General features: G+C 64.4%; 99 protein-coding genes, 2 other RNA genes and 1 pseudogene (2 of these 102 only partly in view). 49 read left to right on the top strand and 53 right to left on the bottom strand.

Annotation, left to right across the window (positions count from 1 at the left end; genetic code table 11):
- Positions 1–2,570: the 5' portion of a DNA gyrase subunit A gene (gyrA, locus tag BLT03_RS01525; RefSeq protein ID WP_092739603.1), read on the bottom strand. It extends 70 nt beyond the left edge of the window; the window shows 2,570 of its 2,640 coding nt (coding positions 1–2,570); it begins with the start codon at positions 2,568–2,570; its stop codon lies beyond the left edge, outside the window.
- Between the two features lie 224 nt (positions 2,571–2,794).
- On the opposite strand from gyrA, the gene ompA reads away from it, so the two are divergent.
- The 9 genes from ompA to BLT03_RS01480 all read left to right on the top strand — a co-directional run bounded on the left by ompA (position 2,795) and on the right by BLT03_RS01480 (position 9,197).
- Positions 2,795–3,460 carry an outer membrane protein OmpA gene (gene ompA, locus BLT03_RS01520; RefSeq protein WP_092739601.1) on the top strand — a complete coding sequence of 222 codons (666 nt, stop codon included), beginning with the start codon at positions 2,795–2,797 and terminating at the stop codon, positions 3,458–3,460.
- A gap of 76 nt (positions 3,461–3,536) precedes the next feature.
- Positions 3,537–4,250 carry a bifunctional 2-polyprenyl-6-hydroxyphenol methylase/3-demethylubiquinol 3-O-methyltransferase UbiG gene (ubiG, locus tag BLT03_RS01515; protein WP_092740051.1) on the top strand — a complete coding sequence of 238 codons (714 nt, stop codon included), beginning with the start codon at positions 3,537–3,539 and terminating at the stop codon, positions 4,248–4,250.
- The gene (gene gph, locus BLT03_RS01510) at positions 4,247–4,921 is read left to right on the top strand and encodes a phosphoglycolate phosphatase (RefSeq protein WP_092739599.1); all 675 of its coding nucleotides are present in this window, start codon (positions 4,247–4,249) and stop codon (positions 4,919–4,921) included. The genes ubiG and gph overlap by 4 nt, the downstream gene beginning before the upstream one ends.
- Before the next feature lie 12 nt (positions 4,922–4,933).
- Positions 4,934–5,312: a transfer-messenger RNA gene (gene ssrA / locus BLT03_RS01505) on the top strand.
- A gap of 544 nt (positions 5,313–5,856) precedes the next feature.
- Positions 5,857–6,042 carry a hypothetical protein gene (locus tag BLT03_RS01500; RefSeq protein WP_092739597.1) on the top strand — a complete coding sequence of 62 codons (186 nt, stop codon included), beginning with the start codon at positions 5,857–5,859 and terminating at the stop codon, positions 6,040–6,042.
- Positions 6,043–6,077: 35 nt separating this feature from the next.
- On the top strand, positions 6,078–6,809 hold the full coding sequence (locus BLT03_RS01495) for a hypothetical protein (RefSeq protein ID WP_245711189.1): 732 nt from the start codon (positions 6,078–6,080) through the stop codon (positions 6,807–6,809).
- 22 nt (positions 6,810–6,831) lie between these two features.
- Positions 6,832–8,202: an SDR family oxidoreductase gene (locus BLT03_RS01490; RefSeq protein WP_245711207.1), complete on the top strand. Its 1,371-nt coding sequence runs from the start codon at positions 6,832–6,834 to the stop codon at positions 8,200–8,202.
- The gene (locus BLT03_RS01485; protein WP_092739593.1) at positions 8,202–8,675 is read left to right on the top strand and encodes a DUF2269 family protein; all 474 of its coding nucleotides are present in this window, start codon (positions 8,202–8,204) and stop codon (positions 8,673–8,675) included. Before BLT03_RS01490 ends, BLT03_RS01485 begins: the two co-directional genes overlap by 1 nt.
- Before the next feature lie 15 nt (positions 8,676–8,690).
- Entirely contained in the window at positions 8,691–9,197 is a 507-nt protein-coding gene (locus BLT03_RS01480) for a diguanylate cyclase (RefSeq protein ID WP_245711188.1), read from the top strand.
- 70 nt (positions 9,198–9,267) lie between these two features.
- On the opposite strand, the gene BLT03_RS01475 is transcribed toward BLT03_RS01480, so the two are convergent.
- Positions 9,268–10,206 (bottom strand): manganese catalase family protein, encoded by a 939-nt coding sequence (locus BLT03_RS01475; RefSeq protein WP_092739589.1) that lies wholly within the window; start codon positions 10,204–10,206, stop codon positions 9,268–9,270.
- Positions 10,207–10,447: 241 nt separating this feature from the next.
- On the opposite strand from BLT03_RS01475, the gene BLT03_RS01470 reads away from it, so the two are divergent.
- Positions 10,448–11,017 carry a CinA family protein gene (locus BLT03_RS01470; protein WP_092739587.1) on the top strand — a complete coding sequence of 190 codons (570 nt, stop codon included), beginning with the start codon at positions 10,448–10,450 and terminating at the stop codon, positions 11,015–11,017.
- Positions 11,018–11,084: 67 nt separating this feature from the next.
- Here BLT03_RS01470 and BLT03_RS01465 read toward each other — a convergent pair whose 3' ends face one another.
- From BLT03_RS01465 to BLT03_RS01435, 7 genes and pseudogenes are all read right to left on the bottom strand, one after another.
- Entirely contained in the window at positions 11,085–11,363 is a 279-nt protein-coding gene (locus BLT03_RS01465; RefSeq protein WP_092739585.1) for a hypothetical protein, read from the bottom strand.
- Complete coding sequence (locus BLT03_RS01460; RefSeq protein ID WP_092739583.1) at positions 11,360–12,262, bottom strand: SDR family oxidoreductase; 903 nt, start codon at positions 12,260–12,262, stop codon at positions 11,360–11,362. The genes BLT03_RS01465 and BLT03_RS01460 overlap by 4 nt, the downstream gene beginning before the upstream one ends.
- A 111-nt stretch (positions 12,263–12,373) precedes the next feature.
- A pseudogene (cyoB, locus tag BLT03_RS01455) lies at positions 12,374–14,376 on the bottom strand (cytochrome o ubiquinol oxidase subunit I).
- A 130-nt stretch (positions 14,377–14,506) separates the two neighbouring features.
- Positions 14,507–15,355 carry an NAD(+) synthase gene (gene nadE, locus BLT03_RS01450; RefSeq protein ID WP_092739581.1) on the bottom strand — a complete coding sequence of 283 codons (849 nt, stop codon included), beginning with the start codon at positions 15,353–15,355 and terminating at the stop codon, positions 14,507–14,509.
- Between the two features lie 249 nt (positions 15,356–15,604).
- Positions 15,605–20,224: a PAS domain S-box protein gene (locus BLT03_RS01445; protein WP_092739579.1), complete on the bottom strand. Its 4,620-nt coding sequence runs from the start codon at positions 20,222–20,224 to the stop codon at positions 15,605–15,607.
- A gap of 396 nt (positions 20,225–20,620) precedes the next feature.
- Complete coding sequence (locus tag BLT03_RS01440; protein WP_092739577.1) at positions 20,621–22,015, bottom strand: sigma-54-dependent transcriptional regulator; 1,395 nt, start codon at positions 22,013–22,015, stop codon at positions 20,621–20,623.
- A gap of 81 nt (positions 22,016–22,096) precedes the next feature.
- A complete protein-coding gene (locus BLT03_RS01435) occupies positions 22,097–23,176 on the bottom strand; it encodes a hybrid sensor histidine kinase/response regulator (RefSeq protein ID WP_175537624.1) in 1,080 nt (359 codons plus the stop codon).
- A gap of 295 nt (positions 23,177–23,471) precedes the next feature.
- Here BLT03_RS01435 and rpoN point away from each other — a divergent pair, with 295 nt between their 5' ends.
- From rpoN to BLT03_RS01420, 3 genes are all read left to right on the top strand, one after another.
- Positions 23,472–24,842, top strand: a complete 1,371-nt coding sequence (rpoN, locus tag BLT03_RS01430) for an RNA polymerase factor sigma-54 (protein WP_092739573.1) — start codon at positions 23,472–23,474, stop codon at positions 24,840–24,842.
- A 34-nt stretch (positions 24,843–24,876) separates the two neighbouring features.
- A complete protein-coding gene (locus tag BLT03_RS25065; protein ID WP_353615271.1) occupies positions 24,877–25,401 on the top strand; it encodes a KGG domain-containing protein in 525 nt (174 codons plus the stop codon).
- Positions 25,402–25,657: 256 nt separating this feature from the next.
- On the top strand, positions 25,658–26,104 hold the full coding sequence (locus tag BLT03_RS01420) for a hypothetical protein (protein WP_092739570.1): 447 nt from the start codon (positions 25,658–25,660) through the stop codon (positions 26,102–26,104).
- Positions 26,105–26,107: 3 nt separating this feature from the next.
- Here the strand turns inward: BLT03_RS01420 and BLT03_RS01415 are convergent, their stop codons facing one another.
- The 4 genes from BLT03_RS01415 to BLT03_RS01400 all read right to left on the bottom strand — a co-directional run bounded on the left by BLT03_RS01415 (position 26,108) and on the right by BLT03_RS01400 (position 30,826).
- On the bottom strand, positions 26,108–27,580 hold the full coding sequence (locus tag BLT03_RS01415; RefSeq protein WP_092739568.1) for an iron-containing redox enzyme family protein: 1,473 nt from the start codon (positions 27,578–27,580) through the stop codon (positions 26,108–26,110).
- Positions 27,581–27,673: 93 nt separating this feature from the next.
- The gene (locus tag BLT03_RS01410; protein ID WP_245711187.1) at positions 27,674–28,927 is read right to left on the bottom strand and encodes a phosphoribosylamine--glycine ligase; all 1,254 of its coding nucleotides are present in this window, start codon (positions 28,925–28,927) and stop codon (positions 27,674–27,676) included.
- A 77-nt stretch (positions 28,928–29,004) separates the two neighbouring features.
- Positions 29,005–29,976, bottom strand: a complete 972-nt coding sequence (locus BLT03_RS01405; RefSeq protein ID WP_092739564.1) for a methyltransferase — start codon at positions 29,974–29,976, stop codon at positions 29,005–29,007.
- A gap of 49 nt (positions 29,977–30,025) precedes the next feature.
- Entirely contained in the window at positions 30,026–30,826 is an 801-nt protein-coding gene (locus BLT03_RS01400) for a DUF2243 domain-containing protein (protein ID WP_092739562.1), read from the bottom strand.
- A gap of 365 nt (positions 30,827–31,191) precedes the next feature.
- On the opposite strand from BLT03_RS01400, the gene carA reads away from it, so the two are divergent.
- From carA to BLT03_RS01380, 4 genes are all read left to right on the top strand, one after another.
- Positions 31,192–32,355: a glutamine-hydrolyzing carbamoyl-phosphate synthase small subunit gene (gene carA / locus BLT03_RS01395; protein WP_092739560.1), complete on the top strand. Its 1,164-nt coding sequence runs from the start codon at positions 31,192–31,194 to the stop codon at positions 32,353–32,355.
- Positions 32,355–35,600 carry a carbamoyl-phosphate synthase large subunit gene (carB, locus tag BLT03_RS01390; RefSeq protein ID WP_092739559.1) on the top strand — a complete coding sequence of 1,082 codons (3,246 nt, stop codon included), beginning with the start codon at positions 32,355–32,357 and terminating at the stop codon, positions 35,598–35,600. The genes carA and carB overlap by 1 nt, the downstream gene beginning before the upstream one ends.
- Positions 35,601–35,784: 184 nt before the next feature.
- Complete coding sequence (gene greA, locus BLT03_RS01385; RefSeq protein ID WP_092739558.1) at positions 35,785–36,261, top strand: transcription elongation factor GreA; 477 nt, start codon at positions 35,785–35,787, stop codon at positions 36,259–36,261.
- Positions 36,262–36,277: 16 nt separating this feature from the next.
- Positions 36,278–36,685, top strand: coding sequence for a DUF4149 domain-containing protein (locus BLT03_RS01380; protein WP_092739556.1), 408 nt, complete (start codon positions 36,278–36,280; stop codon positions 36,683–36,685).
- Positions 36,686–36,717: 32 nt separating this feature from the next.
- Here the strand turns inward: BLT03_RS01380 and BLT03_RS01375 are convergent, their stop codons facing one another.
- A complete protein-coding gene (locus BLT03_RS01375) occupies positions 36,718–37,461 on the bottom strand; it encodes a glycosyltransferase (RefSeq protein WP_092739554.1) in 744 nt (247 codons plus the stop codon).
- Positions 37,461–37,934, bottom strand: a complete 474-nt coding sequence (locus tag BLT03_RS01370; protein ID WP_092739552.1) for a YhbY family RNA-binding protein — start codon at positions 37,932–37,934, stop codon at positions 37,461–37,463. The genes BLT03_RS01375 and BLT03_RS01370 overlap by 1 nt, the downstream gene beginning before the upstream one ends.
- Before the next feature lie 20 nt (positions 37,935–37,954).
- On the opposite strand from BLT03_RS01370, the gene BLT03_RS01365 reads away from it, so the two are divergent.
- From BLT03_RS01365 to glmM, 4 genes are all read left to right on the top strand, one after another.
- Positions 37,955–38,617, top strand: coding sequence for an RlmE family RNA methyltransferase (locus BLT03_RS01365; protein ID WP_092739550.1), 663 nt, complete (start codon positions 37,955–37,957; stop codon positions 38,615–38,617).
- Positions 38,618–38,806: 189 nt separating this feature from the next.
- Positions 38,807–40,729, top strand: a complete 1,923-nt coding sequence (gene ftsH / locus BLT03_RS01360; RefSeq protein WP_092740047.1) for an ATP-dependent zinc metalloprotease FtsH — start codon at positions 38,807–38,809, stop codon at positions 40,727–40,729.
- Positions 40,730–40,821: 92 nt separating this feature from the next.
- Positions 40,822–41,706: a dihydropteroate synthase gene (folP, locus tag BLT03_RS01355; protein ID WP_092739548.1), complete on the top strand. Its 885-nt coding sequence runs from the start codon at positions 40,822–40,824 to the stop codon at positions 41,704–41,706.
- The gene (glmM, locus tag BLT03_RS01350) at positions 41,703–43,037 is read left to right on the top strand and encodes a phosphoglucosamine mutase (RefSeq protein ID WP_092739546.1); all 1,335 of its coding nucleotides are present in this window, start codon (positions 41,703–41,705) and stop codon (positions 43,035–43,037) included. The genes folP and glmM overlap by 4 nt, the downstream gene beginning before the upstream one ends.
- A 199-nt stretch (positions 43,038–43,236) precedes the next feature.
- Here glmM and BLT03_RS01345 read toward each other — a convergent pair whose 3' ends face one another.
- Complete coding sequence (locus tag BLT03_RS01345; RefSeq protein WP_092739544.1) at positions 43,237–45,468, bottom strand: bifunctional diguanylate cyclase/phosphodiesterase; 2,232 nt, start codon at positions 45,466–45,468, stop codon at positions 43,237–43,239.
- 235 nt (positions 45,469–45,703) lie between these two features.
- Here BLT03_RS01345 and BLT03_RS01340 point away from each other — a divergent pair, with 235 nt between their 5' ends.
- The 3 genes from BLT03_RS01340 to BLT03_RS01330 all read left to right on the top strand — a co-directional run bounded on the left by BLT03_RS01340 (position 45,704) and on the right by BLT03_RS01330 (position 49,324).
- The gene (locus BLT03_RS01340) at positions 45,704–46,540 is read left to right on the top strand and encodes a GNAT family N-acetyltransferase (protein WP_092740045.1); all 837 of its coding nucleotides are present in this window, start codon (positions 45,704–45,706) and stop codon (positions 46,538–46,540) included.
- A 118-nt stretch (positions 46,541–46,658) separates the two neighbouring features.
- Positions 46,659–48,863: a polyphosphate kinase 1 gene (gene ppk1, locus BLT03_RS01335; RefSeq protein WP_092739542.1), complete on the top strand. Its 2,205-nt coding sequence runs from the start codon at positions 46,659–46,661 to the stop codon at positions 48,861–48,863.
- On the top strand, positions 48,860–49,324 hold the full coding sequence (locus BLT03_RS01330) for a SixA phosphatase family protein (RefSeq protein WP_092739540.1): 465 nt from the start codon (positions 48,860–48,862) through the stop codon (positions 49,322–49,324). The genes ppk1 and BLT03_RS01330 overlap by 4 nt, the downstream gene beginning before the upstream one ends.
- Positions 49,325–49,362: 38 nt before the next feature.
- Here the strand turns inward: BLT03_RS01330 and BLT03_RS01325 are convergent, their stop codons facing one another.
- The 3 genes from BLT03_RS01325 to BLT03_RS01315 form a co-directional block, all read right to left on the bottom strand.
- Complete coding sequence (locus BLT03_RS01325) at positions 49,363–49,863, bottom strand: hypothetical protein (protein WP_092739538.1); 501 nt, start codon at positions 49,861–49,863, stop codon at positions 49,363–49,365.
- Between the two features lie 59 nt (positions 49,864–49,922).
- On the bottom strand, positions 49,923–51,401 hold the full coding sequence (locus BLT03_RS01320) for a Ppx/GppA phosphatase family protein (RefSeq protein ID WP_092739536.1): 1,479 nt from the start codon (positions 51,399–51,401) through the stop codon (positions 49,923–49,925).
- Between the two features lie 132 nt (positions 51,402–51,533).
- On the bottom strand, positions 51,534–52,028 hold the full coding sequence (locus BLT03_RS01315) for a fasciclin domain-containing protein (RefSeq protein ID WP_092739534.1): 495 nt from the start codon (positions 52,026–52,028) through the stop codon (positions 51,534–51,536).
- Positions 52,029–52,223: 195 nt separating this feature from the next.
- On the opposite strand from BLT03_RS01315, the gene pstS reads away from it, so the two are divergent.
- From pstS to phoR, 7 genes are all read left to right on the top strand, one after another.
- Positions 52,224–53,264 (top strand): phosphate ABC transporter substrate-binding protein PstS, encoded by a 1,041-nt coding sequence (gene pstS / locus BLT03_RS01310; protein WP_092739532.1) that lies wholly within the window; start codon positions 52,224–52,226, stop codon positions 53,262–53,264.
- 96 nt (positions 53,265–53,360) lie between these two features.
- Positions 53,361–54,350, top strand: coding sequence for a phosphate ABC transporter permease PstC (pstC, locus tag BLT03_RS01305; RefSeq protein WP_434802323.1), 990 nt, complete (start codon positions 53,361–53,363; stop codon positions 54,348–54,350).
- Positions 54,347–55,228: a phosphate ABC transporter permease PstA gene (gene pstA, locus BLT03_RS01300; protein WP_092739529.1), complete on the top strand. Its 882-nt coding sequence runs from the start codon at positions 54,347–54,349 to the stop codon at positions 55,226–55,228. The genes pstC and pstA overlap by 4 nt, the downstream gene beginning before the upstream one ends.
- A gap of 19 nt (positions 55,229–55,247) precedes the next feature.
- Positions 55,248–56,030, top strand: a complete 783-nt coding sequence (gene pstB, locus BLT03_RS01295) for a phosphate ABC transporter ATP-binding protein PstB (protein WP_434802319.1) — start codon at positions 55,248–55,250, stop codon at positions 56,028–56,030.
- A gap of 10 nt (positions 56,031–56,040) precedes the next feature.
- Positions 56,041–56,742, top strand: a complete 702-nt coding sequence (gene phoU, locus BLT03_RS01290) for a phosphate signaling complex protein PhoU (protein WP_092739525.1) — start codon at positions 56,041–56,043, stop codon at positions 56,740–56,742.
- Positions 56,743–56,758: 16 nt separating this feature from the next.
- Positions 56,759–57,466, top strand: coding sequence for a phosphate regulon transcriptional regulator PhoB (gene phoB, locus BLT03_RS01285; RefSeq protein WP_092739523.1), 708 nt, complete (start codon positions 56,759–56,761; stop codon positions 57,464–57,466).
- A 52-nt stretch (positions 57,467–57,518) separates the two neighbouring features.
- Positions 57,519–58,892 carry a phosphate regulon sensor histidine kinase PhoR gene (gene phoR / locus BLT03_RS01280; RefSeq protein ID WP_092740043.1) on the top strand — a complete coding sequence of 458 codons (1,374 nt, stop codon included), beginning with the start codon at positions 57,519–57,521 and terminating at the stop codon, positions 58,890–58,892.
- On the opposite strand, the gene BLT03_RS01275 is transcribed toward phoR, so the two are convergent.
- The 3 genes from BLT03_RS01275 to BLT03_RS01265 form a co-directional block, all read right to left on the bottom strand.
- Complete coding sequence (locus tag BLT03_RS01275; protein WP_092739521.1) at positions 58,855–60,213, bottom strand: MATE family efflux transporter; 1,359 nt, start codon at positions 60,211–60,213, stop codon at positions 58,855–58,857. The genes phoR and BLT03_RS01275 overlap by 38 nt on opposite strands.
- Positions 60,213–61,925, bottom strand: a complete 1,713-nt coding sequence (locus tag BLT03_RS01270) for a hypothetical protein (protein WP_092739519.1) — start codon at positions 61,923–61,925, stop codon at positions 60,213–60,215. The genes BLT03_RS01275 and BLT03_RS01270 overlap by 1 nt, the downstream gene beginning before the upstream one ends.
- Before the next feature lie 173 nt (positions 61,926–62,098).
- The gene (locus tag BLT03_RS01265) at positions 62,099–62,356 is read right to left on the bottom strand and encodes a type B 50S ribosomal protein L31 (RefSeq protein ID WP_092739517.1); all 258 of its coding nucleotides are present in this window, start codon (positions 62,354–62,356) and stop codon (positions 62,099–62,101) included.
- A gap of 144 nt (positions 62,357–62,500) precedes the next feature.
- On the opposite strand from BLT03_RS01265, the gene sbcD reads away from it, so the two are divergent.
- Positions 62,501–63,721: an exonuclease subunit SbcD gene (gene sbcD / locus BLT03_RS01260; protein WP_092739515.1), complete on the top strand. Its 1,221-nt coding sequence runs from the start codon at positions 62,501–62,503 to the stop codon at positions 63,719–63,721.
- The gene (locus BLT03_RS01255) at positions 63,718–67,170 is read left to right on the top strand and encodes an AAA family ATPase (protein WP_092739513.1); all 3,453 of its coding nucleotides are present in this window, start codon (positions 63,718–63,720) and stop codon (positions 67,168–67,170) included. The genes sbcD and BLT03_RS01255 overlap by 4 nt, the downstream gene beginning before the upstream one ends.
- On the opposite strand, the gene BLT03_RS01250 is transcribed toward BLT03_RS01255, so the two are convergent.
- Positions 67,134–68,351 carry a citrate synthase family protein gene (locus tag BLT03_RS01250; RefSeq protein WP_092739511.1) on the bottom strand — a complete coding sequence of 406 codons (1,218 nt, stop codon included), beginning with the start codon at positions 68,349–68,351 and terminating at the stop codon, positions 67,134–67,136. The genes BLT03_RS01255 and BLT03_RS01250 overlap by 37 nt on opposite strands.
- 97 nt (positions 68,352–68,448) lie before the next feature.
- Here BLT03_RS01250 and BLT03_RS01245 point away from each other — a divergent pair, with 97 nt between their 5' ends.
- Positions 68,449–69,855 carry a CoA transferase gene (locus BLT03_RS01245; protein WP_092739509.1) on the top strand — a complete coding sequence of 469 codons (1,407 nt, stop codon included), beginning with the start codon at positions 68,449–68,451 and terminating at the stop codon, positions 69,853–69,855.
- A gap of 109 nt (positions 69,856–69,964) precedes the next feature.
- Here BLT03_RS01245 and rho read toward each other — a convergent pair whose 3' ends face one another.
- Both rho and trxA read right to left on the bottom strand, forming a co-directional pair.
- Positions 69,965–71,227, bottom strand: coding sequence for a transcription termination factor Rho (rho, locus tag BLT03_RS01240; RefSeq protein ID WP_092739507.1), 1,263 nt, complete (start codon positions 71,225–71,227; stop codon positions 69,965–69,967).
- Positions 71,228–71,483: 256 nt separating this feature from the next.
- A complete protein-coding gene (trxA, locus tag BLT03_RS01235) occupies positions 71,484–71,816 on the bottom strand; it encodes a thioredoxin TrxA (RefSeq protein ID WP_092739505.1) in 333 nt (110 codons plus the stop codon).
- A 109-nt stretch (positions 71,817–71,925) separates the two neighbouring features.
- Here trxA and BLT03_RS01230 point away from each other — a divergent pair, with 109 nt between their 5' ends.
- From BLT03_RS01230 to BLT03_RS01220, 3 genes are all read left to right on the top strand, one after another.
- Entirely contained in the window at positions 71,926–74,496 is a 2,571-nt protein-coding gene (locus BLT03_RS01230; protein ID WP_092739503.1) for a PD-(D/E)XK nuclease family protein, read from the top strand.
- Positions 74,493–77,981: a UvrD-helicase domain-containing protein gene (locus BLT03_RS01225; RefSeq protein WP_092739502.1), complete on the top strand. Its 3,489-nt coding sequence runs from the start codon at positions 74,493–74,495 to the stop codon at positions 77,979–77,981. Before BLT03_RS01230 ends, BLT03_RS01225 begins: the two co-directional genes overlap by 4 nt.
- 87 nt (positions 77,982–78,068) lie before the next feature.
- On the top strand, positions 78,069–79,436 hold the full coding sequence (locus BLT03_RS01220; protein WP_092739500.1) for a TIGR03862 family flavoprotein: 1,368 nt from the start codon (positions 78,069–78,071) through the stop codon (positions 79,434–79,436).
- Here the strand turns inward: BLT03_RS01220 and BLT03_RS01215 are convergent.
- Both BLT03_RS01215 and ffs read right to left on the bottom strand, forming a co-directional pair.
- On the bottom strand, positions 79,419–80,522 hold the full coding sequence (locus BLT03_RS01215) for a GGDEF domain-containing protein (protein WP_175537623.1): 1,104 nt from the start codon (positions 80,520–80,522) through the stop codon (positions 79,419–79,421). The genes BLT03_RS01220 and BLT03_RS01215 overlap by 18 nt on opposite strands.
- 333 nt (positions 80,523–80,855) lie before the next feature.
- An RNA gene (gene ffs / locus BLT03_RS01210) (signal recognition particle sRNA small type) lies at positions 80,856–80,952 on the bottom strand.
- Positions 80,953–81,118: 166 nt separating this feature from the next.
- Between ffs and dnaX the strand changes: the two genes are divergently transcribed.
- The 6 genes from dnaX (at position 81,119) to BLT03_RS01180 (ending at position 86,301) form a co-directional block, all read left to right on the top strand.
- Positions 81,119–83,071 (top strand): DNA polymerase III subunit gamma/tau, encoded by a 1,953-nt coding sequence (gene dnaX / locus BLT03_RS01205; RefSeq protein ID WP_092739496.1) that lies wholly within the window; start codon positions 81,119–81,121, stop codon positions 83,069–83,071.
- Positions 83,072–83,151: 80 nt separating this feature from the next.
- Positions 83,152–83,484, top strand: coding sequence for a YbaB/EbfC family nucleoid-associated protein (locus BLT03_RS01200; protein ID WP_092739494.1), 333 nt, complete (start codon positions 83,152–83,154; stop codon positions 83,482–83,484).
- Positions 83,485–83,629: 145 nt separating this feature from the next.
- Positions 83,630–84,220, top strand: coding sequence for a recombination mediator RecR (gene recR, locus BLT03_RS01195; RefSeq protein ID WP_092739492.1), 591 nt, complete (start codon positions 83,630–83,632; stop codon positions 84,218–84,220).
- 64 nt (positions 84,221–84,284) lie between these two features.
- Positions 84,285–84,689 carry an MAPEG family protein gene (locus BLT03_RS01190; RefSeq protein ID WP_092739490.1) on the top strand — a complete coding sequence of 135 codons (405 nt, stop codon included), beginning with the start codon at positions 84,285–84,287 and terminating at the stop codon, positions 84,687–84,689.
- A gap of 174 nt (positions 84,690–84,863) precedes the next feature.
- On the top strand, positions 84,864–85,916 hold the full coding sequence (locus BLT03_RS01185) for an ABC transporter substrate-binding protein (RefSeq protein WP_092739488.1): 1,053 nt from the start codon (positions 84,864–84,866) through the stop codon (positions 85,914–85,916).
- A gap of 232 nt (positions 85,917–86,148) precedes the next feature.
- Positions 86,149–86,301, top strand: a complete 153-nt coding sequence (locus BLT03_RS01180) for a DUF3096 domain-containing protein (protein ID WP_092739486.1) — start codon at positions 86,149–86,151, stop codon at positions 86,299–86,301.
- 111 nt (positions 86,302–86,412) lie between these two features.
- Here the strand turns inward: BLT03_RS01180 and BLT03_RS01175 are convergent, their stop codons facing one another.
- The 14 genes from BLT03_RS01175 to BLT03_RS01115 form a co-directional block, all read right to left on the bottom strand.
- Complete coding sequence (locus BLT03_RS01175; protein ID WP_092739485.1) at positions 86,413–87,942, bottom strand: transglycosylase SLT domain-containing protein; 1,530 nt, start codon at positions 87,940–87,942, stop codon at positions 86,413–86,415.
- A complete protein-coding gene (gloB, locus tag BLT03_RS01170) occupies positions 87,939–88,715 on the bottom strand; it encodes a hydroxyacylglutathione hydrolase (protein ID WP_092739483.1) in 777 nt (258 codons plus the stop codon). The genes BLT03_RS01175 and gloB overlap by 4 nt, the downstream gene beginning before the upstream one ends.
- Before the next feature lie 19 nt (positions 88,716–88,734).
- The gene (locus tag BLT03_RS01165; RefSeq protein WP_245711186.1) at positions 88,735–89,295 is read right to left on the bottom strand and encodes a recombinase family protein; all 561 of its coding nucleotides are present in this window, start codon (positions 89,293–89,295) and stop codon (positions 88,735–88,737) included.
- 653 nt (positions 89,296–89,948) lie between these two features.
- Entirely contained in the window at positions 89,949–90,185 is a 237-nt protein-coding gene (locus BLT03_RS23685) for a hypothetical protein (RefSeq protein WP_139160278.1), read from the bottom strand.
- Between the two features lie 36 nt (positions 90,186–90,221).
- The gene (locus BLT03_RS01160) at positions 90,222–91,325 is read right to left on the bottom strand and encodes a zonular occludens toxin domain-containing protein (protein ID WP_092739479.1); all 1,104 of its coding nucleotides are present in this window, start codon (positions 91,323–91,325) and stop codon (positions 90,222–90,224) included.
- On the bottom strand, positions 91,322–91,609 hold the full coding sequence (locus BLT03_RS01155) for a DUF2523 domain-containing protein (protein ID WP_092739477.1): 288 nt from the start codon (positions 91,607–91,609) through the stop codon (positions 91,322–91,324). Before BLT03_RS01155 ends, BLT03_RS01160 begins: the two co-directional genes overlap by 4 nt.
- The gene (locus tag BLT03_RS01150) at positions 91,610–93,064 is read right to left on the bottom strand and encodes a hypothetical protein (RefSeq protein WP_139160276.1); all 1,455 of its coding nucleotides are present in this window, start codon (positions 93,062–93,064) and stop codon (positions 91,610–91,612) included.
- Entirely contained in the window at positions 93,064–93,255 is a 192-nt protein-coding gene (locus BLT03_RS01145; RefSeq protein ID WP_092739473.1) for a hypothetical protein, read from the bottom strand. The genes BLT03_RS01150 and BLT03_RS01145 overlap by 1 nt, the downstream gene beginning before the upstream one ends.
- 3 nt (positions 93,256–93,258) lie before the next feature.
- Complete coding sequence (locus tag BLT03_RS01140; RefSeq protein WP_092739471.1) at positions 93,259–93,471, bottom strand: hypothetical protein; 213 nt, start codon at positions 93,469–93,471, stop codon at positions 93,259–93,261.
- A gap of 81 nt (positions 93,472–93,552) precedes the next feature.
- The gene (locus BLT03_RS01135; RefSeq protein WP_092739469.1) at positions 93,553–93,876 is read right to left on the bottom strand and encodes a hypothetical protein; all 324 of its coding nucleotides are present in this window, start codon (positions 93,874–93,876) and stop codon (positions 93,553–93,555) included.
- Positions 93,873–94,871, bottom strand: a complete 999-nt coding sequence (locus tag BLT03_RS01130; RefSeq protein WP_092739467.1) for a replication initiation factor domain-containing protein — start codon at positions 94,869–94,871, stop codon at positions 93,873–93,875. The genes BLT03_RS01135 and BLT03_RS01130 overlap by 4 nt, the downstream gene beginning before the upstream one ends.
- Complete coding sequence (locus BLT03_RS01125) at positions 94,868–95,092, bottom strand: hypothetical protein (protein WP_092739465.1); 225 nt, start codon at positions 95,090–95,092, stop codon at positions 94,868–94,870. Before BLT03_RS01125 ends, BLT03_RS01130 begins: the two co-directional genes overlap by 4 nt.
- A complete protein-coding gene (locus BLT03_RS01120) occupies positions 95,089–95,412 on the bottom strand; it encodes a hypothetical protein (protein WP_092739463.1) in 324 nt (107 codons plus the stop codon). Before BLT03_RS01120 ends, BLT03_RS01125 begins: the two co-directional genes overlap by 4 nt.
- On the bottom strand, positions 95,409–95,774 hold the full coding sequence (locus BLT03_RS01115) for a hypothetical protein (protein WP_092739461.1): 366 nt from the start codon (positions 95,772–95,774) through the stop codon (positions 95,409–95,411). Before BLT03_RS01115 ends, BLT03_RS01120 begins: the two co-directional genes overlap by 4 nt.
- Before the next feature lie 119 nt (positions 95,775–95,893).
- Here BLT03_RS01115 and BLT03_RS23680 point away from each other — a divergent pair, with 119 nt between their 5' ends.
- From BLT03_RS23680 to rnhA, 3 genes are read left to right on the top strand one after another with little or no spacing between them, the layout of a single operon-like run.
- A complete protein-coding gene (locus BLT03_RS23680; RefSeq protein ID WP_139160274.1) occupies positions 95,894–96,193 on the top strand; it encodes a hypothetical protein in 300 nt (99 codons plus the stop codon).
- Positions 96,194–96,239: 46 nt separating this feature from the next.
- The gene (locus BLT03_RS01110; protein ID WP_175537622.1) at positions 96,240–97,073 is read left to right on the top strand and encodes a class I SAM-dependent methyltransferase; all 834 of its coding nucleotides are present in this window, start codon (positions 96,240–96,242) and stop codon (positions 97,071–97,073) included.
- 5 nt (positions 97,074–97,078) lie between these two features.
- Complete coding sequence (gene rnhA / locus BLT03_RS01105; protein ID WP_092739457.1) at positions 97,079–97,528, top strand: ribonuclease HI; 450 nt, start codon at positions 97,079–97,081, stop codon at positions 97,526–97,528.
- A 31-nt stretch (positions 97,529–97,559) separates the two neighbouring features.
- On the opposite strand, the gene BLT03_RS01100 is transcribed toward rnhA, so the two are convergent.
- From BLT03_RS01100 to BLT03_RS01065, 8 genes are all read right to left on the bottom strand, one after another.
- Entirely contained in the window at positions 97,560–97,892 is a 333-nt protein-coding gene (locus BLT03_RS01100) for a thioredoxin family protein (RefSeq protein ID WP_092739455.1), read from the bottom strand.
- 162 nt (positions 97,893–98,054) lie between these two features.
- Entirely contained in the window at positions 98,055–99,431 is a 1,377-nt protein-coding gene (gene moeA, locus BLT03_RS01095; RefSeq protein ID WP_092739453.1) for a molybdopterin molybdotransferase MoeA, read from the bottom strand.
- Positions 99,428–99,994, bottom strand: a complete 567-nt coding sequence (locus BLT03_RS01090; protein ID WP_175537621.1) for a GNAT family N-acetyltransferase — start codon at positions 99,992–99,994, stop codon at positions 99,428–99,430. The genes moeA and BLT03_RS01090 overlap by 4 nt, the downstream gene beginning before the upstream one ends.
- Positions 99,991–100,608 (bottom strand): molybdenum cofactor guanylyltransferase MobA, encoded by a 618-nt coding sequence (gene mobA, locus BLT03_RS01085; protein ID WP_245711205.1) that lies wholly within the window; start codon positions 100,606–100,608, stop codon positions 99,991–99,993. The genes BLT03_RS01090 and mobA overlap by 4 nt, the downstream gene beginning before the upstream one ends.
- Before the next feature lie 108 nt (positions 100,609–100,716).
- Positions 100,717–101,856: a GTP 3',8-cyclase MoaA gene (moaA, locus tag BLT03_RS01080; protein ID WP_092740039.1), complete on the bottom strand. Its 1,140-nt coding sequence runs from the start codon at positions 101,854–101,856 to the stop codon at positions 100,717–100,719.
- A 54-nt stretch (positions 101,857–101,910) separates the two neighbouring features.
- Positions 101,911–102,681 carry an SDR family oxidoreductase gene (locus tag BLT03_RS01075; RefSeq protein WP_092739449.1) on the bottom strand — a complete coding sequence of 257 codons (771 nt, stop codon included), beginning with the start codon at positions 102,679–102,681 and terminating at the stop codon, positions 101,911–101,913.
- A gap of 46 nt (positions 102,682–102,727) precedes the next feature.
- Entirely contained in the window at positions 102,728–104,053 is a 1,326-nt protein-coding gene (locus BLT03_RS01070) for an FAD-dependent monooxygenase (RefSeq protein ID WP_175537620.1), read from the bottom strand.
- A gap of 10 nt (positions 104,054–104,063) precedes the next feature.
- Positions 104,064–107,159, bottom strand: coding sequence for a LodA/GoxA family CTQ-dependent oxidase (locus BLT03_RS01065; RefSeq protein ID WP_245711185.1), 3,096 nt, complete (start codon positions 107,157–107,159; stop codon positions 104,064–104,066).
- A gap of 372 nt (positions 107,160–107,531) precedes the next feature.
- Here BLT03_RS01065 and BLT03_RS01060 point away from each other — a divergent pair, with 372 nt between their 5' ends.
- A complete protein-coding gene (locus BLT03_RS01060; protein ID WP_092739445.1) occupies positions 107,532–108,164 on the top strand; it encodes a superoxide dismutase in 633 nt (210 codons plus the stop codon).
- 86 nt (positions 108,165–108,250) lie between these two features.
- Positions 108,251–109,150: a ZIP family metal transporter gene (locus BLT03_RS01055; RefSeq protein ID WP_092739443.1), complete on the top strand. Its 900-nt coding sequence runs from the start codon at positions 108,251–108,253 to the stop codon at positions 109,148–109,150.
- Between the two features lie 78 nt (positions 109,151–109,228).
- Here the strand turns inward: BLT03_RS01055 and BLT03_RS01050 are convergent, their stop codons facing one another.
- A complete protein-coding gene (locus tag BLT03_RS01050; protein WP_092740035.1) occupies positions 109,229–110,662 on the bottom strand; it encodes an aldehyde dehydrogenase family protein in 1,434 nt (477 codons plus the stop codon).
- A 123-nt stretch (positions 110,663–110,785) separates the two neighbouring features.
- Entirely contained in the window at positions 110,786–111,490 is a 705-nt protein-coding gene (locus tag BLT03_RS01045; protein WP_092739441.1) for a Crp/Fnr family transcriptional regulator, read from the bottom strand.
- A 185-nt stretch (positions 111,491–111,675) separates the two neighbouring features.
- Here BLT03_RS01045 and BLT03_RS01040 point away from each other — a divergent pair, with 185 nt between their 5' ends.
- On the top strand, positions 111,676–112,200 hold the full coding sequence (locus tag BLT03_RS01040; RefSeq protein ID WP_092739439.1) for an Mpo1 family 2-hydroxy fatty acid dioxygenase: 525 nt from the start codon (positions 111,676–111,678) through the stop codon (positions 112,198–112,200).
- Between the two features lie 58 nt (positions 112,201–112,258).
- Here BLT03_RS01040 and BLT03_RS01035 read toward each other — a convergent pair whose 3' ends face one another.
- Together BLT03_RS01035 and BLT03_RS01030 are read right to left on the bottom strand one after the other, a co-directional pair.
- Positions 112,259–113,662 (bottom strand): M20/M25/M40 family metallo-hydrolase, encoded by a 1,404-nt coding sequence (locus tag BLT03_RS01035; RefSeq protein WP_092739437.1) that lies wholly within the window; start codon positions 113,660–113,662, stop codon positions 112,259–112,261.
- Positions 113,663–113,862: 200 nt separating this feature from the next.
- On the bottom strand, positions 113,863–113,865 hold the end of the coding sequence (locus BLT03_RS01030; RefSeq protein ID WP_092739435.1) for a sodium-translocating pyrophosphatase. Its footprint extends 2,079 nt past the window's final position; only the last 3 of its 2,082 coding nucleotides appear in the window; the start codon falls outside the window, past its right edge; it ends in the stop codon at positions 113,863–113,865.

The raw sequence follows: 113,865 nt of genomic DNA, 5'->3' as shown, positions 1-113,865 counted from the left end.
ACGATGCGCTGCAAGCCGCTCAGTTTGGAGCCCTCGTCCAGCGCGATCAAGGTCACGCCTTGCGTGGCGCGGCCCAGTTCCCGGATCTCCGACACGCGCGTGCGCACCAGGACGCCCTTGTCGGTGATCAGCATGATTTCGTCATCGGCATGCACCAGCGTCGCTGCCACCACCTTGCCGTTGCGCTCGCTTTGCTGAATCGCGATCATGCCCTTGGTGCCACGGCCATGGCGCGTGTATTCAGTGATGCTGGTGCGCTTGCCATACCCGTTTTCCGTGGCGGTCAGAACGCTTTGCGTCTCGTCTTCGGCCACGAGCATGGCGATCACGCTTTGGCCGTCTTCCAGCATCATCCCGCGCACGCCGCGGGCTTGGCGGCCCAGCGGTCGGACGTCGTTTTCGTCGAAGCGCACAGCCTTGCCGCCGTCGCTGAACAGCATGACATCGTGGGCACCATCCGTCAGTGCCGCGCCGATGAGGTAGTCGCCATCGTCAAGATTGACGGCGATGATCCCACCCTTGCGCGGATTGCTGAATTCATCGAGCGCCGTCTTCTTCACGGTGCCCATGCTCGTCGCCATGAACACATAGCGGTCTGCCGGGAAGGTGCGCATGTCGCCGGTGAGTGGCAACACCACATTGATCTTCTCTCCGTCCTGCAGCGGGAACATATTGACGATCGGGCGGCCCCGGGAGCCACGCGAACCCGCCGGCACTTCCCAGACCTTGAGCCAGTACAGCCGGCCGCGGTTAGAGAAGCACAGGATGTAATCGTGCGTGTTGGCAATGAAGAGCTGATCGATCCAGTCGTCTTCCTTGGTCGCCGTCGCCTGCTTGCCGCGTCCACCGCGTTTTTGCGCCCGGTACTCGGACAGTGGCTGGCTTTTGATGTACCCCGTGTGGCTGAGTGTGACCACCATGTCGGTGGGCGTGATCAGGTCTTCGGTCGAAAGATCCTGCGCGCTGTATTCGACGACGCTGCGCCGCGCGCCCAGCTTGTGCTGGCCGAATTCCTGTTTGATCGAGGCCAACTCATCGCCAATGATCACCGACACGCGCTCGGGCTTGGAGAGGATGTCCAGCAAGTCTTCGATCACGGACATCACGTCCCGATATTCGGAAACGATCTTGTCCTGCTCCAGGCCTGTCAGGCGCTGCAGACGCATCTGCAGAATTTCCTGGGCCTGCGTTTCGGACAGGCGATACAGACCATCCTGGCCCATGCCATATTCGCGCTCCAGCCCTTCCGGGCGGTAATCGTCGGCATTGATCGAGCCACCGTCGGCACGCGTGCGCGTCAGCATCTCGCGCACGAGCTTGCTGTCCCACGAACGGGTCATCAACTCCGCCTTGGCAACCGGCGGCGTGGGCGATTCGCGGATGATGCGAATGAAGTCGTCGATGTTGGCCAGCGCGACTGCCAGGCCTTCCAGCACATGGCCCCGTTCGCGGGCCTTGCGCAGTTCGAACACCGTGCGGCGGGTGACCACTTCGCGGCGATGCTGAAGGAAGACGCTGATCAATTCCTTCAGATTGCACAGGCGGGGTTGCCCGTTCACCAGCGCAACCATGTTCATGCCGAACGTGTCTTGCAGCTGCGTCTGCTTGTACAGATTGTTCAGCACCACTTCCGGCACTTCGCCTCGCTTGAGCTCGACCACCAGGCGCATGCCTGATTTGTCGGACTCGTCCTGAATGTGGCTGATGCCTTCGATCTTCTTTTCGTGCACCAACTCTGCCATGCGCTCCTGCAGAGTCTTCTTGTTGACCTGGTAGGGGAGCTCGTCGACGATGATGGCTTGCCGCTGGCCACGGTCGATGTCCTCGAAATGGCAGCGCGCCCGCATGATGACCTTGCCCCGCCCCGTGCGGTAACCATCCTTGACGCCGTTGATGCCGTAGATGATCCCCGCGGTCGGGAAATCGGGCGCCGGAATGATCTCCATCAGATCGTCGATGGTGGCATCGGGATGGCGCAGCAAATGAAGGCAGCCGTCCACGACTTCGTTGAGGTTGTGCGGAGGGATGTTGGTGGCCATGCCCACGGCAATGCCACCTGAGCCGTTGACCAGAAGGTTGGGCAGCTTGCTGGGCAGTACGAGCGGTTCTTTCTCGCTGCCATCGTAGTTGGGGCCGAAGTCGACAGTTTCCTTGTCGATGTCCGACAGCATTTCGTGGGCGATCTTCGCCAGACGAATTTCGGTGTAACGCATGGCGGCCGCGTTGTCGCCGTCCACCGAGCCGAAGTTGCCTTGCCCATCGACGAGCAGATGGCGCATGGAAAAATCCTGCGCCATGCGCACGATCGTGTCGTAAACAGACTGATCGCCGTGAGGATGATATTTGCCGATCACATCGCCGACGATACGGGCCGACTTCTTATAAGGCCGGTTCCAATCGTTGTTGAGTTCGTGCATTGCAAACAGCACGCGCCGATGAACCGGCTTGAGACCGTCGCGCGCATCGGGCAGCGCGCGACCCACGATTACGCTCATCGCGTAATCGAGATAACTGCGCCGCATTTCCTCTTCAAGGCTGATGGGCAGGGTTTCTTTGGCGAACTGTGTCATGGAGAACTGCGTGAACGGCGGAGGAGGGCCATTCTAGGCGCAACGTCTTGTCGCAAGTGCGCAACACATCTGGGGTAAAGCGCTTTTGTCCTACCGTAGGCACCCTGTCCGCAACCACTTTGCCTTGTTACGTATGGCACAATCATTTCAACGTTTTTAGTGATGGTCACTGATGACGTCCATATTCGCAGCGCGGCTGCGGCTTTTTCCCCAAGAGGAGAACCATGAAGAAACTGAACAAAGTGGCGATGTTGTTGGCCTCCGCTGTGCTTGCTACCTCGGCTGGCGCCCAAGTCAAAGCAGCCGACGGCGGCAAGGTTGTAGACAACTGGCAGAACGGTACTGGCGAACTGGTGTGGAAGAACGGCACGAACGAACTGTGCTGGCGCGATGCCAACTGGACCCCTGCTACCGCTGCTGTCGGTTGTGATGGTGCTCTGGTTGCTCAGGCTCCTGCTTCTACCCCTGCTGCTGCCGCTCCTGCTGGTGCTGCAACGCCAGCTCCTGCAACGCCTCCTGCTCCCGCAGTGGCCAGCAAGGTGACGTACGCTGCCGATGCCTTCTTCGACTTCGACAAGTCCGTGCTTAAGCCAGAAGGCAAGGCCAAGCTGGACGATCTGGTCTCCAAGGTCAAGGGCGTGAACCTGGAAGTCATCATCGCCGTGGGTCACACCGACTCCGTTGGCACCGATGCATACAACCAAAAGCTGTCGGTTCGCCGCGCTGAAGCTGTGAAGGCTTACTTGGTTTCCAAGGGCATTGAAAAGAACCGCGTCTACACTGAAGGCAAGGGCGAAAAGCAACCTGTTGCCGACAACAAGACGAAGGAAGGCCGTGCGAAGAACCGTCGCGTGGAAATCGAAGTGGTCGGTACCCGCGCTTCCAACTGATTTTAAAAATCGGTCAAAAGAAAGCCCCGGAAACGGGGCTTTTTTTATGGGCAATCTCTTTTTGGAGCATTTCCACATGAGTGATCACGTTAACGCTGACCCGGCCGAATTGGCCAAGTTTTCTGCACTGGCCCATCGTTGGTGGGACCCGGAAAGCGAGTTTCGGCCGCTTCATCAGATTAATCCGCTGCGCCTTGATTGGATCAATGGCTTGTCGCCGCTTCAGGACCAAAAGGTATTGGATGTGGGGTGCGGCGGTGGCATCTTGGCGGATTCCATGGCCAGAAAAGGGGCCCATGTGACAGGGATCGATTTGGCAACCAAGTCTTTGCGGGTGGCCCAGTTGCACGCTCTTGAAAAGGGCACACCGAATATCCAATATCGTGAAGTCAGCGTAGAAGTGCTGGCTGCTGAGGCACCAGGCACCTTCGACACGGTGACCTGCATGGAAATGCTGGAGCATGTACCCGACCCCAGTTCTGTCGTGCACGCCTGCTCACAACTGGTAAAACCCGGTGGATGGGTTTTTTTCTCCACGATCAACCGAAATGCGAAGGCATTTTTGCTGGCCATCGTCGGTGCGGAATACGTTTTGGGCATGCTGCCCAAAGGCACGCACGAATATGCCAAGTTCCTCAAGCCCAGTGAGCTGGCCTCAGCAGGCAGGGCTGCAGGATTGGAAGTGCTGCACAGCCGTGGGTTGGAATACAACCCGATCACGAAGCGCTACTGGCTGAGCGCGGACACTTCGGTCAATTACATGTTTGCCGCGCGCCGCACATCCGTATGAATGTTCTTTTTTCCGATGTTCGTGCGGTCCTTTTCGATCTGGACGGTACGCTGATCGACAGCGCTCCAGACCTTGGCGCTGCCGCTGATAAATTGCGCACTGATCGTGGGCTGCCCTCCTTGCCGATAGAGAAATATCGCCCGATGGCCGGGGCTGGCGCACGCGGAATGCTTTCTGTGGCGTTCGACATGACTCCGGAACATCCGGAATTTGCTGGTTTGCGGGAAGAGTTTTTTACCAACTACGAAGCCTGCATCCACCAACGCACGAAGGTGTTCCCTGGTGTGGACGCGTTGATCGCTCATTTGTCTCAGGCAAGCATCGGCTGGGGCATTGTGACCAACAAGGCCGCAAGATTTACCGATGTGTTGGTCGGTGCGACGCCGTTGTTCAGCACTGCCGGCGCTGTGGTCAGTGGGGACACCACGCCGCATCCCAAGCCGCACCCAGCACCCTTGTTGGAAGCAGCGGCACGAATGGGCATGGATGCCCGCCATTGCGTGTACGTTGGTGACGACGAGCGAGACATCGTTGCGGGCAAGGCCGCCGGCATGCGCACCGTGGCGGCGATGTATGGATACTTGGGAACGCAAACTCCCGCTGGGCAGTGGGAGGCGGACGCCGCAATTAATTCTCCATTGGAGCTCTTGCAATTGCTCTCGGCGCCTTAAAATACGAGGCTTGGGGCTGCCCTGGTTTCGACGTGGGTTCGGAATCGGCGTGGTGCATGTCGAGCTTGAGTGGCGCTCGTAAATCTGCATTCAAAAAACTAACTGCAAACGACGAACGTTTCGCACTCGCCGCTTAAACACCGGTGAGCCTTGCAACAGCATGCTAGCGGGCTGGGCAAGGGGGTCGTAAGACCTCCCGGCTGCAAGGTTATTCACGCTGGCTGGCTCCCTGCCGGGTACCTTGGCAGGGAGTGAGACTCAAGGGTACTGGTGACTTGCATAGCGTGCGGCTGCGCGATGCAGGTCATGAGAATTAAAACAGACCGCTAAACATGTAGATCTGCCCGAAGAAGGCTTGCGGACGCGGGTTCAATTCCCGCCAGCTCCACCATCTTAGCTAGCGCCTGCCAATGGTTCACACCGTTGGCAGGCGTTTTCTTTTGTCCCGTTGTTAGCGTGTTTTGGCCTGTAATTCACACCGCGATTCTCACGGGTCGTAACCCATACTCAGGATTGCGGAGTGCTTTCTGCAGCGCAATCTAGGGCGTCCCCTACTACTGCGCAATGCGTTGATTCGATACAGCGTCATGCTGGTCCGGGAGGGGGCTTGCCTTCTCTTTCGGTTTTGGGGCATGCGGGCAATACATGACCACCATGGCACTTCAAGCAACGCCACCAACCCAGTGCCCCGCCTGCGCCAACGACTTCGCTTAACAAGACCTGGGGCACGCCATCCATGGCATGAGCGCTTCAGTCCTACAACCGCTCAAAAAAGAGATTCGCAAACTGATTCCATCGCTTGAAAGGAATCTCATGCACCTCATTGAAAGCGCTTGCATAACGAGTTGCGCCGCTGCTTCTCCATCCGACATTCCAGAGACGACGGCCTCGCAGAACGGCTTCTCAGCAGGAGTGGAAGTCTCGGAGGGCCGACCATGGTGACCCAGCTCGACTCCCCCGACGGCAAGCCTCGCAAAGACCCCGACCGGCCCAGCCCGACATTGGTTGAAACAGACCCTGCGATGCAGAGGATGCCGCCCTCACAGCCGGCACCGCCCAAAGATCCGGATCAATCCAGCGATCAAGCTGTAGAGCCCGGCCGCACGCGCCCCAAAGACTGAACCTCTACGCCTTCCTGCCGGCCAAGGAGACACTGATGACCAGCCGAAGCCCCGATGCTTTTCCCTTTCCGACCTCGGAGCACCATCCCTCCCCACCGCCTGAAGGTGCGAAGCCTTCGGCCCACGCACCAGTCGAGACGGAGCCCAAAGAGCCCGCGCTCGATCATGGAATCGAGGAGTCGTTTCCGGCCAGCGACCCGGTGTCGGTCGATGTGACCAAGCTGGATACTGCGCCGACCAAAGCCAATGATGCGTCACCGAATCAGCAGCCGAGCGCACACAAGCCTTCTGCGCTGCGGACGGGGTTGATCGCCGGCGCTTTCGCCAGCGTCGCCTCCACGATGATGCTGGCGCTTCGGGGAAGAAGTGAGGTCGGAAGCATCACGGCCCCGACCAATGCCACCAGCCATTGGCTCTGGGAGCGCAAGGCGCTGGCTGCCAGATCCCCTTCGTGGCGCTACACGGGGCTGGGCTATGTGATCCACCACGGCTCCGCCACGTTTTGGGCGCTGCTGTATGCCTGGCTATGGGCCCATCGCCGTCCCCAGCCGGAGAGCGCTTCCCAATCACTGGCCAGCGCAGGTGTGGCGACCGCTGCGGCGTTTGCCATTGACTACGCGATCACGCCCAAGCGGTTCACCCCGGGTTTCGAGCACCACCTGTCGAAGCGTTCGATGGCGGCCGTTTATGCGACCTTTGCCGTTGGTCTGGCGGTAGGCTGCGCGGTGGCGCTCAAGGACCGCAGCGATACAGCGGGCAACCCATAAGCGAAGAGGCCGTGCTTTGCGCGTGGTGATCGTCGGTGCTTCGGGATTCCTCGGTAACGCCTTGGCCCAGGCGTTCTCAATGCGCGGCACCGAGTTGCTGTGTACCGCCAGAGATGCCGATGCAGCCCGTTCAAAGGCCGCTTGGAACACATCGGCCGCACGCTGGATTTCTGCCGATTTTTCGGCCCTGCCTTCCGCGGCGTTTTGGGCGCGGCATCTGCAGCCCGGCGATGTCGTGATCAACGCAGCAGGCCTGCTGCGCGAGCGCCACTCCGGCGAACTCGATGCGGTGCATCACCTCGGACCGGTTCAATTGTTCGACGCTTGCTTGCAGGTCGGTGCAGCACTGGTGATTCAAATCTCCGCGCTCGGGGCTGACGACCGTGCGATCAGTCGCTACCACCGCAGCAAGGCCGCGGGTGATCGCCATTTGCGCCAGTGCCCCATTGCATCGGTCATCGTTCAGCCGTCGCTCGTGTGGGGCGACCAGGGAGCCAGCGCACAGTTGTTCGCTGCCCTGGCGGTATTGCCATGGCTGGCATTGCCTGCGGGCGGCCGGCAACCGCTGCAGCCGGTGCATGTGGATGATCTGGTCGATGGCGTGCTGGCGGTCGCGGACATTGGGCCGCGCCAACTTGCGGCAAGCCAGACGATCGCTTTCGTCGGCCCGCAGCCTGTGACGTTGCACGCCTATCTGGCCGACCTGCGTCAACAACTGGGCTATGTGCGCGGCGCCAGGGTGTTCTCGGTGCCCGAGGGGCTATTTCGTTGGGGGGCTGCGCTCGCGGGTCGTTGGCCGCGCAGTTTCCTCTATCCCGAGACTGCCACCATGCTGCTGCAAGGCAATGCGGCACCTGTGGACGACTTTGCCAAGTGCCTTGGCCGGCAGCCGCGTGCGCACCATGCCTTCATTCCAAACGGGGCCGGAGCCGCTGAAGCCATGCGCCGTGCGGCGTGGTTGCGCTGGGCGTTGCCGATGTTGCGATGGGCCGTGGCGTTCGTCTGGATCTGGACCTTCGTTGTGTCGATCGGCCTGTACCCGCGCGATCAAAGCCTTGAATTGCTGGCGCAGGTTGGCGCCCACGGACCATTGGCGGAACTGTTGCTCAATGGCGCAGCGATATTCGATCTGGCTTTGGGCGTTGGAACGCTGGCGCTTTCTGCCGCCTGGCGATCGCGGTTTCTGTGGCCCTTCCAACTCGCACTGATCGCTTTCTACACGGCGATGATCACTTGGGCCATGCCGGACTTCTGGCTGCATCCGTTCGGCCCGCTGTCGAAAAATCTGCCGATGTGCGCGGCCATCGTGCTGCTGTGGGCGATGGAGCCACCGGCGCGTTCCAGACGCACGCAACGCTCGCGCGAACACACACCCGTCCAGGAGACGCCCTGATGGAATACATGGTCCTCAAATGGCTGCACGTCATTTCTTCCACGCTTCTTTTCGGTACGGGCATCGGGTCGGCTTTTTACCTGCTCGCCACCACGCTGTCGCGCAATGTGCAGGCGATTGCGGTGGTCGCGCGCATGGTGGTGCGCGCAGACTGGCTATTCACCGCCACCACGGCAGTGCTGCAGCCGCTGACGGGCATGTGGCTGGTGCATCTGCTCGGCCTGCCGTTGTCCGCCCCGTGGATTCGTGCCTCCCTGGTGGCCTACGTGCTGGCCATGGCGTGCTGGTTGCCGGTGGTGTGGCTGCAGATGCGGCTGAGAGACCTTGCCGCCCAAGCGGCACGCGAAGGCACCGCATTGCCGGCGCCGTATTGGCGGTATTTCAAGGCCTGGATAGCGCTGGGCATCCCCGCGTTTTTCCTCTTCCTGGCGCTGTTCTGGTTCATGATCGCCAAGCCCGACTTCAGCGGATGAGCGATGCACGCGCCGGTGCCCGAAACGATTTTGCTGATGTTCGGGGTGCTGCCGCTGTGGCTCATGGCCGGCGTGCCGGAGTCGCTGCTGCATCTGCTCATGCTCGCCGAGATGGCCATTGCCGTGCTGGCGGTGCTGTGGCTGGAGATCAACGCTGCCGTGTTGGCGCTTTGCATCGTGGCTTTCTTGGCGCATGAAATCACGGTGTATGCCGACCTGCGCTGGTCTGCCGGGCAGCGGCAGATCACACCGCTGGAACAGATGATTCACAGCCTGCAGGAAATCATGCCACTGGTGGGGCTAGCGCTGCTGGCTTCGTCGCACTGGGACCAGGCTTCGGCACTGGCAGGTTTGACAGGGGCGGGAGGTGAGGAGGCCTCCTGGTCCTTCACGCTCAAGCGTGTTGCGCTGCCTGGGGAGTACATCGCAAGCGCTGTGCTTGTCGGCGCGGCATTGGCGGCTTGCTATGTGGAAGAGCTTTGGCGCTGCATGAAAGCGAGGGCTACCCCAACACATCGGTAGGGGTGGCCGCCGTAGTGCCGATGCACTGCGCCGATAGATCACGCTACCGGCGCAGCACAACAGCACCGTTTCAGTCCGTCAGCGGCCTGGGCATACCGCCCGTGCCCAACCCGGCTGGGTCGGCTGCCAGTCCAGCGTCTTCGCCCATGCCCAACTCGGCGCCGGTGGTCGGGTCGCCATCGGTGCGAGACGCCGTGCGTGCGGCCATCTGCTCGACGGCCGGCGCTTCCATTTCATTGAGGGTGACGGTGGCCAGGCCATCGCCGCCGTCCACGGGCGCGGAGTCTTGCGAAAGAGGCACCACGTTCCAACGCTCGCCCTGGTTCCAGGGGCCGCGCACTTCGGGCTCGCCTTGCGACATGCGGAAGTACACGCTGGTGAAGCGAGGGTCGCCGGGCAGCTTGCCGGGCGGGAAGTTGGGCTCGATGGCGTACAGCGCTTTCTCGAACGACTTCTGATGGGCGATTTCGCGCGTCATCAGGAAGGTCAGCGCGTCTTTCACGCCCGGGTCGTCGGTGAGGTTGATCAGGCGTTCATAGACGATCTTCGCGCGGGCCTCCGCCGCGATGTTCGACCGCAGGTCGGCCGTGGGTTCGCCGATGGTGTCGATGTAGGCGGCCGTCCAGGGCACGCCTGCCGAGTTGACCAACGGAGGGCCACCGCCGTAGAGCACCTGCGTGATGTGGCTGTCATTGCCCGCGCCGGTGATCGACCGATACATCTCGCCTTCCTCTTCCACGCCTTCTGCCAGCCGGCCCTTGGCGCCCTTGTTGAGCATGCCGACGATGGTACCGATGATCTCCAGGTGGCTCAGCTCTTCGGTTGCAATGTCGAACAGCATGTCCTTGCGGCCGGGGTCATCCTCGCCCAGGGCCTGGGTGAAGTAGCGGCAGGCTGCGGCCAGTTCGCCCTGCGGCCCGCCGAATTGCTCCAGCATCAGGTTGGCCAGGCCAGGGTTGGTTTCGCTGATTCGAACGGTGTATTGCAATCGCTTGTTATGAGAAAACATGAATGCTCCTTGTGGGTTGAGCCAGTGGGATCACCGACAGACAACGCCAAGCGGCGTCCCATGGCTCAGGGCAAGCGGTGTGCCGCTCATGGGGTGTGTCGAAGGGCTGAGAGGGAGCAGCCAGCCAATTGGCGGCGCCGTCCGACAAAACCGGGAACCTGCGTTGCTATCTTCAACGGATCGAGACAACAGCACGCACCGCGCCAGAGCGGTGCGGAAAAGGAAAAAGGCAAAGGGCACCATGCACTCCACAGACCATCCCGAAGGCAAGCACTGCGACACCGTCGAATACTTGAAGCAACATTCCCTCGTGGTCGTGACCGCGGAGTCCTGCACTGCAGGCCTGATCGCCTCGCGCCTAGCCGCGACGCCGGGAGCCGGCGAGGTGCTGGAATCGGCTTTCGTGGTGTATGACCCGAAGGCCAAACAGCGGCAACTGGGCGTGCCGGCCGAGCTGATGGAAAAGTACAACCTCACCAGCGAGCCCGTGGCGCTGGCCATGGCGCGAGGGGCCTTGCGCAACAGCGATGCCAACCTGGCCATTGCCAATACCGGTGTGGCGGACGACTGCGATCCCGAGGTCGAACCCGGCACGCAGTGCTACGCCTGGGTGTTCAAAATCCCACGCGAAGAAGGCGGCCAAGGTGGCGAAGAAAAATGCGGAAACGGCGACGGAGATGGCGTTCAGGCCTTTGCCGAGACCCGGGTTTTCAAAGGCACGCGCAATCAGGTCCGTGAGGCCAGCGCGGACTATGCCCTGCAGCGCATCGCGCACTACCACCGGCAGGCGATGGGCGCCGGTGCGCAGTGAGTGGTGGCCAGCGGCCAAGCCATGCAGTAATTTTTACCGTGGATTTTGCTGTGCGCTCCTGGGGCCGCTAAGGCCACCAGATATCGTCTTCCCGAATGCGAATCGTGGCGCCGGGTTCGCGCCACGCAAGTTGCAACGCCAGTGCATGGATGCGTGGCAAATGGCGGGACAGCGTAGCCTGCAGGCTGGCCGCTTCGTCGTGCGCGCCCAACCGCAGCAGTGCCTCTTTATCGATATCGACCTGCACCCAGCCTTGCGGCGTCACGATGCGCGTCGTCAGGTCTTGCGAGGCTGCCGTGGCAGCGGCGTCAACACCGCGGTGCTGATGATCGGCCAGCCGGATCACTGCGCCTGCCCATCGGGCACGCTGCCGTGGGTGCGGCCTGAATTGCTGGGCTGAAACAGCGCGCCTTCCGGATGGCGTGGGGACGTGCCGTACTGCTGGCGTTCGACCTGCTTGGCCGACATCTTGTCGGCCACCGAGGGCAGCACCTTCGCCAGCGTGGTGTTCAGCACCGACATGCCGCCCACCTTCACATCGCGGCCGCCGCGCACGGCCGCTTCCAGGATGGCTTCTGCCACCTGCTGCGGATCGATCATGGGCGTGGGCAGTTTCGGTTCCTTGTCCATGTAGTTGCGCGCGTGTTCCGGGAACGGGGTGTTCACCGCCGTGGGCTGGATGAGCGTGACCGTGACGCCGCTCTTGTCGACCTCTTCGATCTCGACGCGCAGGGCATCGGTGAACCCTTTGACGGCGTGCTTGGAGGCCGAATACATGCCCTGCAGCGGTACGACCGCGTCCGACACTTCGCTGCCCACATTGATCAGCGTGCCGCCGACCAGCTTGAGATAGGGCAGGGCGATGAGCGAGCCATTCACCGTGCCCCAGAAGTTGATGTCGAACAGCCGCCGGCTCTCCGCCTCGTCCACTTCGTCCAGCCGGCCGTAGATCGACAGGCCGGCATTGTTGATCCAGGTGTCGATGCGGCCGAAACGGTCGATGGCGACCAGTGCGGCCCGCTCCAGTTGCGCGCGGTCCGACACGTCGGCCGGCACGGCGACGGCGTCGCCGCCCTGCGCGTTGATCTCGCGTTCCAGCGTTTCGAGCACGTCGCCGCTGCGGGCGACCAGCACCAGGCGTGCGCCCTGGAGCGCTGCCTGCTGCGCCGTGCACAGGCCGATGCCGCTGGAGGCGCCGGTGATGACGATGGCTTGATTCTCAAGGTGTTTTTCGGCTTTGGACACGGGGCTCCTCACGAATGAATGCAACGGGGTTAAACGTTGCCGGACTGCGGCAAACCACGTGCCACTGAATGGGAGCAAATTCGCGCGCCGTGCAGTAGCCCCCCGGTGGCCTCAGGCCGGCCCCACCAGCAGCTGGGTTCTTTCGTCTTCGATTCGCCGCACCTCATCGGCCTTCACGTAGTACTCGCGGTCGTAGTCGAAGGTGTGCACGACCGCCACGATCAGCAGCCCCAGGAACGCGAGGACCGCGACGGCCCACATGTACCAGACCAGCGCGAAGCCGCACAGCGTGCTGAGCGCCGCCAGCACCACGCCGGCCCAGGTGTTGCGCGGCATGTGGATGGGGCGGAACCCGGTCACCGGCGCTCGTAGCCGGCTTCCTTCATGTGGTACCAGGCATCCGATTCATGCACCCGCGGGGTGAAGGCGAAGTTGTACGGTGGCGGCGGCGACGCCGTGGACCATTCCAGCGTGCGGCCGCCCCACGGGTCGCCCGTGGTGTCGGCCAGGGCGGCGCGGCGGCGGTAGCTCACGAACACCTGGATCAGGAAGGCGCCGATCCCCAGCGCGATGAGCGCGGTGCCGAAGGCCGAAATCTGGAACCAGATCTGAACCGAAGGGTCTTCGAAGCGGCTCATGCGGCGCGTGACGCCCATCAGCCCCAGCACGTAGCCCGGCATGATCGCGAAGTAGAACCCCACGATCCACAGCCAGAATGACCACTTGACCCAGAACGGGTCCAGCCGGTAGCCGAACGCCTTGGGGTACCAGTAGTTGATGCCGGCGAACAGGCCTAAGAGCACCCCGCCGATGATCACGTTGTGAAAGTGCGCGACCAGAAACAGGCTGTTGTGCAGCACGAAGTCGGCCGACGGCACCGCCAGCAGCACGCCGGTCATGCCGCCGATGACGAAGGTCACCATGAAGCCGACGGTCCACAGCATGGGCACTTCGAACTGGATGCGGCCCTTGTACATGGTGAACAGCCAGTTGAAGATCTTCGCCCCGGTCGGGATCGAGATGATCATGGTCGTGATGCCGAAGAACGAGTTCACGCTGGCGCCCGAGCCCATGGTGAAGAAGTGGTGCAGCCACACGAGGTACGACAGGATGGTGATCACCACCGTGGCATAGACCATCGAGGCATAGCCGAACAGCTTCTTGCGGGTGAACGTGGCGACCACTTCCGAGAAGATGCCGAAGGCGGGCAGGATCAGGATGTACACCTCCGGGTGGCCCCAGATCCAGATGAGGTTGATGTACATCATCGGATTGCCGCCGAAGTCGTTGGTGAAGAAATTCGTGCCCACATAGCGGTCCAGCGTGAGCAGGCCCAGCACGGCCGTCAGCACCGGGAAGGCAGCGACGATCAGCACGTTGGTGCACAGCGAGGTCCAGGTGAAGATCGGCATCTTCATCAGACCCATGCCGGGCGCGCGCATCTTCACGATGGTGACGATCAGGTTGATGCCCGACAGCAGCGATCCCACCCCGGCGATCTGGAGCGACCACAGGTAATAGTCCACCCCCACGCCCGGGCTGAACAGGATGCCGGACAGCGGTGGATAGGCCAGCCAGCCCGTGCGCGCGAACTCCCCCACGAAGAGCGACGCCATCACCAGAATGGCGCCGCCCGCGGTCATCCAGAAGCTGAAGTTGTTGAGGAACGGGAAGGCCACGTCGCGCGCGCCGATCTGCAGCGGCACCACGTAGTTCATGAGGCCCGTAACCAGCGGCATCGCCACGAAGAAGATCATGATCACGCCGTGCGCCGTGAAGATCTGGTCGTAGTGGTGCGGCGGCAGATACCCTTCGGCCCCGCCGACCGCGACCGCCTGCTGCAGCCGCATCATCACGGCGTCGGAAAAGCCCCGCAGCAGCATGACCAGGCCCAGCACCATGTACATGATGCCGATGCGCTTGTGGTCGATGCTGGTGAACCAGTCGCGCCACAGCCGGCCCCACAGCTTGAAATACGTCAGCGCCCCCAATAGCGCCGCGCCCATCGCCGCCACGACGATGAAGGTGTAGAGCAGGATGGGCTCGTGAAAAGGAATGGCCTCCAGCGTGAGGCGGCCCAGGACGAGCTGGGCGAGGTCGTGCATTTCGGGCATGGTTGTCCGTCAAGGTCCAAGGGATGGGGCGCCGCAGCGAATGCGGCGCCTGAACTCGGCGAACCCTCGGCAAACTGCGTGCCTGCCTGGCACTGGCCCGCGCCGGTCGAGGCCGGCGCCGACCCTCCGCTCAAGGGCCGGAACGGGCGATCGTGGGCGTGGCGGCTGGGTCGCGCTTGTGGGCGCTAGCCAAGTAGGTGTTCACGATGATCTTTTCGGCCTCGCGGTCCACCGGCTTGCCTTCCAGGAAATCGTCGATGGTTTCGTAGTTCACCCCGAAGGCGTCTTCATCCGGCCGCTGGGGCGCCAGCGTTTCCAGATCGGCCGTGGGCACCTTCATCACCAGATCGCGCGGCGCGCCCAGGGCGAAACCCACGGCGCGCACGCGCCGTTTGTTCAGGCCGGCCAGCGGCAGCACGTCGGCGGCGCCATCGCCGTGCTTGGTGAAGAAGCCCATCAGCGCCTCCGCCGCGTGGTCCGTCCCGATGACGATCCCCGCGTTGGCCCCGGCAACGGCGTACTGCGCCACCATGCGGGCCCGGGCCTTGATGTTTCCCACCAGAAAATCCGCCGCCTTGGCATCGCCCAGGTCCACGCCCGCGGCGATGAGCGCCTGCTGCAGGGCATCCACCGAAGGGCGGATGTCCACGGTGTGCACCTCGTCGGGCGCGATGAACTCGATGCAGCGCGCTGCCTCGGCCTCGTCGTGCTGCTGGCCGTACGGCAAGCGCATGGCGATGAAGCGGGCGTTCTCGCCCGCCGCGCGCCGCCGGGCCGCGGCCCGCTGCGCCAGGCAGCCGGCGACGAGCGAATCCACGCCCCCGCTGATGCCGAGCACGTAGGCACGGCGACCGCTGCGGGCGAGGTACTTCGCCAAAAAATCGACACGCCGTTCCAGTTCGGTTTCCGCGTCGAACTCACGCAGCACCGACAGCGATTCCAGGATCTTTTGCTGGCTGGGCCTTTCACTCATCTTCATGGGCTCCTCGAAGGGTTGGCAGGGCCACGGCTGCGCCAAGCGAGTGGCACAGCCGTGGCATGGCGAAGGGGATAAGTTAGGCGCGGCCCGGACCAAGCCGGTGTCGGACAGAGCCGGAATGCCGGGGCCGCCGGCAGCGCACGCGCTCGGGTTTGCCAAGGCACCAATGGTAAAAAGTGCCTCCAGCGCAATAAATACGCCGGTTTATTGCTATTAAAAACATAGCAATTGCCGGCCGGTATCGATCCGTCAGTCTTCCCGCCCGGTTTGCTGGGACGACTTGATCAGCGCCATCAGTTCCTTCACCTCGACCGGCTTGACCAGGTGCGCATCGAATCCCGCCTCGGCGGCGGCCTGCCGGTCCGCTTCCTGGCCCCAGCCCGTGAGCGCGACCAGCAGCACGTCTTTGCCGCCCGGCATCGCACGCAGCCGGCGCGCCACCTCATGCCCGCTCATGCCCGGCATGCCGATGTCCAGCACCGCCACATCGGGCATCGCCTGGCGTGCGGCCGCCACGGCCGAGGGGCCGTCGGAACAGGTCTCGACCTCGCAGCCCGAAATCTGCAGCAAGGTGGCGATGCTCCAGGCGGCATCGGCGTTGTCGTCCACCACCAGCACCCTCGGCGCGATGCCGGGGGGGGCCTCGGCGGGTTCATCCGCCGGCAGGGGCTGCGGTTCGGCAGACGGCGCCACTTGGATCAGCGGCAGCCGCACGGTGAAGACGCTGCCCTGGCCGCGCCCCGGGCTCGTGGCTTGTACCGAGCCGCCGTGCAGCTCCACGATGCTGCGCACCAGCGCCAGCCCGATGCCCAGGCCCCGCGTACCCGGAACGTCGGTCTCCTGCACGAACATGCCGAACATGTCGTCGATGCTGCCGGCCTCCATGCCGATGCCGTTGTCGGTCACCGTGATGACGACGGTCTGCCCGTCCACGGTAGCCTTCAGCGCGATGTGCCCGGCTTGCGGCGTGTACTTGGCGGCGTTGGCCAGCAGGTTGGAGAGCACCTGGCTCAGCCGCACCAGATCGGCGTCCAGCACCACCGGCTCCGGCGGAAGCACGACGTCCAGCCGGTGTGCGCCGGCTTCGATCGCGGGCCGGGTCGTCTCGATCGCCATGTCGATGACCTCGGACAGCAGCACATGGCCACGGCGCAGCTCCAGGCGGCCCAGCCGCAGGCGGGAGACGTCCAGCAGGTCGTCCAGCAGCGCCTTCATGGCGGCCGATTGCCGGTCGAGAATGTCGGCGGCGCGCACTCTCCTCGGGTCGTCCAGCTGCGCCGTCTGCAAGGCCTGCGCGGCGCTGCGGATCGATGCCAGCGGGTTGCGCAGCTCGTGCGACAGCACCGCCAGGAAGCGGTCCTTGGCCGCATCGGCGGCCTCCAGCGCGCCGTGTGCCGCTTCGCGCTGCCGCAGGGCTTCCACCAGTTCCGCCCGGCTCATTTCCAGCTGCTCCTGGGTTTGCCGCGCCCGGCTCTGGTCGCGCAGGATCTTGACGAAACCCACCACCGCGCCGCTGGCGAGCATGGGCATCAGCACGCCGCTGGCCCAGAAGGTGCTGCCGTCCTTGCGGCGGTGCAGCCGGTCGTCCATGGCACGGCCTTCCGTCAGCGCCTGGCGCACTTCGGTCTGCGGCGCGCCTCGGGCACGGTCGTCGTCCGTGAAGATGATGTCCGCCGGCTGGCCCAGCACCTCGGCTTCGGTGTAGCCCAGCAGCCGCTCGGCGCCCACGTTCCAGCGGGTCACCCGCAGTTGCGGGTCGGTGGAGAAGATGGCGAACTCGACCGCGTTCTCCACGATGAGGCGCAGTTGCTCTTCACTGCGGCTCAGGGCCTCTTCCGCCCGCTTGCGCTCGGTCACGTCGGTGCACATCACCAGCGCGGCATCCGCACGGCCCTGCACGTTGGACAGGCGGCTCACGCTGTTGAAAGTCCACAGCACCGAGCCATCCTTGCGCAGGCAGCGCTTTTCGACCTGGAACGGCTCGCCATGGCGGGCCAGTTGGTCGAACAGTGCGGCGCTTTGCGCCCGGTCGTCGGGGTGCACCACATCCAGCAGCGACATGCCGATGATCTCCGCCTCGGTATAGCCCAGCAGTTCGCGGTAGCTGCGGTTCGTGAACTCGATCCGGCCGTCCAGCGACACCTCCATCACCCCCGCGGCGGCCTGGCTGACGATGAGGCTGAAGCGCTCTTGCGATACGCGCAGCGCCTCCTGGCTGTGCTTGCGCTCGGTGATGTCCACGAAAGTCAGCACCACGCCGGCAATGCGGTCGTCCAGCGTGCGGTAGGGCAGGGCGCGCACCAGGAACCACTGGCCCCCGCCCTTGCCCACCTCCCGCTCCATCGGCACCAGCCGCTCGAGCACGCGGCGCGCATCGGCCGTCATTTCGGGGTAGTCGAGGTGCGTGGCCAGGTCGGACAGCGGGCGGCCGATGTCGGAGGGGATCAGCTTGAACAGCGTGACCGCCGAGGGCGTGAAGCGGGTGATGCACAGCTCGCGGTCCAGGAACACCGTCGCGATCGCGGTGGCATCCATCAGGTTGTGCATGTCGCTGTTGGAATGGCCCAGTTCATCGACCTTGGTCTTGAGCTCGTGGTTGACCGTGGTGAGCTCTTCGTTGATCGATTGCAGCTCTTCGCGGCTGGTTTCCAGTTCTTCCGTCGCCGAACGCAGCTCTTCGTTCATGGCCTGCAGCTCTTCGTTGCTGGCCTTGAGTTCTTCGGTGGAGACTTCGTACTGCTCGACCGTGTCGCGCAGGTGCAGCTTCATGCGCTCCAGTTCATGCTCGAGGTGCTGGGCGAGGGGCTCGGTGACGGCCGTTGCGCGCACCTGCACGTTCGGCACCGGCACGGCTGCCGATGCGGGCTGGATGATCACCAGCAGAAAGCCTGGCGCCATCTCGTGTACAGGCACAACACGCACCACCAGCGCGGTGTCGCTGCCGCCCTTGTCGATCTCCACGGGCGGTGTTTCCACGGCCATCTTGCGCTGGGTGGCCTGGTACAGCGCCGCACGCACTTCGATGCGCAGGTCTTCGTGGATGGCCCGCAGCAGATTGCGGCTGGGCTCGCCGCCCTGGAAGCGCAGATATTCGCCCGCGTTGGGCGAGAGGTGCACGATGTCGTGCTCGGCATCGATCAGCACCGAGGGCGGCGCGATCTTTTCCAGCAACCGGAAATGCAGGTCGCCCCAGCTGTTGGAACGGCCTTCCAGATGGGGCAGGTCGCGCGAGGTCGAGGGCGTCGCGGCGAACGCCGGGCCGGCGACCACTGGGCCGGATCGGGCCGAATGCTGGGCCTCCAGCGCCAGGGCCAGCGTGCCGGGGCCGGAGGGCACCGGCAGCCCGGCGCGCGGCGTGACCCGCTGGCTGTAGATGCGGTGCTTCTTGTCGAGCACGGCGAACAGGGGGCTGCTGTCTTCCACCGATTCGGAAGAGCCCAGGAACATCAGCCCGCCCGGCTTGAGCGAGAAGTGGAAGGTGTCGAACACCCGGTGCTGGGCGTTGCGGTTGAGGTAGATCAGCAGGTTGCGGCAGGTGACCAGATCGAGCCGCGAGAAGGGAGAGTCCTTGAGCACGTCGTGCACCGCGAACAGCACCATTTCGCGCACTTCGCGCCGCATGCGGTAGCCGCGGTGCTCTTTCATGAAGTACCGGCGCAGCCGCTCTTCCGACACATCGGCCTCGATGGCCGTGGGGTAGAACCCTTCGCGTGCGACGCTGATGGCTTCGTCGTCGAGGTCGCTGGCGAACACCTGGATCATCGGGGCCGCATCGATCTGCCGGGCGTATTCGCTCAGCAGGATGGCGATGGAATAGGCCTCTTCGCCAGTGGCACAGGCGGCCACCCACACGCGCACCGTGTCGCCGGGGCCCTTGCCGGCGAACAGGTCGCCGATGCGGGCCTCCAGCGCGGAGAAGCACTCGGGGTCCCGAAAGAAGTTGGTCACGCTGATGAGCAGGTCCTGCAGCAGCGCTCCGGCCTCGCCGGGCCGGGTGCGCAGGCAGTCGAGGTAGCCCTGCAGGTCTTCGATGCCGTTGACCTGCATGCGACGCCCGATGCGGCGCAGGATGGTGGCCCGCTTGTAGTAGGCGAAATCCCGCCCCGTGCGCGTGCGCAGGAAGATCAGCACGTCGCGCAAAGCGGCTTCGGTGGCCGTGCCCTGCGGCACGCGCTCTTCCAGCGGCTGGGGTCCATTTTCGGAGGGCAGCTTGATACGGCGTTCGCTGCGGTAGTAGTCCAGCAGCCGGTCGGGAATGCTGGCGGCGGGCAGCGTCCAGTCCACCATGCCGGTGGACAGGGCCGCGCGGGGCATGCCGCTGTGCTCGGCCTGGTCGGGGTCCTGCGCGATGGTCAGGCCGCCGCGCTCCTTGATGCGCTTGATGCCGATGGCGCCGTCGCCATCCAGACCGGAGAGCACGATGGCCGTGGCGTGCGGCCCGTAGGTGTCGGCCAGCGTGCGAAAGAAAAGGTCCACGGCCACATGGCGGTGGCGCTGCGTGGGCAACTCGGCCAGCTGCAGGAAGCCGTCGTAGGTGCGCAAGGCCTTGCCGGGCGGAATGACATACACCGTGTCGGCTTGCACCTTGCAGGTCTCCCGCACCTGCACGACCCGCATGGTGGTGGACCGCTGCAGGATCTCGGCCAGTTCGCTGTCGTGTTGTGGCGAGAGGTGCAGGATGACCACGAAGGCCAGCCCGGGGTTGGCAGGCATCGCCTGAAGAAAAGCCTGCAGGGCAGGGATGCCGCCCGCCGATCCCCCGATGCCGATGAGAGGCAGCATGTGGTATCCCCGCGTGGGCACCACGTTGTCCAGCGTTTCTGCCTCCCGTTCTTCGGCTTCGTCGGGATTGGTTTGCGGTTCATCCATGGTTCGATCTTTCTCGTGAGCGCCAATTATCGATGGCGGCAGCATCGATTCCATCCGGAAAAAGGCGCCGGATGGATGGCTTAGGGCACGCAGCATGCCCGGTTGGGCGTGGCATGTTTGTCCGTGTTTCTCGCACCCGGCAGTGGGATTGCGTGGGTGGGTGCGTGTACGCCTGGTGCGATGGTGACGCGGCGCTGTGCTGTGGGATGCCTGGTGCGTGATGCCTGCGCAATGGATCCAGGCATTCAGCGGCGGAGTCAAAGGCGCGCGGATGAAGGAGGGAGGCGGGCCATGGAGGCACCGGCTGAAGACCGTCACGGCTGAGTGCAGTCCCTGCAAGGCTGCCGCAGCAGCTGCACCGCAGCGCTTGCAGGTATCTGTGATGCTTTTGGGGCGTCAGGCGCCTGCGCCGTATTCCTTCAGCCGGTTGTAGAGGGTCTTCATGCTGATGCCCAGCATGGCCGCGGTCTGCTCGCGCCGCTGCCCGCAGTGCGCGAACGTGGCAAGGATCAGCAAGCGTTCCACCTCGGCCAGCGAACTGCCCAGCGGAATGCGCAGCTCTGCGGGGCTCGCCGAATCGCCAACTGGCGCTGCCATGGAAACTGCCGGAGCCTCCGCTTCGGACTGCATCGGCACCAGGTCGCGCGGCAGCCACCGTTCGGTCACGGGGCCTTCCTGCGTCATCACGAAAGCGCGCTGCAGCACGTTGCGCAGTTCGCGCACATTGCCGGGCCAGCGGTACTGCGACAGCCGCTCCAGCGCGGCGGGCGTGAGCGTCTTGCGCCCACCTTCGCGCGCTGCGATGTCGTCCAGAAAATGCTGTGCCAGTAGGGGCAGGTCTTCCAGCCGCTCGCGCAGCGGCGGCAGGTGCAGCGGAAACACGTTCAGGCGATAGAGCAGGTCTTCGCGCAGTGCTCCCTCGGCCACCGCCTGCGCCAGATCGCGGTTGCTGGCCGCCACGATGCGCACATCGGTGTGCCGTGCTTCGGTCGAGCCCACACGCATGAAAGTGCCGGTTTCGAGCACGCGCAAGAGCTTCACCTGCAGCTCCAGCGGCATCTCGGTGATTTCGTCCAGGAAGAGCGTGCCGCCGTTGGCCCGTTCGAAAAATCCCAGGTGCTGGCGCTCCGCGCCGGTGAAGCTGCCGCGCTCGTGGCCGAAGATTTCGCTTTCGATCAACTGGGGCGAAATGGCGCCGCAATTCACCGCCAGGAAAGGCCCCTCGCGGCGGCGGCTGAGGTCGTGCAAGGTGCGCGCGACCAGTTCCTTGCCCGAACCGCTTTCGCCGGTCACAAACACCGACACCGAAGTGCCGGCCACGCAGGCGATCTGCTCGTACACCTCGCGCATGATGGGCGAGCGCCCCAGCAGGTGGCCGAAGCGGCCCGTGGCCTCCCACTGCCGGCGCATGTCCTGGATTTCAGCTTGCAGCGTGGAAGGGGAGCGGGCCCGGGACAGCACCGCATGCAATCGCCGGGTATCCACCGGCTTGATCAGGTAATCGGCCGCGCCAAGGCGCAGCGCCTGGATCGAGGTATCGAGGCTGGCATGGCCCGTGATCAGCACCACCTCGGCGTAAGACAGCAACTCGGCTTCCTCGCACAACGACAAGCCATTGCCGTCTGGAAGCTGCAGGTCCAGCAGAACGATGTCCGGACGCTGCAGCGCGATCTGCCGGCGTGCATCCCTGAGCGAAGATGCTGTTGCGGCCGTGAATCCGCCTGTGTGCAACAGGCTCGCCAGCATGCGCGCGGAGTCTGCGTCGTCTTCGACGACCAAGGCATGGGCCATGCGGAACTCCCCAAGTAAGAATTTGAAAAAAGGGGAATTATTGGCGGGGATGGCCCAGCCGTCTGTAAACGAAAGTACGGCTCAGTGGCGGTCGTGGTCCATGCCTTGCGCGATGGCCCGTTGCCATTCGTTCCAATCAGCCCATGCATCGAAGCCAGCCCGTTTTGCCGCACCTTGATCCAATGCCGGCTGGCCGGCCGCTTCTGCAGGCGCAATGGCCACCATGCGCCCTGCATAACCCGCCTCGCGCGCGGCTTCTGCCAGCTGGCGCGCGGTGTCGGCGGGAGCGGCGTCCGCCACCACCAAGCCGGGAACGGTCTGCAACAGCACTTCCAGGGGGGGCTTTTTTTCCGAGTTTTCCAGGATGCGGTAACCCTGCAGCTCCAACGCGTGCGCCACCGCTTGCCGGTCGTCGGGATCGTTCATGGCCACCAGCACGGTGGAGTGCTGCTGCCTGGCGGGGCGTCTGGGCGCATCGTCCCAGCACGGCAGCCAGAGGGACGGGTTGCCGCCTTCGTCGGCCGCAGCGATGCGCCCGCCATGCAGTTCGATCACATCGTCGGCGAGCAGATCGAGCAAGCTCACATGGGTGCCTGTCAGCACACGGATATCGAAGGGTGGGCCTTTCCGTGCTTCGGGCGGCTGTTTCTGGTCGCCTTTGATCTGCAGACAGATTTCTTCGCCTTGTGCGGTGACCGAAAGGTCCATGCGCAGGCCCGACGCCGCGGCCTTCTTGGCCCGCAGGAAGATCTGCTCGATCGCCTTGCGCAGCAGGCGCGGGTCGGCCATGACGCGCAGGTTCGGGGCGATGTGCTGGGTGCACGAATCCCCGTCGACAGGGTCCAAAACGCTTTCCCACGTGGACCGCACCAGTTCCGAAAAATCCAGCGCCACGGCACGCAACGCCAGACGGCCTTCCCGGGCGGCGAGCACGTCTTGCAGGTCATCCACCATTTGCGAAAGGTGCCGCGTCTGGCGCACGGCGACCGCACAGGCTTCGCTTCGCACTTGCGTGTTGCTTCCCGCCAGCGAGATCACTTCGAGCGCAGCGGACAGCGCGCCCAGGGGGGTACGGAATTCGTGGCCCAACCCGGACATGGAAAGCGACGGTGCGTCGTAAGAGTGATTCGGCACCGGCGTGGATGTTGGGATGTTTTTCATGATGGCGGTGGCTGGAATGTCCATTCCTCAATAGCGCTTGCGGCTGTCGGGCATGCGGCATGCGGCGTGCCAGCCAGCGCTGCTGGCAAAGCATCGCGACAGCCGGCCGATTTTCCAAAACGGCAGCAATTGCCGCAATCTCTACCGTTTCGAAGCGTTGGCTACTGACCCGTTCCTCAGGGTTGTCCCTGGTTTTACGGCATTTCTGCGGCTTGCCGGCTGTCTCTGACTGATCTGTGTCTGTGGCATATGCCTTGCTTTAAAGCCTGGATAACCATCGACCAACGGACCTGCAATGAACCAGCTAAGCCTGAGTACCTCTGCTGCCCTCAGTCAGAGCGCCTCACCCCGTTTACAGCAAGCGGTGCGCCTGCTGCAGATGTCTTCACAGGATTTCGCGCGCGCCGTGCGTGAGGCTTTGGAGACCAATCCGTTGTTGGAATCGGATGAGGCAGAAGCGTTGCCGGATGTGCCCGCAATGCCGTTGAGCGATTGGAGCCTGTCCGGCGGAAGCGGTTCGGTGAGCTTCTCCGATGCGGATGGCGAGAGTGCGTGGGAGCGCTCAGCAGTACCCGTCTCGTTGCGCGCCCATCTGCACGGCCAGCTGGCTCTGCTGCGGCTTCCGGACCGAGACCTGCTGCTGGCGCGGGCGGTGGTGGAATCGCTGGATGATGATGGCTACCTGCGTGGCGGAATCGAAGAGATCGAAGAAGCGGTCGAGGCGATGGCGCTGTTGCCGAAGCCGGATGCCGATGAAATCCGCATCGCGTGGCGCCGCGTGCAGGCGCTGGACCCTGCAGGCGTGGCCGCCACCGATCTCCAGCATTGCCTGCTGTTGCAGTTGCACACGATCGACTGCGGTGAGACCCGCGATCTGGCGCGGCGCGCGATCGAAAGCCATCTGAAGGCTGTCGCGCTGCGTGATCCCTCGCGGCTGTCGGCAGCATTGGGCGTGTCGCGCGATCAGGCCGCTGCGGTGTGCGCGCAGATTCGCACGCTGAACCCCAGCCCGGGCCAGGCTTTTCAGCAAGACGATGTGCCCTTCGCGGTGCCCGATGTGCTCGCGGTGCGCAGCGGCAGAGGATGGCAGATGGTGCTGAACGATGCCGTCATGCCGCGCCTTCGCGTGCACTCCGCCTATGCAAGGATGTTCCAGCAGCGCAAGCGCAGCGCAGAAAGTGCTGCGCTCAGCGCCTGCCTGCAGGAAGCCCGCTGGCTGGTCGGCAATGTGTCGCAGCGCTTCGCGACGATTCTTGCCGTGGCCCGCGCGATCGGGCGGCATCAGCAAGCCTTCTTCGAATACGGCCCGCTCGCGCTCAAGCCGTTGAAGCTGCAACAGATCGCGGAGGAGGTGGGGGTGCATGAATCCACGGTATCGCGCGTGACCAACAACAAGTTCATCGCCACGCCGTTCGGCCTGCACGAACTCAAGTACTTTTTCTCGCGCGGCCTGTCCACCCGCAATGGCAACAGTTGCGCGCCGGCTGCGGTCAAGGAACTCGTTGCCGAACTGATTGCCGCCGAGTCGCCGTCGCATGCTTTGTCCGACGCCGAGATCGCCGGCCTGCTGGCCCAACAGGGGTTTTCGGTGGCCCGGCGGACAGTGACCAAATACCGGCAAGCCCTGCGGATTTCTGCGGCGCCTGAACGGCATAAAAGCGCGTGATCGAACAACCGCCGCCCACTTTCGCGCCGCTGCGATGCGACGAGAAAATCTAAGGGTTGGAGTGTTTGAACCAGCGGTGATGCAGCAAGGAAATTTTTGCGGCATCGAAAAGGCTTTTACCGGCGTTAACGCGCCTACAGCGCTGCTACTGCCTGAAAACGCGCAAAACACTTACTTTGGATTGGGCATGTCGATTGCCTCCTATCCCATACGCCCGATTCGTCACGGGCCCGGGACGCTCCCCTCCATGGGAGCTTATTCAAGGAGTATCCAGATGGCCAACCAAGCCAACCAAGCCGACCCGTCCAACGCACCTCGACGCAGTCGTGGTTTCGCCGCCATGGACCCGGAAAAGCAGCGAGCAATTTCGAGCAAGGGAGGGCAGGCCGCCCATCAGAAAGGCACTGCGCACGAGTTCACCTCGGAAGAGGCTCGCGCTGCAGGGGCCAAGAGCCATGGCAGCCGCAATGCCGCCCGCACGGGCGGTGGGGCATCCACCCGTGGCGGCAGCAGCGAGCAGCACGCAGCTGCGGGAAGCCAGAGCCATATGGGCCGTTGATGGATGGCAGGGCGCGGCGCACAGCTTTAGCAGCTGTGTGCTGCATCTGCTGCCCTGCCAGACCCGTGGAGCGCCTTCAGCCGAACGGTGATCGACAGTGCCCGGCTGTCATCCCGCCGGCCGGCTGAAGGCCTTGCTCTAGTGCCTGCCGGTCAGGCACGCCGCTTGCCCTATCGATGCATTGCAGATGCAAAAGCCTGGTTGCGATGGTTTCGCAAACAGGGATGCATCTGGTGCATTCATAAAGGCATTTTCGATGAGCAATTACCCCACCCGGGCCCCGCGCCATCGCGGGCTCTTTCAGCAGTTCTCTCCCCTCAATCTGGCTCCGGCATGGGAGCAATACAGCGTGGTCAAAGTGCGTGGCGTGCGAACCATCGCGTTGAGCGGGCATGCCGCCTATTCCAATTCAGGATGGACCGTGGAGCAGGCCGTGGGCTGCATCGAACTCGTCGGCGCCAAGGTGGCGGGGCTGGGACCGATGCTGCTGATCGGCTTCACGCTGGGCGACCCCGTGGAGCCTGCCGGGTTTGAACTGACCGACACCGATGCCATCGGCACGCTGGTGCTGCCTGCGCACTGCTTTTCTGCCTACCTGGCCCTTGCCACCGGCGCGAATGCGCACTTTCGCATTGGCGGCGATGGACGGCTGAATGCGGTCGGCACCGATCCTTCGATGCTTCAACTGCCTGCGCCGATGTAGGCCTTATTCGGCCCAGCCTTCGCTGATGAAGAGTCGGGTCGCCAGCAGCCCTGTGGACGTCCAGTGGGTGGCCGGCGACAGATGGGCCGCAAGAAGTTGCCGCCGCGCATCCCCCTCCAGCGATTGAAGGCGTTCTTTGAACCGGCTGAGTTCCGGGTCCAAGGTCGGCTCTGTGGCACTTGCCGTGTGGGCACCTGCCCGGTGGCGAGCCAGGGCCCTGAACGACGGCAATCGGCGCGTCTGGTTCGCGGAGGCAGGCTGTGCGTAGTCTTGCCCGTCGCGGCTGTCGTCACCGCGGATCCAGTCATGGATCACCTGCAGTTCATAGGGAGTGAAAACGCCAAACATCTCGGCACGCTCGCCCTGCAGCAGATTCCAGAACCGGCTCTGCGTGACGGGAGCACCCAGCTTGATCCACCCGCTTGCCTCGAGAGCATCCAGCAGCGCATCGACATCGCCTTGCGGGCCGAGCCACTCATTCACGGTGTGGCCACCAATGCGGCAGTAGTCCGAATGCATGCCGGCTCCTGCGGGAGCCTTGCGCTCGAAGATTCTGACCACCTCGGCTCTGACATCGAAGGCTTCGATGACTTCGCGCGTACCGCGTCCCAACTCGCCCAATCTGGCGCCTGCCTGCACGCGCTTCCAGAAGTTTTCCGGGTCGGCCTGTACTTCCAGCATTTTCAATACGGCTTCGCAGGCTTGCCATGCATGCCCGCTGTCGCTGTTGTCTACCGTCACGTGGAGCGTGAAGTAGTAGGGGTCGATGCCTAGCTCGTTGAGTTCATAAGCGGTGATGAGCAAATGCAAAGGCAGTTGTTCGTAACCCAGGTTGAAACCGATCACCTCTGGCAGAAACTGCTCCGCATTCCATCCCAGGGCGAGCTGCACCGCGCCCTGCAGATAGTGGACGTCGTCGAGCGCTAAGTCCTGCTGCAAGCCATGCCGACGCATCAGTTGCCGATAGAGCGTCACATGGTTCTTGTGCGGCACGCCATCGCCCAGTTCTTCCAGATAGGTCTGCAGCAAAGGCCGCAGCCGTTCGCTGGCCGGATGGAGTGCGATGCCGTAAAGCCAGGAGCCGTCCACCAATTTCGTAGGTGCCACCGCCGCCAGGAAGTGCAGCGCATGCGCGCGATTGCGAAAGTATTGGCGCTCGCCCCCTGCGCGCCGTGCATCCAGATAGCTTTGATAACGCTGGGCCACCGACTGCGCGTTGTCTCGGGACCAGGCGTTCAAGTCCTGCGGCTCGTCGCAGAGGCCGCACGGCGTGTCTTTGCTTTCTTCGATGAGCTGGCGCAGCCATTGCGCGCTTTGCTCTCGGGCTTGTGCCGTCGGGACGGGTGTCAGCAGCGACTCGTAAAGCTGGCGATAAGGGCTTGCGGGTGCGGCCAACGGTTCGTTGGCCAAGCGATCGGCTGAACTGGCAATGGACGGGCTGAGAGCGTTGAGCGGTTGGAGTTTTTGCGCGAGCATTTGGTAGCGGTGGGCTGAATGAATGAATTCATGCTGCGGCGCGGGGTGCGCACGAGCTACCTCCAGATGGCGCAACACCCGGTCGGCGAGGTCCTACGCCATCTCTGGTGCGCCTTGCAGCCATCCCCACGAGCGCAGCCGCTGCAACTCGCCGCCCGACAACCGCGCACCGATGTCTGTGCGATACCGCAGGTTGGGCACCAGCACTTTGCGCACCAGTTCGAGCGCTGCCCGATTGGCGTCGGCAACCGTAACGCCCAGGCCCGTGGCAACACCCAGGTATCCGCACGAGCCGCTGGCCACCAGCTGACCCTCGCGCAACGCTACTTCGGCGAAATGGAGGTGCTCGCGCTGCTGCGCTGTCATGGCAGGATCGAGAAAGATCGGCAGGCCTTTCGACAGCGCCGCATAGCCGTGCCGGTAAGGGAAGGGCGGAACCGTGAGTACCACGCCGCAAGCGAAGCCATCTTTGGTGCCGAAACGCAGGCTGTCCCGGCGAAGCATTCGGCGAAAGATGGTTTCCCATGGGTCGGTGTGCAGCGCCTCGCAGATCGCAAAGCCCGGGTAGCCGAACCGACAGGTGAATTCCAGGGGCCACAGCCCGTTCTCATTCGCGATGAGGTTGATGTTGATGTAGCCGCAGTAGCCGCCCTCACGCAACATCGGCGCCAACGGGCGAAGCACCGTTTCGTACAGGCGCCCGCTTTGGCGATAACTAACGATGGTGCCCATCTCGCCAGTGAGTTCACCCAGATCGCCCGGGAAAAAGCGTTTGTGCTCGAAATCGACGCACACCGGCTCGAGGAAATCATGGCCGTTGAAGTAGCCACCAACGCCCACCTCGATGCCGTCGATGAAATCCATCAGAACGAAATCGATGGCTTCCGTGCCAGCTTCTACTGTGGCGTTTCGCTGGCCGGCGTACATGGACAACAGGGCGTTCACGTCAGCACCATCGCGGGACTGCCCCACATAGTTGCGCGTGCGCTCGCTGGATGCACCGTTGAATTTCAAGACATACCGCGCGGGACGCCGCAGCAGAAAAGAAATGCCCGCTTCGTAGCTGGTGAACCGATGGCATTGCGCAACTTGCAAGCCCGCGGCTTTCAGCACGTCTTGTCCGAATGTACGGTCTGCTTCCAGACGGTCACCCAACGCGCTGCCACCAATGACTTGAAAGCCTTCGGCGCGCAATGCGTCCTGCAATTCGCCCTGGGTGGCGGACTCGAACAGGACCATGCCATCGTCTCCGGCGGCTTTGACCCAGCCCAGCTCGGTGTCCCATCCTTGCGCCCGCTGCAGGATGCCTTCGAAAACGTCATGGCAGGCGGGGTCTTCGATCACCACCCGGACCTCATGGCCCCGGCGCTGCAGCCCTTCGTACATGGCGGCCAGATCATTGGTCTGGCCAATGCCCAGAAATCTCATGCCCCGGGCCTTTGCACCACCATGCCCACAGCGGCGATGCGGTCCGCATCCGCGTAAGCGTGCCGCTCCAGTTCTTCGCCGAACACGTCGGGGTCGATCTCTTCGTAGTGCACGGTGAAACCCCGCTCTGTCGCATGGACGGTGACGGCTTCTTGAAAAGCATCCCGTCCATTCACGATGGTCGAGCCGGTATAGAGCAACAGGCGGCCGTTCGGCGCCAGCCGGTCGAGGCTTTCCTTCACGATGCGCTCAGACAGAGCTTCTCCGAAGCGGCCCCCGCCGTGCCGGTAGGTGCGCGATGCATCGTCCAGCAAATAGGGCGGGTTGGAGACGATGAGATCGAAGGCGCCTGAGACATTGGCAAAAAGATCGCTTTGAATGCAGCGTGCCGAGGCGCAGTTGGCATTGGCTGCGTTGGCTTGGGCGTGCAGCAGGGCACGAGGGTTGATATCGGCCAGCACGACCTCGCAGGTCGTCGGTTCAGTCCTCACGGTTCTCGCTGCCACCAGCCCCCCGGGGCCAGCGCCGCAACCCATGTCGACAATGCGCGCCGCTTCCTTCAAGGGTTGCGCGTTCAATTGGTTTCGAATGAAGGCAGCGAAACGGTAGGTGTCGGGTCCGAAGAAAACCGCATCTTCCTGAACGGTTGGAAATGGGGAGTGTGCGAATAGCAAGCCGTCGAGCGAACTGAATCGCACATTGCTCTGCAACATGCTTTTGGGGCTGGGCTTCAGCCAGTGGCTCTCCAACAGAGATGCCGTCAAATCGGTGGGAAGCAGGTGCTGCGGAAAAGGTCGGTTCCATCCGAAGGCATCGCGCAGGTCTGACGAGCGGGGATCGTGCGTTCTCGCGAGCACCCGCTGATGCGTCAGAGGCGTTACCGCCGTGAAACGATAGCCTGCTTGCGACAACCATCGGCCGAGCCACTGAAGGCTGTGTTCAATGGGCTGGGCATGGGGTGAAATCATCGATGTTCTGCTGTGCTTGTTTGGTTTTTTTGGGCGTTGAGGGCAAGTGTCAGGCAGGAATCGCGGGTGGGATGCGGGAGGCAGACATCCATGAAAAGCATCCGAAGCCGATCACCGAGTTGCTCACCAGCCATGCACCTTGCTGATAAAGCTGCAGCGCTCGCCGCGAGTCCGACATTTGCACGGCCCAGAGCTTGCCAGCAGGGTCGGTCCACAGAACGCGTGCGTCCACATCCGCCAACCGCTGAAAGGCCACGGCCGCCGTGGTCCCAGGGCTGAAGAGCACGAGCACTTCAGTGTCCTGCCCCGAAGGCAGCAGGGAAATGGGCGCGGCCACCGCCACGGCAAGTGCCAGCGCGGCAGACGCTTTAGCGCGGTGTCCATGTTCTGCCGATGGCGGGCTGCGACGAAACCACCATCCCGTCACCAGCGGAAGGATGCCGAACGCGATCAGCCAGAGCAGATCCCAAAAAAGCGGGTTGAGAGAATCGTCCCTCACGCGGTGAATGCCGAGAATCCAGTGCGACAGCACGGCATCGATCACATGCCAGGCGCCGAAGCCGATCATGGCGTTGCCCCAGAGCAGGCGGCCACTGGCGGGCGGCGCGTGCACCGTGCGGCTCTTCCAAAGAAGGAACAACCCCAGCGCCCCGATCACATACATGAGTGCGTGGAACAGCCCGTCCGCCAGAATCTGCACACGGATGTCTTGCACCATGGCTGATTCGACACGGCTCAAAAGGTGGTGCCATTGCAGGATCTGGTGCAGCAAGATGCCATCGAAAAAGCCTCCCAGGCTGAAGCCGAGGAGGTAGCCGGACCAGTTCATTCGGCGAAACGCAGCAGTCATTGCCAGCACTTCTTTCTGTTGAGATGGCGCTGCCTTGGCCAAAATGGGAGGCGCAGCCGGTGACAACGCCGCAATTTTTCAGGGACTTTTTATGGTTGCGGTGTAGGACAAACGAGCCTGCTCAGCAGATGCCGAATTCACTGCTGCGAGTGAAAGATCGATGACTGGCGTGCCCTGCAGCCTTGATGGAAGAGGGTGAATGGCCCCGGATCGGTTGGGGAGGCTCTGCCACTGAGGCTACAATTGGAGGCTTTCCCGCAAAAACGTCGCCCGGCAGCAACCAAAGCAATCCCCCAAAAAGCAGTAGTCTTCAGGAATTTTGTTCCTGCGGACTCCGGGCGACCCGTAACCATTCGGAGAACCCAGTGCTTTTGTCTCTAAAGGGATCCTTCCCGCCCGCCATCCTGGCGCTCGCAGACGGCACGGTCTTTATCGGCAATTCGATTGGTGCCACCGGCACCACGGTCGGCGAAGTGGTGTTCAACACCGCCATCACCGGCTACCAGGAAATCCTCACCGACCCGAGCTACTGCCAGCAGATCGTCACCTTGACGTATCCGCACATCGGCAACTACGGCGTCAACACCGAGGACATCGAAGCCGACAAGGTCCATGCTGCAGGCCTGATCATCAAGGACCTGCCTCTGCTGGCCAGCAATTTCCGCAGCACCGAAACGCTTTCGCAATATCTGGTGCGCGAGAAAACCGTCTCCATCGCCAACATCGATACGCGCAAGCTCACGCGCATCCTGCGCACCCACGGAGCGCAGAACGGCACCATCGTCGGTCTGGCGGCTGGCGAATCGGTCACGCAGGCGCGCATCGACGAAGCCCTGGCTGCCGCCAAGGCCGCACCCAGCATGAAGGGCCTGGACCTGGCCCAGGTCGTCAGCACACCCACGGCCTACCCGTGGGACCAGACCGAGTGGAAGCTCGGCTCGGGCTACGGCACGCTGGACGCCCCGCGATTCCACGTGGTGGCCTATGACTACGGCGTGAAGAAAAACATCCTGCGCATGCTGGCCGAGCGCGGCTGCAAGCTGACGGTGGTGCCGGCCAAGACGCCCGCCGCCGAAGTGCTGGCAATGAAACCCGATGGCGTGTTCCTCTCCAACGGCCCTGGCGATCCAGCGCCCTGCGATTACGCCATTGAAGCCACGCGGCAGATCATCGATGCCGGCGTGCCCACGTTCGGAATCTGCCTGGGGCACCAGATCATGGCTCTGGCCAGCGGCGCCAAGACGTTCAAGATGGACAACAGCCACCACGGTGCAAACCATCCCGTGAAAGACCTGGACAACGGCCGCGTCAGCATCACCAGCCAGAACCACGGTTTCGCGGTGGAGATGGAGTCATTGCCCGCCACCTTGCGCCCGACGCACATCAGCCTGTTCGATGGAACGCTCCAGGGCCTGGAACGCACCGATCAGCCTGCGTTCTGCTTCCAGGGCCACCCTGAAGCCTCGCCCGGCCCTCACGATATCGCCTACCTGTTTGACCGCTTCACCGCGCTGATGGAGAAGAAATAATGCCGAAGCGCACAGACCTCAAATCGATTCTCATCATCGGTGCCGGCCCGATCATCATCGGCCAGGCCTGCGAATTCGACTACTCGGGTGTGCAGGCCTGCAAGGCCCTGCGTGAGGAAGGCTACAAGGTCATCCTGATCAACAGCAATCCTGCGACGATCATGACCGATCCCGCGACGGCCGATGTGACCTACATCGAACCCATCACGTGGCAGACCGTCGAGAAGATCATCGCGAAAGAGCGCCCTGACGCCATCCTTCCCACGATGGGTGGCCAGACCGCGCTGAATTGCGCGCTCGACCTGTGGCGCAACGGTGTGCTGCACAAGTACAAGGTCGAATTGATCGGCGCCACGCCGGAGGCCATCGACAAGGCCGAAGACCGGCTCAAGTTCAAGGATGCGATGACGCGCATCGGCCTGGGCTCGGCGCGGTCGGGCATTGCACACACCATGGACGAAGCGTGGGCCGTGCAAAAGACGGTCGGCTTTCCAACGGTGATCCGCCCCAGCTTCACGCTGGGCGGCACGGGCGGCGGCATCGCCTACAACCCCGAAGAGTTCGAAACCATCTGCAAGCGTGGCCTGGAGGCGTCGCCCACCAACGAGCTGCTGATTGAAGAATCCCTGCTCGGCTGGAAAGAGTACGAGATGGAAGTGGTTCGCGACAAGGCGGACAACTGCATCATCATCTGCTCGATCGAAAACCTCGACCCCATGGGCGTGCACACGGGTGACTCGATCACCGTGGCACCGGCGCAGACGTTGACCGACAAGGAATACCAGATCATGCGCAATGCATCCCTTGCGGTGCTGCGCGAGATCGGGGTGGACACCGGTGGCTCCAATGTGCAGTTCTCGGTGAACCCGAAGGACGGCCGCATGATCGTCATCGAGATGAATCCGCGGGTGTCTCGGTCGTCCGCACTGGCATCGAAGGCGACGGGCTTCCCGATTGCCAAGGTGGCAGCGAAGCTGGCTGTGGGATATACGCTCGACGAGCTCAAGAACGAAATCACGGGCGGTGCAACCCCCGCGTCGTTCGAGCCATCGATCGACTACGTGGTCACCAAGATTCCGCGTTTTGCCTTCGAGAAATTCCCCACCGCCGACAGCCGGCTGACCACGCAGATGAAGTCGGTCGGCGAGGTCATGGCCATGGGGCGCACGTTCCAGGAATCGTTCCAGAAGGCCCTGCGCGGCCTCGAAGTGGGCGTGGACGGCATGAACGAAAAGACGCAGGACCGCGAGCTGCTCGAAAAGGAACTGGGCGAGCCCGGTCCTGAGCGCATCTGGTACGTGGGCGATGCGTTCGCGATGGGCCTGTCGGTCGACGAGGTGCATGACCTCACCAAGATCGACAAATGGTTCCTGGTGCAGATCGAAGAGATCGTGAAGATCGAACTCGATCTGGACAAGCTCGTGGAAGAGAAGGGCGATGGCGCACTGGCAGCCATCGATGCCGACACGCTGCGTGCGCTGAAGAAAAAAGGCTTCTCCGACCGCCGCCTGGCCAAGCTGCTGAAGATTCAGGAAAAGGCCGTTCGCGAAGCACGCCGTGCCCTCAACGTGCGCCCCGTGTACAAGCGGGTGGACACCTGCGCTGCCGAGTTCGCGACCAATACGGCCTACATGTATTCGACCTACGAGGACGAGTGCGAGGCCGCTCCGACCAACAACAAGAAGATCATGGTGCTGGGCGGTGGCCCGAACCGCATCGGCCAAGGCATCGAGTTCGACTACTGCTGTGTGCATGCCGCACTCGCCATGCGCGAGGACGGGTACGAGACCATCATGGTCAACTGCAATCCGGAGACGGTTTCGACCGACTACGACACGTCAGACCGGCTGTATTTCGAGCCGCTCACGCTGGAAGATGTGCTGGAGATCGTGGACAAGGAAAAGCCGACTGGCGTGATCGTGCAGTACGGCGGTCAGACGCCCCTCAAGCTGGCCTTGGGCCTCGAAGCCGAAGGCGTGCCGATCATCGGTACCAGCCCGGACATGATCGATGCGGCGGAAGACCGTGAGCGCTTTCAGAAGCTGCTCAACGACCTGGGCCTGCGCCAGCCTCCCAACGCCACGGCGCGAACCGAGCCGGAAGCGCTGGAAAAAGCGGCAGCGTTGGGCTACCCCCTGGTCGTGCGGCCTAGCTATGTGCTGGGCGGCCGGGCCATGGAGATCGTGCACGAGCAGCGGGATCTGGAACGCTACATGCGCGAAGCCGTCAAGGTGAGCAACGATTCACCCGTTCTGTTGGACCGCTTCCTGAATGATGCGATCGAATGCGACGTCGATTGCCTGCGCGACCCTGAAGGCAAGGTCTTCATCGGTGGCGTGATGGAGCACATCGAGCAGGCTGGCGTGCACAGCGGCGATTCCGCCTGTTCGCTGCCCCCGTACTACATCAGCAAGGCCACGGTCGATGAGCTCAAGCGCCAGACCGCTGCCATGGCCGAAGGCCTGAGCGTCATCGGCTTGATGAACGTGCAGTTCGCCATCCAGGAAAAGGATGGGAAAGACGTGATCTATGTGCTGGAAGTGAATCCACGCGCCTCGCGAACGGTTCCTTTCGTCAGCAAGGCCACGGGCATCCAGTTGGCCAAGGTGGCCGCACGCTGTATGGCGGGCCAGACGTTGGCCAGCCAGGGGATCACGCGCGAAGTCACGCCACCGTATTTCAGCGTGAAGGAAGCGGTGTTCCCGTTCGTCAAGTTCCCGGGCGTGGACACGATCCTCGGTCCGGAGATGAAGTCGACCGGCGAGGTGATGGGCGTGGGCAAGACGTTCGGCGAGGCCTTCGTGAAGAGCCAGCTCGGAGCGGGCACGAAGCTGCCCACCTCCGGCAAGGTGTTCCTCACGGTGAAGAACAGCGACAAGCCGCGTGCGGTGGACATTGCCCGGCAACTCGTTGCAATCGGCTTCGACCTCGTCGCCACCAAGGGCACGGCGGCGGCTATTTCGGAGGCCGGCGTGCCCGTAACGGTCGTGAACAAGGTGACTGAAGGCCGCCCGCACATCGTGGACATGATCAAGAACGACGAGATCGTCATGGTCATCAATACGGTGGAAGAACGGCGCAATGCCATTGCCGATTCACGCGCGATCCGGACGAGTTCGCTGCAGGCTCGCGTCACGACCTTCACGACCATTTTTGGCGCCGAGGCCGCGGTGGAAGGCATGAAGCATCTGGAACACCTCGAGGTCTATTCCTTGCAGGAATTGCATGCGCAATTGACAGCCTGAGTGCACAGTCGGGTTAAGCGTCCAGCCGATACAAACGCGGCATAATCGCACCTGAACAGAGACCGCCGCGCGGCAACGCGCGGCGGTTTCCTTTTGGGGCGTTCGCTTGTGCATTCATGGTTGCGCAAGGCGCCAGGAGGGCCGCGCGTGGCGCGGCGTCGAATTGAACGTGGAGACAGATTCAATGGCCACCATTCCCATTACCAAGCGCGGCGCTGAAAAGCTTAAGGAAGAGCTGCACCGCCTGAAAACCGTAGAGCGTCCCTCCGTGATCAACGCGATCGCCGAAGCGCGTGCACAGGGCGATCTGAGCGAAAACGCCGAGTACGAAGCCGCCAAGGATCGTCAGGGCTTCATCGAAGGCCGCATCCAGGAAGTCGAGAGCAAGCTCTCTGCCGCACAGATCATCGATCCAACCACGCTCGACGCGGGCGGCAAGGTGGTTTTCGGCGCCACGGTGAAGCTGGAAGACGAAGAGTCCGGCGATGCGGTCACCTATCAGATCGTGGGCGAAGACGAGGCCGACCTGAAGCTGGGCCTGATCAACGTGTCGAGCCCGATCGCTCGCGCACTGATCGGCAAGGAAGAGGGCGACACCGCCGAAGTGCAGGCCCCGGGCGGACTTCGCCGGTATGAAGTGGTGGGCGTGAGCTACCTCTGAACCCAGCAGCGCTGCCATGTTCGACCGTTTGCCCGTGATCGCCTCAGCCCTTTGGTGGGGCAGCCTGTCCGCAATCGGGTTCTTGGCAGTGCCATTGCTGTTCGTGCACCTGCCAACGCCAGCATTGGCAGGCAACATGGCGGCGCGTCTGTTCGAAGCGCAGACCTTCGTGTCGATCGGTTGCTGCGCCAGCCTTCTGTTGTTGTCGAAAAGACGGCATGCCGAGGCTCAGGAGGCCTGGGCGCAGTCGGCGCTGGTCTTCGTGATTGGGGGCCTTTTGCTGGCCCTGCTGGTGCAATACGGCGTATCGCCGCGCATCGTGGCCCGGCAGGACTTGCGCCTTTGGCACACCGTGGGCACCGTCATGTATGCGGTGCAATGGTTGTGTGCCCTGGCCGTGCTTTGGCGCACTGCACGGCGCTAGCCAGATTCAACCGGCGCCATCCGCTGCGTCCGTCATTCCTTCCAATGCTCGCCCACCCAGGCTGCAGGTTCGATATGTCGAAAACGCCTGTTCCGGCGCCCCGCCAGAGCGTCGGGAGGATTGCATTCCCCATGGAAAATCACAATGCGTGCTTGTGGCGGCACGGTCGGCGGCTTCCAATAGTTGGTAGGCCAAGTGGGAATGCAGTGGTATTTGAAGCTTGGGCACCAGCCTGACGGCCAATACCGAAGCTTGCCCTGCTGGTGCAGGAAGTCTGAAAGGTAGGCCTGCTCGTTTCGGAATTTCTGACGGACCAGATCGAAATGCCCACGAAAGTATTCGAGGACATCGGGGTGTGCTCCGATTTCGAAACGATAGACCGAAGAGTTGCCGGTGACGCGCCAGGGCCGCTTGTAGTCGTGAATGATCAGAAACTCGCCGGGCTCTTCGAAGAATCCGTCCAGGCTACCTGTCACGACCACATCCACGTCCAGGAACAGTGCGGTCCCTGAGAGGCCATGCAAATCGGCGCCGAACGTGGCCAGCTTCGTCCAGCCCCGTTCAGGAATGCCGGCGGGCAAGTCCAATGGCGGAATGGGGAGGCAATGCACTTCAGGGCGAATGCCCGCCGTGTCGTCCGTCAGGCAGACGAAACGAAAGTCACCGCTCAGATGGCGGCGCACCATGGCATAGAGCCGATTCACATATTCGGGGCCGTATTTGGTGCCCCATTTCATGCAGATCACATGGCGCTCTTGCGCCCCGGCGGAGCCCATCAATCGGCCTGGCGCTTCTTGATGGATTTTTGCTTGGGTTTCGCGCGCTTGATCTGGCCACCCGGTGTGAGACGCTGGTTGCCCAATACGCGCAATTGCTTCACCTCAGGGCGCTGGCCGCCGCGTTTGCTGAACTTGAGCACCTTCACATCGCGAGGACCAGGCATGCGGTCTTCGTCGACGGCGCGCTCCTTGGAAGGCTGTGGGCGCCAGAGGATCAGCAACTTGCCGATATGCTGGATGGGTGCTGCATTGAGCTCGTCTGCCAGCTTCTGATAAATCTGCTCGCGCGATGCGCGGTCGTCGCTGAAAACGCGCACTTTGATCAACCCGTGCGCATTGAGCGCGGCGTCGATTTCTTTTTGCACAGCGGCTGTCAGCCCATCGCCGCCAATCAGAACCACAGGGTCCAGGTGGTGGGCATTGGCGCGGTGTTCCCGGCGCTCTGCGGGAGTCAATTGAATTTGGGGCATGGCCGTATTATCGAGGCAGGATGAAAACAAACACGAAAAGCAAGAAGGTGAACAAGGCGTGGTTGCATGACCACGTCAACGACACCTACGTCAAACTGGCCCAAAAGGACGGCTACCGTGCCCGTGCGGCCTATAAGCTCAAGGAGATCGATGAGCAGTTGGGGCTGATCAAGCCCGGGCATACGGTGGTTGACCTCGGCTCGTCGCCGGGGGCCTGGAGCCAATACCTTCGGCGGCGCATGTCGCCTGGCGGTGCGGCGGTCGGCCAACTGAATGGCACCATCATCGCTCTGGATCTGTTGCCCATGGAGCCCATCGAGGGCGTGGTCTTCTTTCAGGGCGATTTTCGGGAAGACGAGGTCCTTGCGCAACTGCAGCAGGCCGTCCAGGGTCGGCTGGTCGATGTGGTCGTGTCCGATATGGCGCCGAATCTGTCCGGTGTGGGGTCTGTGGATTCCGCGCGCATTTCCCATCTGATCGAATTGGCGGTGGATTTTGCCGTGCAGCACCTCAAGCCGGAAGGCACGCTGGTGGTCAAACTGTTCCATGGCAGCGGATACGAACAGCTCGTGCAGCTTTTCAAGGACACCTTCAAGGTGGTCAAGCCCATGAAGCCCAAAGCTTCACGGGACAAATCTTCTGAGACATTTCTCGTCGGCATGGGGCTGAAAAAGCAGCTTTGAATCGGTCGTTCGTTGCGACACAGCCGGCCCTTTTCACCGTCATTGGGGCTTTCATGAGGTTGACCATGGCCCCTGATGGGGTAAATCGCATGGCTGCCTACCTTGAAACGCCTAAAATGCACCCTAAATGCGCTAGGACGTTTCCATGACACGTTCATGGCGTTATCCCTCTTGCTTCTGGAGCCCCGCTTGAACAATCAGTGGTTTTCAAAAATTGCCGTGTGGCTGGTCATTGCCATGGTGCTTTTTACGGTGTTCAAACAGTTCGACACCCGTTCTGGCGCCAGCGCGGGCTCGGTCGGCTATTCGGAATTCCTGGAAGAGGTGCGCAGCAATCGCATCAAGAGCGCCACCATCCAGGAAGGGCAGGGCGGTACCGAAATCGTGGCGACCACCACCGATGACCGCAAATTGCGCACTACCGCCACCTACTTGGACCGTGGCTTGGTGGGCGACCTGATCAACAACAACGTCAAGTTCGACGTCAAGCCGCGTGAAGAGGGCTCCCTCCTCATGACCCTGCTCGTGAGCTGGGGCCCCATGCTTCTGCTGATCGGCGTGTGGGTGTACTTCATGCGCCAGATGCAGGGTGGCGGCAAGGGCGGTGCGTTCAGCTTTGGCAAGAGCAAGGCCCGCATGCTGGACGAGAACAGCAACCAGGTCACGTTCGCTGACGTCGCAGGCTGCGATGAAGCCAAGGAAGAAGTCAAGGAAGTGGTCGATTTCCTGAAGGACCCGCAGAAATTTCAAAAACTCGGCGGTCGCATTCCCCGCGGTTTGCTGCTGGTGGGCCCTCCTGGCACGGGTAAGACCCTGCTGGCGAAATCCATCGCTGGCGAAGCGAAGGTGCCTTTCTTCAGCATTTCGGGTTCGGATTTTGTGGAAATGTTCGTGGGCGTGGGCGCTGCGCGTGTTCGCGACATGTTCGAAAACGCCAAGAAGAATGCACCCTGCATCATCTTCATCGACGAAATCGATGCGGTCGGCCGCCAGCGTGGTGCTGGCCTGGGTGGTGGCAATGACGAGCGCGAACAGACCTTGAACCAGATGCTGGTCGAGATGGACGGGTTCGAAACCAATCTCGGCGTGATCGTGGTGGCTGCCACCAATCGCCCTGACATCCTGGATGCCGCTCTGTTGCGCCCCGGCCGTTTCGACCGCCAGGTGTATGTGACCCTGCCGGACATCCGTGGCCGCGAACAGATCCTCAACGTGCACATGCGCAAGGTGCCTGTCGGTCAAGACGTGAACCCGAGCGTGATCGCTCGCGGGACCCCCGGCATGTCCGGCGCCGACTTGGCCAATCTGTGCAACGAGGCCGCTCTGATGGCTGCACGCCGCAATGCGCGCACGGTCGAAATGCAGGATTTCGAGAAGGCCAAGGACAAGATCATCATGGGCCCCGAGCGCAAGAGCATGGTCATGCCTGAGGAAGAGCGCCGCAACACGGCGTATCACGAATCCGGCCATGCCCTGATCGGAAAACTGCTGCCCAAGTGCGATCCCGTGCACAAGGTCACCATCATTCCTCGCGGCCGTGCCCTGGGCGTGACGATGAGCCTGCCCGAGAAGGATCGCTACAGCTACGACCGCGAATTCATGCTCAACCAGATCAGCATGCTGTTCGGTGGACGGATTGCGGAAGAGGTCTTCATGAACCAGATGACCACCGGCGCCAGCAACGACTTCGAACGTGCAACGTCTATCGCCCGGGACATGGTCACGCGCTACGGCATGACAGAAGCGCTGGGACCGATGGTCTATGCGGATAACGAAGGCGAAGTGTTCCTCGGCCGCTCGGTCACCAAGACCAACAACATGAGCGAGCAGACGATGGAAAAGGTGGACGGTGAAGTTCGCCGAATCATCGACGAGCAATACGCACTGGCTCGCAAGTTGATCGAAGACAACAGCGACAAGATGCACGCCATGGCCAAGGCCCTGCTCGAGTGGGAAACCATCGACACCGAGCAACTCGACGACATCATGGCTGGCAGACCTCCACGCCCGCCCAAGGATTGGACGCCTCGCACGCCTTCTTCCGGCGGCGACAACAACTCTGGCGGCGGTACGCCAGCAGTCACCACCGAACCTGCTCCTTCCGCCGCCTGATCCGCGGCGAAAGCTGGCAATGAAAACACGGGGCCTTTGTGGCCCCGTTTTTTGTATCTCCTTCGTTCCCGTCCATATCTCCAGAGTGTTCGATGCACTGGCAGACCACCCGATTCCAGATCGATCTTTCGCGTCCCCAGGTCATGGGCATCGTGAACATCACGCCGGACTCCTTTTCCGATGGCGGCAGGCATGCCAGCACAGCGCAAGCGATGCGGCATTGCGAAACCCTTCTGGAGCAGGGCGCTGATATCCTGGACATCGGTGGCGAATCCACGCGCCCCGGCAGCCCTGCCGTGCCTTTGGAAGAAGAGCTCGCGCGGGTGCTGCCGCTGGTTCGCCTTGCGGTGGGCCTGCAAGTTCCTTTGTCCATCGACACCTATAAACCCGAGGTCATGCGGGCTGCGCTCGATCTGGGCGCAGACATCATCAATGACATCTGGGCCCTGCGTCAGCCGGGCGCCGCCTCCGTGGTCTCTGGCCACCCCGCCTGCGGCGTCTGCCTGATGCACATGCACCGCGATCCCCAGACCATGCAAACGGCTCCAATGGAAGGGGATGTGGTGCCGCAGGTGCTATCATTTTTAGAGCGGCATGCCGTTGATTTGATTGCGCTGGGGGTCGAAAAGGCTCGGATCGTTTTGGACTGCGGCATTGGCTTCGGTAAAACGGTCGAGCAGAATTTCGCGCTCCTTGCCAGCCAGCCTCTGCTGTCCCGTGCCGGTTATCCGTGGCTGGCCGGGTGGTCCCGAAAATCCCCGCTCGGGGCCATCACCCAACTGTCTGTGACCGAACGAGTGGTGCCCAGCGTGGCGGCCGCCTTGTTGTCGGTAGAGCGCGGCGCGCGTATCGTGCGGGTGCATGACGTCCGAGAGACGGTCGCGGCCTTGCAGGTCTGGCAGGCTGCCCCGCTTTCCCCATCCTCATTCCAACCGCAGCATGCGGGCATCTTTCAGGCGGAGACACAACAACCATGACACGTCGCTACTTTGGTACGGATGGCATTCGCGGCACCGTCGGGCAGGCGCCCATCACTCCCGATTTCGTGCTGCGGCTGGCGCATGCGGTTGGCCGCGTCTTGCGTCGCAAGGAAGAGCGGCCGACGGTCTTGATCGGCAAGGACACCCGCATTTCCGGCTACATGCTCGAAAGCGCCCTGGAATCCGGTTTCAATTCGGCCGGGGTGGACGTGGTTCTGCTGGGCCCTTTGCCGACGCCGGGGGTGGCTTATCTGACCCGTGCGCAGCGGGCCAGCCTGGGTGTGGTCATCAGTGCCAGCCATAACGCCTACCCCGACAACGGGATCAAGTTCTTCAGTGCCCAGGGCACCAAGCTGTCCGACGACTGGGAGATCGCCGTGGAAGCCGCGCTGGACGAGTCGCCGGTGTGGGCTGATTCGGCATCGCTCGGGAAGGCGCGGCGTCTGGAAGATGCAGCGGGCCGATACATCGAATTCTGCAAGAGCACGTTCCCGCAGGATTTGACGCTCAAGGGCGTGAAGATCGTGGTGGATGCGGCCCATGGTGCGGCGTATCACATCGCCCCGAAAGTCTTCCACGAATTGGGTGCCGAGGTTCTGGCCATCGGCTGCTCGCCCGACGGCCTGAACATCAATCACCAGGTGGGTGCGACCCATCCCGAAGCACTGGTGCGTGCCGTGCGCGCCAACCATGCCCACTTCGGTGTTGCGTTGGATGGCGATGCCGACCGTCTCCAGATGGTGGACGCTGCAGGCAGGCTCTACAACGGCGACGAGTTGCTCTATTTGATGGCGGCAGATCGGCTGGGGCGTGGCGAGCCGGTGCCCGGGGTGGTGGGCACGCTCATGACCAACATGGCGGTGGAGCTGGCGCTCAAGGCACAGGGTGTGCAGTTCGTGCGCGCCAAGGTCGGCGACCGCTACGTTTTGGAAGAGCTCGCCCGCCACCGTTGGCTGTTGGGTGGCGAGGGCTCCGGGCACCTGCTGGCCTTGGACCGCCACACGACCGGGGACGGCCTCATCAGTGCGCTGCAGGTGCTGCAAGCATGCGTGCGCAACGGGTGTGGTTTGCCCGACATGCTGGCGAATGTGCATCTCTTCCCGCAGGTGCTTCTCAACGTGCGCTTGGCTCCGGGCCAAGACTGGAAGAGCAACACGGTGCTGGCGGACGCATTGCGGTCTGTCGAGACGGCCCTGGGCGAGACGGGGCGCGTGCTGATCCGCGCGAGCGGAACCGAGCCCTTGTTGCGGGTGATGGTGGAAGCCAGCAATGCCGACCATGCGAATCAGTTCGCGCAACAATTGGCAGACGCAGCGCGGGCCGGTTAAAGCCTTACTTCTCGCTCGCTCGCAGGCGGCGCGGGAAGGTCAAATCTTGACAGTTGAAGCAGCAGCCGACCGCTGTTGTGAATGCTGCCTGACCTTGAGCGAGCAACAGATCATGCTGGCGAAGCGTTTTCAAAGCTTCATCAGAGGCAGTCGCGGCGCAGGCCGGGTTGCTGCGGCTACGCCCTTCAGAGGCGATAACTCAAGCCATTGCTTTTTTCGTTTGATGCTGTCTCTGCAGCAGGACAGTGATCTGGTGGGCTGGCAACGGCTTGCTGAAGTAGTAGCCCTGCGCTTCGTCGCATCCTTGTTCGCGCAGGTAAGCCAGCTGTTCGCTCGTTTCCACACCTTCGGCCGTCGTTCGGATGCCCAGTGCCTGCGCCATCCGGATGATGGCGCTGACGATGGCGCGGTCGTTCGAATCGTTGCCCAGGTCGCGCACGAAGGATTGGTCGATCTTGAGCTTGTAGATCTGAAAGCGCTTGAGTTGGCTCAGTGACGAGTAGCCGGTGCCGAAATCGTCCATGGACATTCGCACGCCTCGGGCATGCAACTGATCCATGGTGGCGATCGCCGAGCGGGGATCGTCCACGGCCACGCCTTCGGTCAACTCCAGTTCCAGCCGGTTAGCGCGCAGCGAGGTGCTGTCCAGCAGCCGGCTTACCAGTTCCGGCAGTTGTGGCTGGCGGAACTGCAGGGCGGAGAGGTTCACCGCCATGGCCAGCCAATCCATGCCCATGGCGTGCCAGGCCTGCAGCTGGTCCAGCGCGGTTTGCATGACCCACTCGCCGATCTGCAGAATCTGGCCGCTGTCCTCGGCAATCGGAATGAATTCCGCAGGAGAAATGTTTCCGAGCTCAGGGTGCTCCCAACGCAGCAGGGCCTCCACGCTTCGGATTTCGCCGGTAGCGATGGTGATCTGTGGCTGGTAATGCAGATGGAGCTGATTGCGCTCGAGTGCACGGCGCAAGGCGTTTTCCAGCAACAGGGCCCGCACCGACTGGGCCTGCATCTCCGGGGTGAAGAATCGGTAGGTGTTGCGCCCATCCAATTTGGCCCGGTACATGGCCACATCGGCAGATTGGGTGAGGGTGTCGAAATCGGCACCATCGTCCGGAAACAATGCAATGCCCATCGATGGCGCCATCGTGAGTTCGTGGTGGCCGATCTGATAGTGCTGCCGCGATGCCTCCTGCAGCTTGCCCGCCACCCGTGCAGCGCCGTGCGCGTTGGCCCCGGGGAGCAGCAAGATGAACTCATCGCCGCCCAGACGCGACACCGTGTCTTTGTCGCGCACTACGGCACGCAGTCGTTTGGCGATTTCGACGAGCAACGCATCGCCGACCCTGTGCCCCAGGGAGTCGTTCACATGCTTGAAATGGTCGAGATCCAGAAAGATGACGGCCAGGGGCGTGCCACCTTCACTGGCCGCACGGATCGCATGGAGGCTGCGTTCGGCGAGCAGCGTGCGATTCGGCAATCCTGTCAGCGGGTCGTAGTGGGCCAGCCAGTAGATTCGTTCCTGGTCGTGCTTGCGATCGTTGATTTCGCGATGCAAGTTGTCCACGGTTTCGCTGAGCTGCCGTGTGCGTTCGTGCACTTGCCGCTCCAGATCGGCGTGCATGCGGGCCAGCTCTGCCTGCGCTTGGCGCTGCTCGCTGACGTCCATGGCAATGCAGACCGATCCGTTCTGCGGGCGCACGGGATCGATGGCCTTGACGCGCACTTCACACACCACGGCGCGGCCATCCTTGGCACGCAGAGTCATCTCGCCCACGAAAACTTTTCCGTCGTTTAACGGCGTGTAGCAGCGCTGATTGGCATCTTCCCAGTCGGCGTCGCTGAAGTGCCATTGCCGCGTGGCCGCATTCGCCAACTCTCCGGGGCCGTATCCCAGCATCTGTTCGAAATGCTGATTGCATCGCGTCATGCGCTGCCGCGAAATGAAAGCGATGCCTACCATCGCGTGATCGAAAAGGGCCTGCTTTTCCTGCACCACGGCATGGAGCTGGGTCTGGGCGTGCCGCTGTTCATCGATGTCGTCAATGATCCAGATCGAGCCTTCCGAAGTCTCTCTCGGGTTGATCAAACGGCCAGCCAGGCTGCTCCAGAACAGCCGGCCATTGCACCGGCGCATCTGGGACTCGGTGCGATAGGTTTCGCCGCGAGCAAGTACGGGGTAGGCATTGCGGCCCAGTTCCCGGAAGGCATCCACGCTCGCGTGCAGGGTCTGGCTGCTTTGGCCCACGGCATCTGCGGCCGATTCATGGCCGAAGATGTCCACGAAGCGCTGGTTGCAGCGCACGATCTGCCGCTGCCGGATGAACACGATGCCCACGCCGGCGCTGTCCAGCAGGGTTTGCTGTTCACGCAGGATGCGTTGCAAAGTCGGCCCGGCCTGGAGAAGCTCGGGCACCTCAAGCGTGGGGCTCATGAAGATCGGTGGTGCCCTGGAGGGGCGCAAGTTGTACGAAAGTGTAGCAGCCACCTTTGGCCCCCTTCTTGGGGATTGTCTCGATCAATGGCTGGTTGAAATGGCTGCAGACAAGTCATCCACCTGTCATGGGCTGGACATGGCCGCGTCACGGGCTCTCGCCACAGTCTCGTCCATGCGCGAAGGCATCGGCGCCTTCAAGCAGCGATTCAACCACCCTTGCTGGGAGAGACGAGTGAACGAATTACCCACCCCGACCATGCCCCTGTGTCCAGATTCCTTGCCCAGGGGGTCACTTCACCGCCCAGGCCTTTCGAGCGATCTGGGAAGCGCTTTGCCAGCCCAGGGTGGGGTGGAAGTGGCGTGGGCGCGGCACCTTGACGAAGTCCGGGAAGCGCAGCAGCTGAGGTTCGAAGTATTTGCATCCGAAATGGGTGCACGGCTCAACACCACGCTGCCGGGGCATGACGTGGACCTTTTCGATGAGTACTGCGAGCATCTGCTGGTTCGCGACGCCACGACCCGGCAGGTGATCGGTACTTACCGCGTGCTCACGCCGGCCCAGGCCCGGCGGGTCGGAGGCACCTACAGCGACACCGAGTTCGATCTGACGCGATTGCGCAGCCTGCGCGAGCGCATGGTGGAACTGGGGCGCAGTTGCGTCCACCCCGATCATCGACATGGCGGTGTCATTCTGGCCCTGTGGGGCGCCCTGGCGGACTTTATGGTGCGCAACCAACTGGACACCATGATCGGCTGTGCCAGCATTCCCATGCTGCACAACGGTTTGGTCAGTGGCGACGCTGCGGCCAGCATCTGGCACCAAGTGAAGCAGACGCATCTGGCTCCCATCGATTACCACGTGCTTCCGAGGCTCCCCCTGCCTGTGGAGCAGTTGGACGGCTCGCTCCACATCGAGCCGCCCGCACTCATCAAAGGCTACCTGCGACTGGGCGCTCGCGTGTTGGGCGCACCGGCATGGGACCCGGACTTCAACACTGCCGACCTCCCCATGTTGATGCGCATCGCGGACCTGCCGTCGCGCTATCGCAAGCACTTTCTCGGAATGTGACGGCGTCTCATCTGTCATGAACCTCAGCAAACCTCTCATGACAACTGAGTCGAAGTGTCATGAAACTGTCACCGTGGCTGCCAATACTGGGACGGAACCCATCCATTCCAAAGCATCCATGCCGTCGCCTTCAGAGAACATTCCTGCGGAGCCGCCCCTTGCCTCTGCCTCGACCCATGGGGAAATCGAGGAGGCCAGCGCTCCGCAACAGCCCGAGAAAGCATTGAACGCCGAGCCTGATTTTCTCAATCGCGACCACAGCATCCTGGCTTTCAACGAGCGGGTATTCGACTGGGCCGCCCGCATCGATGTGCCGTTGCTGGAGCGCCTGCGTTACCTTTGCATCGTCTCCTCGAATCTCGATGAGTTTTTCGAGGTTCGCGCAGCTGCCCATCTCACCGCAGCTCAAAACGGTGATACCAAGGGGCCTTACACGGTCGCCTCCTTCGAGGAATTGGCAGCCAAGGCGCACGACCTTGTCGCGCGGCAATACGCGCTGTACAACGAATCCCTGACGCCCGCATTCGCGGCGCAGGACATCCACATCGTGTCGCACGGGGACCGCACCGGGGCGCAACGCCGTTGGGTCAACGAATACTTCGATCGTGAAGTCCGCCCGCTGCTGATTCCCGTCGGCCTGGACCCTGCGCATCCGTTTCCGCAGGTGGCGAACAAGTCACTGAACTTCATCGTCCGGCTGAAAGGCAATGATGCCTTCGGACGTGAAAACGAAATCGCCATCGTCAAAGTCCCACGGGTACTGCCGCGCCTGATACGCATGCCTTCCAAAGTGGCGGTGACAGGAGCGCAATTCGTCAGTCTGTCCAGCATTGTGCGGGCACATCTGGCGGAGCTTTTCACCGGGCGCGAGGTGACCGAATTTTCCCAGTTCCGTGTGACCCGGCATTCTGACCTCGCCGTGGACGAAGACGACGTGCGCAACTTGCGTACTGCGCTGCGGCAAGGTCTGGAGCATCGGCACTACGGGCAGGCTGTGCGGCTGGAGGTGTCATCCAGTTGCTCGCGGTTTCTGTCTGATTTTCTGCAGCAGCAGTTTGCCTTGCCCGACGCAGCGCTATATCGCGTGCACGGTCCGGTGAACCTGGTGCGGCTTTCGCAACTGGTGGACCTGGTGAATGACCCGGCGCTGTTGTTCACGCCTTGGCGTTCCGTGTGGCCCCGGCAGATCCAGCCAGGCACCTCGTTGATCGAGCAGATCGGGCGGCGCGACGTGCTGGCCCACCAGCCTTTCGAGAGTTTCGATGCCGTGTTGGCGTTTCTGCGAGAGGCGGTGAACGACCCCCAGGTGTTGGCCATCAAGCAAACCATTTACCGCACCGGGGCGGATTCCGAACTCATGGAATTGCTGCGCGAGGCGGTCCGGCGCGGCAAGGAAGTCATGGCTGTGGTGGAGTTGAAAGCGCGGTTCGACGAAGAGGCCAACATCAACTGGGCAGAGGCCCTGGAGTCGATCGGTGCGCAGGTGGTCTATGGGGTGGTGGGGCTCAAGACACACGCGAAGATGCTCCTGGTCACGCGCCGCGAAGGCCGGCATCTGCGTCGTTATGGGCACCTGTCGACTGGCAACTACAACCCGCGCACGGCTCGCCTGTACACCGACCTGAGCTATTTCACGGCAGATCCCGAAGTCACGGCCGACATGGACGCCGTGTTCAATCACCTGGCCAGCCAGAACAAGCTGCCCAAGTTGCGCAAGCTGGTCTTGGCGCCTTTCCATTTGCAGCAGCACATGCTGGAAATGATCGAGCGGGTGGGGCAGGCCGCAGCGAAGGGCGAGGACGCCCGCATCGTGGCCAAGATGAATGCGCTGACGGACGATGCTCTGATGCGCGCGCTCATCCGGGCAGGGCAGCAGGGCGCTCGCATCGATCTCATCGTTCGGGGTGCCTGCATGCTGCCTGCGCAGCGCGCGGGATTCACCGACAACATCCGGGTGCGTTCGGTGATCGGCCGCTTTCTGGAGCACACACGTGTGTTCTATTTCCGCGCTGGAAAAAGCGAAGACCTGTTTCTGTCCAGTGCCGACTGGATGAACCGCAACATGCTGCGCCGGGTGGAATTGGCCTGGCCCGTCACGGACCGTGATTTGCGCCAACGCATCATCGACGAATGCCTGGTGGCTTATCTGCAGGACGACCGGGACGCCTGGACGCTTCAGCCGGACGGCACCTATGAACGCGCGCCCCACCCGATCTCGGGGAAGGGTGCGCAACGGGCGCTGATGGACCGTTATGGGCCAGTGACTGCGCCCTTGGTCAATGACAACCACGGTGGCGGAAACCGCTCCAAATCCAAGACATGATGGATCTCATCCTCTGGCGACACGCGGAGGCCGAAGAACTCCGAGAAGGACAGGACGACCTGGATCGCCCATTGACGGCCCGTGGCGAAAAACAGGCGGCACGCATGGCTGCCTGGCTGGACCGGCAGTTGCCCGATGGCCTGCGCATGCTTTGCAGCCCGGCCCGGCGCACCGAAGCGACGGCGAAAGCGCTGGGGCGCAAATACAAGCTGCGTGCGGAACTGCTGCCGGGAGGCAGCCCCCAGGAGTTGCTCGAACTGTCGCAGTGGCCAAAGTCGAAAGGCGCTGTGCTGGTGGTGGGCCACCAGCCTATGCTGGGCCAGACCGTGGCTGGGCTGCTGGGCCTGCAAGCGCCGGAGTGCACGATTCGCAAGGGCGCAGTTTGGTGGCTGCGCCAACGGCCCAGACTGGACACCACGGAAACCATCCTGTTGGCGGTGCAGTCTCCGGACTTTCTCTGAGCCTAGGCATCGGACCAGGCCCAGATTTCCTGGACAGGTTACTTGCGTGGCGCTGTCTTGGCCGGCTTAGTGGCCTTTTTGGCTGCAGTGGTTGACGGAGCGGATGCCTGTGCCTTCGGGCGACCGGTCTTGATGGACGGAACGTCTTGCAGCGCTTTCGCCAACGCGTCGTTGCTGAGGGCGGAGAGCAATTTGAGTCCGGCGCGCAGCAGTTCGCTCTTCTTGGCGGTCGTCCCCAGTTGACCGCTCCGCAGTTTCAAGGCTTCGATGGCGGCGTATTCGTCCTTGGGAATGGTGAAGCTGTCGCGCACGAGCTTTGGCTTCTTGGCTTTTGTGTCTCGAACGGGTGTGCTGGTTTCGGCGGGCTTCGCTGCCGCTTTTTTGCGGGCGGCCGGCACTTTCTTAGGGGCCGATGCGGATTGGCTGCGCGACGCGGCTTTTTTAGCTGAGGGCGTGGCGCCGGCTGTTACTGGCGCTGTCGTGGGAGCAGCGGCAGGCTGGGTGGAAGAAGCAGCAGAAACGTCGGTAGTGTTGGGCATGGATGCAGATCAAAAAAACGGTATATACAGTTTATACCGTTTCACCTTACCGCTCGCTTTCAACGGAGCTCTGCTGTGAACTCCCATGGCGTTTTCAGCCAGGCTCCGCTTTCTTCCCGAAGAAGATGGGCCGACTGCGGATACAACGCCGACCAACCCGGGCGAGAGGTAATGACATAGCGGTTGCCCTGCTGGGACAGCGCCATCCCGTCCATGTCGGGCGCGCGGCGGGCATGGCACAGGGCAACGGCCACCCGCAGGCAGACGAGCTGCAGCGCAAGATCGGCATCTTCCAGGTTGGCTTCGAGCTTGCGCACCTTGCCCCGATGGCCTTTGATCAGAAGGCCGAGCCGGTGCAACTCCCACACCGCGAACCCTGCGGCATCGGTGTTGTCCAAAATATAGGCACCGTGATGGTGGTATTCGCTGTGCGAGATGCGGCAACCCACCTCGTGCAACTGGGCTGCCCATGCCAATTTGCGCTCATCGCGCTCGGACGGCTTGCGGCAGGCCTGTAAAAACAGAGTGCAAGCCGTCTTGGCGACACGTTCCGCATGCTCGATGTCCACGGCAAAGCGGTGCATGAGGCCCCGAACGGTTGACGAGCGCAGGTCGGTTTCCGGGAGTTCGCGGTCCAGCAGATCGTAGAGCGCACCCTGCCGCAAAGCGCCTTGCGCGACCTGCATCTGCTCGATCTGCAGCAACTCGAACACGGCGCGCAGCACGCTGAGGCCACCGCCGATCACGCTGCGGCGCTCTTCCTTCAGCCCTTCCATGCGGAGCCTGTCCACGGACCGCACACGCAAAAGCTGTTCTTGCAGCCAATCCAGGCCCTGGCGCGTGACCACTCCGGCGGGGTGGCCCGCAGCCGCCAGAACGTCTCCCACGGCGCCTACCGTGCCGGACGACCCGTAAGCCACATCCCAGGCGTCTGGTCGATAGGTGTTGAGCGCTTCGTCCAGAACCGCCTGGGCTGCGATTTCGGCGGTGCGAAAGGTCTGTGCGGTGAAGATCCCGTCCGCAAAATACCGGCTGGACCAAGCCACGCTGCCCACCCGGTACGAAGCGACGGCCCGGGCCGAAAACTGCTGGCCCAAGATCAATTCGGTAGATCGACCGCCGATGTCAACGACCAGCCGGCGTTCATCGGACTGGGGCAGCAGCCGTGCCACGCCTTGGTAGATGAGTCGGGCTTCTTCGGGGCCAGAGACCACGTCAATGCGGTGTCCCAAGATATCGCTGCCGCGTTGCAGAAATATCTCGCGGTTGCGCGCCTCCCGCAGGGTTTGCGTGGCGACTGCGCGAACGTGGTGCGGCTCGAAAGCCTTGAGGCGTTCGGCGAAGCGGGCCAGGCAATCCCAGCCGCGCTGCATGGCGTCGGGGGTCAGGTTGCGGTCTTCGTCCAGGCCGTTGCCTTGGCGAACCGTTTCCTTGAGGTACTCCACACGCTGGATATGGCCGTGTTCGAAGCGCCCGATTTCCAGGCGAAAGCTGTTGGATCCCAGATCTACAGCGGCAAGCAGTGTTCCGTCGTGCATGGTGTGGCGCGGTGCGCGCTGGTTTTCAGGCGGGGCAGCATAGCACCTGCTTTCCAGTCGATGGCGCTTCGGAGCTGGGCGGGGGAGGGCCGGCATACCGTCCTCCCCTGAAGGTTTACGGTCTTGACCGGATTACTTCTTGGCCGGTGGCATCAGCACGCGATCGACCACATGTACCACGCCGTTGCTGGCCAGAATGTCGGCCTGCACGACCATGGCGTCTTCCACGGTCACGAAGGTGCCGGCGCGCGCAACGGTGATTTCACCGCCTTGCAGCGTCTTGACCGAGCCAGGCTGCACATCGGCAGCCGTCAGGCGCTTGGGAACGATGTGATAGTTCAGAACCGCCTGGAGTTTGGCTTTGTCAGCGCGCAGTTCTGCCATGGTCTTGGCGGGCACTGCCTTGAATGCTTCGTCAGACGGGGCAAATACCGTGTAAGGGCCGCCAACCGCCAACGTGTCGGACAGTCCGGCCTGCGTAGCCAGGGTGCGGAACGTGCTGATGGACGGCGTGGCTGCCAAGGCTGCGGGAATCGGGCCCGATGCGCTGGGAGCCGTGGCGCAGGCGCTCAGCGTTGAAACGGTAATGGCGGCCAGCAAGACAGGAAAGAGGTAACGGCGGTACATGTAGGGTTTCTCCGAAGGGTTGCCGACGGGGTCGGTGCGCCGGAGACTACGCAGCAACCATGACGGTTGCGTGACAGGACAGAGCTGTTTTTCCTCTGAAGCCAATGAATGACAGAGTACGGTCAGTGTCACGACGGTGTCATAAAGGGCTTCTAGAGTCGCCTCACTGATTCTTCTCAACCAAGAGGTTCCTACATGAAACTGTCTGTGATTCGGATTCTGGTGTCGGGTGTGGTGGCTGCTGGTGCTTTCTCCAGTGCCTGGGCGCAACAAGAAGCCACGGGTGCCGGTGCAAGCTTTCCTGCTCCGCTGTACTCCAAGTGGGCTGCAGACTACAACAAGGCAACCGGCGTCAAGATCAATTACCAGTCGGTGGGTTCGGGTGCCGGCCTGCGCCAGATCGAAGCGAAGACGGTGGACTTCGGTGCATCGGACGCTCCCCTGAAGGACGACGAGTTGGCCAAGAAGGGCCTGCTGCAATTTCCTACCGTCATCGGCGGTGTGGTTCCCGTGGTGAACATCAAAGGTATTTCTCCTGGCCAGATCAAGCTGAGCGGACAGGTGCTGGGTGACATCTATCTGGGCAAGATCACGAACTGGAGCGATGCAGCCATCAAGGCGCTGAACCCCGGCGTTAATTTGCCAGACGCAGCCATCGCGCCCGTTCGCCGTGCCGACGGTTCGGGCACCAGCTTCATCTTCACCAACTACCTCTCCAAGGTGAACGCCGAGTGGAAGTCCAAGGTCGGTGAAGGCACCGCCGTCAACTGGCCCACGGGCGCTGGTGGCAAGGGCAACGAAGGCGTGGCCGCTTTCGTCGGGCGCCTTCCCAACTCGATCGGTTACGTGGAATATGCCTACGTGAAGCAGAACAAGCTGAACTACGTGCAGCTCCAGAACGCCGATGGCGCATTCGTCTCGCCGGAAGACAGCGCGTTCAAGGCCGCTGCCGCTGGCGCCGACTGGGCCAAGAGCTTCTACCAGATCCTCACCAATCAGCCTGGCAAGGAATCGTGGCCCATCACCGGCGCGACCTTCATCCTGATGCACAAGGCGCAGGACAAGCCCACTCAGGCGACGACGTCGCTCAAGTTCTTCGAATGGGCCTATAAGTCGGGTGACAAGACGGCAGCCGATCTGGACTACGTGCCCATGCCGGATTCCGTGAAGAACGTCATCATGAAGTCCTGGGGCGATATCAAGGACACTTCCGGCAAAACCGTTTCGCTGAAGTAATCACATGGCGGCCTGCCTTCGCAGGCCGCCAGTTCGTTTTTTCTTAAGGAAGGCACAGCAGTGTCCAGCACCATGCCAGTCCGCCAGTCGTCCTCGATGCCGGTTCGCGCCGAGGCTCCGAATACCACCCCGCCCCCCAGGTCGCCGCTTCTGTCCGGCGTGCTGGCGGATCGCATCTTCGGGGTGCTCGCCCGTGGTGCCGCCTTGCTCACGCTGGCGCTCCTGGTGGGCATCCTGCTGTCGCTCGTCGTGGGGGCGTGGCCCTCTATCGAGAAGTACGGCCTGACCTTTCTGACGCGCAGCGTTTGGGACCCCGTCCAGAACGATTACGGCGGCCTCGTCATGATCTATGGCACGTTGGCCACGTCGTTCATCGCGTTGCTCATCGCCGTGCCGGTGAGCTTCGGCATTGCGCTCTTTCTCACCGAACTCTCCCCCGCCTGGCTCAAACGCCCGCTGGGTACCGCCATTGAATTGCTCGCAGCGGTTCCCTCCATCGTTTATGGCATGTGGGGCCTGATGGTGTTCGGGCCCATCCTGGCCGCCTGGGTGCAGCAGCCGCTGCAGTCGCTGTTCAGCGGCATTCCCTACCTGGGCGCTCTGGTGTCCGGCCCCCCGGTGGGTATCGGCATTCTTTCGGCCGGCATCATCCTGGCGATCATGATCATCCCGTTCATTGCGGCGGTCATGCGGGATGTCTTCGAAGTCACCCCTGCGCTGCTCAAGGAATCGGCCTATGGGCTGGGTTCCACGACCTGGGAAGTGGTCTGGAAGGTCGTGCTGCCGTATACGAAGACCGGCGTGCTGGGCGGCGTGATGCTCGGCCTGGGCCGTGCGCTGGGCGAGACGATGGCCGTGACCTTCGTGATCGGTAACATGAACCAGCTCAATTCGCTGTCGGTTTTCGAAGCCGCCAACAGCATCACCTCGGCGCTGGCCAACGAATTCGCCGAAGCGGGCGAGGGCCTGCACCAGGCCTCGCTGATCTACCTCGGACTGGTGCTGTTCTTCATCACGTTCGTGGTGCTGGCCCTGTCCAAGGTGCTGCTGTCCCGTCTTCAAAAGAATGAAGGAACCCGCGCATGAGCACGTCGCAACATCTGATCACGGCCGCCGAAATGGCCCAGTTGCGCCAACGCCGCTACGACAGCCGCAAGCGCCTGAACAACATCGCTCTCACGCTCTCGCTTGCCGCCATGGTGTTCGGTGTGTTCTGGCTGGTGTGGATTCTTTGGGAAACGATCCGTCTCGGCATCGGTGGGCTCAGCCTGGCGTTGTTCACGGAGATGACACCGCCACCCAACGAAGTGGGCGGTATCTCCAACGCCATCTTCGGCTCGCTCGTCATGGTTTCGCTCGCGACCTTCGTGGGAACGCCCATCGGCATCATGGCCGGTGTGTACCTCGCCGAGTACGACACGCGGGGCTGGCTGGCATCTACCACCCGCTTCGTGAACGACATCCTGCTGTCGGCACCCAGCATCGTCATCGGCCTGTTCGTGTATGCGGTGATCGTGGCCCGGTTCAAGAGCTTTTCCGCGTACGCCGGCATTCTGGCCCTGGCATTGATCGTGATTCCGGTGGTGATCCGCACGACCGAGAACATGCTGGTGCTGGTGCCTGCCAGCCTGCGGGAAGCCGCCTATGCGCTTGGTACGCCCAAGTGGAAAGTCATCACGATGGTGACCTTGCGCGCCGCGCGTGCAGGGGTGATCACCGGCGTGCTGCTGGCGGTGGCCCGCATCGCGGGTGAAACGGCGCCGCTACTGTTCACGGCGCTCAACAACCAGTTCTGGAATGCCGACCTGGGCAAGCCGATGGCCAGCCTTCCGGTCACCATTTTCAAGTTCGCCATGAGCCCTTACGAGAACTGGCAGCAACTGGCCTGGGCGGGGGTGTTCCTGATCACCGTCGCCGTTCTTGGCCTCAATATCCTGGCCCGCGTGCTGACGCGCCAGAAGTAAGCAACACAAGGAAGACACCATGCCCTACCCAATGCCCGCAGTGTCCGAGACGCCCAAGATCACGGTGCGTGACCTGAACTTCTATTACGGCAAGTTCCATGCCCTCAAAGGCATCAACCTCGACATTCCCGAAAAGAAGGTCACGGCCTTCATCGGACCATCGGGTTGCGGCAAGTCCACCTTGCTGCGCACCTTCAACCGCATGTTCGAGCTCTATCCCGAACAACGTGCCGAAGGCCAGATCGTGCTGGACGGCGAAAACCTGCTCACCAGCAAGCAGGACGTGGCGCTGATCCGTGCCAAAGTCGGCATGGTGTTCCAGAAGCCCACACCATTCCCGATGTCGATCTACGACAACATCGCTTTCGGCGTGAAGCTTTTCGAAAGCCTCAATGCCACCGACATGGACGACCGTGTGGAATGGGCGCTGCGCAAGGCGGCCCTGTGGAACGAGGTGAAGGACAAGCTGCACCAGAGCGGCTCCGGCCTGTCCGGCGGGCAGCAGCAGCGGCTTTGCATCGCCCGCGGCATCGCCATCAAGCCCGAAGTGCTTTTGCTGGACGAGCCATGCTCAGCGCTGGACCCCATCTCCACCGCGAAGGTCGAAGAACTGATCGCCGAACTCAAGAACGACTACACCGTCGTGATCGTGACGCACAACATGCAGCAGGCAGCGCGCTGCAGCGACTACACGGCTTACATGTACCTCGGCGACTTGATGGAGTTCGGCGAAACCGAACAGATGTTCTTCAAGCCGCAGCGCAAGGAGACCGAGGACTACATCACTGGCCGGTTCGGCTAAGGAGCACAAAATGCCCGACAAGCACCTCTCTTCACAGTTCGACAGCGAACTCAACAGCATCTCCGCCCGGGTCATGGAACTGGGCGGTCTGGTCGAATCGCAGATTCGCCAGGCCATCTATGCGCTTTCGCAGTTCAGCGTGGAAGCGGCCGATCAGGTCGCCGCTACCGAGCACCGCGTGAACGCGATGGAAGTTGAAATCGACCATGAGCTCTCTTCCATCATCGCGCGGCGCCAGCCCACCGCGCGCGATCTGCGCCTGCTGATCGCCTTTTCCAAAGCCACCGCGAATCTCGAACGCATGGGCGACGAGGCCAACAAGATGGCGCGCATGGTCAAGTCCATCATCGAAAGCGGCTCCGCTCGGCTGTTGCCGACCACCGACCTGCGTGTGGCGGCGGACCTGGCTTCCGGCCTGTTGCGCAAGACGCTCGATGCGTTCGCAAGGCTCGACACCAAGGCCGCCGTGGCGATCCTCAAGGAAGACGACCTCATCGATAAAGAGTTCGACGGCTTCGTGCGCAAGCTCATCACCTACATGATGGAAGACCCCCGCACCATCTCGGCCAGCCTGGACCTGCTGTTTCTCGCCAAGGCGATCGAACGCATCGGCGACCATTCCAAGAACGTGGCCGAATTGATCATCTACCTCGTCAAGGGCAAGGACGTGCGGCACACCGCCCTGGACCAGATCGAATCCGCCGTGTTGTGAAAGGCGGTGCATTTCCATGAAGAGACTTCCCCGTGTACTCATCGTCGAGGACGAACCCGCCATTGCCGAACTGATCGCCGTCAATCTGCGGCACAACGGCTTTCAGCCCATCTGGTCGGAAGATGGCGAATCTGCGCAACGCGAGCTCGATGCCGTGCTGCCTGACGTCATCCTGCTCGACTGGATGCTGCCGGGCCAGAGCGGACTCACGCTGGCGCGCAAATGGCGGGCCGACGCGCGCACCAAGCCCATTCCCATCCTCATGCTGACCGCACGCGGTGATGAGCCGGACAAGGTCGCGGGGCTGGATGCGGGCGCGGACGACTACATCACCAAGCCGTTTTCCACCCAGGAACTGCTGGCACGCATCCGTGCCGTGCTGCGCCGCCGGGCACCGGAGCAGGTGAGCGACAGCGTGACCATCGGCGAATTGACGCTGGACGCGGCCACCTACCGGGTAACCTTTCAGGCGCAGCAGCTCAAGATCGGCCCGACCGAGTTCAAGCTGCTGCACTACCTGATGAAGCACCCGGAGCGAGTGCACAGCCGAGCCCAGTTGCTGGACAAGGTGTGGGGCGACCATGTGTTCATCGAAGAGCGCACGGTCGATGTGCACGTCAAGCGGCTGCGAGAAGCGCTGGGCGTTGCCGGCGCGATGGTGGAAACCGTGCGCGGCGCTGGATATCGCCTGACGGCGCAGCCGCCGGCACTGATGCAGGCTTGACGCCCGCCCTGCGGTGCCGATGGCGCCGCGCCCCTTGACCCGTATGCACGAAATGGCCTGGCGCTTTCTTTTCTTTTTTCTCTTTCAGTTGGCGGGTCTTGTCGTGGGATGGTGGCAAGGCGGGGCTTTCGGCGCCATGCTGGCGGCCGTCGTCGCTGCCTGGGTGTGGTTCATCTGGGATCTTCTGCGCGGCGCCCGTGTGGTGGCCTGGCTGCGGGAAGGCGACCTTTCCCGGGCGCCGGACTTGCGCGGCTTGTGGGGCGAGGCTGCCGATCGTGCGCGGCGCCTGCTGCGCCAAAGCCAGGCGCAGGTGGCGGCCAGCGACGCGCGGCTGCAGGAAATTTTGGCGGCGCTACAGGCAACGCCCAATGGCGTGGTGCTGCTGGATGCCGCGGGACGCATCGAATGGTGCAATCACATCGCCGCCGGCCAGTTCGGTTTCGATGCGCAGCGCGATGTGATGCAGTCCATCGGAAACCTCTTGCGCGACCCGGATTTCAACGCCTATTACTCCAGCCAGGATTTCTCGCACGACGTCGTGCTGCAGGGCCGCGACAGCACTGCCTCTCGTCCGGTGCGCATATCGGTCCATCTGCATCCGTATGGCGACGGACGCAAGCTGCTGCTGTCGCGCGATGTGACGGCGCTGGAGCAGGCAGAGGCCATGCGCCGCGACTTCGTCGCCAACGTGTCGCACGAGATCCGCACGCCACTCACCGTTTTGACAGGCTTCGTCGAAACCTTGCAGACCCTGCCGCTGTCGACCGAAGAGCGCTCGCGCTACCTGGGCATGATGTCGCAGCAGGCGGCGCGCATGCAAAGCGTGGTGCAAGACTTGCTGACCCTGTCTCGCCTGGAGGGCAGCCCGTTGCCCGGCATCACCGAGTGGACGCCTGTGGAAGTGCTGCTGCGCCGCTGCGAAGACGAGGCTCGCGGCCTGTCCGCGTTGCTCACGCAGAACCAGCCCCGGCCGCACACGATCCAGTTCCCTTCGCTGGACACGATGCGCGCGGCCGGCCAGCTCGGCGGCGTGCCGGCGGAGTTGCAGAGTGCGCTGTCCAACCTCATCGGCAACGCCGTGCGCTACACCCCGGCAGGCGGCTGCATCACGGTGGAATGGCAAGCGCTGGAAGATGGCGGGGCTCGTTTTTCAGTGCGTGATACCGGCCCTGGCATCGAAGCGGTGCATCTGCCTCGCCTGACCGAGCGGTTTTATCGCGTGGACCGCAGCCGGTCCCGTGAGACGGGTGGCACCGGCCTGGGGCTGGCCATCGTCAAGCATGTGCTGCAGCGCCATTCGGCCACGCTGGACATTTCGAGCACGGTGGGCAAGGGCTCGGTCTTTTCCGTCACCTTTCCGCCCAGCCGCGTGCAGAGCCGCCGCGCCCTCAGCTTTCTGGAGGCGGGAGCGGTTTCCCAGGCTTGAGGGTGATGGCCAGCATCGCCACGAAGATCGCTGCCGTGATCGACAGCGCGGCGGCGCTGGCGCCCCAGAACGCCGCCGGAGATCGCAAGGGCCCTGCACCCGGCGTCCCCTCGTAGGCGAGAAAATATCCACCGGTCAGCCCAGCGCCCCAGAGCATCACGCAGTAGACGACCAAGGGCGCCAGCGTGACCCGGTAGCAGCGCAGCACGAAAACGCAAACGGTCTGCAGCGCATCCGCGACGTGGTAGCACGACACCCAGGTGAGCAGCGATGCCGTGAGCAACGCCACTTGTGCCGAGGATGTGTAGAAAGGCGCAATGTGGTCTTTTGCTATAAAAAGAATAGCTGCCAGCGCAATACCTATCCCGGCAGAGAGCCTAAAACCCATCCAGGCCGCTGCGCGAGCCTGCGCCTCATTGCCCGAGCCCCGCCAGAAGCTGACCCGGGCGCTGATGGCAATCGACAGCGACAAAGGCACCATGTAAAGCACGGCCGTCAAATTGGAGGCGATCTGGTGTGCTGCCGCCGCGACATTGCCCTGGCGGGCGATGAAGAGCGCCATCAGCGTGAAGGAGGTGACCTCCACCAAAATGGCCAGCCCCGCGGGAACCCCCAACTGCGCGAAACGACCGATCTGCTTCCAGTCGGGCTTTTCCATGCGGCGCCACAGGTCCAATGGCACATAAAGCGGCTGGGTGTTGAGCAGCCACAGGGAAACACCCAGCAGTGCGTAGTTGACCAGCAGCGTTGCAAAGGCGCACCCCACTGCACCTTGCGCGGGAACCCCTGCGCCGCCGAAGGTGAACCAGATCGATAAAGGAATCTTGACCAGCAGCGAACCCACTTGCAGCCAGGTCACCAGTTGGGGGCGCCCCAGTGCCTGGTTGAGCGTGCTGTAAACCCGAAACAGCAGTGCCGGCGGCAGCGCCAGAGCCAGCACGCCGAGATAGCTGCCGACCACGGCCCGCAAGTCTTCTGGCACTTGCGTCCATCGCAGAATGGCGCCGGGCGAAACCAGCACCGCCATTCCGATCGCGCATGCGATGGCGCACAGATAGAGCGCTTGCCGCACGGTGCGGCCGATGCCCTCGCGTTCGCCCGCCCCACGCTGCTCGGCCCAAACCGGCAACAGGGCCTGCAGCGCCCCCATGAGCGCTACATAGATGCTGACGTAAATCGCCGAACCGATCGACAGGGCTGCCAGCGCATCTGCGGAGTGCCGTCCCGCCACGATGGTGTCGGTCACGCCGAACGCCATGACCGCCAACTGGCCGGCCAGCACGGTGCCGGCATGCCGCGCAATCGTCGTGCGCTCGGACATTACCGCGGCGCCGTGCGCCGCAGCACCAGCAATTGATCGTTTTTGTCGGTGGGGCGGGGAAGTTGCGCGATGTGCGTCCACTCTTTGGACGGCGCGATATCAGCAGCTGGCGGCTGGGCTTCGCTGTCCGCCACCAGCCATTGGCAATCGGACGCGGCGGGCAGCGTTGCACCGTCGGTCGGCTGCAGGGATAGTCCGCCGTGGTACTGCAATGCGGCTACCTGGGCACGGCTCAGGCCGTGCGTGACGATGCAGCCCGGCTCAGGGCCTAGCACCGCCATGAGGTTGTTCATTTGAGGGCGGTAGCTGCGGCCGTAGTCCAGCAGCGGCAGCCATAGCGTCATGAGCAGCAACCACCCCAGGGTGGCACCGCTGGCCGGGAGCACCAGGCTTTTCCAGATCACGGCCCGATCCCTAGACGCTCGCCACCACACCAGCGCGCACCAGGCGCCCGTCGCCGCAAGGGCCAGCGCGAAGGCAAGGGCGGAAAACTGTGGAACGAACGCAGGTGCCAGCCGTGCGACATTGGCAGCCGGCTTGGAGGGCACGCCGGTCTGCAGCGACAGCCAGATCACCCAGATGGTGATCGCGGAAGCGCTGAAGAACAGCAGCGTGAACCAGTCGATCAACGAGGCAATGGCCCGGCGCAGCGTAGGCAGTGCGAAGGCGGCCAATGCCGCCAGCGCCGGCAAACCGAGCAGCAGGGCACGGTCAGCCGGCTGGGTGGTCACGGTGGCACCCAGGGTGACGGCGGTGAACCACAGAGGAAGTAACAGATGGCGGTGCATCGCCCGGCTGAAGATCTGGTGCCGCCAGCGCCACAGCGTCCACCACGCGAGCGGCCATGCCGGCCACGCGAACCAGATCAAAAGCCGCAATAGGCTCTGCCAATCCTTGGCGCCTTCCGCTGTGCCGACGATGCGCCAGCGCCAGAGATTGAGTTTCCATGCCAGCAAAGCAGCCATGGCCGTCATGGTGAACAGCGCCAGGGCCCAGGCCCGTGTGGAGTTCTTTTCGTGGTCAGGTGTGCGCAAGACCAGCAAGGCGCTGCCCGTGCCCAGCAATGCCGCCATGGTGGGCGCGCCGCTCAGCACCAATCCGATCAGCCCGAGCGCCGCGGCGGCGGTGGGCAGGGCGGTGCGGTAGGGTAGCGCGGCTGCAGCAAAAAATAGGAGTGCAGTGCACGCCAGCTGTGTGAGGTAACTGGTGATCTCGTGCGACAACTGGGCCAGTCCCAGGCAGGCCAGCAACGCCAGCAGCCCGCCATCGGCCATGGCGCGGGCATAGTCGGCCGGCAGGGCTTCGCCTCCGAACGCAAAGGCCACCGGCTGTGCGCCAGGACTCTTTGCCAAGTAGTACACCCCATACCAGGTAGCGACGAGCGTGACGGCCAGCAGGGCGATGAAGGGTAATCGCGCTGCCATTTCCTGCGAAATCCACGAGGGCGCGATTTGTAGCGCCAACGCCCCCAGCCAGTAGGGCAACAGTCCTTCCGTCTCGGGCGGCATGCCCGCCAGCGATGGAGAGAGCCATGCAGTCGAGCCCTGTGCCAGTTCCAGCATGTAGCCGAACGCGGTGATGTCGGCGTTCTTCCACGGGGCTCGCGCCACGAACCCTGGCACCACGTACGCGAGGCACAGCAGCAAGAGTGCCCAGCGTGGCAGCGGGCGCACTGCGCCCTGGGTGACGATGGCGGGGGTGGGGTGGATCACTCGACTCGTTCTGATGGCGAAAGGACGCCCGAGAATAATGGCAAATGGGCAAAGAAAAAGGCAGCGCGGTCGAGCCGGGCTGCCTTTCTTGAAACGATGTGATGGGCCTGCGTTGCGTGGCAGACCGCCTTGCGGCACCGCAGGCCAGAGCCTGCACACACCATTTCCGCCGATTACTTCGCTGCGGTCTTGCCGAAACGGTTGCGGAACTTCTCCACGCGGCCGCCCATGTTGTCCACGGACTTTTGCGTACCGGTGTAGAAAGGATGCGATTCGCTGGAAGTATCCAGCTTGAACAGAGGCAGTTCGCGTCCGTCATCGGTCTTGCCCATTTCCTTCGTGTTCACGCAAGAGCGGGTCACGAACTTGAAACCATTGGACAGGTCCACGAACAACACTTCGCGGTAATTGGGGTGAATGCCTTCTCTCATGGCATGGTCCTTTCTAGGGCTGCTGCGGTAGCCACGCCGCACCCATTGCGTCGCACTTTCCGCGGAAAATTTAGCCTTCAATTATCGCATAGCTGTGTCAAAGTGAGACGATCAACGTTTCCAAACTCTTCCAAAAGCCACGATTTGCGCCTCCTGCACACCTCCGACTGGCATCTGGGCCAGCATTTCATGGGCCAGAACCGCCAAACCGAGCATCTCGCCTTCATCGATTGGCTGGCGGAACAGGTGCGAGCACACAGCGTGGATGTTGTGATCGTGGCGGGCGACATTTTCGATACCGGAGCCCCGCCCAGTTACGCGCGCGAACTGTACAACCACTGCGTCCTGGCCCTGCGCGATGCCGGGGCGGAGTTCGTCGTGCTGGGAGGCAATCACGACTCCGTGTCGATGCTGGGCGAAAGCCGCAGCTTGCTGGCACACCTCAACACTCGGGTGGTGCCGTGCATGGCGGAGCATGCTGAAGATCAGGTGATGGTGTTGCACACCCGCTCGGGTGTGCCGGGGGCGGTATTGTGTGCCGTGCCGTTTTTGCGTGCCCGGGACCTGTTGCTCAGCCAGCCAGGACAAAGTGCAGCCGACAAGCAATTGGCGCTACAGAGATCCATCCGCGCCCATTACCAAGCCTTGCACGTCCTGGCTGTCGAGCGCAGCGCCGCCTTGGGCGGTCTGCCCATTGTCGCGACCGGCCATCTGACCACCGTGGGCGCCAGCGCTAGCGAATCGGTGCGCGAAATCTACGTGGGCTCGCTGGAAGCCTTTCCCACCAATGCGTTTCCACCGGCGGACTACATCGCCTTGGGCCACATCCACCAGCCGCAAAAGGTGGGGGGGCTGGAGCACGTGCGCTACAGCGGCTCGCCGATACCGCTGAGTTTTGACGAGGCGCGGCAGCACAAAGAGGTGCTGTTGGTCGATTTCGATCTGGCCGGCCTGAAGTCCGTGACGCCGCTGGCCATCCCTCGCTTTCAGCCGCTGGCCAGCGTGCGAGGCCGTTTGGCAGAGCTGCCGGCGGCTTTTGCCGAAGCCGCCAGCCTTGGAAGCGATTCGCTGCCGGTGTGGATCGAGGTGGAAGTGGCCCATGACGACTACCTTGTCGATCTGCAGGTGCGTGTGGCGAAGATGGCGGAGGGCTTGCCGATCCAGATCCTGCGTGTGCGCAGGGCCCGCAATGCGCTTCCTACCTTGCTGGAAACCTCTGCCGGAGAAACGCTCGATGAACTGGGGCCCGCAGAGGTGTTTGCCCGGCGGCTCGCGGCCCAATCGCTCGAGCCTGCACTGGAGGAGCGCCTTTCGGCGTTGTATCGGACTGTCCTGGCCGATCTTGAGGAGAGGCCCGCACCATGAGGATTTTGAGCCTGCGCCTCAAGAATCTCAATTCGCTCAAAGGCGAATGGCGGATTGATTTCACCTCCGAGCCGTTCGCCGGCAATGGACTGTTCGCGATCACGGGTCCAACAGGTGCTGGAAAGACCACCATCCTCGACGCGATCTGCCTGGCGCTTTACCACCAGACGCCGCGCATCGCAGGCGTGTCGCAAGGCGGCAATGAGGTCATGACGCGGCACACTGCGGAATGCCTGGCCGAAGTGGAGTTCGAAGTCCGCGGCGCCCGCTATCGCGCGTTTTGGAGCCAGCGCAGGGCACACGGCAAGGCCGACGGCGCATTGCAGCAGGTGCAGGTGGAATTGGCGGCCCAGGTTCGCGGCGAAGGCGAGATTTTGACCACCAAGGTGCAGGACAAACTGCGCCAGACAGAAACGCTGACCGGGCTCAACTTCGAGCGTTTCACCCGCTCCATGCTGCTCGCGCAGGGCGGCTTCGCTGCCTTCCTTGAGGCCAGCGCTGGCAAGCGTGCGGAGTTGCTGGAGGAGTTGACGGGAACCGACATCTACGGGCAGATCTCACAGCGGGTGTTCGAGAGTGCCCGCGATGCCCGCACGGTGCTGGAGCAACTGCGTGCCCGCGCTGGAGGCGTCGAACTGCTGGACGATGCCGCACGCGTCGCCCTGGCAGACGAGGCTCAGCGTTTAGCCTCACAGGCGGAGGGGCTGCAAGCGCAACGACTGGCCACGGCCCGCGAGCGCCAGTGGCTCGCAGACCAGGATCGCTCCCGGATGCGGCACGACGAAGCTACGCGCTATCGAGAGCAAACCCAGGCCGAGTGGGACGGAGCCGCTGAGCAGCGCCAACGCCTTGCCGCCAGCGAACCTGCTGCACGGCTGCAACCCGTCTACGCTGCATGGCAGTCCGCCTTGCATGACGAGGGGGTAGTGGTTCAGCAACGGGAAGAAGCGCAGGCGCAGCATGCTCAGGCTGTAGAGCGCAGCGCGCAAGCGCTTGGTCAAATACAGCGTGACAGCCAGCGTCTGGCCCGTTTTCGAGAACTCGAATGGCAGGACTGTTCAGATGCCCGAGGCGCGCTGGCCCAGGAACTCGCAGCGGTGCCCCAGCATGGCCGATTGGGAGAGTGGTTGAGCGGATGGCGCGAGCAGTTTTCCACCCGTGCGCAGCGCTCTCAAGCGATGGCCGATGTGCAGGCAAGCCTGGAACAACAACGCATCGAGTGGCAGGCTCTGAAGGCGCAGCGTGAGAGCCATGAACAAGCGTGTCAGCGCGCCACTGCCGCTTTGACACAGGCGCAGCAAGAGGTCCTGGCGGCGCGCCAAGCCCATGAGCGCTTGGCAATGGGCCGCGAAGAGTCTAAGTGGCGTGATGCCTCATTGCAACTGCTCGAGCGCAGTCATGCCTGGGATCGATTGAGCCAGAGCCTGAGCGCATGGCAGCAAGCTCAATCACGCCAAACCCGATGGATGGCGGCGCAACTGGAGCGGCAGCGGCAGCAGGCAGACGAGGCGCAGGCTGTGCAGTCGCTGCGCGAGCGGTATGCCAGCCTCCATCGGCAAGTGCAGGACCAGGAAAAGCTTCTGGCGCAAGAGCAGCGCATTCAAGCCCTGGAGGCGCATCGCCGCCATTTGCAGCCGGGCGAAGCCTGTCCGCTGTGCGGGTCGAACAGCCATCCGGCCATCGAAGCCTACGACGCACTGGACGTCTCTGCGACCCAGTCCGCATTCGAGACGCTGCGCTCGCAGCGTGATGAGGTAACGGAGCAAGGGCAGGAGCTGCGGTCTCGCCTGGCTGCGTTGCAGGCGCAGAGCGAACAGGCGGCACAGCAGATCGCTGAAGGTGAAGAGGCCTTGCGACAACTGCTGGCGCACTGGCAAGCATGCTGCGCAGCCAGCGACTGGCCGGCGGATGCTGTGGATGCCCAGGCCGTGGCCGAGGCAAAGGCCCGGCATGCAGCAGAACTTGAGGCGGCCCAGCACCAGTGGGCTGCGCTGGTCCAGGCAAGGGCGCGACTGGATGAGACGCTGTCTGCCCTGCAGCAGGCGGAACAGGCCGAACGCACGGCCCTGCAACAGCTGGCCCTGTCGGGCAAGGACTTGGAGGCTGCTCAGCAGCGGGCGCAAGAGCTTGCTCGACACCACCAACAACAGCAAAACCATCATGCCGAAGCAGAAACAGCGCTGGCGGAGCAATTGCAAGCCCTCGGGTACACGCTTCCGGTTGATGGCATTGCTTGGTTGCAACAGCGTGCGGAAGAACATCGTGCGTGGCAGGCATCGCAAGCGCGCCTTCAAGCCCTGACCGCCGATGAAGCGACACTGAAGCAGATCGCCGGAATGGCAAGAGAGGTCGCTCAGCGTTGGGCGGCTTTGGGTGGTGGTACGGGTGCCGAGCATGATGCTGTGCTGCGAGACAAGCTCGAATCCGAGGCGGAAGACTTGGCTCGGGCGGTCGAGCAAGCGGAGGCCCGCTGGCGTGCCGCAGAAAACGAAGTGGCCACGCTGCAAGGCACCCTGGATTCCTTGCAGCGCCGGCATGCCGATGTGCAGTTGGCCAAGTCCCAGGCAGCGCAGTCCTGGGCGCATGCACTGTCGCTGAGCCCCTTTGCCGATGAAGCCGCTTTCCATGCGGCCGGCATGGCAGAGGCTGAGCGCGAATCGTTGCGCGCGTGGCTGTTGGAACGGCAACAGGCGCTGGCCGAGGCGACGGCGCTGGAGGTGGCTGCCAAGGCAACCCTTGCGCACTTGCAGGCCCAGCCACTCACTGATCGCAATGCGGAGGACCTGGATGCGCTGATGGCGCAGTGGGAGGCTGAACTGACCTTGGTAGCGCAGCAGCAAGGCGCCATCGCTAGCCGCTTGCAAGACGATGCGCAGCGCCGCGACGGCTTGCAGGCCCTGTTGGCGCAAATCAAAGCCCAGGAGGCCGATCACGATCTGTGGCAGCACCTCAACGGCTTGATCGGCTCAGCCGATGGGGCGAAGTATCGGAAGTTTGCGCAGGGCCTCACGCTGGACCATCTGGTGCACTTGGCGAATCGCCAACTGGGTCGACTGCACGGGCGTTACCGGCTGGGCCGCCGCTCGGCGGGCGAACTGGAGCTGGAGGTGATCGACACGTGGCAGGCCGATGTAGCGCGCGACACCCGAACCCTGTCCGGCGGCGAGAGTTTCTTGGTGAGCCTGGCGCTCGCGCTGGCGCTTTCCGACTTGGTGAGCCACAAGGCCAGCATCGACTCGCTCTTCCTCGATGAGGGATTCGGCACGCTGGATGGTGAAACCCTGGAAACCGCCCTGGATGCGCTGGATACCCTCAATGCGAGCGGAAAGACCATCGGCATCATCAGCCACGTGGAGGCGCTCAAGGAGCGCATCCCCGTGCAGATCCGCGTGCACAAGGGCGTAGGCCTCGGCTACAGCGCACTGGAGCGGCGATTTTCCGTGGGCTGAGCCGGTCTTGGGCCGGTATATGCAGCGCGTGGTCGAATCAGTTGGCCGCTGTGGCGCTGCTCCATAGCGTGGGCCAGCCAGCCAATAGAGCGCCCCAGGGCGAACAGGCCGAATGCCGCTCCTTCCGGCAGCGCCAGATGGCGTCGAAGGGCGACCAGTGCGAAATCGATCGAAGGCCGTTGGCCAGTCAAGGCCTGAGCCTCTGCGATCCAGTTCTTCAGGTGGTCGTTATGCGGCAGCAATTGCCGCAGAAGGCTTTCGGCGCGCACGTCGCCTTGCGGATAAAGGTGGTGGCCGAAGCCTGGCAGGTCCTCTCCACGTGCCAGGCGCTGGCGCAGACGCTGCTCAGGCGAGGCGCTTCGGTCCAACTCGTCCCAGAGGGCTTCCACGCGTGCCGTGGTGCCGCCGTGCTTGCCGCCGGTCAACGCAGCGAGGCCGCCGACCACCGCCGCCCGCAGGCTCGCACCGGTAGAGGCGACGCACCTGGCGGTGAAGCTGGAGGCGTTGAGTTCATGGTCGGCGCAAAGGACGAGCGCTTGGCGGATGAGGTCCGCCCCCTGGTGGTTCAGCCTCCACGCTGAAGCGCATTGTTGGTGGACTGGGGCTGCGTGGGGTGCAGTGTTCAGCAGGCACGCTGCCAGTAACCGCACCAAGGCCCCACAGCCTTCGGCCAGCCGCTCGGGAGACGCTTGCCATGCAGCGGTGCTGCCATCCTCAGTGCCCGCTGCAAAGAGCAGCAGCAGAGTTTCCTCCAGCCTGCGTCCAGCCAGGCACGGCTGGAGTGCTGCCATGGCCGCCGGCAAGGCGGGTGCATCGGGCCCGAAAGCGGAGCGTTCAGGGCAGCCCCACAGCAGCCCTGCAAGATCCTCCACCGTGCAGCCGGCGGCCAGCGAGATGGCGTTTTCCCCACGGTAGTAAAGCTGTCCATCCTCGATCAACGTGATGGTCGATTCCAGGACCGGAAGGCCCCAGTCCAGCGCCGCCTTGACCACTTCCTTTGGCTTACGGCCCCGCGTGCGCTGGCCTGCGAGCCGCTCTACGTCGTCCTGTAGGTAGCGACTCTCTCGGGGGGTCTCTCCGGCATGGGCTTGTAGAAGGCCCCGGCTCACATAGGCATAAAGCGTCTGACGCGAAACGCCCAGACGGGTCGCGGCCTCAGGGGCGGAAAGATAGACGGGCATAGATACCACTGCGCTGATTGGTTGCTGTTGAAAATATAAATCAATATTGACAATATATTAGAGTGATCTAGGCTGGCGTCTCTTTTGAAGGCCTGCCATGCCCACCGACTCCGCTCCTGTCTCTCCTTCTGCCTCACTGGCCCACTTCACACGCACGCTGTGCAATTGCCTGGGGAGCACAGCCGATCCGATGAATGTTTTGTCGTTCACTGGCGCAGGGCAGTTGCCGTCGGTCTTTCCGGTGACCGATTTGGCCAGTGCGGCGGTGGCGGTCGCCGGGCTTACATTGGCAGAGTTGGCTACGCCCTCAGGCGAAGTGGCGCCTCGGATTCGGGTGGATCGGCGTCTGGCGTCGTTCTGGTTCAGCGGATCGTTGCGACCGATCGGATGGACCCTCGCGCCGTTGTGGGATGCCGTCGCGGGCGACTATCAGGCTGCAGATGGATGGATCCGATTGCACACCAATGCGCCACACCATCGCGCTGCTGCGTTGTCGGTGCTCGGCGGGGTGGCGGAACGTGAAACGGTGGTTCGGGCCGCCGCTCGCTGGAACGCCAGTGAATTGGAGTCGGCCATCGTGGAGCAGGGCGGTTGTGCGGCGGCCATGCGAGGCTTGAACGAATGGTCTTCGCATCCGCAGGGCAAGGCGGTGCAAGCCGAGCCGCTGCTCGACATCGCTTTCGGCGATGAAGGGCATGAACGCGAGTGGGCTGGCACCTCGCAACGGCCCCTGCATGGTGTGCGTGTTCTGGACCTCACCCGGATCCTGGCCGGACCCGTCGCAACCCGTTTCCTCGCCGGCTTTGGGGCCGAGGTCCTGCGCATCGATCCGCCGGGCTGGGAAGAGCCAGGCACCGTGCCTGAGGTGGTTCTGGGCAAACGCTGCGCGCGGCTCGATCTCCGTCAGGCTGCAGACCGCACGGTATTCGAGCATCTGCTGCGCCACGCCGACGTGTTGGTGCACGGGTTGCGGCCGGATGCGCTGGAGCGGCTGGGGCTGGGCGCGCAATGGCGGCGTGCAATCAATCCCACCTTGATCGATGTTTCGCTCGACGCTTACGGATGGACTGGTCCGTGGTGCGCACGCAGGGGCTTCGATAGCCTCATTCAGATGAGCACCGGTATTGCAGCGGAAGGCATGCGCCGGTCGGGACGGGAGATGCCTGTGCCATTGCCCGTCCAGGCCATCGATCACGCCACTGGCTACTTGATGGCCGCGGCGGCCCTGAAGGCGCTGGCGCAGCGCAGGCGAGATGGCAGGGGATGCGAGGTTCGCGCTTCCCTCGCGCGAACCGCCCATTGGTTGGCACAGGCACCGTCATCGCTTGATCTGGATCCACTGGTGCCGGAATCTCCGCAAGACCAGTCGCCGGAGATCGAAGCCACCGCATGGGGCCCGGCCAGGCGTTTGCGTCCACCTCTGTCCATCGAAGGCATGGCGATGCGCTGGGAACTGCCTGCACCTCAGTTGGGGTCTTCCGCCGCCGCGTGGTCAGGCGCCTGACAGCCGGGGGAGAAGGCTCCAGCAAAAAAGCCCCGCAGGCCGGTTGGCCTGCGGGGCTTTTTTGTGTGCAGTGGAGCAGCGCAATCCGCTCCATGCCAGCGGCTAAAACTCAGCCGCCGCGGCGCATCATGTCGAAGAAGTCCACATTGGTCTTGGTGGCCTTCATGTTCTTGATCATGAGTTCCATCGACTCGATCTCGTCCATGTTGTACATGAACTGGCGCAGGATGCGGGTCTTTTGCAGGATCTCCGGCGCCAGCAGCAGTTCTTCGCGGCGGGTGCCGCTCTTGTTGAGCTCGATGGCCGGGAACACGCGCTTTTCGTACAGACGGCGGTTCAGGTGGATTTCGCTGTTACCCGTGCCCTTGAATTCTTCGAAGATCACTTCGTCCATGCGGCTACCGGTATCGACCAGTGCGGTGGCGATGATGGTCAGCGAACCGCCTTCTTCGACCTTGCGCGCTGCGCCAAAGAAGCGCTTGGGGCGCTGCAGCGCTGCGGCATCTACACCGCCCGACAGCACTTTGCCGGAGGAGGGCACGACATTGTTATAGGCGCGTGCAAGGCGGGTGATCGAATCCAGCAGGATCACCACGTCCTTCTTCAATTCGACCAGGCGCTTGGCACGCTCGATCACCATTTCAGCCACGTGCACGTGGCGGGCAGCGGGCTCGTCGAAGGTCGAGGCAATGATCTCGCCCTTCACCGTGCGCTGCATTTCGGTAACTTCTTCAGGGCGTTCGTCCACGAGCAGCACCATCAGGTGCACGTCGGGGTTGTTGGCGGTGATGGCGTGGGCGATGTGCTGCATCATCATCGTCTTGCCGCTCTTGGGCGGTGCGACGATCAGCGCGCGCTGGCCGCGGCCGATGGGGGCGATGATGTCGATGATGCGGCCGGTGATGTTCTCCTCGCCCTTCATGTCCCGTTCGAGCTTCATCTGCTCCTTTGGGAAGAGAGGCGTCAAGTTCTCGAACATCACCTTGTGCTTGTTCTGCTCCGGTGGGCCACCGTTGACGGCGTCCAGCTTGGTCAGCGCAAAGTAGCGCTCCCCGTCCTTGGGTGTGCGCACTTCGCCTTCGATCATGTCGCCGGTGTGCAGGTTGAAGCGCCGGACCTGGCTGGGCGAGATGTAGATGTCGTCGGTGCTCGCGGTGTAGCTCGTGTCGGGGCTTCGCAGGAAGCCGAAACCGTCGGGAAGAATTTCCAGCACGCCGTCGGCGAAGACTTGTTCGCCCGCTTTTGCGCGCTTCTTGATGATCGCGAACATCAGCTCCTGCTTGCGCATGCGCCCGGTGTTTTCGATCTCCAGCTCTTCGGCCTGCTTGAGCACTTCGGACACGTGCAGTGCCTTGAGTTCGTTTAAATGCATGGGGTGACTCCTGAACGGAGCGGGTATGAAATCAGGGGAGAGGCCTGAAGCCGGGTGGACGCTGTTTGCGGACCTCGGCGGACCTGGGGATCTGGGACCGGCCGCTTGTGCATGCGGACACGATGATCTGCGGCGATTATGACAGGAAAAAATTCCAGTTTGCCAGGGGCCGCGCAGCCTGAACGCTGCAAGAGGTTACGCGGTGTACGGGATGGCGCAGCGCGGAGAAAGCCGCCGCACGCGCCACCCTCGGGGATCAGGCGAGTTGCTGGTCGATGAAGGCGGTGAGCTGCGTCTTGCTCATCGCGCCGACCTTGGTGGCGGCCAGCTGGCCATCCTTGAACAGCATGAGGGTCGGGATTCCACGGATGCCGAACTTGGCGGGCACCTCGCGGTTCTCGTCCACGTTCATCTTGGCGACGGTCAGCTTGCCTTGGTACGTGCTGGCGACTTCGTCCAGGATGGGGGCAATCATCTTGCAAGGGCCGCACCATTCGGCCCAGTAATCGACCAACACCGTGGTGCCGGGCTGCAGCACGTCGGTTTCAAAACTGGCGTCGGAAAGGTGTTTGATGAGATCGCTTGCCATGGCACATTCCTTGTTGAAGCAAGTTGGGGTGGGCGGGTCCGGATAAAGTCAGGGGATTGTGACAGAAAGACATTTCCCGCCCCACGGTGTGGCCGCGGCCTCCGACGCTATGACAGTCATAGCGAAAAACGATGCGCCAGGCAGCGTTTGGGGCCCGGTGCTGAGCCAGGTCCAAGCCCATATCCAGCGCATTGGCGCGCACCCGGCGACGGTCGTGGTGCTGGTGCCGTATGCCCAGCTCATGGCCGAGGCGCAGCGCGAATGGGCGCGCCGCGTGCCCGATGGTTTTGCACCCCGTTTTGAAACGACGCGGAACTGGGCCACCCGCATTGCCCCGTTCGTGCCTGAGGGCGACGACCTTTCGCACGACATGGCGCGCGACACCCTGACCGCACGGGCGCTGCTCGACCGCGCCGGGCTGGCGGAGCAGCGCGATGTGCTCGCGACACCGTTGCTGGAAGCCGCTGCCCAGCTGTCGAGCGTGGTCTGCGCCGTGCCGCCGCCGGAGCGCGAAGCCTGGGCGATCGGCGCGCGCGAACTGATGCCGCCCGCTGGCGAGGGTGCTGCGCTGCGCTACGAAGCCGCGGTGGCCCGCATCGCCCTCGAATGGGTGCTCGCCTCCCGCCATGCGACGGACGTGCTGTTCGAGCCCGGTGTGCGCACGGCGGTGGACGCGCTCGTGGTGCTCGGTGGCTTTCAGTCCGACCCGCTGGCGCAGACGCTGTGCGCCCGGTGGGGCGACCGTTCCCTGGCGCTGGCGCTGGGGTCTTCGCATTCGGCAGAGGCCGATGCCCCCCTGGGCGAGGTGTTCCTGCACGCTGCTGCCGATGCCGAGGACGAAGCCCAGCGCGCTGCCGCCTGTGTTCTGCATCGCCTGGAGCAAGGCCATGCGCCGCTGGCCCTGGCCGCGATCGACCGTGCGCTCACCCGGCGCATCAGCGCGCTTTTGCTCGGACGCGGAGTGGCCGTGCACGACGAGAACGGCTGGACCCTGTCCACCACGCGGGCCGCTTCGCAGGTGATGACGGCCTTGCGCGCCTGCGCCTGGAACGCATCGGCCGACGCCGTGCTGGATTGGCTCAAGCACGCACCTGCGGCAGACCCAGTTGCCGTGAGCGCCGCTGAGAAATGGCTGCGCAAGGCCGGCATGGGCCAATGGTTGGCCGTGCAGGAGCGCAGCGACGCCATGCCACCTGCGCTGGAAGCCGTTCAGACCCTGGTGGAACAGGTACAGGCATGGCGCACGCCCTTGCAGTCTGCTCGCCCACTGGCCGCGTGGATTGCTGCCGTGCGGGAGTTACTGCAAGGCACCGGACAGTGGAATGCATTGGCGGCTGATGCCGCCGGCGAGCGCGTGCTGGCCGAGTTGCGGCTGCACGATGGCTTGCCTTCCGATCTGGACGGGCTGGAGAGCGCGGGCCGGCGCATGTCGCTAGCGGAGTTCACCCGCTGGGTGAACGAGGTGCTCGAAGCCGCCCGCTACCGCCCGGACCATGATGGCAGCGCCTCGGTGTTCGTCGTGCCGCTGCCGCAGATATTGGCGCGTCCGTTCGCCACGCTGGTGGTGCCGGGCTGCGATGAAAAACGCCTGCAGCCCGCGCCGGAGCCGCCTGGTGCCTGGACCCGCGCCCAGCGCGAAGGCCTGGGCTTGCCCACCCGCGAGGCGCTCGAATCGGCCCTTCGCGATGCGTGGGGCAGTGCTTTGCACACGGCCCATGTGGACGTTCTATGGCGCAGTGGCGATGACGGCGGCGAACCTCTGCTCGCCAGTCCGCTGGTCCTGGCGCTGCAACTGGATGGCATGGCGCAAGACGGCACCGATCCGCGCGGCCTGCGCGACGTGCCGATCAACCCCGTACCCCGGCCGATGCCGACAGGCGAGGCCTTGCCGGTGCTGCAGCTCTCATCCACCGCCTATTCCGATTTGCGCCATTGCCCCTACCGCTTCTTTGCGCTGCGCCAATTGGGACTGCAAGAGGCCGACGAATTGGGGGCAGAAGTAGGCAAGCGGGACTTTGGCAACTGGCTGCACGCTGTGCTGCAGCGCTTCCATGAGGCCCTGCAGGCAGAACCGACCGAGGGCATACCGGAGCGCCGCGCCCTCATGGACGCGGCGGCCGAGGCCGTGACGCGCTCGCAGCGGCTGGACGCGGGCGAGTTCCTGCCCTTCGCCTCCGGCTGGCCGGCGTTGCGCGACGGCTACCTTCGCTGGCTGCGGGAGCACGAAGGGCAGGGCGCCACCTTCCGCCAGGCCGAGGTGCGCTCGACCCAACCGCTCGGGCCGCTCAAGCTGGTCGGGTTGCTCGACCGCATCGATGCCGTGCGCGCCGAGTTGCCCGGCGAAGAGCCGACCGTTCTGGTGATCGACTACAAGACCGAAAGCGACGCCGTCACGCGCAAACGCCTTGCCGCCGGCACCGAGGACACGCAGTTGGCCTTCTACGCAGCGCTGCTGCACCACGACCATTTGCGCGCGGCCTATGTGAACGTAGGTGAACGCGGCGAAACCCGCACGTTCGAGCAGGTCGATGTCGTGGCGCTGCGCGACCAATTGGTGGAGGGCATCCTGCACGACTTCGACCGCATCGCCGGTGGGGCGCCCCTGCCTGCGCTGGGCGAGGGCGCGGTGTGCGACTACTGCGCTGCGCGCGGCCTGTGCCGCAAGGACTTCTGGGCATGAGCCAGCAGATCGCTGCCTACGAACACAACGGCCGCCCCGTGACGCGCGAGGCGTTCTATGCCATCGCCTGCGATCCGGACCGCAACGTGGCGGTAGAGGCCTGCGCGGGCGCTGGCAAGACCTGGATGCTGGTCTCGCGCATGCTTCGCGCGTTGCTCGACGGCTGCGCGCCGCACGAAATTTTGGCCATCACGTTCACTCGCAAGGCCGCTGGCGAGATGCGCCAGCGCCTTCAGGAATGGCTGGAAACGTTCGCGCAGGCCGAGCCCGCAGTGTTGGCCCAGGAACTGATTGCGCGAGGAATCCCGCCCGAGCGCGCGCTGGACAAGCGCGAGGTGCTACAAAAACTGTACCGTTCCATGCTCGAATCCGGCAGGCCGGTGCAGATCCGCACCTTCCATAGCTGGTTCGCCGCGTTGCTGGGCACCGCGCCACTGGCCGTGCTGCATGCGCGCGGCCTGCCCGGGAACTACGAGCTGCTGGAGGACGACGCCGAGGCCGTTCGGCAGTTATGGCCGACCTTCCTGCAGCAGGTCGCCGACGATGCGGTGCTTCACGCCGACTACCTCGCGGCGGTGGCCTCGCACGGGCGCTCGCAAACGCACAAGGCCCTGGGCGCGGCGCTGTCCAAACGCATTGAGTTCGAGCTGGCCGACGCCGCGGGCGTGGTCGATGCATCCGTCGCGCCGTTCCAGGATTTGTTTCAGGACCTGCAAGGGCTGGACACTCCGGCCCATGCGCTGGACGGCGCGGCCGCGCGGGCACGCTGGCTCGCCCGCGCCAGTGCCTTGGGCACCGAAACGAACAAGACCCCTCAGAAAGCAGCGGACGCGGTCGTCGATGCCTTCGCGTGCGAAGACCTGCCAGAGCGGCTGGAACGCCTGCGCCGCGCTTTCTTCGTGGCCAAGGAAAACCGGCTCAGCAAAAATCTCGAAAAGTTCGCCGTGGCGCAGGACGCCGAGGCCGAACTGCAGCGCTTGTGCCAGGCGCGCCGCCAGCACGAGGCGTGGGACTACCACCAGCGCATGGCACGGCTCACGCGGGCGCTGGTGGCCGCCTATGCCGCGCTCAAGCGCGACCGCGGCTGGGTGGACATGAACGATGTCGAGCGCACGGCGCTGGTGATGCTGTCCGACCCGGTGCTCAGCGGCTGGGTGCAGGAGCGTCTGGACGCCCGCGTTCGCCACCTGCTGGTGGACGAGTTCCAGGACACCAACCCGCTGCAATGGCAGGCGCTGCATGCCTGGCTGTCGGGCTACGTAGGCGCCGGGGGCGGGCGGGCGCCCAGCGTGTTCATCGTGGGCGATCCCAAGCAGAGCATCTACCGCTTTCGCCGGGCCGAGCCCCAGGTGTTCCTGGCCGCGCAAGGCTTCGTGCGTGAGGGTTTGGGCGGTGACCTGCTCAGCTGCGATCACACGCGCCGCAATGCGACGGGCGTGATCACGGCGGTGAACCAGGTCATGCAGACCGCACAGGCACAGGGCGAATACGCCGGCTTCCGCGATCACACCACTGAGTCTTCCGACACGGGCCTGCTCCTGCGCCTGCCGGCCATCACCGCACCCGAAGACGGCGGCGGCGCGGCTTCCGACCCGCTGGCCTGGCGCGACAGCCTGACGCAACCGCGCCACGAGCCCGAGGAAACCCTGCGCATGCGCGAGTGCACGCAGGCTGCGCAATGGGTGGCCGAGCGCATCGCTGCCGGGGTGCCACCGCGGGACATATTGGTGCTCGCCCGCAAGCGTGACCGGCTGGCCGCCATGCAGGATGCGCTGCGCGAACTGCACCTGCCTTGCGTGCAGCCCGAAAAGGCCGAACTGGCCGAAGCCCCCGAGGTGCAGGACGTGGTGGCGCTGCTGGACGCCCTGGTTTCCCCGGGCCACGACCTGTCGCTGGCCCGCGCGCTGCGCTCGCCGCTGTTCGGCGTGGGCGACGAGGTGCTGGTGCGGCTGGCGCTGTGGCGTCAGCAACCCGAAAACCGCGAAAGCAGTTGGCTCGATTTGCTATTAAAAGGTGAGCATACTGCCGCCGATTTCATTGCGCTGGGGGCCGATTTGGCTCTATATAAAGGCTGGTTCGACACGCTCCCGCCGCACGATGCGCTACAGGCCCTCTATACCCATCGCGACGTGCTGGCCCGCTATGCCGGCGCCGCCCCGCCCACACAGCGCGCCAGCGTGCTGGCCAATCTGCGTGCGTTGCTGTCGGCCGCGCTGCAGATCGACGGCGGGCGCTACCTCACGCCCTATGCGTTCGTGCGCGCCATGAAGCGGGCAGGCCAGCGCGCGCCGGGGCGGGTGGATGCGCAGGCCGTGCGCCTGCTCACCGTGCACGGCGCCAAGGGCCTTGAAGCGCACAGCGTGCTGCTGCTGGACACCGACACCCGGCCGCAAAAGGCCGAAACGATGGGTGTGCTCGTGGATTGGCCTGGGGAAGAGCCGCTGCCGCGCAGCTTCGTGTTCCTGGCCAGCGAGAGCGCGCCGCCGCCCAGCGCGGTGGACATGCTCGCGGCCGAACAGGCAGAGCGCCAGCGCGAAGAGTTGAATACCTTGTACGTGGCCATGACGCGCGCCAAACATTGCCTGGCGATCTCTTCGGTACGGCCCTCGGCATCCGCTCCGGGCAGTTGGTGGAACCGTCTGGCGCCGCTGCTGGAGGATGTGCCCGAAGCGCTGGGCGCCGATCCTGACGAGGTGGAACACGCGCTCCTGGCGACGGCAGAGGACCGCGCCGTGCTGTCCGAGTTGCCCACTTGGTCCCCTCCGCAAAAGCCCGAGCCCGATGGCCCGGTGGCGCTTGCCGTGGCGCGATCCACCCCGTTGTCGCGCCAGGGGGAGGCCATGCACCAGTTGCTGGAGCAGGCTGGAATGGCGCAAGCCGGCGAGGCCCTGCGCGATACGGAATGGACGGCGTTGCGGCTGGGCCGGCTGGCGGGCGATTTCGACCTGCTGCCCGAATCGGCGGCCCGTGCTGCGGAGATGGCGCGAACCATCCTGAGCGGCGAGGGCGCCTGGGCCTGGGACGCCGCCTGCATCGATCGCGCAGTGAATGAAGCCACCATCGTCCACGCCGGGCAGACGCTTCGCATCGACCGCTTGGTACGCCGCACCAGCCCTGGCGAGCCGCCGACCTGGTGGGTGCTCGACTACAAAAGCGCCGCGGACCCTGAACGCCGCCCGCACCTGAAAACCCAGTTGCTGCGCTACCGCGAAGCCGTGCTGGCCCAGATGCCGGGCCACGCGGTTCGCGCGGCATTTTTGACCGGCGACGGGCGGATGGTGGAAGTAGGAAGCGAGACTGCTGCACCAGCACCAGCACCAGCACCAGCACCAGCACCAGCACCAGCACCAGCACCAGCACCTGAAAATATCGCTCCGCCCATTCCTGTGGTGATGCCCGCACCGCCACCGCCACCGCCACCGCCACCGCCACCGCCACCGCCACCGCCACCGCCACCGGGCCCGGTGCAAGGCGACCTGTTTTGACGGCCCGACGGGGCCGCAGATCGCCGTACCGCGGCCATTGCTGCCCCCCCCTCTGTCCCTGTTTCCGCTTAGACGCAAAGGTTGAAGATGACTGTTTCCGAATCGCCCACTCCGGTGCTGGCCTGTGATGTCGTCGTGATCGGCGGCGGCCCCGCCGGGCTGATGGCCGCTGAGGCGTTGGCCGGCAGCGGCCTGGCCGTGCATGTGTTCGATGCCATGCCGTCCGTGGGCCGCAAGTTTCTGCTGGCGGGCAAGGGCGGCCTGAACCTCACGCACTCCGAGGCGTTCGAGCCGTTCGCAGGCCGCTTCGGCGAACGCCGGGCCGCCATCGAGCCGATGCTGCAGACTTTTGGCGCCGATGCGGTGCGCGAATGGGCGCAGGGGCTGGGCGTGGACACGTTCGTGGGCACCTCGGGCCGGGTGTTTCCGGCTGACATGAAGGCCGCACCGTTGTTGCGCGCCTGGCTGCACCGGCTGCGCGGGCAGGGAGTGCGGTTTCACATGCGGCACCGGTGGCTGGGTTGGGGAGAGCCTGCGGCCGGTGAAGGCTCCGCAGCCAGTGCCATGTCGCTGGGCTTCGCCAGTCCTTCGGGTCTGGTGCCTGTGCAGGCTCGCACCGTGGTGCTGTCCTTGGGCGGAGGCAGTTGGGCGCGCCTGGGTTCCGATGGCGCCTGGGTGCCGCTGTTGGCCGAGCGGGGTGTGGCGGTGGCGCCACTGCGGCCTGCCAACTGCGGCTTCGATGTCGTGCGTGCGGGCGCATCGGCGGTCGAGACGCGGCGGGAGTTCTTGCGGGAGCTGATCGGCCGCGGGCCGGATGCCGCAGGCTGGACGCCGCACTTCATCGAACGCTTTGCCGGGCAGCCCTTCAAGTCAGTCGCGCTGCATTTTTCCGACAGCCAGGGGCGCTCGTTCAGCCGACGGGGCGAGTTCGTCGCCACGGCCAGCGGCGTGGAAGGCAGCCTCATCTATGCCGTCTCCAGCCTGCTGCGCGACGAGATCGAAGCGCATGGCCATGCCACCTTCACCCTTGACCTGCTGCCCGACCACACGCCCGAGCGCGTACTCAAGGAAGTGCGCCATCCGCGCGGCGCCCGGAGCCTCAGCAGCCACCTCAAGAGCCGGCTGGGCCTGGACGGCATCAAGATGGGCATTCTCTACGAGCAGTTGGGCAAGGACGGCCTGGGCGATGCGGCGGCGCTGGCCCAGGCCATCAAGGCGCTGCCCATCACCGTGGGCGCGACTCGGCCACTGGACGAAGCCATCAGCACGGCTGGTGGCGTGCCGTTCGAAGCCATGGACGAGCATCTCATGCTGAAAGCCGTTCCGGGCGTCTTCTGCGCAGGCGAAATGCTGGATTGGGAAGCGCCCACGGGTGGCTATCTGATGACCGCCTGCATGGCCAGCGGCGTGGCCGCCGCCGAAGGGGCGAAAGCTTGGCTACAGCGGGGCGGTTGAGCGCGACCGCTGGCGGCGCGGGCGCTGCTCGGGCGAGTCATCGGCAGCATCGCCGTCCGGCCCGGAGTGCATGCAAAAGCGGTTCTTGCCCTCCCGCTTGGCATGGTAGAGCGCCAGGTCGGCACGCCGCATCAGGTCGGAGGTGGTGCAGGCCGCTTCGCCCCGGGTCAGCCCGGCACTGATCGAAAGGCGGCGGCCGCTGAAGGCGGGGTGTTCGGGCGGCACCGCGTACAGCGTGTTCACGGCGGCAACCAGCGCCTGGGCCAGTTCGCGGGCCTCGGGCAGGGTGGCCGCATCGATCACGACCCCGAACTCTTCACCGCCCAGCCGGCCGCAAAGGTGCGGGGCTGCATGCTGCTTCAGCATCGCGGCCACGTCTTTCAGCACCACATCGCCTTGGTCGTGCCCGAACTGGTCGTTGATCGATTTGAAGTCATCGATGTCGATCATCAGAAAGTACAGCCCGTCGATGCGCCCGGCATCCTGCAAGCCTTGCAGGTGCTTGAGCAGGCTGCGGCGGTTGGCCAAGCCGGTGAGCGCGTCCTGATACGCCAGGGTTTCCAGCTCCAGCTGTTGCCGGTAGCTGTCTTCACGCAACTGTGAAATGGCCAGGTTCAGGAAGAGCCCGAGCAGCGACGACATGGTGACCAGCAGCAAGATCCAGATGGGATCGTGCGCCACGGCCATCTGCTGGAAATTGCCATGCCCGAAAGCGAGCCAGATGACCGCAATGGACGCCAGGTAATGCCACACGGTGATGAACATGTACGCGACCAGCAGCGTGAAGGCCACGCCCAGCGCGACGCACCAGTAGACGCCGGCGGGGCTGGGTGCCGACAGTAGCCAGAACCCTTGGGCCAGCAAGCCCGTGGCCGGCAAAGCCGCCATCACCACCCGACCCGGCGTGCTGGCGAACATCGAAGCCGTGATGCAGCAGAAGAACGCCGTCGCCAGCAGGGCGAACAGGATGTTGTCGTAGCGATAGGCCGGATTGGCGAGGTACCAGGCCATGGCCCAGCCGACGCCGCCGAACGCCAGCACGGAGGCATTGACGCGCCGCATGCGGTGGAAGGTGTTCAGGTCCAAGGGCCGCGCCGCTTGATCGCCCCGGCCCGTCGCGTGGGCGGGGCCGGCGGCACGGCGGGAGGCGGAAGCGAGACCGCTCACCCCAGGCGGCAAGCTTGGTGCACGCGACACGCCGACTCCCTGCGCACGAACATCTGCCATACCGGGTCCTTGCTTGGCGAAAGAACCCAATGTAACCCAGCAGTTTCACCGAAGGGGTATTCGAAACAAGGCACGCATCTGCTCAGCCATGAAGGCTGCAAGACACGTTGGCAGGGGAGGTGGAAGGCACGGATCGGTCGATCCGGCGGAGGTGAGGTGCCATGCCTGAATCGGCATGGCAGAAAGAAGATAGTTGACGAGCCTTACCCCCGGCACTGACTCTACAGTTAGGGCTGCTTGGTTCCCCACCTGACCCGGTTGGCTGCTTCACCATGCGGGGAGGCCCGTCACCGGCGATTGTAGGCGATAAAACTGGCGGCCTCGCCCGCGCAGACCCTGCCCGCCGTGCAGGTGTTTGTCGTGTCGCCCGGCAACCCAGGCTGACCGGGGTGTTGCGGCGATTCGGTAACCCGGCGGGCCGGGGAGGCCGGCGCGCCCACATAGAATCACCCCCCATGTCCTACCTCGTGCTCGCCCGCAAATACCGTCCCAAGACCTTCTCGGAGATGGTGGGCCAGGAGCATGTGGTGCAGGCGCTGTCCAATGCGCTCACGCAGCAGCGGCTGCACCATGCTTATCTTTTCACCGGCACGCGTGGCGTCGGCAAGACGACCGTGTCGCGGATTCTCGCCAAGTCGCTCAATTGCCAGGGTCCGGACGGGCAGGGCGGCATCACCGCCACGCCCTGCGGGGTTTGCCAGGCCTGCACCGACATCGACAGCGGCCGCTTCGTCGACTACACCGAGCTGGACGCCGCCTCCAACCGCGGGGTGGACGAAGTGCAGGGCCTGCTGGAGCAGGCCGTCTACAAGCCGGTGCAGGGCCGCTTCAAGGTCTTCATGATCGACGAAGTGCACATGCTCACCAACACGGCGTTCAACGCCATGCTGAAGACGCTGGAAGAGCCGCCCGAATACCTCAAGTTCGTACTGGCCACGACCGATCCGCAGAAGGTGCCGGTCACGGTGCTGTCGCGCTGCCTGCAGTTCAACCTGCGCCCGATGGCGCCCGAGACGGTGCTGGAACATCTCGGCCGCGTGCTCGAAAAAGAGAACGTGCCGGCCGAGCCCCAGGCGCTGCGCCTGCTGTCGCGTGCGGCGCGGGGGTCGATGCGCGATGCGCTGTCGCTAACCGATCAAGCGATAGCCTTCGGCAGCGGCCAACTGCAGGAAGCCGGCGTGCGCCAGATGCTGGGCAGCGTGGACCGCTCGTATGTCTTTCGCCTGATCGAAGCCTTGGCCCAGGGCGACGGGCGCACGGTGGTGGAAACCTCCGACACCCTGCGGTTGAACGGCCTGTCGGCCGCTTCCACGCTGGAAGAGATGAGCGCCGTGCTCCAGCGCATGGCCGTGACGCAGGCCGTGCCGAACATGGCACAGGCAGTGGATGCCAACGACCCCGAAGCGGCTGAAATCGCCCGTCTTGCAGCGCTGATGCCCGCGGACGAAACCCAATTGCTGTACAGCATCTGCCTGCACGGCCGCGCCGAACTGGGCCTGGCGCCCGACGAATACGCGGCGCTGACGATGGCGCTTTTGCGGCTGCTGGCCTTCAAGCCATCGGACAGTGCAGCGGCATCGGTCCCTTCGGCTGAAAAAAAAACTCTGACGCCGGTTGATCCGGCACCGGCGCACCGGCCGGCATCTGTTCCGGCGGCAGCTCCGGCGCCTGTCCAGGCGAGCCCGCAGGAAGCCGTTGCTGCGTCCCGGCCTGCCGATGACGCCCATGCCGCCAGCCTGGATGGCGAGCCCGGCGCTGAATCTGCTTCCTCTGCTGTAGTGCCGCCAGCGCCTGCTCAGGACGCACCGGCTGCCGTGCGGCTGCCAGTGCGTGCGCCGGACGACCTGCGCCGTACCGCGGCGCCAGCCTCTTCCTCTTCTTCGGCGCCTTCCCAAAGACCCGGCCAGCCCGCGCAGTCGCCTGAATACATGGCGATTCCGGTGCGCGTGTCGCCAGAGCCCGGCGCACGCTTGCAGCCCCTTCCCGCCACCGGCAACACCCCCGCAGCCGCTCGCTACACCGCGACCGAAGAGGGCGATGTCTGGCACGCCACGGTGCAGCAACTGGTGGCGGCCGAAGCCATCTCGGCGCTGGTGCGCGAACTGGCGTTGCAGTCGCAGCTCGTGGCCCGCGATGCCGGGCACTGGCTGTTGCGGGTCGAGCGCGAATCGCTCAACCAGCCCGTGGCGCGCGAGCGTCTGCGAGCAGCGCTGGAGGCGGCGGGCCATGCCACGCAGATCAGTGTCGAGCTCGGCGTGGTCATCGACAGTCCGGCCCGCCGCAATGCGGCCGCCGCCGCCGAGCGCCAGCGCGTGGCCGAAGAGATCGTGCACAGCGATCCGTACGTGCAGGCGCTGGTGCGGGATTTCGGCGCCAAAATCGTGCCGGGCAGCATCAAGCCGGCGTGACGGCATCGCCGTCTGCCCGGTCCAGCATTCTTTCGTTCCCAGTCTCTCCCCCTCATTCCCATCAGAAAAGGAAACGCACCATGTTCAACAAGGGACAACTCGCCGGCCTCATGAAGCAGGCCCAGGCCATGCAGGACAACCTGAAGAAGGCCCAGGACGAACTCGGCAACATCGAAGTGGAAGGCGAATCCGGCGCCGGTCTGGTCAAGGTCCTCATGACCTGCAAGCACGACGTCAAGCGCGTGACCATCGACCCCAGCCTGCTGGCCGACGACAAGGAGATGCTGGAAGACCTGGTGGCCGCCGCCTTCAACGCGGCCGTGCGCAAGGCCGAGGAAACCTCGCAGGAAAAAATGGGCAAGCTGACCTCCGGCATGCCGGGCCTGCCCCCTGGCATGAAGTTCCCTTTCTGAGGACCTTTCGCGGTCACTCGCCCGGCTCCAGCCCCATGTGCTAAGGGCCGGCATACCGCTGGCCCCATCGGTGTCCACAGGGCACCATGCCGTCGTTCTCTGAACCGTTTCGTTTCCACAGCCCTTTCCTTCCATTTTTTCTTCCATGTCCGACACCAACTCCCTCGATGCCCTGGTCCAGGCTTTGCGCCGCCTGCCGGGCGTGGGCGTGAAGTCGGCGCAGCGCATGGCGTTTCACCTGCTGCAGCATGACCGGGAAGGGGCCGAACTGCTCTCGCGTGCTTTGCACGAGGCGACGGTTTCGGTACACCACTGCGAGCGCTGCCATACGTTCACCGAAGCAGCGGTCTGCGACACCTGCCTGGACCCGGCGCGCGATGCCTCCCGCCTGGCCGTGGTGGAGACGCCCGCCGATCAGGCGGCGCTGGAACGCACGGGGGCCTTTCGCGGGCTGTATTTCGTGCTGATGGGGCGCTTGTCACCTCTCGACGGCGTGGGCCCGAAAGAGATCGGGCTGAAGAAGCTCATGGAGCGCGCCTCCGACGGCGTGGTGCAGGAGGTGATCCTGGCCACCAACTTCACGGCCGAGGGCGAAGCCACGGCCTATGTCATCAGCGAGGCGCTCAAGAGCCGCGGGGTGCACGTGACCCGGCTGGCCCGGGGCGTGCCCGTCGGGAGCGAACTGGAATACGTGGACCTGGGGACGATCGCGCATGCGCTGGTCGATCGCCGTTAGCACTATGAAATTGATAGCTACCAGCGCTTGATCTGATTGCGCTGGAGCACGAAAAGGCTTGAAGATGACTTCTCTGCATGTGGCGCACTTCACGGTGGCCTACTGGTGTGTGCTGCTGATGGCGCTGCTGCCCACGGTGTGCGCGCTGATCGGCAAGCGCGGCAGCTTCCGCCCCTCCGACAACCATGATCCCCGTGGGTGGCAGAACAAGCAGACCGACTGGCGCGCCCGCGCCATCGCTGCGCAGTCCAACACGTTCGAGGCCCTGCCGTTTTTCATCGGCGCAGTGGTCATCGCGCACCAGCTGGGGGCCGCTCAGACGCTGCTGGACATCCTGGCGTTTCTCTTCGTGATGCTGCGCGTGTTCTACGTGATGATGTATGTCTCCGACCTGCCCACCGCGCGCAGCGCCGTGTGGTTTGCCGGGATGGTGGTCAACATCGCCATTCTGTTCATCGGGTACCGCTGAACGGGCTCAGCACCTGCGTTTTCGGCTGCAGTCGCCCGCTGCACGGCGCGGACTGCGCCCCTGTGCCGCATCGCCCCGCTTGCCCACAGAGGTTCTCAGGGATTGCCCTGACAGCGCCCCGCCCACCTGATGGCACGATTGCTGCAATGCAGCATTTTTGAATTTCTTCGCTCCATGTCTGTTCCCCACATCAGCCGCCGCCGCCTTGGCACGCTGTCCGCCTTGTCCATGGCGGGCTGGGTCGGCGCGCGCGCCGTGGCGTCGCCTTCGCCATTCACCGCCGGCGCGGGGCCGCTGCGGGTCGCGGTGGGCGGTTCGGGCCTGCTGTACCACCTGCCGCTGACGATCGCTCAAGAGCTGGGATTTTTCCGGGCCGAGGGGCTGGATGTGATGGTGCAGGACTACCCCGGCGGCGCCCTGGCCCTGCAGGCATTGCAGGCGGGGGAGGCCGATGTGTGTTCGGGCGCGTACGACCACGCGCTGCGCCAGCAGTTGCTCGGCCGCAGCTACAGCTCCATCGTTTTGCAGGGGCGCGCGCCGCAACTTGCGCTGGCGGCGTCGGCGCGGGCGTGGCCCGTCAAAAGCGTGAACCGCTTCAAGGGGCTGCGCGTGGGCGTCTCGGCCATCGGGTCTTCGACGCACGTGGTGGCGCAGTTGATGCTGTCGCGCGACGGTGCGCCGATGGACGAGGTGTCGTTCGTGGATGTGGGCTCGGGCATGGGCGCGGTGACGGCTTTGCGGCAGGGGCGGGTGCACGCGCTGTGCCATGCCGACCCGATCGTCGGCGCGCTGGAGCAGCGCTCCGAAGTGCGAGTGCTGTACGACACGCGCTCGCTCAAGGCCTCGCAGGAGCTGTTCGGCGGCACGATGCCGGCGGCCAGCCTGTATGCGCCGCAGTCGTTCGTGCAAAAGCAGCCGGCGCGGGCCCAGGCGCTGGCCAATGCCATGGTGCATGCGCTCAAGTGGCTGCAGACCGCGAGCCCGGCCGATCTGGTGCGCGTGGTGCCGCCCGGCTACCTGCTGGGCGATCGCGGGGCTTATCTGGCCGCCTTCCACAAGGTGCGCGACACGTTCTCGCCGGACGGCCTCATGCCCGATGACGGCCCGGCCACCGCGGCGCGTGCCGTGGCCCGCCTGCGACCCGAAATGGCGCCGCTCAAGATCGACCTGGGGCGCACGTTCACGAACGAGTTCGCACGCCGGGCCAAGCACAAGTTCAACGCCTGAGGGCGCGGGGCTTCGGCGCCGCCGCGCACCCGTGCGCAACGCTTGGGCACCGCTCGGGCACCCTGTTCCTGTTTGATAGGCCACTTTGGCTGAACTGTCCGACACGCCACCGCAAGAGGGTGGCGCTAGAGTCGGGGACGCGCCGCGGCGGGCTGGTGCCACGGCGTGGGATCGATCCCTTCGTCACTCAGTCACTTCTGACATTCCACCGTTCCAACAAGGAAAAAACTCCATGTCGCTCAACCTCAGTATCGGCCCCCTCGTCGCCTTGCTCGCAGGCATCCTGATCCTGGTCATGCCGCGCCTGCTGAACTACATCGTGGCGCTGTATCTCATCGTGATCGGCGTGCTGGGACTGGTCGGGATGCACAACCTGCGCCTCTGAGTCCGTCCGCAAAAGGAGGGGTGCCGGGCGCCTTGAAACGAGGCGTGGCGCAACGGCCTGCTCGCTGCGCCCCTGGCAGCGTTCAGGCACTCAGGCGCCACGGTCGAACGCTCAGCGCTTCTTGCGCGAGGGCGTTCCGCCCTTGCGGACCGGCGCCGCAGGTGCTTTCGAATTGCGGGTAGAGGTCTGCTTGATGGCAGGCCGCGCGGAGGACGTGGCGGCCAGCTTTACCGGCAGGTACATCACGACCTGCTGGCCGGCCTTGAACACGGCGCCGGCCTTCACGTCATTCCAGTCGGCCACATTGGCAGCGGTCACCTTGTAGCGGTTGGCGATGCTCGCTACCGAATCGCGTTTGCCGGCGCGCACCGTGGTGCGCCGCGTGACGATTTCGGGTGTGAATGCGACCTGCCCGTTGTCGGCCACCTGGCTCGACACATCCTGGCGCGTGGTGGTCGCACGCGGCACCATGAGGGCCGACCCGGCCTTGATCATCATGCGCGGTGGAATGTGGTTCACGCTGCGCAGGTCGGTCTCGCTCATGCCCACGCGCTGGGCGGCGGCAGCCACCGTCATGGTGGTGGGCACGCTCCACACCGTCCAGCTGGCGTACTGGCCTTCGCTGTGGGCTTCCAGGTTCTTCAGGAACACCTTGGCGTTGTCCCAGGGCAGCAGGATCTGCGGCATGCCGGCGGCCAGGATGACGGGCCGGTGCAGCGAGGGGTTGAGCGCGCGGAAGTCTTCTTCGCGCACACCGGCCAGGCTGGCGACCAGCGAGACATCGATGTCTCGCGTGATGTCCACCGTCTGGAAGTAGGGGTGGTTTTCGATCAGCGGCAGCTCGGTCTTGAAGGCCTGCGGGTTGGCGACGATGTTCTTCACCGCCTGCAGCTTGGGCACGTACATGCGGGTTTCGGCGGGCATGTTGAGCTCGGTGTAGCTCGTGCCCAGGCCCAGCTTCTGGTTGCGGGCGATGGCGCGGCCCACGCTGCCTTCACCCCAGTTGTAGGCGGCCAGCGCCAGGTGCCAGTCGCCGAACATGCCGTACAGGCGCTGCAGGTAGTCCAGCGCGGCGCGCGTGGAGGCCAGCACGTCGCGGCGGTCGTCGCGGAAGGCGTTCTGCTTGAGCTGGTAATCGTTGCCCGTGGCCGGCATGAATTGCCACATGCCTGCCGCCTTCGCGCTGGAGACGGCCTGCGGATTGAAAGCGCTTTCGATGTACGGCAGCAGCGCCAGCTCGGTGGGCATGCCACGGAGTTCGAGTTCTTCGACGATGTGGAACAGGTATTTGCTGGAACGCTCGGTCATGCGCTGCATGTAGTCGGGGCGCGAGGCATACCACTGCTCGCGGTCGCGCACCAGATCCTGGTCCAGGTCCGGCATGGCGAAGCCGCGGCGGATGCGGTCCCACAGGTCGGACGGGGCATAGAGCGATGCAACCTCGCCGTTGCTGGCCTGCACGGCCGAAATGGGCTGCAGGGGGCCGGAGGGAATTCGCGGCGTGTGCGTGGCGGAAGAGGTGTCGGAGCTGGGGGTGCCGGGGGTGTCTTTGCCCGCCGCGGTGCCGGATGGGGTGCCTTGGGTGGCGCAACCGGTGAGCCAGACCACGCTGGCGAGGCCCAGGATGTGCAAAATTTTCATTGAAACTCGTTTTTCCATTGGCGCAGCGCTGCCAGAACGGCCACTGCATCTTGGGGATCGACCCGCGCATCGAAGCCTCGGGCGGCCTGGGCCACCGTCGCTTGCCGTGTGCGCAGGAAAGGGTTGATGTCGCGCTCGGTCGCCAGGCGCGAGGGCAGCGTGGGCTGCCCGCGCTCGCGCAGGGCCTCGCATTCGCGGGTGTACTGGCGCAGGGCCTCGTTGCCGGGCTCCACGGCCCGGGCGAACTTCAGGTTGGACAGCGTGTACTCGTGCGCGCAGCACACGAGGGTATCGCCCGGCAGCGCGGCCAGGGTGTCGAGCGACGCCTGCATCTGCGCGGGCGTGCCTTCGAACAACCGGCCGCAGCCGCCGGAGAAAAGGGTATCGCCACAGAACACGGCCGGGGTGCCGCCCACGTCGGGGCAGTAGTAGGCGATGTGGCCTGCCGTGTGTCCGGGCACGTCGAACACTTCGAACCGCAGGCCCAGCGCTTCGGCCGTGTCGCCCTGGTTCAGCCGGGTGATCGGCTCGGGCATCTTCTCGTGCGCGGGACCGAAAACGCGGGCGCCGGTGGCTTCGCGCAGCGCGGGTACCCCGCCGGTGTGATCGGCGTGGTGGTGCGTGACTAGAATCGCCTGCAATGGCAGGTTCAGGGTTTGCAATGCCTGCAAGACCGGGCCCGCTTCTCCCGGATCGACCACGACCGCAGCGTGCGCGTCGTGCAGCATCCAGATGTAGTTGTCGGTAAAGGCGGGCAGTGGCAGCAAGTTCATGAGCGATGAAATTATTACTTCAGCACTTCGTTGGGGCATTAAGCAGTGGCCCTAAGACGGGTCTCTGTGGCGCATAACGGGACCGCCAAGGATTCATTACCCGATCCACGACAGCGCGACTAACCTGCAATTGTCGCGCAATCTGGGCCTGAGTCGAGCCCAAGGCAACCAGCCGAAGAACCTCTGCCTCCTGCTCCGATGTCAACGTTCGCGGCCTCCCATGCCGCTGTCCCCTAGAAATCGCCGCCACCTGGCCAGCAATCACCCTCTCCCTGATGATGCCTCGCTCGAGCTGGGCGACGGCGCCCAAGACCTGCAGCATGAATACGCCCATAGGGCTTGTGGTGTCGAGCGGTTCGTTAAGGCTGCGCACCTCGGCGCCGGCCAGCTTGATGCGATCCAGGATCGACAACAGATCCACCAGAGAGCGGGCAACTCTGTCGAGCTTGTAGACGACAAGCACATCTCCCCGTGTTAGGGATTTAAGGCAGCGCTGCAGCTCATAGCGCTGGCCGATGCTGCTGGCCTTCTCCTCGTAAATCGTGCCAACTCCGGCTGCAGCGAGCGCGTCAAGCTGCATGCGAGTCTCCTGCTCTCGGGTTGACACTCTGGCGTATCCAATCAATCGCATATCGGGTTCCTCCTGCAGGAAATCTTGCTGTTTTTCCCACTTGGTAAAAGCTCAAAATGCCGGCCTCCAAAAGTAGTAGGACATAAGGACTGGGTCAGCAAAACGTGCAGGGCGCATCCACTGCGTGGACCGGGCTCTGGCCTCCGGTTGAGCCAACCCACCAGCCTCTGTCTCCGTCTCGGGGATCAGCATTGCGCGTGCGGGGCAGCGCACCTGTGCTCGGGGATTCACACTGCGCTCCCGGGGCCATGCACTCATGCTCGAGGCGGCCGCCGCGGCTGTCGGCGTGCGGCGCTCCGCTTGCCCACCTCGGCCGCTCTGGCACGCGTTGCGCGTGAGGGGCGAGGCACAGGTGCTCGGGGTGTCTCATTGCGCGCAGGGGGCGTTGCACACATGCTCGGGGCCGATCATTCGATGGGGCAGCGTCTGGCGCGCCGTCTCAATCACTGTGTGACTAACGATCCCTTGCGCGGGGGCAGTTAAGGCCCTGGCGATGACGTAAGGCACAGGGTGAGATGAGGTCCACCATGGGGTTTATCACCCCATACCCCGACCCCACCACTGCGGCACAAGGCCTCCGTTCTCGGGGCCCCGTTTGTCTCTCAGAAGGCAGCAATTCGCGGGAAGTAGTGGACGAAGGCAGCAGCAGCTACGGCCATGACTAGGCACATGAGCAGGACCAGCGACCAATGCCATTCAAATGGCTTCTTCTCAGGCGCGAGGGCAGTAGACGGTTTGGCCCATCTAGGCGTCGAATATGTTGCCGTCTTCGTGTCGTAATGCATGCCATTCTTGCGTGCATATTCTTGGCGGTAATAGTCTCGATCTTCAATGCCCATATGGCCTCCCTGGGAGGATTCTAGGGCTGTGATCGGTTAGAAGGTCACCGGCCTGGGGTGACTCTCTGGATACTGATCACGCAAAGCGCGGCGCAGATCGAGCAGGCCGTGGCCGGGCTCTGACGGGGGGACAAACTTTGGAGGCGGAGGTAAGGCAGGCACCTCGTTGTCTGGGATGGTGCCACCAGCCAGAACTACCGCAGGCGGCTTGGTGATGGCTTTGCAGGCCTCCGGCTCACGATCAAGCGAGTTGCCGCCGGTGTCATAGCAGCGGCAAGCCGTAGCGGTAGCCATGCAACCAGCAAACACAGGCGCAGAGGCTGCAGGAGCGGCAGCAGCTGCAACAGCAGCGGGAGCGGTGACCTGGCCAGGGTGAGACGCAGCAAACGCAGCAGGCAGAGCGGCAGGGGACTTGGCGCCGGGCTGTGGGGCCTGGGCGACCTGAGCGGGCTTGGCTTGACCTCCAGCGATGCGCTCCGCGAGCCGCGCATAGGTCGTTGGAGCCATGAAACCCACGCCAGCGATGCCGGCCAGAATGAACCAGACCAGGCCAGGGATGCGCCGGGGTTGCTTGGTGTGAAGATCGGCGCTCTTATAGAGCTTGAAGACCTTTTTGCTGTAGCGCCAAGGGGACTTCGTCATGCTCTTTGCGTACAGCAATCCACGTGAGACATGGTCCCATTCGTAGACGATGGCCATGGGCATATTGGCAATGCGGCGCACATGCAAATGGCGCCCACCGAGGGCGTGGATGTTCTTGTCCACCAGCATGACGTTCTGCGTGATGATGATGAAGTCAACGCCCATGTGTCGATGAGTCTCTAGGGCCTCAATGTCGGCCGGCACGGCGCTTCCGTTCGCTCTTGGCTTCCAATGCCGCTGCACCTCATCGAACACGATGACGCTGCCGGGCTTTGCCCAGGTGTGCCAATCTCGCAGACCTTGGTTATCGCCGCCATCAATGAGCTCGTGATCGAGCAACAAGCCGTTGATGTTGGTGTAGATGGTCCGAGGGTGCATCGTGACGACACCATCCGCCCCTTCTTGGGGAATGTGCGTCCCGACCAGAGGCAGGAGCAACTTTTCAATGGTGTAGAGCGTTTTGCCAGCACCAGGGGTGCCCGTAATGACGGTGATCATCCTGGGTTCTTCCCCAAAATTTGAGTGGCAGACTGAATCTGCCAGAGCAGCAGCTTCGTGGTAATCGCACCGAAAATCATGCCGAGGCCGGTGCCGCCACCTGCGTACAGAAAGAGGTTGAACATGTCGGAAGGTAAGGTGTTGATGCCGCCTTTAACGAGGTCCTTGACCTGTCCGACCGCGATCTGAAAGCCTGTGATGGTGACGACGCTGAAGCCGATAGCAGTGAGGATGCGAGCAATCAGCGGCTGCATCATCGACAAGAGCCATGTGCCAATCTTCATTCAGTCCGCCTTTCCGGGCATCACGATGAAAAGCGCGCCAAGGGCACACATCAAGAGCAGCAAGGGCCGCACATAGGTAGCGACGATGCTGCAGGTCTGAGGCCAGTCGTAGACCATCACTGACTGACCATTGATGTTGGCGTACAAAGATGCAGGGCACGCACCACTGCCCCAGGTGTCTTCGATCTGATAGGTGACGTCAACAGTGGACTTCGGTATCTCTCCATCGGGAGTATCGAGGTCAGGCTTTTGGCAAGCGAGGATGTCCGGATTTTTCTGGCAGAGATCGGGCTTGTCCTCTTCGGGCTTGGCATCGTCTTCGGTGACCGTCTCATCCGTCGTGGTATCGGTCTGCCCGGTCACATTGTTGGTGATCGTGGTGTTGTTGATCGTGGTCGTGTTGTAGGTCACGACGTTGTTGTTGTAAGTGACGTTATGGGTCGTCGTAGTCGTGTTGGTACGCGTTGCAGGCTGCGTTTCTCCAGTGGTCCCAGGTGCGACCTCAGTGGTCGTGCCGGGATGCACGCGAGTCTGGCTACTAGTTTGCGTGCGTGCGCCTGGTGCGCTTGATGGACCAGACACCGTAGGCGTGCCTACGATAGGACCGGCAGCGCCGAAAGGATCAATACCAGCCTTGGTAAACCCCTCCTGAACAACGTTAGCGGGCAGGCGAGACGCTTCCGGCTCGTCCATGTATTCCGCAATGTCATCGAGAGACGAAGGCAACCAATTAGCCCAAGTGTCGGTAGTCGTTCTGGACGGCGGAGAAAACTGAGACTTAGCCCAGGTAGGCGCTGATTGGCTGAACGAATATTCGTAGCTGCAAGTGGTTTTGTTGACAAACGTCACCGCGCGAAAGTAGGCGCCGCCCCGATCGCGTGAGTATGCAAGGTGCGCACTACAAGACGTCATCAAGCTGCGACTCCAGCCACCTCCAGGAAGCTCAAACTCTACGCAATCTGCGCTACAAGATTCAAGCTCCTTTTTTTCGACCTCGCCGGTAATCGGGTTGACACGGAATCGCTCGGTATCGTTGATGTAGTCAACGATGAATGGCAAGGCCAACAGGGCCAAGCCGCCAGGGCCACCGACCGCTGCGCGCAAGCCACGCATGAACGCAACAGGGTTCACTTTGGCTTTTGCGGCTACTTGCACGGCCTTGCCGGTGTCGCCCAACGGGGCCTTTACAGAGCCCTCGAGCAGCGGCCCCATAGGAGACGACGAAGAAATGCCCATGTTGCCGAGCAACGTGCTGGCGCCAGATGGCGGGGAGGTAGGCAAAGGCGAGCCCGGGCCACCAAAATGGACCGCAACGGAATTGCCAGCCGCAACACCGTTGAATGCGTTAAAGGCTGGCGATGGAGCAGCGATTGCTATCGGAACGCCACCCAGAGCAGCAAGAGCAATGAGCCCGCGAAGAGCATTTCGAGCGAGGAAGGCATACAGAGCTTTCATCAGTCGTGATCCGGGTTGATGCTGAAGAGGTTGAGGATCTGTTTGGCGCCCCAGATCACCACGCATGCGCCAATAACCAGGCCGAAGAGAGCGAGCAAATCTGACATTCGCTCTTCGTTCGGAGGTGCCGGTTCGACCTGCACGACCACCGTCACGGTGTCCGTGGACGCTGTGGCGGTGTTCGTGGCCATGGCTTAGCGCCAGCCGAGCTTCGAAGCAAGCTTCAGCAGGCCCCAGACTGCCACCATGGCGCCGATCACCAGGGCGATTGCAGCCAGCATGTCGCCCTTGGCTGCGCCCACATCGGTTGCGATGGAGGCAGGCAGTTCTGCATAGGCGGCACCAGCGGTGGCAAACAGGACGACGGGGATTGCTGCCAGCTTTGCGGCAAGGGTCTTCGGGTTCATTCAGTTTCTCCAGGTTGGGTTGGTCAATGCTGCGGAATTGCAGCCCAAAGAGCAGCACGCTGCCCTTCAGGCTTCAATCACTCAGCGGGGGACGACAGCAGTGCCAGGCGATGCCTGCGATGCCTTAGCGGCCATCGGAGGGAGTGGGACCACGGACACGATTTCCTGCCGGCGTTGGCCGTAACGCATCACGTCTTGCATTTCGAGCTCGGCCATGCATGGCAGCTCCAGACCGTCAAGCTTGCGCAGCACAGCTGGTTCGCATTGGTATTCGCTGCCCATGAGGCCGCGAGCACCTTTCCCCACGATGGGGAGGGCTGTGTAGAGCTTGCCGATGGCATAGGCGTTGCCGGTTTTCTTGCTGACGCCTTCGCTGATTTCGATTCCGATTACGTGTGCTTTCATGGCCTTTTCTCCTGTAGTGCGACCGACGACGCCGCGATAAATCCGGCCAGGGTGGCCTTTTCCAGTCGTCGTGGGACGCCTGGCCGGGAAATGAGGTCTAAGAGGTCGTCTGCAGCGACATGGCCGCGCATGACATGCACGAGCTTTCCGTAGCCGACACTGGCGTGATGCACCATCGTGTCGAGGCTGAGGTCTCCCTCTTTCTGGTGTGTGGCGATGCGTTCGCCGGCGACGGGCAGCAAGCGCTGGAGGCACTCGTATGCGCCGACGAAATACACGTCGCAGCGGGTGAGGACATCGAGCGGGACGTCTCGATCACGGTTGCGGATTTCGACCTCGAAACGAGTCCACTTGTCGCCGCTGCCTGGGGCGAGCTGGAGGCCCTTTTCATAGGCACGAAGCATCTTTCCGTTCTCTCTGCGCCCAATCTCAAGAGTGCGGCCGTAGAAGGGTTCAGGACTGAGCCAGTCGCCGGGAGTGCTGTGACGTGGTGGACGGCCTTCGCCTGCAGTGAATTCGCCAGCGTGCATCCAATCGCGGGCATCCTCGACGGTGAATTCGCCGTTGAGGCAGTCAACGGCCAAGTCCACACGAGTGATGGTCGTTTCCCACTGGGCGCCAAGCCAGTCCTGGACCGACTGCCAGTCGCCGACTTTGGCGCAGGCGCTGCCGGAGAGGTCCAGGCGAGCGCGGCCGCGCATCCGATCGCCGCCCCAGTCGAGCAGAGCGACCTGAGAGCGTGAGCCGTCATCGAGGCGCATGTACAGCCGGGCTCCGAACTCAAACCCGAAGTGTCCGCGCCCATCTTCTGCCTCCACAGCCAGGCCACAACCGCGCAAGAGGTCAAGCACCGTGGCAATGACGTGTTCATCGGGTTCAGGCTTCCACGTAGCCGTGAGCCAATCGACCTTTGCGCGCTGCTGGGAGGTTTCCCCTTGTGTTACAGCACAAGGGGAAGGCGCTGACGCGCCTCGAAGTTGAGCGCGGCGCTTCATGCCGACGCCTCCACGACAGCCGCGAAGGGAGAATCGAAGCGAACCGTCATGCCCATATCGCGCACCTGGCGCACGTAGCCTTCGAATGCTTGCACGTTGCTGAATCGCTTGATGGAGTGGCCGTTGGCCAACATGCCCGGAGGGCACTGAACGAGCCAGACGCGCGCAGGCGCTGGCTCCATGTGAATGAGGGCCGATTGACCGCCGTTGATGCGCCTCATGCGCGGCGCTCCCAAGCTTGGGGAGCAAAACGCCTTTTTGCTTCAGCTGTAGCCGTCACCGCATCGTCAGAAAGAGACACCAGCAGATCGCGCTGGCGGGCCAGGAACGCGAGCTGGCTCTCGTTGGCCTTGCGCTGGAGCTTGTGGCTGTTGCAAATGCCGCCGCTCGTCACTTCGAGCTCGTGCAGCGTGCAGGCCGTGCGCGGGGCAATGATTGGGCTGTCGTGGCGCACGACTTCGAAGTGCGCGCAGTTGCGGCAACCAGGGCGGTCGCCGGGGGTCTGGTAGCCCACCTGGGTATGCTTGGCGACGAGCCTCATGCTTCACACGCGCCGCAGAATTTGCGGCCCCTAGAGATCATCCGATCGCAACACAAGCAAAGGTCAAAGTCATCTTGCCCGGCACTGGAACCAGCTCGAAGATCGCACATCGCATCAAAGGCGCGTTCGAACTGCGCAAGACTGGTGCCCTTCCCCTGCCCGGCGGCTGGAGCCGGCAAGCTGGCCGCCGTTTGGATGGCAGGGGTCGGGCAAGCAGTAACGCTGGACATGTGCACCAGGCGGAAGAAGCCGCCTGTGTCGTAGGCCAACTCCAGGACGTTGCCGTCCACTGAGCGGACCTTGTACTCGTCGCCCTGGTAGGTGACGCGTGCGCCTGCGGTGATGGTTGAAAGGTTGGGCATGCCGGCTCCTGTGATACAACGATTACGATCTGTAATCATTGGGGCCGAACGGTATCAGGATTACAGACAGTAAACAAGCTTTTTGTTTACAGTCGGTAGTCTTTTTTTAGGAGCGTGACATGCACACGACCATCGATTTATTGAATCGCGCAAACGATCTGATGCCATCAGATGCGGAGTGGTGTCGCCGGCTGGCGATCTCTCGGACTTCGCTTGCAGTGGCTCGAGTGCGTGGACGTCTAACGCCCACAGTGGCTGGAGCACTCGCAGAACTGATCAACGAGGATCCGAAACACTGGATCGCAGTAGCAGCGCTGGAAGCGGCTCCAGCGGGGCATTTGAATACACACCTGTGGGGCCTGGTTCAGGCTGGCGCGAAATCATTTGTCGGCTGGAAGCGGCTCCAGCGGGGCATTTGAATACACACCTGTGGGGCCTGGTTCAGGCTGGCGCGAAATCATAGGTTTGCACCACTGGTTCGACTCAGCCCCGGGCCGGTACCTGCTGGCGTGGGAGCAGGAACGCTATGACGAGCTGGTGGCCGACGTGTTCGGCTACCACGCCTTGCAGCTCGGAATGCCGGGTTTGCAGGGCCTGCGCGCCAATCGCATGCCACACCGCTGGCTGGCCCTCGGTGCTGAAGAAACCTTGCTCTGGACCGACGAAGCCGCCGGCTGGCACGCCGCCGGCGCCCTGGGCAGCGGTGACCTGCTCGCGCCGGCCCTGCTGGCCGACCCGGTGGCCCTGCCTTTTTCGGAGAACAGCCTCGATCTGGTGCTGCTGCCGCACGCGCTGGAACTCAGCATCGACCCCCACGCCGCGCTGCGCGAAGTGCAGCGCGTGCTGGTGCCCGAAGGCCGCGTCGTCATCAGCGGGCTGAACCCGGTGAGCCTCTGGGGTCTGCGCCAGCGCCGGGCGCGGCTGTACCAGCGCCTGGGCGCGGGCGGGCACCTGTATTTGCCGGACGTGGGCGAGTTCATCGGCCACTGGCGGTTGCGCGACTGGCTGCGGCTGCTCAATTTCGAGGTCGAGTCGGTCAGCTTCGGCTGCTACCGGCCAGCGGTGCGCAGCACGCCCTGGCTCGATCGTTTCGACTGGATGGATGGGCTGGGCGCCCGCTGGTGGCCGATACTCGGGGCCGCCTATGTGGTGGTGGCCGTCAAGCGCGTGCATGGCATGCGCTTGCTCGGGGCGCCCTGGCGCCGCACGCCCCAGGGCGCCGCGGCGCCCGTACCGGTGGCCAATCGCGGCAGGGTCCGCGATGGCGGGCCGGCCTTTCGTGTGGATGGATGGGAGTAACGTTTTTGAATCAGGTTGTGATCTATACCGACGGGGCTTGCAAAGGCAATCCCGGCCCCGGCGGCTGGGGGGTGGTGCTGCGGTCCGGCGCCCTGGAAAAGGAATTGTTCGGGGGAGAACTGGGCACGACGAACAACCGCATGGAATTGCTGGCGGTGATCGAGGCCCTGGGCGCGCTCAAGCGCCCCTGCGATGTCACGCTGTTTCTCGACAGCCAATACGTGCGCAAGGGCATCACGGAGTGGATCCAGGGCTGGAAGAAAAAAGGCTGGCGCACCGCGGCGGGCCAGCCCGTCAAGAACGTCGAACTGTGGAAGCGGCTGGACGACTTGGTGGCCCAGGGAGGCCACAAGATCGACTGGCGCTGGGTGAAGGGCCACGCGGGCGATCCCGGCAACGAGCGCGCCGATGCCCTGGCCAACAAGGGCGTGGACAAGGCGCTGGGCCGCGGCTGACGCCCTTTTCTGGACTTAAATCTGGATCGGGCTAGGCGCCGGGCGCGATGGCCTGCATGGCCGTCTGCAGCGGCTCCGGCCCTTGCGGACGCACGATGCGTTCCACTTCCTTGCCGTCGCGCAGGAACACCAGCGTGGGCCAGAGCTTCACGCCGAAGCTGCGGCCCAGGCGCTGTCCGGGTCCGTCCTCGACCTTGACGTGGGCGACATCGTCACGCCCCTGCAGCGCTGCCTCGATGAGCGGCTGCGCGCGCTGGCAGTGGCCGCACCAGGGCGTGCCGAACTCCACCACCGTGGCGCCCTGCATCTGGTCCACGTCTTCCCGGGTGGGCGGCTGTTCGAGGTGGCGGGCGGTGTAGGTCATGGTGGTGGGTTTCCTTGTGATCTTGTGATGGCTGGCCGGCGGGTTCGGTGAAGCCGGCGAGGTCTTGGTGACTGGATGGATTTTTTCAGCATAGGCTCCGTCGCCGGGCCCATGCGTTCGGCGCAGGCGCCGCGCGGCTGTGGGACCCGGCTGGCAGGCTGTTCACAGGGCACCGTCGAACATCATCACGTCCACGGTGTCCCCGGCATTCACCGGGCCGCGGCCGTGCGGCAGCACGATGAGCCCATTGGACTGCACCATCGAACTGAGCACGCCGGAGCCTTGGTGGCCGGTCGTGCGCACCTGCAAGGCGCCGTCCGGCGCCGCCGAGACGATGCCGCGCTGGTATTCGGTGCGGCCGGGTTTCTTGTTCAGGGCCTCGGTGGTGGTGGCGCGCAGCATCGGCGCCGCCGGGCGGGTGCAGCCCATCGCCCGCAGCAGGGCCGGGCGCACGAAGGCGAGGAAGGCCACCATGGCGGCGACCGGGTTGCCGGGCAGCCCGAACCAAAGGCTGCTGGCTGTAGATTCATTGCTATTATTATGATAGCTATCTGCCTTAGTGTTTATTGCGCTGGAGGCCGATTCGATCATGGGTCCGTCCGGGCCCTCGCGGCGCAGGCGCCCGACCGCCATCGGCCGGCCGGGGCGCATCGCGACATGCCAGAAGGCCACGTCGCCCAGCCGCTGCACCGTCGAGCGCAGGTGGTCCGCATCGCCCTCGCTCACGCCGCCGCTGGTGATGACGGCGTCGGCCTGTCGGGCTGCCCGGCGAAGCGCGGCTTCCAGTTGCGCGGGGGTGTCGGGCACCACGCCCAGGTCGATCGGCTCCACGCCCAGGCGGGCCAGCAGGCCCAGGAGCGCGTAGCGGTTGCTGTCGTAAACGGCACCCGCACGCGGTGCGTCGCCCGGGCTCAGCAGTTCGTCGCCGGTCGAGAAGCACGCCACGCGCAGCCAGCGGAACACGTTGACGCTCGGCAGCCCCAGGCTGGCGACGAGGCCCAGCGCGGCGGGCGTGAGCCGCTCGCCGCGGGCCAGGGCCACGCGGCCCTGCATCAGGTCTTCGCCCGCCCGGCGCCGGTGATCGCCCGGGCGCAGCAGGCCGGCGCCGATGTGCACGGTGTCGCCATCCACGCTGGCGAGTTCCTGCGGCACGACCGTATCGAGCCTTGGTGGCATCACCGCGCCGGTCATGATGCGCACACATTCACCGGGGCCTGCGCTGGCGGGCCTCGTCTGGCCGGCCAGAGCCGTGCCGACCACGCGCAGGGTCAGCGGCTCGCCCGGGGCCACTTGCAAAAGCTGCGAGCCATCGAATGCATAGCCGTCCATGGCCGAGTTGTCATGCGGAGGCACGCTGATGGGCGAAACGAGATCGGTGGCGAGCACCCGGTCCAGCGCGGCGAAAAGGCTCACCGATTCGGTCTCTGCCAAGGGTTGCACCAGCTGCTGCAGGAAGGCGGTGACGGCCTCGGCGGGCAGTGCCTTGGGCTGGTAGCCGGTTACGCTGGCGGCGATCTCGGAAAGGGTCTTCGTTGTCATGCGGCGCGAAAGAGGGGAGAAGCGGGCAGCCAACGCACCATGTGCAACTTGTCGTGGCCGATGCCGTCGATGACCACCGCGCGCGGCAGCGTGCCCCAGGCCTGAAAGCCGGCGCGCTCGTACAGGCGGACGACGTGCGTGTTGGCGGCGGTGACGGTGAGCACCAGTTGCTCCAGGCCGGCGACGCGCTCGGCGTGCTCCACGCAGGCTTGCACCAACTGCCGGCCGATGCCGCTGCGCTGCGCGCCCGGCGCCACCATCATGCCGACCACGCTGGCGCAGTGGCGCTGCTGCAGGCGCGCTTCGCGGTCGCAGCCGATGCTGCCCAGCAATTGGCCAGCGGCATCGAAGGCCCCGAGAAAGAACTGGCCGGTGGCCGGGTCGCCGAACCGCTCTGCATACGACTCGGCCGGGCGCAGCACGGCGCTGGCGTAGTCCGATGTGAAGGCCTCGGGGGCGCAGCGCAGGGATTCGTCGCGCAGCGCCTTGTAGGCGTGCACGTGGGCGGCGCCCAGCACTTCGATGCGCAAGGCGGAATCGGTCGTCAGGGGGATCGAAATCATCGCGGTGACGGAGTGAGCGCGCGTTCGAGCGCGTGCAGTTCGGCCAGGGTGTTGGCGTTGCAAAAGCCGAGCGGGTCGTCGCCCGGCCGGTCGAAGGCAGCCACCGCGCACCGGTGTTGGTCCGTCCAGGCGCCGATCTTGCGGCCGCCCTCGGCCAGGAACTGCGCCAGCGGCTCCCTCAAGGTGGCGCGCATCAGGCAGAACACGGGCTGGTTGCGCAAGGGGGCTGTGCCTGATGCCCCCTCTTCATGAGGTGCATCGGGTTGGAATGCGTCGATTTGGGGGGCGGCAGCGATGGCCAGGTCTGCCTGCCCGGCCAGCGCCGCGGCCAGCAGGCGCTCGGCCACATCGGGCGGAAACAGCGGCGTGTCACACGGCACGGCCAGCAGCCAGGGCGTATCGCAGCGCGAAAGGCCGGCCAGAAAGCCGGCCAGCGGGCCGGCATGGCCGGGCACCGTGTCGGGCAGCACCGGCGCACCGAACGCGGCGTAGTGGTCGAGGTGCCGGTTGGCGCTGATGAGCACCGTCCCGACCTGCGGCTGCAGACGGCGCAGCGCATGCAGCGCCAGCGGCTCGCCCTGGAACGGCTGCAGGCCCTTGTCCTGCCCGCCCATGCGCGTGCCCTGGCCGCCCGCCAGCACCAGCCCGGTGATGCCGGTGGGGCTGCCTGCGGTGGCGGTGCGCTTCAAAGGCTCTGCGCCATGCGGTCCGGTCCCCATTCGTCACCCGCCGATGTAGCTCATTTCCACCCGCCGGGCGCCCTGGCCCGCATCGGGCGGCAGGCTGCTGCGCAGTTCCGAGTAGCGGTCGGTGCGGCCGTTCCAGATGCCGGCCACGGCGGCGGCGATGTCGGCCTCGGTCGCGCCGCCGCGCAGCAGGCTGCGCAGGTCCCACCCCTGGGTGGCGAACAGGCACAGGTACAGGCGGCCTTCCATCGACAGGCGGGCGCGGTTGCAGTCGCCGCAAAACGCCTGGGTGACGCTGCCGATCACGCCCACCTCGCCCAGCGCAGGGTCGTGCCGGCCGGTGGCGTCGGCATAGCCCCAGCGGCGGGCGGTTTCACCGGGGGCCAGTTCCGGCAACGGCACCAGGGGCAGGTGGGCCTGCAGCCGCTCGATCACGTCGGCGGAGGGCAGCACCTCGTCCATGCGCCAGCCGTTGGTGGCGCCCACGTCCATGTATTCGATGAATCGCAGCGTCACGCCCGTGCCGCGAAAGTGCCGCGCCATGGGCACGATCTCGTGGTCGTTGGTGCCGCGCTTGACCACCATGTTGACCTTGATGCGCGAAAACCCAGCAGCCTGCGCCGCATCGATGCCGGCCAGCACCTCGGCCACGGGAAAGTCCACGTCGTTCATGTGACGAAAGACCGAGTCCTGCAGGCTGTCCAGGCTGACGGTGAGGCGGTTGAGCCCGGCGCTCTTCAACGCCCGGGCCTTGCGGGCCAGCAGCGAGCCGTTGGTGGTGAGGGTCAGGTCCGGCGCCGTGCCGTCGGCCAGGCGCAGCTCGGACAGCATGCCGACCAGGTTTTCGATGTGCTTGCGCAGCAGGGGCTCGCCGCCGGTGAGGCGGATCTTGCGCACACCATGCGCCACGAATGTGCGGGCCAGCTGGGTGATTTCTTCGAAGCTGAGCAGGGCGCTGTGCGGCAGGTAGGGGTAGTCCTTATCGAACACCTCCTTGGGCATGCAGTACGCGCAGCGGAAGTTGCAGCGGTCGGTGACGCTGATGCGCAGGTCCCGCAGCGGGCGCCCCCGCGTGTCGATGAGCCGCCCCGTCGGGGCCGCCACCGCGCCCGTTGGCACGGCGGGGCGCAGCGCCGCGATGCGCTGGTCCACCAGGGGGATGACACGTTCAGCCATGGGCGGATTTTGCCGCATGGCCCCGGTAGGGGTAATGGGGGCGGCGGGCGGCGGTCAAACGCAGCGGCCGCCGTCCACTTCGATGCAGACCCCGCTCACGAAGGCCGCCTCGTCGCTGGCCAGGTAGAGCGCGGCGTTGGCCACGTCGAGCGCCGTGGAAAAGCGCCCGAGCGGAATGGTGGCGAGAAACTTCGCGCGGCGTGCATCGTCCACGGGGCCGCCGGCGAATTCGGCGGCCAGGCCGGTGTCGGGGTTGAACACGGGATTGATGCAGTTCACGCGGATGTTGTCGGGCCCCAGCTCGGCGGCCATCGACTTGCTGGTGATGATGACCGCGCCCTTCGATCCGTTGTACCAGGTGAGCCCTGGCCGTGGCCGCAGACCCGCCGTGGAGGCGATGTTGATGAAGCTGCCGCCCGCCTCGCCCGGGTTGGCGCGCATCGCCGGCACGGCGTGGATGGCCGTGAGGTAGATGCTTTTGACGTTGATGGCATACACCTTGTCGAACTCTTCCTCGCTCACCTCCAGCATGGGGCGGTTGCGGTGCGTCCAGCCGGCGTTGTTGACGACCACGTCGAGCCGGCCGTGCAGGCGCACGGCCTCGGCCACCAGGGCCTTGACCTCGTCCGAGCGGGTGACGTCGGCCGCGAAGAAGTCCGCCGTGCCGCCGGCGGCGCGGATCTCGGCCACCACGCGCTCGCCGCCCGGGGCCTGGATGTCGTTGACGATGACCCGGCCGCCCTTGGCCGCGAGCCGTTTGGCGATGCCTTCGCCGATGCCGTTGCCGGCGCCGGTGACGATGATGGATTTGCCGTGCACGCGCATGAAGCCTCCGATGGCGCTATGTTTTCGATAGCTGCCTGCGCAATATCTACCACGGCATCTCCGGGTTTTTACCCGAACCTGCCTCGCGGCGGGCGGCCGTGCGCTGCGCGGGCGGCCAGGGCAGTGTAGCGACGGGTCTGCCCGCCTGGGGCCCTGGCGCTGGCCCCTGCGCGACAGCGGGGCCTGCCTGGCGGCGTACCCAGAAGGCCGAGTCGGGCCAGCGGGTTTCCATGGCGTAGAAGCCCTGCAACTGCTTGCGGTACACGCGGTGAATGTCGCGCAGGTGGTCCGCATAGCGCTCGGGCGCCTGCCGATCGCCCGCCTCATGGGCGAGCACGGCCTGCGCGGCGCGCAGCCCGGTGTAGAGCGCGTTGCCGATGCCTTTGGACGACAGCGGATCGAAGGCGAGGGCGGCATCGCCCACCGCGAGCCACTGCGCGCCCGCCGCACGGTCGAGTTCCGCGCTGCACGCATCGGCGCCCTGTGTGGGGCCGTGCGGGCGGTAGCCGTGCTCGGCGCAGAGCGCTCCCAGGTGCGTGGTGCGCTGCAGGTGCTGCCAGAGGCCGTTGTCTTCCAGCAGCGCGCGGCGGTCCATCAGGTCGGCATCGCCCAGAAACGCCACGACGCGCTCGCCGCTGGGCAGCAGCACGCTGTACCACCAGCCGTCCTCCACGGCCTCGACCCAGGTGCGGCCGTCCAGATCGGTGCGGGTGTCGCTGCGCAGGCGCTGGTAGAAGGCCAGCAGCCGGTCGTAGTGGCGGCGGCTGGCGCCCAGCCGGCAGGCCTGGGCGGCAACGCGGCCGGTGGCGTCGATCAGCCAGCGTGCGGTCACGGTGGACAGCGGCTCGCCGGGGCGGCGCAATTGCAGGCGGTGCGGCCCGGCCGGCAAGTCGGGCGCGTTGAGGCCAGGGCCTGCATCGGCTCCCGCTCCGGCCCTGGAAGGCGTTTCGTCGGGATCGCCGATCTGAAGATGGGTGGCCGCGGCGACCGTGCAACCGGCTTCGGCCGCCGCGGCGCGCAGGGTGGCGTCGAAGCGCACGCGGTCCAGTTGCAATCCCTCGCCGTGCAGTTGCCGCAGCGTGTCGTTGGCGTGCCCGGCCAGGCCACCCCAGTAGGCCAGCGTGCCGTAGCTGGGACGGTGGCCGTCCGCCATCACGCGGTCGAGCACGCCCAGGTCGCCCAGGAGGCTGCGCACCAGCGGCGGCAGCCCTTCGCCGATGCGAAAGGCCCGCTCGCCGCCGCCGTCGGCCAGCAGCACGCGCAGGCCAGCCCGTGCCAGGGGAATGGCGCAGGCGGCACCGGCCGGGCCGCCGCCGGCAATGGCCACGTCGAACGCCTGTTCGGTCTGCGGCGCCGGTTTGAACGGTTCCACCGGCACCGGGTCAGCCGCCCGCAGGACGCCGGCGCACCGGCAGGGGTGCGGCCTCGGCCTCGGCGTGGGAGCCGAAGTTGGCGCCGTGCGGCAGCGGGCGCGCCTTGGGGTTGACCGGTGCGGAGGCATCGGCTTCGCCCAGCGCGGTGAAGCCGGCCATCGGCGCGCGGGGCGCGGCCAGGGCGGCTTCGGTCAGGCTGGCGGCGTCGGCCGGCGCGACGTCGGGGCCGTACGACGCGACCATCATCTGCGCGGGAAACGCCGGGTCGTCCGCCACGCCCGGGCGCACCTCCACCAGGCCCATCGATCCGAAGATGCGCACCATCTCTTCCATCTGCCCGGCGGTGGTGCCGTGCAGCGGCTTGTTCCAGCTGGTGCGGTTGGCGAAGGCCTCGACGCGCCGGGCCATGGGTTGCTTCGGGTCCACCACGATGGCGTAGTCCTCGGCCGTCAGCACGTGGTTGGGCACGCGGGCAGGCCAGAAGGTCGGGGCAAACGGGTCGTAAGCGGTGTCGTAGCCCGCGCGGCAATACGCCGTGTCGGCCTGCCAGGGCAGGCCCATCCAGCGGTTGATGTCGCCCGGCCCCTGGGCATGGAGCGGCCCATGGGCCGACAGGGCGGTGGCCTGGTCGAGCGTGGGGCCGTAGCTGGGCTCGGCCACGCCTTCCGGGCGCTGGCGGATGCGGAAGGGGCTGCGGTACAGCGTCAGGTGGCGCATGGGCCACGTCATCTCGCAGCCGGGGTGGAAGGCGTCGGCCAGGCAGAACTCGAGCGCTGCGCGGTCCAGCGTGGCGGGCTGCTCTGCGAGCGGCACATCGTCGATGCTGGCCGGCAAGGGGCGGGCCGCGTCCCAGTCGGAGACGAAGTCGCCCTGCACCCAGCGCGCCAGCACGTCGCTCTGGGTCTGGCTGATGCTCGCGTTCTGGCGGGGGCTCTGGCCCGCCGGCACGGTCATCGCGTCGCCGTACAGCCAGGGCCAGGGCAGCTGGTTGCCGTCCGTGGGCTCGGGCGGGCGAAAGCTGTTGAACACCTGCCGGCGCAGCTCGGCATTGGGGTCGTAGCCGCCCGCGGGCGGCAGGGCGGACAGCCGCTCGATCAGCGCGGGGTTCTCGAAGTCGTACTGCCCCTGGTGGCCGAACAGCGTCGCGAAGCCCTGGTTCACCCATTGCAGGCCCGACAGGCGCTGCAGGATCGGGTACACGTCATCGGCGAACGAAATGGTGGCCGGCGTGGGCAGCCAGCCGGCCTGCACGTACAGGTTCTGCAGCAGGTCGTAGAGGGTGCGCTGGGTCTTGACCTGCGGGGCGTAGTTGGGCGGTGCAGTCACCACCCAGGCGGATTCGACCGGAATGGACTGGCCCTCGATGCGCACCGTGGCCGAGACCGGGCCGTCGCAGGTGTCGTCGTACCAGCCGTCGGCATTGATGAACGAATCGCCGTCGGCCGGGTTGAAGATCGGGCTGCCCGTGGGCGAGGCCGAAACACCGCGGCCGGGCAGGAACACCAGCCGGCCGCTGGCGTCGGTCTGCAACTCGCCGATCTGGACCGGCACGCCGGTGAGCTCGCCCGTGCACGGCACGGGCGCCGCATTGCGGCCCGCGATGCGCTGCACGCCCGCGTCGATCACCAGCGCGCTGCGCACTGCGGCCTTGGCATTGCGCAGCGGCAACTGGGTTTTGGCGGCTTCCGGAATGTCGAGCGCGATCTGCCACTGGTACCAGGCCGCCTTGCTGTTGGCGACGTGCACCGACCATTCGATGTCGGCCCAGTCCGAGGTCAGCTCGCGCACCACGTCGCCCGCGGCGTTGTAGCCGTAGATGCGGAACTGCGCCGCCTCGCGCTTCAGCGCGCCGGCCGCGTCGCGGTAAAAGCCCTGGGGCTGCGGCGGCGGGCTTACCACCTGCGGGCCGAGATAGAAGTCTTTCGCGCTGTTGCCCACCCGGCCAATGCCGATGGCAGGGTGGATGGCGGCGCGCACGATGCGGGTGTCCTTCGCGGCGGGGTAGTCCACGCCGGGCGCGTACTGCGCAGGCCGCGGCACCACGGGCTCGCCCAGCGGCACGCCGTTCACGTTGCGGCGGTTTTCGGACGAGGCCCGGTACACGGCCTTGCGCGCCTCGGCGATGCTGCCCATGGGCATGTGCTCGGGCAGCGCATGCCAAGGGTTGAAGGCCAGGTTTTCGCCATAGGGTGACTGGCCGCGCGCATCCAGGTCCTGCTGGGGAAGCTCCAGAATGCCGACCTCGATCGGCACGCTGGCCTTCTCGCTCCAGCGCACGGTGGCGGCGTCCAGCGGCATGTCGTGGTCGTTCGTCTGGAACTGCACCAGAAACCGAAAGCGCGCAGGGCCCTTGCGCAGCCGCGCGTGCAGATCGGCGCGCAGGTAGAAGGGGTCGTCGAAGTCCGGCGGCGCGTCGGCCGGCGGCGCCTCCAGCGGCTCGATCTTGTATTTGACGAATCGGCCCTGGCCGAAGCACGAAGGCAGCACGCTCCAGTAGTCGGTGGCCAGCACGGAGTCCACCGTTTTTTCCATGTCGTTCAGGATCTGCGCGGTGACGGGGTGCGCCTTCAGGTAGGCGTCGCCCCGTCCGTGCAGCGATTCGCAGGTGAACTCGCACATGTCCCGGGCCGTGTCGGTGAAGAACACGTCGTGGTTCTGCAAGATGAAGTCCTGCGTGGTGGCGTCCTGGTCGGGCTCCAGCAGCTTGCGGCCTTCGACGCCGAAGAGCTTGATGGCGATGCCCGTCGTGCCCTTCAAGTCGGGGTTGCCCGGCTGCACGTCGGCGGAAAACCTCACCCATGCCGGGTAGTGCGGCGCCTGCCCGAACACGCCCACCCGCAGCTCGGGCGGCAGGCCGGGATCGACGATGAACCGGCCGTGCGCCGCGCCGTGCAGGCGCAGGAACACCGGCCGCGTGGCCGGGTCGCGCCCGGCGGCCATGCCCTTGCCCTGAAAGTAATCGACGAACAGTTGCTTGAGCCCGGCCACGGGATCGGTGTCGCAGCAGCAGGGGCTGGGCGGCAGGGTCGGTGGCAGGGTGATGGGGGTGGTGCCGTCGCTGGCGCTGGTGGCCGACGGCATGGGTGGAACAGACGTGCTTTTCATCGCAACCCTCCTTTGTTTTATGAATCGTCGTCTTGGACGATGTAACGCTCCCGTCCCAAAGCGGGCGCATGCGCCGTTCACGTTTGGGACGAAGCATTCTGCGGGGGAAGCAGCACGTATTTATTCAGGGTTTCCACGGGGTGGAAACAAGTAGAAAAGGCGAGAAAAGGCGAAGAGTCGGTTTTGGCGGACGCGGGCAGGGTTGGGAGGGCAGCAGGCTGGCCAAAACCGCGCGGTAGATGTGGTGAATGAAAATAATTATCATTTCCAAATGAGCGTTGTCGGTCGGGCGCTGTCGATGCATCGGCCATCGCCCCGGCAACGCGCAGGTCGCCCGGTCATCCGTTCCATCCCTTTTCGAAAGTGAAAACCATGCCCCATACGCTTCCCGCCTTGCCCTACGCCTACGACGCGCTCGAGCCGCACATCGACGCGCAGACGATGGAAATCCACCACACCAAGCACCACCAGACGTACGTCAACAACCTGAACGCCGCGCTGGAAGGCACGCCGCAGGCCGACCTGTCCATCGAAGCGCTGGTGGCCCAGGTGCAGACCCTGCCCGAAAAGCTGCAGGCGCCGGTGCGCAACAACGGCGGCGGACACGCCAACCACAGCCTGTTCTGGACCGTGATGGCGCCGGCCGGGCAGGGCGGCGGCGGACAGCCTTCCGGCGAACTGGCCCAGGCCATCGATGCGGACCTGGGCGGTTTCGATGCCTTCAAGGAAGCCTTCACCAAGGCCGCGCTCACCCGCTTCGGCAGCGGTTGGGCCTGGTTGTCGGTCACGCCGGCCGGCAAGCTGGTGGTGGAGAGCAGCGGCAACCAGGACAGCCCGCTGATGGCCGGCCTGCTGTCGGGCAACACGCCCATCCTGGGCCTGGATGTGTGGGAACACGCCTACTACCTCAAGTACCAAAACCGCCGTCCTGAATACATCGCTGCGTTCTATAACGTCGTGCACTGGGACGAAGTGGCGCGCCGCTTCGCGAAAGCGCGCGGTTGACGCCCAGGCGATGCCGCAGCGATCCTTCGACCAGACCGTTTCCCTGATTCCATAAACGACACCTTCCTCCCACCGGGGCCTTGCACATGAACGCTGACGACACACTTTCCGGACGCTCCGGCTGGCGGATGCGCAGGTGGCTCGGCGTGGCCATCGCGGTGGCGGGGGTGCTGGTGCTGGGACAGCAGTTCATGCAGTTTCTGGCCGGCAACCCGCGCGTGGAAGAGGCCTGGCATGGCGGGCTGGTGGCTGCGCTGGCGACCGCGCTGGGCACGCTGCCGGTGGTGTTCTCGCAGCGCTTGTCCGAGCGGGTGCAGGACACGCTCTTCGGCTTCGGCGCCGGGGTGATGCTGGCGGCCTGCTCGTTCTCGCTGATCATTCCGGGCATTGCCGCGGCCCAGTCTGCAGGCGCCGGGGCCTGGGGCGCGGGCGGCATCATCGGCACGTCCATCCTGTTGGGCGGCCTGGCGTTGCTGGTGATGGAGCGGCTGCTGCCGCACGAGCATTTCATCAAGGGCGTGGAGGGCGGCCCCTCGCCGCGCACGCTGCGACGCACCTGGCTGTTCGTCTTCGCGATCGCGCTGCACAACCTGCCTGAAGGGCTGGCCATCGGCGTGGCGTATGCCGGCGCCGACGCGCTGCGCGCCGGCACGCTCACGGCGGGCATCGCCATTCAGGACGTGCCCGAAGGCCTGGTGGTGGCCGTGGCCCTGCTGGCTGCGGGCTACAAGCGCTGGCTGGCCGTGGGGCTGGGCATGGCGTCGGGCCTGGTGGAGCCGCTGGGCGCGGTGCTGGGCGCCACGGTGATCGGCATTTCCGCCAACCTGCTGCCCTGGGGGCTCGGGTTCGCGGCCGGCGCGATGCTTTTCGTCATCAGCCACGAGATCATTCCCGAGTCGCACCGCAAGGGCCACGAAGCCTGGGCCACGGGTGGGCTGATGATCGGCTTCGTGATCATGATGATCCTGGACACGGCGCTGGGCTGACCTTGCAGCCTTTGCATCAAAAAGGCCTCCAGCGCAATATCCACTAGGGTGTATTGCTAATAAATTTGTAGCAATCGCCTATCCGTGGCGAATCGCCACCGTCTTGAGCGTGGTGAACCCGTACAGCGCCTCGAAGCCTTTTTCGCGGCCGTGGCCGCTTGACTTCACGCCGCCGAAGGGCAGCTCCACCCCGCCGCCCGCGCCATAGTTGTTGATGAACACCTGGCCGCTGGCGATGCGCCGCGCCATGCGGAACTGCCGGGCGCCGTCGCGTGTCCACACGCCCGCCACCAGGCCGAAGCGCGTGGCATTGGCCAGCTCGACCGCGTGGTCCTCGTCCTCGAAAGCCATGGCCGACAGCACCGGGCCGAAGACTTCTTCCTGCGCCAGGCGGTGGTCCACCGGCACGTCTCGCAGCAGCGTGGGCGCCTGGTAGAAGCCCGTTTCAGGCGCTTCGTCCACCACGGTGCCTTGCGCCACCAGCGGAATGCCGGCCACCTGGGCGTCGGAGAGAAAGTCCCACACGCGCTGCTGCTGGCTCTGGCGGATGAGCGGGCCCACGTCCAGGTCCATGGCCGCGGGGCCCACGCGCAGGGCCTCGAAGGCGTGGCCCAGGCGCTCCAGCAGCGGCTCGTAAATAAGCGAATCGATCAGCACGCGCGAGCCCGCCGAGCACGTCTGGCCGGCGTTCTGCACGATGGCGTTGATGACCACGGGCACCGCCGCGTCCAGATCGGCGTCGGCAAAGATCACCTGCGGGCTTTTGCCACCCAGCTCCAGCGTGACGGGGCAATGCCGCTCGGCCGCCGTCTGCTGGATCAGCGTGCCGATGCGCGGGCTGCCGGTGAAGCTGATGTGGTCGATGCCCGGGTGGCGCGCCAGCGCATCGCCCGCCTCGTGGCCGTAGCCTGTGACGATGTTGATGGCCCCGGCCGGAAAGCCCGCCTGCGCGGCCAGTTGCGCCACGCGCAGCAGCGACAGGCAAGCGTCTTCGGCCGGCTTGACGACGCACACGTTGCCCGCCGCCAGCGCGCCGCCCACGCAGCGCCCGAAGATCTGCATGGGGTAGTTCCACGGCACGATGTGCCCGGTCACGCCATGCGGCTCGCGCCAGGTGAGCACGCTGTAGCCGTCCAGGTAGGGCAGGGTTTCGCCGTGCAGCTTGTCGCACGCGCCGGCATAGAACTCGAAGTAGCGCGCCAGCGCGTGCGCGTCGGCCCGGGCCTGCTTGGTGGGCTTGCCGCAATCGCGCTGTTCGATGGCGGCCAGTTCCTCGGCATGTTCGGACACCAGCATCGACAGCCGCATCAGCAGCCGGCCCCGCTCGGCCGGCGCCAGCTTGCGCCACACGGCTTCGTGGCACTGCCGTGCCGCGTGGACCGCCGCGTCGATGTCCTCCTCGGTGCCGCGCTGGATCTCTTCGAAGGGCTGCCCGTCGGACGGGTCGATCACGGCGATGGTGCGGCCGGAAGACGAGGCCACGGGCGCATTGGCGATGTAGTGGAACTGCATGGGCGGATTGTGCGCCAGCAGGCGCCGGGCACCGCCTGCCGAAAGGCGTAGGGGCACCCGTGCCGTGTCGCCAAAAGCACTCGTGCAGTGCAGCGGCGTTCGCTGGCTCAGCCGCTCAGAGGTTCAGCCACCCGCTGCGCGCAGCGCGGGCAGGTCGCACACCTCGATCTCGCCGCGGTGCACCTGCAGCAGGCCGCGCGCCTGCAGTTCTTTCAGTATCTGGTTGATGGTCTGGCGCGAGAGGGCCAGCATCAGCGACAGCTCTTCCTGCGACAGCGCGATCACGCGCCGCGAGCGGCTTGCATCGGTCCACTGGCCGTAGCCTTCGGCCATCAGCGCCAGCCGGCGCGCCACCCGTTGCGGCGCGGGCAGCAGGGCCATCTCTTCCAGGGCGATGAGGGCGGTGCGCAGCTTGTCGGTCAGCAGCAGGGCGAGCGCATGCCAGTGCGGCGGGTGCCGCGCCAGGTGGGCCAGCAGTGGCTCCTGCGGCACGTGCACCAGCGTGGCGTGGGTGGCCGCGTGCGCGTCGTGCGTGCGCACCGAGCCGTCGAACAACGCGATCTCGCCGAACCAGGCCGGTGCCTCCAGCCGCGTGAGCAGCGAGGCACGCGCCTTGTCGCTCTGGCCGCCCACGCCCGAGATGTCGATGGCGCCGCGCACCACCGCATACAGCCCGCAGGGCGCGTTGCCGCGCAGAAACAGCGCCTCGCCCGCAGCCAGCGACCGGGTCTCGGCCATGTCCATCAGCGCTTGCGCCAGGCCGGGCGGCAGCGCGGCGAACCAGCGGCCGGAGCGCAGTGTGGGCAGGTGATCGGCAGGCGAGTTCATGCGGAAGGTGAGGGGGCAAAGGTGGCCTAGGTCGGGCGGTTGGCACACGGGCGCCGGCCGGCACCGGGCGCTCGATCCATGGTGCAAGCCGTGGTGGCCGTTGTGTCGGCTGGCCGACAGACGCCCGTGCGGCGCTGGGGCGATTATTCCGCGCAGCGTTGACGCACAGACCCCGGAGACACCCTATGAAAACCCTGATCGACCACCTGTCGGGCTATGCCGACTACCACCGCGACCCGCGCAACATCCAGACCCATTTCATCGGCGTGCCCATGATCATGCTGGCGGTGACGGTGCTGCTGTCGCGCCCCGCATGGCTGCTGGGCGGCGTGCCGGTTTCGCTGGCGCTGCTGGCGGCGCTGGCCGCTTGCATCTTCTACTTCCGACTCGACGGGCGATACGGCGTCGCCATGGCACTGGTGCTTGCCGCCATGCTCGCCGTGGGCCAGTGGCTGGCGGCGCAGTCCACTGCGCTGTGGCTGGGCGCGGGGCTCGGGCTCTTCATCGTGGGCTGGGTGATCCAGTTTGTGGGCCATTACTACGAAGGCCGCAAGCCGGCGTTCGCCGACGATCTGGTGGGACTGATCGTCGGCCCGCTTTTCGTGGCGGCCGAACTGGGTTTTTTGATGGGCCTGCGACGCGAGGTGCTGGCGGCCATCGAAGCGCGCTCGGGGCCGGTGCGGCTGCGCGGGCAGGGTGCCACAGCCTGATCCGCTGATCCGCTGATTCGTTTGAGTCAAGGCGCCGGTGCAGACCGGCGCCAAGGCGTCAGCGGGGCGCGCGCTTGGTGAGCACTGGTTCGCTCACGCCCTGCACGCCGACCAGCGTGAGCACGGTGGTCAGGCTGATCTGGGCGCCTTTCCAGGCATCGGTGGGATCGAACCATTCGCCCAGCGAATGAAAGCCGCCGTTCTTGCCGCCGCTGCCCAGAATCACAGCCGGAATGCCCAGGCCCATCGGCACATTGGCATCGGTGCTCGCCGCACGCAGTGCGGGCTTGCCGCCCGTTGCGGCGATGGCAGCCACCGCAGCCTGCACGATCGGTTCTGCAGCGGCTGTGCTGCCCGCCGGCCGGTCGCCGATGAGCTTGGAGGTGGCCACAATTTTGGCCGGCGCGTTCCAGCGGCGGTTTTCCTCGGTCACCCCACGGTCGATGGCGGCCATGATGTCTCGCTCGGCCTGCAGCAGCGTGGGCAGCGCGTTGGAGCGAATGTCCACCGCCATGTTGGCATCGCCTGCGATGGTATTCACCGACGTGCCGCCGCCCACTTTGCCCACGGTGAAGGTCGTTTTCGGCTCGGCGGGCACCTGCACGTCGCCGATGTGCGCGATGGCGCGGCCCATGGCATGGATGGCGCTGGGCACTTGGCCGAAGGCGCCGAAGCTATGGCCGCCCGGCCCTTTGAAGGCCACCTCGTATCGGTGGCTGCCCGTGCCCTGGTTGAGGACGGTATCGCCCTCGCCGGGTTCCAGGCCCACCATGCCGTCGATGTCGCGGTGGTCTTTGAACAGGGCCTTCATGCCGCGCAGGTTGCCCAGCTCTTCCTCGCCCACGTTGCCGACGAAAACAATGTCGCCCACGGTTTTCAGTTGGCGCTCGTTCAGGGCCTTGAGCCAGGACAGCAGCACGGTCGCGCCACGCGTGTCGTCCGCAATGCCGGGGGCGTAGAGCTTGCCTTCGCGTTCGGTCACCGTGAGGTCGGTGCCTTCGGGAAACACCGTGTCCAAATGCGCCGAGACGACGAGCTTCGGTCCCCGGCCGGTGCCCTTGCGAATGCCGATCGCGTTGCCCTCGGCATCCAGGTAGGCGTCTGCGATGCCCAGCGCTTTCAGCCGGTCCACGAAGTAGCGGGCGCGTGCTTGTTCCTTGAACGGCGGAGCAGGAATCTGCACCAGCGTGCGCAACTCATCGACGGTGCGCTGGTGGTCGGTTCGCAGGTCTTCCAGCACCTGCCGCACGGAAGGCGAAGAGCCCACGGCCTGCAGTGCCTGCTGCACGGCAGGGTTGGGAGCCGCGGGCCCCTGCGCACGGGCTGCGGGCAGGCATGCCAGTGCGATCACGGTGAAGGCGAGGGCGGATGCCGTGGTGCGTGCGGTGCGTGCTGTCCGTGAAGGACGTGCAGAAACTGCAAGGCGCAGGGTGCTGGAGCGGTGATCGGCGGTAAGGGTCATGCGATTCAAAGATGTTGAAGGAGTGGAAAAAAGAATGGATCAGAAGGGCGGCAGAACCGGAAAAGTCGGGCCTGTCGAACGCGCACTGCGGCAAACATGCAAGACGGATGCCAAGCCCCTTTGCCGGGGCTCGGCCATGCGCCTTGTGCCGCATTGGCATGAAACCATGAAGCGCCAGGCTGAGGCCATCGCCATGTTCATCA

It is taken from the genome of Paracidovorax valerianellae (assembly GCF_900102625.1).
Lineage (GTDB): Bacteria > Pseudomonadota > Gammaproteobacteria > Burkholderiales > Burkholderiaceae_C > Paracidovorax > Paracidovorax valerianellae.
The sequence above is the reverse complement of the archived record's forward strand: the minus strand, read 5'-3'. Positions and strand labels throughout refer to the sequence as shown.

What these genes read in the sequence shown, in the direction of transcription:
- rho (WP_092739507.1), bottom strand. Translation starts at nt 71,227, where the DNA reads ATGCATTTAAACGAACTCAAGGCACTGCACGTGTCCGAAGTGCTCAAG.
- carB (WP_092739559.1), top strand. Translation starts at nt 32,355, where the DNA reads ATGCCGAAGCGCACAGACCTCAAATCGATTCTCATCATCGGTGCCGGC.
- BLT03_RS25065 (WP_353615271.1), top strand. Translation starts at nt 24,877, where the DNA reads ATGCGACGAGAAAATCTAAGGGTTGGAGTGTTTGAACCAGCGGTGATG.
- BLT03_RS01325 (WP_092739538.1), bottom strand. Translation starts at nt 49,863, where the DNA reads ATGCCCAACACTACCGACGTTTCTGCTGCTTCTTCCACCCAGCCTGCC.
- ppk1 (WP_092739542.1), top strand. Translation starts at nt 46,659, where the DNA reads ATGCCGTCGCCTTCAGAGAACATTCCTGCGGAGCCGCCCCTTGCCTCT.
- BLT03_RS01415 (WP_092739568.1), bottom strand. Translation starts at nt 27,580, where the DNA reads ATGCTCGCGCAAAAACTCCAACCGCTCAACGCTCTCAGCCCGTCCATT.
- BLT03_RS23680 (WP_139160274.1), top strand. Translation starts at nt 95,894, where the DNA reads ATGCACACGACCATCGATTTATTGAATCGCGCAAACGATCTGATGCCA.
- BLT03_RS01045 (WP_092739441.1), bottom strand. Translation starts at nt 111,490, where the DNA reads ATGAACTCGCCTGCCGATCACCTGCCCACACTGCGCTCCGGCCGCTGG.
- trxA (WP_092739505.1), bottom strand. Translation starts at nt 71,816, where the DNA reads ATGGCAAGCGATCTCATCAAACACCTTTCCGACGCCAGTTTTGAAACC.
- phoB (WP_092739523.1), top strand. Translation starts at nt 56,759, where the DNA reads ATGAAGAGACTTCCCCGTGTACTCATCGTCGAGGACGAACCCGCCATT.
- moeA (WP_092739453.1), bottom strand. Translation starts at nt 99,431, where the DNA reads ATGACAACGAAGACCCTTTCCGAGATCGCCGCCAGCGTAACCGGCTAC.
- gloB (WP_092739483.1), bottom strand. Translation starts at nt 88,715, where the DNA reads ATGAACTTGCTGCCACTGCCCGCCTTTACCGACAACTACATCTGGATG.
- BLT03_RS01185 (WP_092739488.1), top strand. Translation starts at nt 84,864, where the DNA reads ATGTCTGTTCCCCACATCAGCCGCCGCCGCCTTGGCACGCTGTCCGCC.
- BLT03_RS01040 (WP_092739439.1), top strand. Translation starts at nt 111,676, where the DNA reads ATGAAAACCCTGATCGACCACCTGTCGGGCTATGCCGACTACCACCGC.
- BLT03_RS01440 (WP_092739577.1), bottom strand. Translation starts at nt 22,015, where the DNA reads ATGGCCCATGCCTTGGTCGTCGAAGACGACGCAGACTCCGCGCGCATG.
- BLT03_RS01445 (WP_092739579.1), bottom strand. Translation starts at nt 20,224, where the DNA reads ATGGATGAACCGCAAACCAATCCCGACGAAGCCGAAGAACGGGAGGCA.
- BLT03_RS01065 (WP_245711185.1), bottom strand. Translation starts at nt 107,159, where the DNA reads ATGAAAAGCACGTCTGTTCCACCCATGCCGTCGGCCACCAGCGCCAGC.
- BLT03_RS01475 (WP_092739589.1), bottom strand. Translation starts at nt 10,206, where the DNA reads ATGTTTTCTCATAACAAGCGATTGCAATACACCGTTCGAATCAGCGAA.
- BLT03_RS01470 (WP_092739587.1), top strand. Translation starts at nt 10,448, where the DNA reads ATGCACTCCACAGACCATCCCGAAGGCAAGCACTGCGACACCGTCGAA.
- BLT03_RS01165 (WP_245711186.1), bottom strand. Translation starts at nt 89,295, where the DNA reads ATGCAGCTTGACGCGCTCGCTGCAGCCGGAGTTGGCACGATTTACGAG.
- BLT03_RS01035 (WP_092739437.1), bottom strand. Translation starts at nt 113,662, where the DNA reads ATGACCCTTACCGCCGATCACCGCTCCAGCACCCTGCGCCTTGCAGTT.
- BLT03_RS01120 (WP_092739463.1), bottom strand. Translation starts at nt 95,412, where the DNA reads ATGAGGCTCGTCGCCAAGCATACCCAGGTGGGCTACCAGACCCCCGGC.
- folP (WP_092739548.1), top strand. Translation starts at nt 40,822, where the DNA reads ATGCACTGGCAGACCACCCGATTCCAGATCGATCTTTCGCGTCCCCAG.
- gph (WP_092739599.1), top strand. Translation starts at nt 4,247, where the DNA reads ATGAATGTTCTTTTTTCCGATGTTCGTGCGGTCCTTTTCGATCTGGAC.
- BLT03_RS01435 (WP_175537624.1), bottom strand. Translation starts at nt 23,176, where the DNA reads ATGAAAAACATCCCAACATCCACGCCGGTGCCGAATCACTCTTACGAC.
- BLT03_RS01330 (WP_092739540.1), top strand. Translation starts at nt 48,860, where the DNA reads ATGATGGATCTCATCCTCTGGCGACACGCGGAGGCCGAAGAACTCCGA.
- BLT03_RS01100 (WP_092739455.1), bottom strand. Translation starts at nt 97,892, where the DNA reads ATGACCTACACCGCCCGCCACCTCGAACAGCCGCCCACCCGGGAAGAC.
- ompA (WP_092739601.1), top strand. Translation starts at nt 2,795, where the DNA reads ATGAAGAAACTGAACAAAGTGGCGATGTTGTTGGCCTCCGCTGTGCTT.
- BLT03_RS01140 (WP_092739471.1), bottom strand. Translation starts at nt 93,471, where the DNA reads ATGAACCCGAAGACCCTTGCCGCAAAGCTGGCAGCAATCCCCGTCGTC.
- BLT03_RS01075 (WP_092739449.1), bottom strand. Translation starts at nt 102,681, where the DNA reads ATGCGCGTGCACGGCAAATCCATCATCGTCACCGGCGCCGGCAACGGC.
- BLT03_RS01255 (WP_092739513.1), top strand. Translation starts at nt 63,718, where the DNA reads ATGAGGATTTTGAGCCTGCGCCTCAAGAATCTCAATTCGCTCAAAGGC.
- BLT03_RS01420 (WP_092739570.1), top strand. Translation starts at nt 25,658, where the DNA reads ATGAGCAATTACCCCACCCGGGCCCCGCGCCATCGCGGGCTCTTTCAG.
- BLT03_RS01125 (WP_092739465.1), bottom strand. Translation starts at nt 95,092, where the DNA reads ATGAGGCGCATCAACGGCGGTCAATCGGCCCTCATTCACATGGAGCCA.
- BLT03_RS01090 (WP_175537621.1), bottom strand. Translation starts at nt 99,994, where the DNA reads ATGATTTCGATCCCCCTGACGACCGATTCCGCCTTGCGCATCGAAGTG.
- phoR (WP_092740043.1), top strand. Translation starts at nt 57,519, where the DNA reads ATGGCCTGGCGCTTTCTTTTCTTTTTTCTCTTTCAGTTGGCGGGTCTT.
- BLT03_RS01275 (WP_092739521.1), bottom strand. Translation starts at nt 60,213, where the DNA reads ATGTCCGAGCGCACGACGATTGCGCGGCATGCCGGCACCGTGCTGGCC.
- BLT03_RS01050 (WP_092740035.1), bottom strand. Translation starts at nt 110,662, where the DNA reads ATGCAGTTCCACTACATCGCCAATGCGCCCGTGGCCTCGTCTTCCGGC.
- BLT03_RS01265 (WP_092739517.1), bottom strand. Translation starts at nt 62,356, where the DNA reads ATGAGAGAAGGCATTCACCCCAATTACCGCGAAGTGTTGTTCGTGGAC.
- BLT03_RS01155 (WP_092739477.1), bottom strand. Translation starts at nt 91,609, where the DNA reads ATGAAGATTGGCACATGGCTCTTGTCGATGATGCAGCCGCTGATTGCT.
- BLT03_RS01180 (WP_092739486.1), top strand. Translation starts at nt 86,149, where the DNA reads ATGTCGCTCAACCTCAGTATCGGCCCCCTCGTCGCCTTGCTCGCAGGC.
- BLT03_RS01230 (WP_092739503.1), top strand. Translation starts at nt 71,926, where the DNA reads ATGACAGTCATAGCGAAAAACGATGCGCCAGGCAGCGTTTGGGGCCCG.
- BLT03_RS01130 (WP_092739467.1), bottom strand. Translation starts at nt 94,871, where the DNA reads ATGAAGCGCCGCGCTCAACTTCGAGGCGCGTCAGCGCCTTCCCCTTGT.
- BLT03_RS01315 (WP_092739534.1), bottom strand. Translation starts at nt 52,028, where the DNA reads ATGTACCGCCGTTACCTCTTTCCTGTCTTGCTGGCCGCCATTACCGTT.
- BLT03_RS01245 (WP_092739509.1), top strand. Translation starts at nt 68,449, where the DNA reads ATGCCCACCGACTCCGCTCCTGTCTCTCCTTCTGCCTCACTGGCCCAC.
- BLT03_RS01190 (WP_092739490.1), top strand. Translation starts at nt 84,285, where the DNA reads ATGACTTCTCTGCATGTGGCGCACTTCACGGTGGCCTACTGGTGTGTG.
- BLT03_RS01200 (WP_092739494.1), top strand. Translation starts at nt 83,152, where the DNA reads ATGTTCAACAAGGGACAACTCGCCGGCCTCATGAAGCAGGCCCAGGCC.
- BLT03_RS01370 (WP_092739552.1), bottom strand. Translation starts at nt 37,934, where the DNA reads ATGCCCCAAATTCAATTGACTCCCGCAGAGCGCCGGGAACACCGCGCC.
- mobA (WP_245711205.1), bottom strand. Translation starts at nt 100,608, where the DNA reads ATGGGCGGGCAGGACAAGGGCCTGCAGCCGTTCCAGGGCGAGCCGCTG.
- BLT03_RS01160 (WP_092739479.1), bottom strand. Translation starts at nt 91,325, where the DNA reads ATGATCACCGTCATTACGGGCACCCCTGGTGCTGGCAAAACGCTCTAC.
- BLT03_RS23685 (WP_139160278.1), bottom strand. Translation starts at nt 90,185, where the DNA reads ATGGGCATTGAAGATCGAGACTATTACCGCCAAGAATATGCACGCAAG.
- BLT03_RS01485 (WP_092739593.1), top strand. Translation starts at nt 8,202, where the DNA reads ATGGAATACATGGTCCTCAAATGGCTGCACGTCATTTCTTCCACGCTT.
- BLT03_RS01225 (WP_092739502.1), top strand. Translation starts at nt 74,493, where the DNA reads ATGAGCCAGCAGATCGCTGCCTACGAACACAACGGCCGCCCCGTGACG.
- dnaX (WP_092739496.1), top strand. Translation starts at nt 81,119, where the DNA reads ATGTCCTACCTCGTGCTCGCCCGCAAATACCGTCCCAAGACCTTCTCG.
- BLT03_RS01060 (WP_092739445.1), top strand. Translation starts at nt 107,532, where the DNA reads ATGCCCCATACGCTTCCCGCCTTGCCCTACGCCTACGACGCGCTCGAG.
- BLT03_RS01405 (WP_092739564.1), bottom strand. Translation starts at nt 29,976, where the DNA reads ATGATTTCACCCCATGCCCAGCCCATTGAACACAGCCTTCAGTGGCTC.
- nadE (WP_092739581.1), bottom strand. Translation starts at nt 15,355, where the DNA reads ATGAAGATGAGTGAAAGGCCCAGCCAGCAAAAGATCCTGGAATCGCTG.
- BLT03_RS01500 (WP_092739597.1), top strand. Translation starts at nt 5,857, where the DNA reads ATGGTGACCCAGCTCGACTCCCCCGACGGCAAGCCTCGCAAAGACCCC.
- pstC (WP_434802323.1), top strand. Translation starts at nt 53,361, where the DNA reads ATGCCGGTTCGCGCCGAGGCTCCGAATACCACCCCGCCCCCCAGGTCG.
- BLT03_RS01150 (WP_139160276.1), bottom strand. Translation starts at nt 93,064, where the DNA reads ATGAAAGCTCTGTATGCCTTCCTCGCTCGAAATGCTCTTCGCGGGCTC.
- pstA (WP_092739529.1), top strand. Translation starts at nt 54,347, where the DNA reads ATGAGCACGTCGCAACATCTGATCACGGCCGCCGAAATGGCCCAGTTG.
- BLT03_RS01400 (WP_092739562.1), bottom strand. Translation starts at nt 30,826, where the DNA reads ATGACTGCTGCGTTTCGCCGAATGAACTGGTCCGGCTACCTCCTCGGC.
- BLT03_RS01115 (WP_092739461.1), bottom strand. Translation starts at nt 95,774, where the DNA reads ATGCCCAACCTTTCAACCATCACCGCAGGCGCACGCGTCACCTACCAG.
- BLT03_RS01055 (WP_092739443.1), top strand. Translation starts at nt 108,251, where the DNA reads ATGAACGCTGACGACACACTTTCCGGACGCTCCGGCTGGCGGATGCGC.
- BLT03_RS01375 (WP_092739554.1), bottom strand. Translation starts at nt 37,461, where the DNA reads ATGGGCTCCGCCGGGGCGCAAGAGCGCCATGTGATCTGCATGAAATGG.
- BLT03_RS01175 (WP_092739485.1), bottom strand. Translation starts at nt 87,942, where the DNA reads ATGAAAATTTTGCACATCCTGGGCCTCGCCAGCGTGGTCTGGCTCACC.
- moaA (WP_092740039.1), bottom strand. Translation starts at nt 101,856, where the DNA reads ATGGCTGAACGTGTCATCCCCCTGGTGGACCAGCGCATCGCGGCGCTG.
- pstS (WP_092739532.1), top strand. Translation starts at nt 52,224, where the DNA reads ATGAAACTGTCTGTGATTCGGATTCTGGTGTCGGGTGTGGTGGCTGCT.
- BLT03_RS01135 (WP_092739469.1), bottom strand. Translation starts at nt 93,876, where the DNA reads ATGAAAGCACACGTAATCGGAATCGAAATCAGCGAAGGCGTCAGCAAG.
- BLT03_RS01345 (WP_092739544.1), bottom strand. Translation starts at nt 45,468, where the DNA reads ATGAGCCCCACGCTTGAGGTGCCCGAGCTTCTCCAGGCCGGGCCGACT.
- BLT03_RS01320 (WP_092739536.1), bottom strand. Translation starts at nt 51,401, where the DNA reads ATGCACGACGGAACACTGCTTGCCGCTGTAGATCTGGGATCCAACAGC.
- ubiG (WP_092740051.1), top strand. Translation starts at nt 3,537, where the DNA reads ATGAGTGATCACGTTAACGCTGACCCGGCCGAATTGGCCAAGTTTTCT.
- BLT03_RS01365 (WP_092739550.1), top strand. Translation starts at nt 37,955, where the DNA reads ATGAAAACAAACACGAAAAGCAAGAAGGTGAACAAGGCGTGGTTGCAT.
- BLT03_RS01250 (WP_092739511.1), bottom strand. Translation starts at nt 68,351, where the DNA reads ATGCCCGTCTATCTTTCCGCCCCTGAGGCCGCGACCCGTCTGGGCGTT.
- rpoN (WP_092739573.1), top strand. Translation starts at nt 23,472, where the DNA reads ATGAACCAGCTAAGCCTGAGTACCTCTGCTGCCCTCAGTCAGAGCGCC.
- BLT03_RS01220 (WP_092739500.1), top strand. Translation starts at nt 78,069, where the DNA reads ATGACTGTTTCCGAATCGCCCACTCCGGTGCTGGCCTGTGATGTCGTC.
- BLT03_RS01495 (WP_245711189.1), top strand. Translation starts at nt 6,078, where the DNA reads ATGACCAGCCGAAGCCCCGATGCTTTTCCCTTTCCGACCTCGGAGCAC.
- glmM (WP_092739546.1), top strand. Translation starts at nt 41,703, where the DNA reads ATGACACGTCGCTACTTTGGTACGGATGGCATTCGCGGCACCGTCGGG.
- BLT03_RS01380 (WP_092739556.1), top strand. Translation starts at nt 36,278, where the DNA reads ATGTTCGACCGTTTGCCCGTGATCGCCTCAGCCCTTTGGTGGGGCAGC.
- BLT03_RS01145 (WP_092739473.1), bottom strand. Translation starts at nt 93,255, where the DNA reads ATGGCCACGAACACCGCCACAGCGTCCACGGACACCGTGACGGTGGTC.
- phoU (WP_092739525.1), top strand. Translation starts at nt 56,041, where the DNA reads ATGCCCGACAAGCACCTCTCTTCACAGTTCGACAGCGAACTCAACAGC.
- greA (WP_092739558.1), top strand. Translation starts at nt 35,785, where the DNA reads ATGGCCACCATTCCCATTACCAAGCGCGGCGCTGAAAAGCTTAAGGAA.
- pstB (WP_434802319.1), top strand. Translation starts at nt 55,248, where the DNA reads ATGCCCTACCCAATGCCCGCAGTGTCCGAGACGCCCAAGATCACGGTG.
- recR (WP_092739492.1), top strand. Translation starts at nt 83,630, where the DNA reads ATGTCCGACACCAACTCCCTCGATGCCCTGGTCCAGGCTTTGCGCCGC.